Below are 114138 nucleotides of genomic sequence, written 5' to 3'. Positions count from 1 at the left end.
GTTGTTCGCCGTGGTCCATCAGCGCGCGCGGCGACAGTCCGTCGGCGAGGATGAACCCGATCTCCTTGTCAGAACTCGAGATCGCACTCAGGTCGGCAGGCTGGCGTCCCAGATCTGGTCTCCGGAGATACTCGCTGCGCGAGGAGACACTGCTCGCCACGACCACCGGCGCCCCGATACCCACCCCTTCGACCCGACTGGCAAGCGTCTGCGAATCGAGTGGCTCGTGGACTGCGTCGCGCGCGGCGGCGTGCGCTGCCTTGAATTCGAGAACCCGCTTCGTGGGCAACGAATCACCGGCGCGACCCAACCCGATACGCGATTGTGTGGTCTTGCGCAGTGGACCCCAGAAATCGAGGATCGGAGCCTGATCTTCGGTCATGAGTTCACCGTCAAAGCCCGCAGCGGCGACATTTCGGCGTCGATCGGAAGAACCCGACCGTTTGCGTCGGTCATCCCCAAATTGTGGAGCCAGGTCTCGAACTCCGGGGCGGGCTGCAAACCGAGGACCTTACGTACGTACAGCGCGTCGTGGAACGCCAGACTTTGATAGCCGAGCATCACGTCGTCAGCGCCAGGAACCGCGATCACGAACGCAGCGCCGGCGACGCCAAGCAAGGTGAGGAGGTTGTCCATGTCGTCTTGGTCGGCTTCGGCGTGGTTGGTGTAGCAGACGTCCACTCCCATCGGCAGTCCGAGCAGTTTTCCGCAGAAATGATCTTCCAAGCCCGCGCGAATGATCTGCTTGCCGTCGTAGAGGTACTCGGGGCCGATGAAGCCGACCACCGTGTTGACCAGCAGCGGTTCGAGATCACGTGCCACCGCGTATGCCCGGGTTTCGAGTGTCTGCTGATCGACCGGGGCTCCGCCGGTGCCGTGGTGCGCCCCTGAACTGAGGGCGGACCCCTGACCCGTCTCGAGGTACATGACGTTGTTGCCGACCGTTCCGCGGTTCAACGAACGCCCGGCCTCATTGCCCTCGCGCAACAGCGGAATGTTCACTCCGAAACCGGAGTTGGCGCCTTCGGTGCCGGCGATCGATTGGAAAACCAGATCGACCGGCACCCCCGATTCGATCAATCCGATCGTGGTGGTCACGTGCGAGAGCACACACGACTGAGTTGGGATCTCGAAACGCTGACGGATGTCGTCGAGCAGGTGGAGCAGATCCGAGGTGGCCTGGGGAGAGTCCGTCGCGGGATTGATACCGATGACGGCGTCGCCGCATCCCATCAGGAGACCGTCGAGTGTTGCCGCCGCGATGCCGCGTGGATCGTCCGTCGGATGATTTGGTTGCAGTCGAGTGCTCAACCGACCAGGCAGACCGATGGTCGTACGGAACCCCGCGGTGACCGTGATGGCCTTGGCGACAGCGATCAGGTCCTGATTGCGCATGATCTTGCTTACCGCGGCAACCATTTCCGGGGTGAGCCCGGGACTGACGGCAGACAAGCGTGCGGAAGCTTCCGGCGCCGACGCCGTCTCGAGCAACCAGTCTCGCAGTCCGCCGACGGTCAGGTGCGCCACCGGTGCAAAGGCCAGGCGATCGTGGCTGTCGATGATGAGCCGAGTGACCTCGTCGTCCTCGTACGGAACCACAAGATCCTCGAGGAATACAGTCAGGGGAAGGTCAGCCAGAACCCATTGGGCAGCAGCACGTTCGGCGTCGGAGCTTGCCGCGCAACCGGCGAGCTCGTCGCCCGAGCGCAGCGGTGTCGCCTTCGCCATCAGATCGACGAGACCGTCGAACGAGTAGTTGGTTCCGGATACCTGCTGGTGATACTTGGCCATCCCGCGACTCATCCCAATTCTTCTTCCGCCTGTGCAAGTACAGCAAACTCCTCGTCCGGCGAGTTGGCAACAAGGTGGTGGCGACTGTAGAGACCGAAGTACGCCATGAGAACACCGAAGGCGACCAACGTCAGCAGTGCTGCAACGGGATCCACCAGGAAGGTTGCCACCACGGACACCGCTGCGATCACGAGTGCAAACGAGGTGGTGGCGATACCGCCGGGAGTGCGGTACGGGCGCGGCATGTTCGGCTCACGCTTGCGAAGGACGATGTGACTCACCATCATCAGGACGTAGCTGACTGCCGCGCCGAACACGGCCATGTTGAGCAACATGGCACCTTCACCGGTAAGTGAGAGCGCGAAGCCGATGATTCCGGGAACGACGAGCGCGAGAGTGGGGGCCTTGCGCTTGTTGGTCACCGACAGGTTCTTCGGCAGGTAGCCGGCGCGGGAGAGCGCAAACGTCTGACGTGAGTATGCGTACATGATCGAGAAGAAGCTCGCGACCAGACCGGCAAGCCCGATGTAGTTGACCGCCTTTGCCGCTCCGCTGTCCCCCAAAGCCTCGACGAGCGGATTTCCGGAGGTGGACAGGGCATCGGCACCGAGCGCGCCGGTGGCGAGGAAGAGAACCGTTGCGCCTGTGACGATCAGGATCAACATACTGATGATGATGCCGCGAGGGACGTTCTTCTCCGGCTCCCGTGCTTCCTCGGCGGCCAGCGGTACACCTTCGACGGCGAGGAAGAACCAGATCGCGAAGGGCACGGCGGCCCAGATTCCCAGCAGACCGAACGGCAGGAACGACGACGATCCGACTGCGCTGGTGTCGACGGCGATATCGGTGAGGTTGGACGAATCGAAAAGGCCGACAGCCGAAACCGCGAACACGACCAGGCCGACGAGTGCGATGGCCGTGATGATGAACATCGCCTTGAGTGCCTCACCGGCACCGGTGAGGTGAATGCCGATGAAGATCGCATACACCGCGAGGTACACCCACCACCCGTCGGTGATCCCGAACAGGTTCAGGGACTCGACGTACGCACCGATGAAGGTCGCGATCGCCGCGGGCGCTATCGAGTACTCGATGAGAATTGCTGTGCCGGTGGCAAATCCACCCCAGGGCCCCATGGCCCGTCTGGCGAACGTGTATCCGCCACCCGCAGCCGGAAGCGCCGAAGACATCTCGGCCATACCGAGCACCATCGCCAGGTACATACCCGCGATGACGACGGCCGCGATGAGAAGGCCACCGAAGCCGCCTTCGGCCAATCCGTTGTTCCAGCCGGCGTAGTCACCGGAAATCACATAGCTGACGCCCAACCCCGCAAGCAGCACCCACCCTGCTGTTCCCTTTCGGAGTGTTCGTTTCTCCAGATACGAATTGTCTTCCGCGTGGAAGTCGGCGCCGTCGTGGTGTGCACCCGCGGCACCGGCGTTTTTGCCGGTTGCGTGGTCGGAAAGAGACATGTCCATCCTCTGAATCGGTCAAGAATGAGACGACGCACGGTGGATGCGTCGCGTGAAATGAACGGTATGTGGGCGATGTACGGAGAAGGTCGCCTGGAGATGACCGCGCTGTTAACTGGCTGTCATGTGGTCGGCCCCCGAGTTTCTTCAGGCCCGGCGCGCCGCACCCGGCACCGGGCAGGCATCGACGGCCTCGGCGACCACCTGGGGAACCGTCGGCGGCAAAGGCCGCACGCCCGCTTCCCAATCTGCGCCGACGAGAATGCTCGACGCGCCGAGTGCTTCGTTCTCTTCCGGCGTGAATGCCCTTGCTCGACTGAGGAATCTGAATCCTTCAGGAGACTCCAAGCTGAATCCACCGCCTCGCCCGGGCACGACGTCCAGAACCAACTGGGTGTGCTTCCAGGCTTCGAACTGTGATCCGGAAATCCAGACCTGTACAGCGTCCGTTCCGGTGGGAAGGTCTTCGGGAATCTCTCCGACAGCAAGCCGGAGGTCGACAATTCCGAGTAGTACGTCACGGTCTCCGACGATGAATTCCCCTGAGGGATAACACATCGGGGCGGAGCCGTCACAGCATCCACCGGATTGATGCATCATCAGTTCGCCGTGAGTCCCGCTGAGGCGGCGCAGGAGGTCAGCCGCCCCAGCGGTGGTCACCAACCGGGGTGGAACGGCGCCGGTATCGGGTGTGACCGTGGCGCTCATTCCAACCTCCGTGTTGTTGTGCAGGTGTGCATGTTGCAGTCGTGCTCACCGGCACCCGCAGCGAGGGGCTCACGGGTGCCGGGGGTCGATCAGAAGAAGCCCTGAGCCTTCTGGGCGTAGCTGACCAGGAGGTTCTTGGTCTGCTGGTAGTGCGAGAGCATCATCAGGTGGTTCTCGCGGCCGATGCCGGACTGCTTGTATCCACCGAAGGCGGCGTGTGCCGGGTACTGGTGGTACGTGTTGGTCCAGACGCGACCGGCCTGGATGTCACGGCCAGCGCGGTACGCAACTCCGCCGTCGCGGGACCAGACACCGGCACCCAAACCGTAGAGGGTGTCGTTGGCGATTTCGATGGCCTCGTCGTAGTCCTTGAACGAGGTGACCGAGACGACTGGTCCGAAGATCTCCTCCTGGAAGATGCGCATCTTGTTGTTGCCGGTAAAGACAGTCGGCTGGACGTAGTAGCCGCCGGACAGGTCTCCGCCGAGTTCGGCCCGCTCGCCGCCGGTGATGACCTTGGCGCCTTCGGCCTTGCCGATCTCGATGTACGAGAGGATTTTCTCGAGCTGGTCGTTGCTGGCCTGCGCGCCGATCATGGTGTCGGTGTCGAGCGGATCTCCTTGGCGCACAGCCTTGGTGCGGATGGCTGCCATCGCGAGGAACTCGTCGAAGATGTCTTCCTGGATCAGCGAACGCGACGGGCAGGTGCAGACCTCGCCCTGGTTGAGGGCGAACATCGTGAAGCCCTCGAGCGCCTTGTCCTGGTAGTCGTCGTTGGAAGCGAGAACGTCGGAGAAGAAGATGTTGGGGCTCTTGCCACCGAGTTCGAGGGTGACGGGGATGAGGTTCTGCGATGCGTACTGCATGATCAAGCGACCGGTGGTGGTTTCGCCGGTGAACGCGATCTTCTTGATTCGCGGGCTCGACGCCAGCGGCTTTCCGGCCTCGACGCCGAAGCCGTTGACGATGTTGAGAACACCGGCAGGCAGCAGGTCACCGATGATGCCGATGAGGTGCAGGATCGAGACGGGTGTCTGCTCGGCAGGCTTGAGCACGATGGCATTGCCGGCAGCGAGGGCGGGCGCAAGCTTCCACACGGCCATGAGGATCGGGAAGTTCCACGGAATGATCTGACCGACTACACCGAGCGGCTCGTGGAAGTGGTAGGCCACGGTGTCGGAATTGATCTCCGAGAGCGAACCTTCCTGTGCGCGAATAGCTCCCGCGAAGTAACGGAAGTGATCGATGGCGAGCGGAATGTCGGCGTTGAGGGTCTCGCGGATCGGCTTGCCGTTGTCCCACGACTCGGCGAGTGCGATGGATTCGAGGTTCTCCTCCATACGATCAGCGATCTTGTTCAAGATGATCGCGCGCTCGGCGACCGAGGTCTTGCCCCAGGCCGGAGCTGCTGCGTGCGCTGCGTCGAGAGCGAGCTCGATGTCTTCTGCGGTGGAACGGGCCACATCACAGAAATTCTGTCCGGTCACCGGTGTCGGGTTCTCGAAGTACTGGCCCTTGACCGGAGCAACCCATTCGTTGCCGATCCAGTTGTCGTATCGAGACTGGAAGGACATGATCGCGTCGGCGGTACCTGGGCGGGCGTACACGGTCATTGCAAGCTCCTATGTAAACGTGTTCTTCCTGGGCGCACCCACCAAATCGGTGACTGCAATCCCACCCCCCGGTGGGGTGTGATTCACAACACTAGGAGTTGCAACGTTGCAAGTACGTTGCGTGCGAGAGACGAAGCTGAATCTCAGATGCCCAATTGGCGGTCGAGGAGATCAATTCTTGCTTGGACCTGCGAATACAGCGGAGATTGCGGATCCAACGTGGACAGGTAGGCCTCCCACACGACGGAGTCTTCGCGGCCGTGTACGGACGTGGTCCACCGAGCCAGAAGGTTGGCGTCACCTCCACGCAGCAAAGCCGCCTGCACCCTGGTGCGCAGCTCTTCCCGGACCTCTTCGATCCCAGGAGAGGCCGAGCCGGCCAGCACGGGGCCCGAATACAGTTTCATCGCCGTCGCCGCGTCGCCACGATCCAACGCTGCGCGCACGTCGCCGACGTCTGTCGTGAACTCCGTGATGATCCGATAGGGTCGCGAAGCCAGCCGGTCGGCGCCGAAAACCTTACGAAGCCGCGACATTTCCGCGCGAATGGTCACTGCGTCGAGTTCACCCTCGTCGAGCAGGACTGCAAGGTGGTCGGAGCTGAGACCCTCCGGATGTTCGGAAAGCAGAAGGAGAATCTCGGCGTGACGCTGCGAAATCGGAATTCGGTCGCCGCCGCGAACCAACGTCGGCCGGCCTGCACCGAAGGTCTCGAGGCGTGGAGCCGTGGCGCTGAGTGGGATGGGCGAGTTCAAGAGGTGGAATCGCAATTCCGATTCGGCGGCAGCAACAGTTGCACGGATCAGCGACAGTACTTCGGGAACCGCGACCCTGGGTCCACCGGTGATGTCGATGGCACCGAGGATTTGCCCAGTGGTGGGGTCGTGGACGGGTGCAGCCGAACAACTCCAGTCGTGCACGGTTCGGTTGAAATGCTCGGATCCGAATATCTGTACGGAGTGATCGAGAGCAAGCGCCGTTCCCGGCGCGTTGGTACCGACACGATCTTCGCTCCAGTCGGCGCCTTCGACGAAGTTCATGGACAACGCCTTGTCCTTGGCCGAATTGTCACCCTCTACCCAGAGCAGTCGACCGTGTGCGTCACTGATCGCGATCAGCAAGCCGGTCTCGGCAGCATCTTCCACCAGCAGTTTCCGGATCACTGGACGTATCAGGGACATGGGATGCGCGGATCGATACTTTTCGAGCTCGAGCCCTTCGAGCATTTCAGGGTTGCCGACAACGTCGGGATTTACTCCCTTGTTGCGGCTCCGCATCCAGGATTCGAGCACGACCGAACGGACATGAGAGTCGTCGGTAAGTCCTTGGCCGGGCACGCCCCGGGCATCGATGAACGACTGATGGGCAGACGAAAGTCGCCGCGCTAGTAACGCGACGTCATCGCCTGGCCTGACCGCCACCCACGGGTTGCCGGACACAGCCTGTTCACGTGCCATATTTTGCGTTCCTCCGCTCCGTGGACCACTGTAACGCCGATCACAACTCATCGGCGAGAACGACCATTCGGTTTGCCTCTCAGCCCCTGCCTGTTGCCGCTCCTGGTCACTCGTCACCGAGCAGGATGGCGCTTGCTCGCTCCGCGACCATGACCGCGGTCGCGTGCGGGCCGCGAGTCGGGATCGTCGGCAGGATTGACGTGTCAACAATACTGAGCCCTTGCGCACCGATCACACGGCACCGACCATCGACGACTGCGAACGGGTCCGACTCAGCCCCCATCACGCAGCTACCGGACATGTGCAACGACGTTCCTAGCCGGGATTCGATCCACTCGTCGGTGTACTCCACAACGGGGCGGTCGATCAATCCTGTCTCGGCGATCGACGCGAGAAGATTCTCGGCGATCTGCATCCCTTCCCGAATGGCAGCTCGATCGTGCGCCGACGCGACGTAGTTGTATCGAATACGCGGCGCCCCAGCGGGATCCCCCGATGCCAGTTCGATGCTTCCCCGACTGCGCGGCGCCATGAGGACCACCCCGACGCCGTGATCCATGCGAGGCACACCAGGAACCAGGTCCGTGAAAGACGCAGTGTACGGACGGATTTCGAGTTCGGCGAGATTGAGGGCCGTCTCCAGCACCGGAGTCTGTGATCGAATCGTGCGGGGCGTCGAAAAATGGTACGGCAGCAGCACTTCCGGATGGTCGACGAAGTTCTGGCCGACGCCAGGTCGGTCGAGGATGACGGAAACTCCTTGCTCTGCAAGTTGTTCCGCCGGACCGATGCCGGAATTCAAGAGAATATGTGGCGTCGCCACCGCACCCGAACACACGATCACGTGGTCGGCACGAATGCGCCGGACGTTACCGCCGTCGAGTACGTCGACGCCGATCGCTCGGGTTCCCGAGAATGCGATACGAATGACGTTCACGCCGGATTCCACCCGCAAATTCGGGCGGTGCAACACCGGCATCAGATAGGCGACCGCAGTACTGATCCGACGATGATCCGATACGTTCAGCGGCACCCGGCCGACGCCGAACGAGTCAGGCGCATTTTTGTCGACGTCGTCGGGAAAACCAGCTGCGAGTGCTGCGGCCTGGAACTCACCGCTCAGTGGATGCAGTTGGTCCCACGCTCGCCGCTCGACCGGGATCGGACCGCCGCTCCCGTGGAACTCGCCCTCGAAATCACGATCGGATTCGGACTTCTTGAAGTACGGCAATACGTCGTCGTATCGCCACGAACTCGGCCAGTTTTCGAAATCGGCGCGGGTTGCGCGGGTGAAGTACGCGCCGTTGACAGCCCCGGACCCACCGAGTGTCCGCCCGCGCGCGATCGTGGACGCCCGACGCGGTGTCAACTCGACCGGATACGTCCACGTGTATTCGCTCGCAGGTCCAACCGGCAGTCGGTACGGATCACTCAGGACGTCCGGAAGTTCGAGCGCCGAACGGTATCCGCTTCCCGATTCGAGGAGCATCACCGTGGCGGATGGATCTTCACTGAGCCTGGCTGCGACGACGCAGCCACACGTGCCACCACCGACAACCAGAAAATCTGCGTAGTCGGCTTCTGTCACTTGGTGATTCGAGGTTTCAGCGCCGCACAGTCGCGGGCGTCGAATGCGCCACGCCAGAGTCCGGCTCCATAAGCGATGTCGTCTGCTCGTTTGAAGAAGACGTACCGAACCGGTCCCAGTCCGCCTGGCTCACGGTGGCGATACCAGTCCACCAACCCTTCGGCGACGGCCGCTGCGACGGCCAGTCGTCGTATTCGACGGGAGGCGATCACCGCCAAGAGCGTCACGGGCCAGTAGTGACGACACATCGCCGATGCGAGTTGCCAGAATCCGCCGACACACCCTTGCGCGGTGAGGATGGCCGCGATCCGGGTGGGCTGACTCAGACCGGTGAACATTTTTCGCAGCCGGTAGACGGTGAACAGCAAAGCGCCGAGTGCGCCGGCAAGACCGGAACGTGTCAGTGTTGCGGCGGCGATGCATGCGAAGAGCGTCGAGAACGACATCGCCATCGGCGGAACCGAACCCTCGTGCCTGGCAGCCAACGGCGCCGCACCCGTCCCGTAGAACGCACGCCTGGCGAACCACTTGTCGAACTGCACTCGATGATCGTGAGCGACGTGCGCTACCGGTTCGTACCTCAGGCGCCAACCAGCAGCCTGTAGGCGCCAGCAGAAATCGACGTCCTCGGCTACTTCGAGACTCTCGTCGAAACCGTTGCATTCGAGCGCTACGTCGCGCCGGACGATCACGGCGGCGCTGGGGACATAGGCGACCGGACTGCCCGATTTCACCGCAGCTTCCTTGCGTCCGAGGTCGAGAGACGATCGCATATTCTCGTACCGCGCCAGCGCCGTCCCGTATGGATCGAGGGCGACGATGCGGGGCGCAACGAGGGCAACCCCTGGATCGCTGAAGTGACCCAACATCAGCTCGAGCCAACCGGCACGCGGGATGACGTCGGAGTCGAGGAAAGCTACGAAACGTGTTTGGGCCGAACGCAATCCCGAGTTTCTCGCTGCCGAGGGTCCGCGGGCACTCTCGTGCCGGACCACTGTGATGGTGCCGGTGCCCGGGCAGGCGCGACGGGGCTCCACCGGCACTTCCGAACCGTCGTCGACAACGATGACGGTCAGATCCTTGAGGACGGGCAATAGGCGTTCGACGCCGGCCTGGTTGTCCTTGACCGGAATCACGACCGTGACATCGGCAGCGGACGGCGTCGACATCGGACGAGGATTCGCGACACCCGAATCGAGAAGGTGTCGCGCAACCGCAGCGCTCTGCTGATCGACCACCTCGAGGAAGCCGTCACCGATCATCGCCGCAGCCGTCGGAGCCAGCTTGAGCATCCGCGTCGGAGATCCGCCGATGAGTACCCGGCCACCCGAGTACGTGCGCACCTTGGGGTCCAACCGAATGCCGAAGCCGTCGGGGAGTCTTGCTGGTCGCATCAGGTGATCGTAAGGGACGTAGCCCGTCGTGCTGCAACTCGTCGCAGCCTCGAAAGCCGTCGCAGGTGGACCGTCCGCCCCCACTCGGTCGTGGTCGTCACCGAAGCCTCCCATCTGGACCAGGCTCCCACCGGGCCAGTCCATCCGTCACGCGTCCTACCAACTCACCGAAGATGTATGCGCCGTCTTCGGCGGTAGCCCCGACTGGATTGCCGAGAACGCCGTTTTGCGACACAGCGACCATACCGCCCGAACGCATTCCTGGCATCAGGTCTGAGATAGGAGACAAATTTCCGGTCTCAGCAAGGCTCATGTGCACCAAATCGGGCGAAAGGTGCAGCAATAGGCTCGTTTCAGTGTGCCCGGCATGCGCGTCGGCACCCGCAACAGCGCACGGCGCCCAAGCGGCATCACGCCCCTCATACCGCAGAAGTGCCACCGCTTTGGCCAATGCGGGTCCATTTCCGCCGTGACCGTTGACGAACAGCACCCGCTTCGCCCACCGGAATGCGGACCTTCCGTACTCGACTACGACGATTTCCATAGCCTCGGCACCGATCGAGACAGTGCCGGCAAAACCTTCGTGCTCTCCGCTCGCCCCGTATTCGACGGCCGGGGCCACGACGACGTCGGGCAGAGCCTGTGCGACTGCTCTCGCGATCCGAGTATCGGTATCGAGAGGCAGATGCGGACCGTGTTGTTCGAAAGAACCGACCGGGACTACGACGGTGAGCGCAGTGCCCTCGAGCGCCGGGCTCGGGATGGCAGCAAGGTCACGCGGAGAACTCATCCCCCGATCGTATTGGTGCGGGCCCCTCCCACCGCAACACAGCATGCGGATACACCGGGGCATGGTTGTGCCCCGGTGTATGAGTTTTCACTGGTCGCGGTTCACGCCGCTGTCGGCGGACTGTTCCCACCGATCGGATGCTGATACGGATCAATCGACATCGGTGGGTAGAACACCGTTTTTCGATCCGGGCCGATCTCGACTCGCCCCTCGGTGTGGTGCAGTGTCCGATGATGGTGACCGCACAACAAGATCAGATTGTCGAGATCCGTTGGGCCACCATCATTCCAGTGAACGATATGGTGAGCATCGCACCACCCCGACGGTGTCCCGCACCCCGGAAACGCGCACCCACCGTCACGCACCGCAAGAGCCCGGCGCTGCGGAACCGTCGCTGTTCTCGCTTCTTTGCCGCACTCGAGCGGAACACCATTCTCGTCCAGGAGGATCCGGGTGACGGTGCAGTCGCAGGCCAACATTCGTGCGGTGTCGATGCTGATCGGGCCCACCCAATCCGTCCACGCGAAACCCAGTTCCTGAGTCGACGGCAGTAGATCTTTCAAGGCTTTGAGGTCGGTCATGTCTTTCGCCGACGCGGTGACCGTGATGTGCGGTTTCACCCCGCCCTCGATCGGACCCAGTCCCGCCCGCTCGTACCGCCGCAACAACTCGCAAAACCCATCCGCGCGCCGCAACGCCGGAGTACGCGTGTCCTTCACGCCGTCTTTCTCCGGTGTCGGCGCCGACAGGCTCGACAGCAACGTGATCAGACGGGCCCCGTTCACAGCATCCAAATCGCCTTTCACGCTGACCCGCCCGTACAAGCCTTTCGAGGCGTAGAACTCGTTGCGCTCCGAATCCTCCCCGACCGGGACGCCGTCTTCGCGTGTGCCGTACTGCTTCTCGATCCGCCGGATCGCCGCCCGCACCGCATCACAATCAGCGATGTTCTTCGACGCTAGGTCAAGCAGGATCCCGCGGGCCTTGTCGACATCCGCCGGGGTCATGTTCTTGGGTGGATGCTGACAAAACGACGCCACCTGACGGGCTTTCAACGCATCCACATCCCCGCGATGGAATGCATCCGCGACAACAGGTTCGAGCAACAGCAACCGCGCTAGACTGACCAACAGACTGCACTCACCGATCTCCAAATTCGTCGAACCATGCAACCACTGCGCGATCGCCCGAAAACCCTTCCCGACCACAGTCTCCCGGGAAACATCTCCGCGATCAGCAACACCATCCGCGACTGCAACTCGTGCCGGACACGCACCAGATCCAGAACCTCACTCTTGAGGCCCTCACCATCCAGCTGCCACGCTTCCCGACTGTCCATGCCGAAAGTTTAATCGAACATACTTTCGATAACCAGGGACATAACGGACGACTTATATCGACAACGCAATTCGATGACCTTCGATGACCGCGGCATGCGAACGTCTCGGCGACAGAGCGTCACCGATTCGAAAAGTCTCGAAAGAACTTCCCTGCAACGCATTCCATAGCTCGTCGACAGGTTCCTGCTGCGTTACAAAAACCACCCAGTCGACCGCAACTTCCTCGACCACACCCGTCGGAAGGTGAACCAAGCTCACGAGCGGCGAGGCTCCAGCTCTCACCGAAGTCACCATCAGATCCGTCCGTTGCATGATCGACTTCTCGAACGCCCGGCGGTTCCACGCCTCGAAATCCAAGGTGATGCTCAGGTCCTGCGCGACCACCATGCCGTTGGTCGCGATCGTGACCGCACAGCCTCGATCAGCGAGGAACTCCGCCACCGACGTACCTTGATGGAATCCCAACTCGTCGTAGACAAGCACCGTTCCACTCGGCAAAATCTTGCCGTCGAGAACCTCTCGAACACCCACCACACGCTCGGATCCACCCGCCCACGCTGGGCGCACCGGCCGCGCCCCGGTTGCGATCACTACCACGTCGGGCACGCCCTCCTCCACGATCGCGAGATCAGCTCCAACACCCAGCTCGATCGTGACACCGCTTCGGCGACACTCCGATTCGAGATTTCGGACGAGGTCGGCAAGTTCTCGGCGAGCGGGGACCACCGAGGCGGTGAGAATCTGTCCACCGAGTCTTCGTTCACGCTCGAACAGCGTCACCGCATGACCTCGCTGGGCCGCGGTGGCCGCAGCTTGCAGGCCGGCAGGGCCGCCGCCGACCACCATCACAGTGCGACCTCGTCGCCGCGGCATCGGCAGTGGGACCGATTCTCGACCGGCGCGCGGATTTTCGGTGCACCCCAACCAACGCCCCAGACCCATCCGCCCGACGCATTCCTGGTTGCAGGACAAGCAGGTTCGCACCTGCACCGACTGACCGGCACGCGCCTTGTTCACAAAATCCGGATCGGCGATCTGCCCACGAACCACACCCACCAGATCGCACACACCGCCCGCGAGCGCAGCTTCAGCTTGCTCAGGCGTCTTGAAACGGCCGACGCCGACCACGGGAAGATCGACCACCTCCCGGATCGCAGACGGGACGAAGTTGGCGTAGCCGATGGGTACAGCCATCGACGCTTCGACCAGATGCAGTGTTTCCGTTGCCATTCCGACGGTAGTGTTGATGTAGTCGACACGACCGTCGGCTTCGATGAGTTGGGCGGTGGCTACCGCGTCGGACAGTTCGATCCCACCCCGCGTTCCTTCGTATCCACTCAGGCGCACGCCGAGCACACGATCCGGGCCGACGGCCTCACGAAGCACCCCCAGCACCTCGAGCAGAAAACGCGCACGATCTGCCACGCCTCCGCCGTAACGGTCGGTGCGCAGGTTGGTCGAGGGTGAGAGAAAGGCGCGCACGATGGACGACTGCGACGCCTGCAATTCCACCCCGTCGAAGCCACCGGCGACGCAGTTGCGCGCAACAAGAGCGAACCCTGCGAGTATCTCGGCGATGTTCGCGTCGTCGACGGCCTTGGGCACCTCGCGGAACAACGGATCGGCGACCGCGCTCGGCGCCAACAGCGGCAATCGCGAATAGGTTCCAGCACCCTGACCGCCGTTGTGGTTGATCTGCGCGAGAATCGACGAACCATGCGCATGAACGGCGTCGGTGATCCGCCGGTACCCCTCGATTGCTTCGGGCCGATAGCCTGCAATCATCTTCTCGTACGGTCGATCCGAAGGATGCGTCGAGTGCTCCTCGGTGATGATCAGACCCGCACCGCCGCGGGCCCGCGCCTCGTAGTAGCTCGAGTGCTGCTCCGTCGGCAACCCGTTCTCCGCGTAATTGGTCAGGTGTGCGGAGAACACGACCCGATTGCGGAGTGTCAGGTTGCCCAGGCGCAATGGCGTGAAGAGGCGCGGGTACGGCGTCATCAGACCTTGGAGTTTCCTTGATCGAGCGCGATATGACTTGCCGTGACGGTGCGTGAACCGTCACCGGCGAGCCACAGAACGGTATCGGCAATCTCGTCGGGTTCGGCAAAAGCGATGTCCGAGAGGATCGGAGTGAAGTTGGGAAGGTACTGCGGGAACTTGGCAAATACCTCGAGCGCGCCCTGGTCGACGCCCATCGGCGTATTGACTCCGTAGGGATGGATCGAGTTGACCCTGATCTTGTACTCCCCCAGTTCCTTTGCCGCGGCCTGCGTCAGCCCGACCAGACCGAACTTGGCGCTCGCGTAATGCGCTTGACCGGGCAACGCCTTGAGTCCCGCCACCGAACTGACCACGATGATCGATCCACCGCGCCCACCTTCGATGATCGCCGGCACCGAGGCCTTGAGGGTTTTCCAGACTCCGGTCAGGTTGATGTCGATCAGCGTTTCCCACTGCTCGTCCGACATTTCCCAGAATCGATTCCAGTTACAGACGCCGGCATTGGCGACCACGATGTCGAGACGCCCGAACTGCTCGACGCCGTCCTGGACCACCGCGGTGAGGGCTGCGCCGTCACGGACGTCGACCTCGCGAGCAAGGATCTTCCCACCCTCCCCTTCGACAAGACGCACAGTCTCGGCGAAGTCCTCGGAAGTTGCTGCCTCGTAGGAATTGTCCGACGCCACCGACGCGCACACGTCTACCGCAATGATCGCCGCTCCCTCGCGCGCCATCTTGACCGCGTGCGCACGTCCTTGACCGCGTGCTGCGCCGGTGATGAACGCAACGCGGCCTTCGAGCGAACGAACTGAACCCTGTGTCATGAGATAGCCCTCTCTGCAGAATTGAAACTCGTTCTAGTAGTAAACCCTGCAAAGCGCCCTTCGCGGATGGATTCGAGAACAGTTCTCGGGGCAACCGCGTCCCCGACCCGGATACTCCCGGTTTCATTCAGGCCATCGTTCGGCAGACGGGGTGAGCAGTCGATCACCACTTCGCACTCGAGCCGAGACCGCTCACCGGTGTAGATGTGTTCGACCCAGACGGCCCCTGAGGCGATTTCGACGACACGCGAAGCGAGTACTCGGGTGATCCCGGCCTGCTGGATGCGGGTGTTGGCGCCGACCAGATCGCCACTCGCGCCGAGCCTCGAACCGACGATGGTGTCCGGGGTGACAATCGAGGCGCAGCTGCCCTTGGCTGCGAGTGCTTCTGCGAGCGCCACCGCGATCGGTCCACCGAGCGGATCGATCAGCACTACCGGGCCCGGCCCCACCGAAGTGAACTTCTCGTAGGCTTCCGATGCATCCAGCCATCGAACCGAGTCGTCGGTCGGATATGCCGGTGGCCTCGCAGCACCACCGGTGGCAACCACAACCAACTCGCCCCGACTGCGTGCGCCGTCGAGATCCTGTGCGTCGATCGCTACCCCGGTTCGCATCGTCACCCCGCTTCGACGGCATTCGTCCTCGAGCCACTGCGCGAGGAGATTGAATCGGCTGCGGCCGTCACCTCGCGCGAAAGTTCGGATCATGCCGCCGAACTGCGATGAACTCTCGACGAGGGTGACCGAGTGTCCCGCCACCGCCGAGATCCGCGCGGCCTCCATCCCGGCGGGGCCACCCCCCACGACCAGCACGGCTCCCGGTGTCGAAATCTGCTCTCGCTCATCGGGGTCCACCGTCTCGAAACCCGCGCTCGGATTCCCCACGCACGTCACGACCGGGTTGCGAGGATCACGCACGAGGCACGTCTGATTGCAGAGCACGCACGGCCGCGGACGATCGCCGCGCGCGGCTTTCACGACCAGGTCCGGGTCTGCGATCTGGGCTCTCGTCATATCGACGAACTCGGCTATTTCCAGCGCCGCGTGAGCCTCGGCGACGTCAACGACACTCCCCTGCAGGACAACGGGAATCGTGACCGCGGCCTTGATGTCACGGCACAGGGCGAGGTTGAAGTTCGTCGAGCAGTGAAAGTCGGGACGGTATCGGTCAGCCGAATAGAGTCCACCTCGGACGACGACAAGGAGGTCGAGGAGCGGAGATACTTCACGCGCAAAGCCTGCTGCAAGATCGGGTGTCAATCCCGCCCACGGTGCTTCCTCGTCGCAGGACAACCGCAAGGAGACAACGTCGTCCGGTCCGAGTTCCTCACGCACTCCCGAGATGACCTCACGAAGGAGGGCAGCGCGATCAGTGCCGTATCGGTCTCGTCGAGTATTGGTCAGGCCCGAAAGGAATTGCCGCAGAATACTTCGAGGGCCGGCATCGAGTTCCACGCCGTCCATTCCCGAAGCGATCGCCAGCGCCGCTGCGTCGCGAAAGCCGGTTATCAGTTGGTCGATTTCCGGCTGCCCCATTGCCATCGGCAACTCGCGCGTCGCCGGGTCGGCTACCCGCGACGGTCCCCACAGCACCGATTGTGAATATGCGCTCGATCCCTGCATCCCGGTATGACCGAGACCGGCAAGAACCAATGTTCCGTACGGAGCACATGCAGCCGCGATCGACTGCCACCCCGGGCCACATTGCGACGCTAACGGTGCCCGCTCGTACGGCCAGTCGTTCTCCGATACCGAGGCCACTTCGGTGACGACGATCCCGGTTCCGCCCTCGGCACGGCGCTGGTAGTACGCACGGTGCCGATCGGAAAACGAGCGTCCCACAGCAAGATTGGTCTCGTGCGGACCGAAAACAACCCTGGACCGGACGGTGCGTCCGGCCAGGGTTGTGTGTTCGTGAAGGCTCAACTCACAGCTCGATCAGAGCCGGAGTTTCAGCTCGCACCCAGCGTGCGGGTGAAGCCTTCCGGGATCACCAGGTCCGCCGGACTCAGTTCGGTGATGGACGAGTGGCCAAGGCCCATCAGTCCCGAGTCGATGCCCATCCGCATCAGGTCGAGCACGTTCTCGACTCCGGCCTGACCGTTTGCCGAGAGGCCCCACAGGTAGGCGCGCCCGAGCATGACGGCCTTGGCGCCGAGAGCGAGCGCCTTGACGACATCGCCGCCGCGTCGAATGCCACCGTCGAGAACAACTTCCACCTGATCGCCCACGGCTTCGGCAATCCCCGGGAGTACGCGGATCGGCGCGGGGGTGCCGTCGAGGTTGTTACCACCGTGGTTGGAGACGGAAATCGCGGAGACACCGGCGTCGACAGCTCGCTTGGCGTCGTCGATGCGCATGATGCCCTTGAGCATGAAGGGCCCGCCCCACTGCTCACGCAGCCAGGCAATGTCTTCCCACGTCGGAAGCGGCGTCTGCATCCACTCGCCGTACGCACCGAAGAAGGTCGGCGCCGGCTGACCGGGAGCCGCAAGGTTCGGGGTGGTCAGATCCGGGATCTTGCCGGTCTTGGCGAACTCCAACAACCACTTCGGGCGCATGATGCCCTCGGGAGCGAACTGGAACATCGCCTTGAGGTCCATCTTTTCGGGGATGGACGGGCTGCCCCAGTCGCGGCCGTACGAGAAGGACCAGTCGGTGGTGATGATCAGGCCCTTGGCACCGGCAGCGCGAGCGCGCTCCATACGCTGCAGGAGCACGTCGCGGCTGCCGACCCAGTACATCTGGAAGAACACCTGCGGGTTGGCCGCTGCAACTTCCTCGATGGACTTGCTGGCAAAAGAACTCAGGCCGATCGCCGTTCCCCGTGCTGCGGCCGCCCGAGCTACCGCTACCTCACCGTCGGGGTGCACTGCCTGCACACCGGTCGGCGAAATCATCACCGGAAGCGAAATGTCCTGCCCCATAATGGTGGTGGCCATGTTCCGCTCGTTCGGCAAGCCGGCCGCATGCGGAGCGAAACCCAGTTCACTGTAGGCCGCGACATTGTCGTCGACGGTCAGACCCTTTTCGGATCCGGCCACCAGCGCCGCATACACGGACTTGGGGAGCCTCTTCTGTGCACGTCGCTGTGCTTCGGCGACGGTCTCGAAGAATGCGTTCTTTGCCATCAGTCAAACCTCTCGTATCGCAAGTGGCCGGAAAGGCTACTTACATTCCCGCAAGCGGGTTTTCGTCACAAATCTTGGCGGGGGGACGCATCATCAGTGTCAGTGGCACCGATGCACGCGGGGTTTTACGTTGACCGGAACGTGAGTGGTCGACGCTGGACTTGGGGATCTCTCCCGCGCCGGCCAAGGCCATTTCACCGTTGCCGATGACGCACTCGGGGTCAGGTCCGTCCATCGGCAGTCCGGTGAAGAACTTGGCCGCCATGCAGCCGCCGCGGCAGGAGTCGTAGTGGTTGCATTTGCTGCAGGCCCCACCGGTTTGGGGCGAGCGCAGCTCCTCGAACAGGTCCGAGTGCTGCCAGACTTCCTGGAATCCACCGTCTTTCACGATGTTTCCGGCGAGGAACTGCTCGTGAATCGCGAAGGGGCATGCGTACACGTCACCGACCGGGTCGATCAGGCACACGACGCGGCCCGCACCACAGAGATTGAGACCGGGCAGTGCATCGCCGAACGCGGAGAGGTGGAAGAACGAGTCTCCGGTCAGGACGCCCTCACCGTTGGCCACCAACCAGTTGTAGAGCTCACGCTGCTGCTCCGGACGCGGGTGCAGGTCGTCCCACACGTCGGCGCCGCGGCCCGAAGGACGCAGGCGGGTGATGCGCAGTGTCGCGTCGTACTTGTCGGCGAGAGCCTTGAACTCGTCGAGCTGACTGACGTTGTGCCGCGTGACGACCACCGAAATCTTGGCGTCCTTGAAGCCGGCTTCCTTCAGGTTCGCGAGAGCGCGCTCGGCCATAGCGAACGAACCAGGCCCGCGCACAGCATCATTGACCTCAGCAGTGGCACCGTCGATGGAAATCTGCACGTCGACGTAGTCACTGGCCGCGAGCCGTGCGGCGACCTTCTTGTCGATCTTCACGCCGTTGGTGGAGAACTTCACACCAACCTGGTGGTCCGTCGCATAGTCGACGAGCTCCCAGAAGTCGGAGCGTACCGTCGGCTCGCCGCCACCGATGTTGACGTAGAACACCTGCATACGCTGCAGCTCGTCGATGATGGACTTGCACTGCTCGGTGCTCAGCTCGTTGGGGTCACGACGACCCGAAGACGACAGGCAGTGCACGCAGGAAAGGTTGCAGGCGTAGGTGAGTTCCCACGTCAGGCAGATCGGGGCGTCGAGTCCGAGTTCGAACTGATCGACGAGGCGACCCACCTTGGCGGGTGGGGATGGCTGTTCAAGAACTGAGGTCATGGCTGTGTCCTCGCGAAGAAATGAAGCGGGCGAACGTGCAGAAGGGCTGTTCCGCACGTGGGGGGCGAGCGTCTGGCTCAGACAGGCACGATCATGTGCGAATCGGCGAGAGTGCTCAGCGCACGGGCATATTGGGGAGCCGCGTCATCTTCGATGCCTTGCGCACGCAGTGCGGACCGGACATCAGGATGGTCTGGCAACGCCTTGACCACCGCAACGATGGTCGTGTTCTTCAGGAACGAGAGCTTGCGCGTTCCGAAGTGGTAGAGCAACGCCCCGAAAGGTTCGGGGCGAAGCGCTACCTGCGGGTGGAGTTTCCACCCCGCGTCGAGATCCAAAGCAGACACGGTCAGTACACGCCGCACATGCCGTCGATGGAAACTTCCTCCACGAGGGACTCCTCGACGAGGTCGTTCTCGAGCGCCTTGTTGTCACGATCTGACATGGATTCCTCCTGCGTTCGCACTCCGTCTGGAAGTCTGTAGATCAGACTTCCAACCTGGGAGTTGGTGGTCACTAGTGGGACTTCACTGTGACTCGGTTCACCACTGTAATGGCATCGAGTGCAGAATGACACACATGGAGCGAAAAAAGTATGCGTAGCCGCAAGAAACCGTCCGCTCGGATAGGTCGTCGCCCCTCCACAACGAAGGAGGGAATCAGCACGATCGGCATCGAACTGTTCTCCACAGTCGGCTTCAACGAGGTGAGCGTCGACCAGATAGCCGACGCCGCCGGCATCGCGCGTCGGACTTTCTTTCGCTACTTCCCGTCCAAGAACGCCGTTCCCTGGGGAGACTTCGACGGACATCTCGGCGAGATGCGCGAGCACCTGGATTCACTGCCCGCCGACATCCCGTTGGTCGACGCACTCGAATCCGCATTGTTGACGTTCAACACCTTCCCGCCGGAAGAGACTGCGGTACATCGCAAACGGATGGAACTGATCCTCGAAGTTCCGACGCTTCAGGCATACTCTGTGGTGATGTACGAAGGGTGGCGACAGGTGGTCGCCGACTACGTCGCACGACGAATGAATCTCGAACCGACCGATCACGGCCCACGCACCGTCGGCTATCTTCTGCTCGGGGTGGCCATGTCGGCGTACGAGCAGTGGCTCACCGACGATTCACTCGAGCTACCGGAACTCTTGAAAACAGGTACGCAGTCCCTGCGGACCGGCATCAGCACCTGATAGAGCATCAGCCACCCGAGAAAGGTGATCATGTCCACCACCACAAACGAACCGGTCCTGGATTCACTGGCACCGTCGACGCCGGGCTTGTGGTCGTTCGGGCATGTCACCGTCGAACGGGTCGATTCAGGTCCGATCTCGCTCGATCGTCGAGGCGGTCGCCTCCACGTCCGGCACTCCCTCAATCCGGCCGATCTGAGCGAGCGCCTCGTCGCCGGAGTTACCTCGTCGATTCAGGACGCGGAGTTCGGTCAGGACGAATTCGAGCTGACGATGGTCGGTCTGGTTCGCTCCACCGTGGACGGTGCTCTCGAATCCTGGACCACCTACTACCGGAACTCGCTTGCCGAACTACTGGACGGCACTGCGGATTTCGCACCGATTCACGACAAAGCCGAAGAACTGGTTCGTGGTTCCGTGCTCGATCTGGGGTCCTGCTTCGGATTCCTGCCCTTGCGGCTCGCGCGCGCCGGAATGGACGTGACCGCCACGGACATCCTGCCCGGAACGATGATTCTGCTCGACGCGGTAGCCCCCGAACTCGGCATCAAGATCGACACGGTGATCTGCGACGCGGGTGAAGTACCGGCTCCGGACAACAGCGCCGACACCGTCACCGCGATTCATCTCCTCGAGCACGTCGACGACCCAGTGGGCGAAGCCGTGATCGCGCAGGCACTCCGGATCGCTCGTCAACGGGTCGTCATTGCCGTCCCCTTCGAAGACGAAGCCACCGCGTGCCACGGCCACATCCGCACCTTCGATCTCGAGTCGCTGCGCGCAGTCGGCCGGCAGACCGGTGTGCCGTTCGAGGTATTCGAGCATCACGGCGGCTGGTTGGTACTGGAGGCTACTGCCGCCTGAAGTGAACTAGCCTTCTTTCAACGTATGCGCGACAAGGGCATTCGCATGACCATGGCCCATACCGTGCTCCGACTTCAACCAATTCACCAATTCCATGTGCTTGGTGAGCTCTGAGCTTCGGATCAGCTCTTGCCATTCACCGATCGGCCGACCGTACTTCTTCTCGATCGACGGAAAGTACGACGCCGGGCCCTTCACAGGTTCAGTCATGACCGGAATCTACCTCGGACGGCCGACATCATTCGCGCAACTCTCTCGCCTGCATGTCCGCACCTGCGAAATCGCTGGGTATCCACGGGCCAGGCAGCTTAGGGTCGAAGTACAACTACCCGAGAGCACAGGAGTTCAGAGATGCGACTGTCCACACGAAATCAACTCACCGGCACCATCACCGAGGTCAACCTCGGCACCGTCATGGCAACAGTCAAGGTGAAATTGGACGGCGGGAACCAGATCGTGACTTCGTCGATCACCCGCGATGCCGCGCTGGATCTCGACCTTGAACCAGGCCAAGCTGCAACGGTATTCGTGAAGTCCACCGAGGTGACGATCGGCGTCGAATAACTGGCGAACGCTGTGATCAGGGCCGGGTGAGATGCGTGGTCATCGTGTAGTCCTTGCTCGGCCCCGTCACGGTCCAGACGACAGTCCAGGCCGATCGATCGCCGGCAGTGACGTCGATTCGCCCGCGGTAGGTATCGGCACCGCACAGGTGCTCGACTTCCTCCCCCGGTGCCCAGTCGTGAAACTCTCTGCCGTCCTCGAATGTCACAGCCCACCCGAGGCCATGCTCGGCGATGAACAAAGTCCGGAACACTGGCAGTTCCAGATCGCCGTCACGCAGAGTTCCACTCTCGTACCAGCGCATCCGACCGTCACCGGCGTCGGAGATAGTGGTCTCTCCGGAGACATGCTTGGTGGAACCGGAAAGGCGGTCGACGATGTCGCGCTCGAAGTGCCACGTTCCTGCCAACGCCCTGGGCTCGATCTTCGCGTCGTCAACCATGTGACGATTCTAGTGACCCTGGATTACCCGACGACACCGGAGACCGACTCGAACACACTGCCGGAGTATGTTCCGAGTACACCCGGAACACGCAGGAGATTCACACAGACATGAACGATTCGGCCGCCCTTCACAAACGCACAGTGTTCGCCGAAGATCTCGAGATCGGCCAAGTGATCCCATTGGGCTCGTATTCGGTGACCGAAGAGGAGATCGTCGAGTTCGCAACCCAGTGGGATCCCCAGTGGTTTCACATCGACAAGGAAGCCGCCGGGTCCGGAGTCTTCGGCGGGTTGATCGCCAGCGGGCTGCACACCCTGTCGATCTGCCAGAAGTTGGTGGTCGACAGTCTCTACGACCAGTGGAACGTGATCGCCGGAAAGACCATGCGCGACGTGAGCTTCCTCCGTCCACTTCGCCCCGGTGACACCCTGAGCGGAAAGGTCACCGTCGACAACGTCGTGTTCGACAATCGCGCGCGAGGATTGGTCACCATCACGGCAAAACTGGTCGATGCGCACGGCAATCGCGTTCTCGACGTCGTCACCGACGCTTACCTGCACTGCCGCCCGACTCGCGGACAGTGAATTATCGGTAAATTCCGCACCGCATTGTCTGAATTGCCGTACTTTCAGTGACGTTGCGACGCAACACTACCCATCCCCGCAATCAGGAGTTCCTCACACATGAGCAGCCTCGGCGAGATCAATCCTCTCGGCATTCTTCAGATCCTCATCTACATGCTCTTCGGTGGGTCGTCCAGCACTCCCGAATAGACCCTGGCTTGCCATTGCCATAGTCAGCATCTAATCTGCTGACTATGGCAATTACTAGTCAGGCATCCGTGACGGCCACGTCGCCGACCGACGCAGCGCGTCATCACACCGAATTCGACTCCAGCTGGCGGAGTTTCGACGGCATTCAGGGCGGACTTGCCGTAGCACGGATGCTGCGAGTCGCCGCCGACGCGTCCGGAGCCGAACCGCTGGCAGTCACGGCACACCTGGACCGCCCCGTCCCTCCGGGGCCGGCCGAATTGACTGTCGGCGAGATGCGGGGCGGGCGGACCGTCAGTTGCCACGTCACGCTGACCGGTGCAGGATCCGCCCTTGTTCGGTTAGCCCGCGACACAGGAGTCACGACGCTGTCCGCCCCCGGAGTCGAGCCGAGTTCGGCCGACCCGTCAACCCTGCCGCCACTGGAGATCCCGGTGGATTTTGTGCCGTTCGCCCAGCACCTCGACATTCGGCCGATCAATTCGGCGAGGCCGTTCGCCGGTGGTGACTCCCCCGAATTCGACGTTTGGATCCGCCTGCTCACAGACCTCGATTTCAAGGCCCAAGAGCGTGCCGCGGTCCTTCTCGATGCGCTTCCGCCCGGACTGTTCGCGACACTGACGATGCCCGTGGCCATACCGACCATCGAGTTCACCGCGCATTTCACACCGGAGCACCTCACGGCAGATCCCCGAACGCTGTCACCGTGGTATCGCCTGCGCCACGGGACTGCCTGGGCGACAGACACTCTCTGTGTTGACGAATCCGAACTATTCGACTCGACCGGACGGCTTGCTGCTCGGGCTCGCCAGCTTCGTCGAATTCTGCGTTGAACTCCCAATTGAGTGCAGCTCGACTACACCTGGAGGTCGCGACGACGGAACGCAACAAGCGATGCTGTCGAAAGCACTACTGCCACAACGATCATTGCCAGAATTGGTAGAACTGTCACCGGCTCGGCAGGGGCACCCGGCACGTGGGTGAACGGCGACAGATCCAGCACTATCTGCGGAAGTTTCAGCAACGTACCGAGTTGCCCGAGCACGATGCATGCCGCCAAGATCCCCCAGGAGAGGGACGACGCATACGTCGGAAACAGTCCGAAAGCCAACGACACCAACCCCACGACGACAAGCACCGCAGGCAGATACGCCAACGCCGCGCCGGTCATCCGAAATATGTTGCCGCCGATGTCATCCGTGACGAGCCCGAAGGCGAATCCGGTGAACGCACCCATCAAGACGTGCGCGAGGATCACGCCGCCGACAACCACCCCCAAGTGGGACAGCATCCACTTCCGCCGCGACAGCGAGGTTGCCAGCAACGGTTCGAGCCGTCCCGAGGTTTCCTCGCCCCGCATACGGAGAAGACTCTGGACCGAATATGCCGCGATGACTATCGACGTGAGACCGAGAGCGGTGGCCAAGTAGGAGTCCACCAGATCCGTACCGCCGCCACCGAGTTTCTCGAACATCTCTGCGGTCTGCTGCGACGATCCCACCATCGCGTCGATCTCGTTGCCCACAGCACCGTACGCGAATCCGAGTATGACGACGGCAAAGATCCACCAGAACATCGTCATTCGCTGCATGCGCCACGCCAGGCCCCAAGCCGACGGCAGCCACGATGCCGCGGCCGGCGGGCCGGGTCGGGGCTGAACGAGTCCCGCTCCCTGATCACGATGGCCGATGAGAACAAACGCCACCACGACGTGCACAGACGCAAATCCGATCAACAACAACAGGATCCACCAGGCGTCGTCGTCGAAAGGTCGGATCTGTTGTGCCCACCCGATCGGTGAGAGCCACGACAACCAACCGCTCACCACGCGAGTTCCGTCGTCGACGACCGTACTGTTGACGTCACCGATCGCGCGCAGCATGAAGGCGACACCGATCGCGGCGCCCGCCAACCCGTTGGCCGTACGAGCGCCGTCGGTGATCTGCGCCGTCACTGCCGCCACTCCGGCAAACGCGATTCCGGTACCGCCGATCGACGCGCCCAGTGCGAGCGAACCGCCGACCGGCAGGCCGACGGCGATCGATCCCAGTGCAATTCCCAGTGCCAGAACCACATTCGCACCGACCGTGACAATCAACGCGGAGGTCAGGAGCGCTCGCCGACCTACCACCGCCGCACCGATCATCTCGGCACGGCCGGTCTCCTCGTTTTGTCGCGTATGGCGAACCACCGCAAGGGTACTCATCAATGCCGCCACCAACGCGAACACGAGCACCGACTGACTGGCGACTATCGCGCCCTGCGAATCGCCGGACACGATTCCGTTGGTTGCCAGCGCCACCGGCGATACCGCGGAACTGACTGCGATGTTTCGCAATTCCTCGGGTGTCGTGTACAGCCCGGTCACACTGGCGACGACAAGCAGCATGAACAGCACGATCGAGACGACCCACACGGAAAGCTGGATCCGGTCCCGTCGCAAAGCCAACCGAACCAGTCGGCGCGTGCCGGTGAACTGACTTGCCGACGCCGGTACCGGTGGAGCGGCTTCGGCAACGACGGTCATGGCAATACTCCGGTCTCGGCCCGCAGGTGGACCGAAGTCTCCCTGGCCCGCTCGTCACCGTAGTGCCGCAAGAAGAGTTCTTCGAGCGTTGGCGGAGTGGAAGTGAGCGCCACGATCCCGAAGCCGACCAAGTACGTCATGAGTGGCCCGAGTTGTGCGCTGTCGACTTCGCAGGTGAAGTGGTTACCGTCGATTACCGCGTCGTGGACACCGCCGAGTCCGTCGAGTCCACCGATCGGGCGCACCGTCTCCGCCGAGACGGATGTGCGGGTGAGATGCCTGAGTTCGGAGAGTGTTCCCTCTTCCACCGTCCGCCCGTCGCGGATGATGCTCACGCGATCGCACAATGCCTCTACCTCGGCCAGGATATGGCTCGACAGCAGAACCGTCTTCCCGGCGTGAGCCACTTCCTCGACGCAGTCCTGAAATACCGCTTCCATCAAGGGGTCGAGTCCTGATGTCGGTTCGTCGAGGACGTAAAGGTCGACGTCCGACGAAAAGGCAGCAACGAGTGCAACCTTCTGCCGGTTACCTTTCGAGTACGTACGCGCCTTCTTGGTCGGGTCCAGCTCGAAGCGCTCGAGCAACTCGCTGCGCCGCTTTCGGTCCAGACCACCGCGCAGACCGGCCAACAGGTCGACAGCCTCCCCGCCGGTGAGGTTGGGCCACAGATTCACGTCGCCGGGTACGTACGCGAGCCGTCGATGCAAAGTCACGGCGTCTCGCCACGGATCGCCGCCGAGGACGGTTGCGTCCCCGGAATCGGAGCGGAGCAGGCCGAGAAGCACACGAATAGTGGTGGACTTTCCGGAGCCGTTCGGCCCCAGGAATCCGTGTACTTCACCCGTCGAGACGTCGAGATCGAGGCCGTCCAGCGCGCGGGTGGTACCGAAGGTCTTGACGAGGCTTTTCACTGAAATTGCCGCACCCATGAATTTGACCGTACGCCGATTTCACAAATGTGTGAAGATAGAAAAGAAGGAAAGATCGAAAGGTTCCGATGACCGACACCAGCCATACCGTCGTCCCGGACGAGAGCCGACACTATGTCGAGCGACTCTCACTCGTGCTGAGCGACATGGGTTTTCCGCCGATGCCCGCACGCGTCTGGGCCGCGCTGATGACCAGCGAGACGCCCTCGTCCACACCGGGAGATCTCGGATCTCGGTTGGGAGTGAGCCCCGCCGCCATCTCCGGAGCCGTCCGATACCTCCAGCAAGTCGGGTTGATCGAGCGTGTGGCCGTCCCCGGGTCGAGGCGTCAGCACTACTGCGTCAGCGTCGAGATGTGGGCCGACGCGTTTGTCACGAAACAGTCCTCCCTTTATCAGGTCTCGGCAGTTGCGGACGAGGGAATTCGAGTCCTCGGCGAAGGAACCACGGCCGGCGATCGGATGGCTGATCTGCGCGACTTCTTCGACTTCATGGCCGCGGAAATGCCGCGCATGCTCGCGGACTGGCGCTCCCGGCGAAAAGACCGGACACCTGGCAGGTAACTTCGGGTTTACCCGCAAATTCGGCGGGGTACCTCAATTCTCGGTCCAGCATGGTCAGGTGCGGTGTACCCGAGGAGTTGTTGATGAAGCTGTCGATCAGGGGCGCGAACACTTCACCGACTCCGCCCCTCGCACACACCGCTTCACCCGAAACCTGTGAACGATCGATTTCGTTGAATCGCACCGCCGCCGAGGCATTCGCCGGCGATCACCATGCACTCTCGAAACTCCTGGCCCGGTTGCACCCTCACGTCGTTCTCTACTATCGCGCCAGACTTCTCGGAACGTCTGTCGCAGCGTTCGCCGACGATCTCGCCCACCAATGCACCCTGGACGTCGTCACACGAATGTCCGGCACGATCTCGGCCGACACACGGATCGAGACATTTGCGTACGATTTGGCATCGCAACGGATTGCGGCAATTCCCCAGTCACACAACATCAACGGGCGATTCAAACGCCCCCGTTGCCTGACCGACGACCAACGTGAGGTTCTGGTACTTCGAATCGCGGTCGGTCTGACTGCCGACATGACCGCGTCGACTCTCCGCACGACTCGATCGAGTGTTCTCCTCGTCCAGCATCAGGCACTACGCGCCTGGACGGTCTCCGACCGAAGCTAGATCAGACCTTGCTTACTCGCGGCGTAGACGGCTTCCGCTCGCCGGCTCACCTCGAGTTTGCGCATGATGTTGCTGACGTGAAACTTGACAGTGGTCGGTGAGATGAACAATCGCTCACCGATCTTGATGTTGGACAAGCCGTTTGCGAGAAGCCTCAGTACCTCTAGCTCGCGATCGGTCAATCGTTCCTTGGTTGCCGACTGTCCGTTGAGCGAACGGACGACAGCCGATGCGCTGCGAGAATCGAACGCACTCTCGCCTCGCGAGACCGCTCTGATCGCCCGCACCAGCTCGGTGGTGTCGACGTCTTTGACCACATAGCCGCGAGCACCTGCGTGCACCGCTCGCACTACCAGTTGATCATCGAGAAAGGTGGTGAGAACCAACAGTCCGAGCCCAGGATGCGCTGACGACAATTGGCCACAGAGGGTCAGCCCCTCGTAGTCGGAGCTTGCGGAGAGTTTGAGATCCATCAGGACGATGTCCGGCCCGACCTTGTCGACGACGGCAAGCGCCTCGGCGAGGGACGACGCCTCCCCCACGATCTCGAGGTCGCTTTCGCGCTCGAGCACCGAGCGGAGCCCTTGCCGAAGTATCGCGTGGTCGTCGACCAGGACTATGCGAACCGAACTTTGAACCGGCGACACTCCACGGGTGACGACGGGGCGCGCAGTGGTCATGATTCCTCGCTCTCGATTTCAGTTGTAGAGCAAAGGTTTTCCATGCCCGAGTCGAACGGCAGTGGTAGTCGCACGAGAATCTGAATCCCACCGATCCGAGCCCGTCGCACTTCCAGCGCGCCACCCAACTCCAAGGTTCGCGCCTGCATGTTCGCGAGACCGCGATGGCGGCCGTCGAGATCGTTGGTGGCTGCGAGTTTGAGAATCAGCCGCATCCGGGCGGGGTCACCATCACCGTCGTCGGAGACGGACAGCAACACCGAGTCCGCCCGATAGGTCAGACGGAGTACCGCCCGATTCGCGTGAGCATGGACCGCTGCGTTGAACAGGGCCTCCCCAGCGATCCGCAAAAGAGCGTGTTCGGCATCGCCCGGAAGTTCTGTCGGGGTACCGCCGACGCGAACGCTGACCGCCAACTCGTCGGGCATGTGAACCACGCCGAGCTGCTCGAGCATCTCGGGCAGCGACGTCCTGTCCGCGTCCGAGGAATGATTGAGAGCGTAAATCGCAGAACGAAGCTGCTCGACTGCCCGCCTGGTCAAATCCTTTGCCAGGTCTAGTCTTTCACTGCGCTCCGCGTCCGGGATGTCGCTGCGGCAGACCTCGATCTGCATGCCGGCCGACAACACCGCTTGCGTCACACTGTCGTGAAGTTCGCGGGCGATCCGGTGACGTTCGTCGTCGACCACCTGATGCCGGTGCGCCACTCCCAACTGACGCTGAGTGGACTCCAATTCGCTGTTGCGCACCGCAAGATCGGCCGCAGTGCGATTGGCCTCCGCGTACGCATCTTCAGCACGTTCGAGCAGTAACTGTCCGCGCTGATAGAGCGCCGAATTCTGCAGGGCCACAGCAGTCTGGCTGGCCAGAATGCTGAGCACGGCCCCGTCCGTCGTATCGAGCGTCCGGTTGGCCGGCGTCCAGGCCGCAAAGGCGCCGACCACACCACCGCCGAGCACGATCGGCACAAACGCGTAGTGAGCGTCGATCACCGAGTTGGATTCGATTCTGCCGTAACGGATGTCGTCGAGGCATTCGACGACATCCTCCGGAAGCGGTGGCCCCTCCACATTGTCGACCAGGAACGGCGTCGCATCCGGACCGAGGACCAATCGCCGGGGCCCGGCGTCAGGCAAGGTTCCATCGGCCAAGGCGAAGACTATCCAGTTGGCACTCAGATGAGCGCGGGCAGCTTCCGCGACCGCACAGACCAGGGTTTCCGGGCCCTCGACGGTGCGCACCAAAGCCCGCGAGATCAATTCCAGCGCATGTACGACGCGCTCGAGGCGCTCGGCCGCACCGCGATACTGCGGGTAGAACGAACTCTTACCCGACCGTAATCCGGTGAGCCTGGACAGGTCCGCGGTCATCGCCTCCACCACTTCACAGCGTCCATCTTCACAAGGCACCTCTGAACAACGCCACCATCTGCTCCTGCGTCGCTTCCCGGGGATTGGTGGACATGCAGGCGTCGAGCAAAGCGAAGCTGGCGAGCCTACTCAGATCTTCCTCTCGAACACCCAACTCCCCCAGTCCCTTCGGCACGCCGACCTCACGCGCGAGCCGTTCGACCCGATCGGCCACCGCCAGCGCTGCTTCCTCCGGGGTGCCGTGCTGCTCGGGAAGACTCAGTGCCGCGGCGATGGCAACAAAGGGGGCAGCGTCCGTCGTGGAATTGAACCGGATGACGTGGGGCAACAGAATTCCGTTGATGACGCCGTGCGGCAGGTCGAGCATGCCGCCCACCTGATGGCTCATCGCGTGCGCGGCGCCGAGTATCGCGTTGGTGAACGCCAACCCGGCCTCGAGGCTCGCCTGCGCCATCACCGACCGCGCTTCCATCTCCATCGGGTCCTGGATCGTGTGCACCAGATTCTCGGTCACCAGCCCGACAGCGCGGAGCGCGTGATGATCGGTCAACGGATTGTGCGCCAGCGAGACGAAGGCCTCGATACCGTGCGTCAGTGCATCCAATCCCGTTGCAGCGTTGAGCCACTCGGGCATCGTCGTGAGCAACCGCGGATCGATGACCGTGACATCGGGGACCAGAGCCCGGCCGATGATGGTGATCTTGGTGCCGCGGGTCGTGTCCGTGACGATGCAGAACTGCGACACGTCCGCGCCGGTGCCGGACGTGGTGGGAACCATCACCAACGGCGGGATCGGTTTTGTCGCCTGATCGACACCCTCGTAGTCGAGTATGTTGCCGCCGTTGGCAGCGAGGACGGCAACACCTTTTGCCGCGTCGATGACGGAACCGCCGCCGAGCGCGATGATGACGTCGCACTCGCCTTCCTGGTACACCTCGAATCCGGCCGCGATCTCGAAGTCCTTGGGGTTGGGCGTCAGCCCTGACCACACCGTCGCGGTCAACCCCTGCTCGGTGAGATGGCCTTCGAGTTCGCTGACCCATCCGGCGTCGATCAGACCGGGATCGGTCACCAGGAACGGTCGGAACCCGCCGAACCTCAGAGTCGCGTGTGCTACCTCGACCAGGGAACCGATGCCGAAGACGATCTCGGGGGCGTGAAATTTGACCAGTCGAGCAGCAGTACCGCGGCGATGAACACCGTGGTTCACAGCATCCGGATATGCCACGGACACGACCCCACTCTCCTCTCGCTGCTCTGAGATCTCCGGTCGGGATTTCGCATCCGTCGCTCTCAGCGCATCAACTCCCACGTGCACAAACTGGTGTGATCCACCTTACAATCGCTGGCCCCGAGCCTACGCGGACAGCAGTCGGGGCACACCCACCGAAGGAGAGGCGCTTACCTACCCGTTCGGGCAGGTAAGGCGTCTCGGGAAAATGGATGGCGCGGCGACCAGGTCCCGTTGTACTTTCGGGTTCGGCCAGAGAGGCCGGTAGTACCGATCCAGAAGGTGTTTATGACCCAGCCCGTGCCGAGCGCGCCTCTCGCCCCTGCTCTGTCCGCAATCCTCGAGATCACATGCTGATCCGCGGAACCTGATTCCACACGACGGACTGACAGCCGCGAGGCCCCCTCGGCCTGCTCCTACCTGCTTTGTTCACTCAGCTAGGAGTTCTCCAGTGCCTCGATCACACAATTCCATCTCGAAAACCGACACCTTCTCCTGCGTTCAGTGCGGGCTCACCGTCATAACGCACGGCCCCGACGGCGATCGCCGAAACCATTGCCCCAGTTGCCTGCATTCCCGACACCTGTTCGAGCAGGTGGAAGGTGGGACGTCAGACTGCGGAATGCAGATGGCCCCCATTTCCATCGCGGTGCTGCGTAGTGGCGATTGGATGATCATCCACCGCTGCGCACAATGCTTCGAACTCACCTCCAACCCCGTCAGCCGAGACGACAACCAGTTGTTGTTGATGAGGATGGCAGTGCGGCCACTCGCGCAACCGCCCTTCCCGCTCGAAGCCTTCGGCGACTTGTGAGGGGTGGGAACGCAGATGCCACGTAGGAATCCCAGCACCCGCTCGCGGCGGGCACCGCAACGCACCAAGCACGTACTGCACGGAATCGGCGGCGAGCCAGGATCAAGTTTCCGTTGTCTCACATGCCGTTTGGATATCCCCACCGCGGCCCCGGGTACCTCCCATCGGAACCACTGCCCGAACTGTCTTGCAAGCCGACACGTCGATGGACGTATTCCCGGCGACCGAGCACAACAGTGCAGAGGCGCAATGGCGGCGCTGTCCCTGTCGGTACGGCAAGACGGTGAATGGATGCTCGTTCACCAGTGCGTCGAGTGCAATACGTTGAAAGTCAACAGGATCGCCGGCGACGACAACGCCTTGGTCCTGCTGCGATTGGCGCTACGTCCGTTGGCGGACCCTCGCCTGGGCACGCGAGCGTTGCTAGCGCTCTGATGATTCGTCAGGTGTAATCGCGCGGTTCTGCGCGCGATTACACCTGACGAACACCACGAACACGATCCCGCCGAGCAAGCCAACCACTGTCGGTCCGAGAACCAATCCCGAGTACAACCACGGGGCAGGTTCAGCCGGAAAGAGGTCCATGAATATGGGTCCGGTGAATGTCGGTTCGGAAAATGAATCCCGATAGGATCCGTCGGTGAGAATATGCGGTGACGCCAACGACTTCCACCACCACTGAAACACGCCGAGCGCGACTAGCCCACATACGGCTCCGAGCACTGTCAGCGCCGCGATCGGTCGCCAGATCGATCCCCTGATTTCGGTCATGAGATCAAACTAGTTCACGACGGATCGCGCAGTGACATCGGTGAATTGCAGTGACATCAGCGAAGTGCGTGCCCCAGTTCGGCTGCTTTGGCCATCAGTTGCGCGGCATCTCGGGCAACAACCACCTCGTCGCAGATCTCCGAATACTCCGGCATCGCGCACGACGCCTGGTTCCAGTAACGCTGTGGTTCCGGCGTGATCCAAGCCAGACGGTGGACCTTGCGTCGTATCTCTTCCAGCTTGTCCACCTGCGGGGGCAAGCCGTTGCATCGACCGTCACCCACGATGATGACGGAAGTCCGCGAGTTCAAGGTGTTTCCGTGCTCGTCCAACAATTCTGTGAGCACCCGCCCGTAGTCGCTGCTGGCTTCCAGATCCAGGCCCGGGTGCGCGAGCACCGCGGCCAGTGCACCGTCACCACTACTGGCGAGAAGTGTGTCGGTCACGTCGACCGGACGATCGACGAATGCGAGTACTTCGCAACGATCTGCCCGCCGATGCATTGCCTGAGCCAACCGCAGAGTGAACGCGGTGATGGGGCGCACGGACAATGACACGTCTACGATCAGAAGCAGCCGAACACGATCGGGGCGAGGAGCTTTCACGACCAGATGGAAGGGTATTCCGTCGGTACGCAGGCTCGAACGGACCGTGCGGCGCATGTCGAGATGCCCACGAGAGCGCTCACGGGGGTGCGGCCTGGACGGACCTCTCATCCGCCGAAGCACCTCGTGGCACGCGAGTTCGATGTCGTTGTGCGTTGCACCGGCAGCAGATTCGCTGTCCGGCGCATCGGGAGCGGATTCGGCGAGCGCTGCGGCCGAGAGCGCTTGCACAAACGCTTCGACTGCCTCGACGAGCCGATTCAATTGCGCCTGCGTCAACGGCCCGTCGTCGGAGACGTCCGCGTACGCCTTGCTCGGGTCGTAGGCGTCCAGCCAGGCCAGGATCGACGTCGGATCGTCCCACGACAACGAACCGACTACTGCTGCAGCAACACTGGTACTGAGATCACCGACCACCGCCGAGGCTGCACGGTCCACGTCGACCGTGTAACTGACTCCGCGTCGACCGGTCTCCGAACCGGTATCGACCGACAGTTCGGCGTCACTCGACGTCATCGACACATCGTCGTCGTCCTTGTGCGGGTTGAAGCCCTTCTCCGCCTCCGGAGTGTCGAAGTAGTCGCCTACCTCGGCTGCACGCTCGTTGTACTCGGCGTACCGACCAACTTCTTGATCCTCGTCGATCCCCAGCGCGGTAGGCAGACCGTCCGCCACCTCGGCTCGCGATGCCATCCGCTCGGCGTGCGCTTTGCCTGCGGCCGGCCGGAAAAGCGCGTCGAACGCCCGCTCGAATCCGGCCTGCTCGTGAGAGTACTTGGCGCACACTGCCCGGAGACACGCTCGCAACGTCTCGCGATCCGAGGCGCCCACCATCGCGAGGACACGCCGAACTTCGATGACCTCGGCCGGTGACGCGGAAACTCCGGCCGCCCTCAGCAATCGGCCGAAGCTCGCGGACACCACGTCGAGAACAAACGACGGCTGCCACACGGCGAGGCCACCGAGCGTCGTCATCGCGTCGAACGGATTCCGCTGCCGCCGCGGATTCCCTGTTGATGGGGGTCGCGTCCGCCGGTTCCCCGGAACACGGCCGTCGTCGTGTTGGCGGGTTTGCTTGCCACAGTGGCTCGCTCGATCGGTTCACCACCGTCGCGCGAAGATGATTCGAGAAGCTTTCCGTCGAATCGCTCCTTGGCCAGCGTCACGTCGGACGAGTACTTGAGCAACGCCGTCAGCAAGATGTCGCGCACCTTGGCGTCGGAGGCGGTGTCGAATCCGCTGGCCGCGAGCACTGTTGCGGCTCTGGCCGCGTCGATGACCTCCGAGATGGACGGGCTCTTGCGCAGCGGGAGATCACGCAGGATGCGAGCCAATTCGACAACCTCCGTGGCCGTGGCCGCATCTACCTCCGGTGCTCGGGCCGTGACGATCTCGCGTTCACGCTCCGACGTCGGATAGCCGAGATGGTAATGCAGACAACGCCGTTTGAGAGCCGGCGAGAGTTCGCGAGTGTCGTTGGACGTCAAGATGACCCAGGGCTGCGATCGGGCCACGAACGTGCCGACCTCGGGGATGGTGATCTGCTGTTCGGCAAGGATCTCCAGTAGCAACGCTTCCATCGATTCCTCGGTGCGGTCCACCTCGTCGACCAGGAGCACCACCGGTTCGGGTGAGAGGATCGCTTCGAGCAGCGGCCGCACGGACAGGAAGTTCTCGGAGTACAAACCGAAATCCTGATCGGCCAGAAACTTCGACGCTTCGGCTACGCTGTCGAACTCGGAAACCTGATCGCTGATCCGGTCGCGGAGCATCTGCACGTGCAGGAGTTGCTTCGCGTAGTCCCATTCGTACAGGGCGCGATTGTCGTCCAGCCCTTCGTAGCACTGCAATCGCACCAGTTTGCGGCCCCCGATCGCAGCCAGAGACTTCGCCAGTTCCGTCTTGCCGACACCGGCCGGCCCTTCGAGCAGGAGCGGACGCCCCAGCGCCGTCGCCAGATGAACGACTACCGCAAACTCGTCGTCCGCGATGTAGTCCTGCTCTCGCAGCGCATCTTTCACTTCGACGCCGGTGGAGAAAGTGCGATTGGACATTGAACACCTTTCATGGGGGGCAAGCCCCTGTGCGCGCTCGAGGAGTCTCTGGACTCCCTAAGCGCGCACGGGGCCGGAGGCCCTGCTAGAAGTACGACTTGTTGATCGCGTGATCGACAACCGGGATCATCGACTCCACAGTGACCTCACGGGGGTTACCCGGGGTGCACCAGTCGTCCTGAATGTGCTCGGAGATGGCGCGCACAGTCTTCTCGTCACCCTTGATGACGTCACCACGACCCTCGTACTTCTTGGTGTTCATCTGGTTCTTCGCGTACGAATCGGTACGAACCTGACCGAAGTTGTCGGGGATACCGACGTCCTTGGCCAAACGGATGGCCGCCTCGACGGCAGCATCTGCAGCCTGAACCGTGGTGAGGTTACGAGTGTCGACACCGAGTGCACCGGCCAACTGGGCGTAGCGCTCGTAGCGCGAAGGCAGGTTGTACTCCCACACACGCGGCAACGCGATGGCGTTGTTCAGACCGTGATGGCTGTCGAAGAAGGCACTGACCGCGTGCGAGATCGAGTGAACGATGCCGAGTCCGCCGGAGTTGAAGGCCTGTCCGGCAATGTACTGCGCGTTCATCATTCCCTCGCGGGCCTTGAGGTTACGCGGCTCGAAGACAGCCTCGCGCAGGTTCTTCGCGACCAACTCGACCGAGTAGATCGCGTTACCGAGTGAGGGGGCGAAATCGAGACGAGACACGAAAGGCTCACTGCCGTGCGCGAGTACGTCGAAGCCGCAGTACGCGGTGAAGTGCTGAGGGCAGGTGTAGTAGAGCAGCGGGTCGTCGATCGCCAACGTCACGATGGTCGCCTCGTCGAAGCCGACCCACTTGTGCGGGTTGTTCATGTCCGACGTGTCGGTGATGACGTATGCCCACGACGTCTCGGAACCCGTACCGGCCGTGGTGGATACGGCGATGTGCGGCGGGTTCTCCTTGTTGGTGGACTTGGCGAAGCCCTCGAACTCGTTGATGTTGCGACCGTCGTGTGCGATCACGACGCGAGCACCCTTGGCGGCGTCGTGGCTCGAACCACCGCCGATCGAGATGATCGAGTCGCACTTCTCCTTCTGGTAGAGAGCCGCGGCCTCCATGACGTTGTAGTCCTTGGGATTCGACTCGACCTTGTCGTAGAGCACGACCTCGACACCCTGGTACTCGATCTTGCCGACCAGCTCCTCGATGATGCCCGAACCGCGCAGACCGGTTGTCATCAGAAGGGTGCGCTTGAAGCCGAGGTTCTTGGCTTCCACACCGATGATGTCGTGAGCGCCCACACCCATCAGGGCGCGTGGGAAGGGGTGGAACTCCTTGATGGGAAAGTCCCAGATCTGGTTGAGCTCGATAGCCATCGGTATCTCCTCGGGGATGTGCACGAATGTGACTGCGGGAGGGATTCGAGCCGATTCTTTGTGACCGGCGTCTCACCTGGTTTCCACTGTGTACCGACAAACAGCCCGTGCACAGGCTTCGGCAGCTCAACCGCCCGGACGCCGCCCGCGAACCGCCCGTTCGGGCAGGTCGGCCCCGCCCCGGACTGCCAGGACGGCCCGATCAGACCGAGGTGGTTCCCGCTGATCGGGAACGTGTTGCTCGGCGACTACGATCCCCAGTAGCTTTTCATCACTGCTAACATTGAACTAGAACACGTTCTAGATGTTGCACTTCACTGACCTGCGCTTTACCCAGCTTCACGAGAGGACTAGCTTCGCGATGACGACAGTCGAGGTACCGCACAGCTCGCGATCGGCGGTACTCACCGTGTCCGGAGTCATCGAAGAGACTTCCGACGCCCGGTCGCTGGTGTTCGAAATTCCCGCAGAACTGAAGGACAAGTTCGACTACAAGCCCGGTCAATTCCTGACCCTGCGCATCCCGAGCGATCAGACCGGCTCGGTCGCTCGCTGCTACTCCCTGGCCAGTTCGCCCTTCACCGACGACGCCCCCAAAGTGACCGTCAAGCGAACCGTCGACGGCTACGGCTCCAACTGGCTGTGCGACAAGCTCCAGGTCGGCGACACCATCGAAGTGCTGCCGCCGTCAGGTGTCTTCACGCCCAAGTCGCTCGATCACGACTTCCTGCTCTTCGGTGCGGGCAGCGGGATCACTCCGGTGATCTCGATCCTCAAGTCCGCCCTCACGCAGGGCAGCGGCAATGTCGTGCTGATCTACGCGAACCGCGACGAGAAGTCCGTCATCTTCGGCGCCGAACTTCGCGAGTTGGCGGCGCAACACCCCGGCCGCCTCACCGTGGTCCACTGGATCGAAACCGTGCAGGGACTCCCCGCCGTCTCACAGTTGGCGACACTGGCCAAGCCATTTGTCTCGTACGAAGCCTTCATGTGCGGCCCCGGCCCCTTCATGGACGCCGTCCACAAGGCACTGGCAGAGGCCGGCATGCCCCGCACGCAGGTTCACGCCGAGGTCTTCAATTCACTCGCCGGCGACCCGTTCCGTGACGTCGAGGTAGCTGAGGTCTCCGACGAGGAAGCAGCCGACGCCGCGACTGTCGAGGTCGAACTGGACGGTGAAACCCACACCCTCGTCTGGCCGCGCAAGCAGACGCTCGTCGACATCATGCTCGCCAAGGGCCTCGACGTACCGTATTCCTGCCAGGAAGGTGAGTGTGGCTCGTGTGCCTGCACCGTCACCGAAGGCGAAGTTCAGATGGACAATTCCGAAATTCTCGACGCCGAGGACGTGGCGAACGGTTACATCCTCGGTTGCCAGGCAAAGCCGATCACCGATCACCTGAAGATCGAGTTCTAAGCCCTGCTTCCACGCATGACGGCCCCTGATTCCCTGCGGAATCGGGGGCTTTGTCATGTTCCGAGTCATCTCCTGAGCCGTCTGATCCACACTCCGAAACCCACTCCGGCGCCGTTGTGGGCAACCGCCACAGCGCAAGAATCAGTACCACGGTCACGATCAGGAAGCCCTCCCGCAGGATCAAACCCAAGGGCAGCAGGAGCGGCGACGTCTCGATGAATTCCTGCCCCATGCTCGGGCCGCAGTAGACGATCGCCAACCCCAGTGCTGCGGCACCGAACTGCAGGGGCGATCGAAGCCGAAAGAGAACCGTGACTGCAGCGGGCACGAGATACACCCAGTGGTGTATCCAGCTGATCGGCGACAGGATCGGCGCACTCAATCCGATCACCAACGCCGCATCGACCGCACGCCCGACGCGATAGACATCTCGGGCGACCCAGAGCGTTGCCGCCGCGCACAGCACGGTCAACGGCATCGCCAGCGCCGCGGTCCAGGCGCCCAGGGCCGCAAGTCCACCCTGCAGCGAACTGTTGCCGGCACTCGCGATCGCCTGCCCGCTCAAGTCCACCCGATCACTGAGATTCCAGACGACGTCCGACCAGAAGGTCCAGCTGACGGCCGGGTCGACCAGTACTGCGACAGCCGTTGACGCGGCAAATCCGATCGAACTCCAGATCGCGAGCCGCCACTGCTTCGTCACGACGAAGTAGACGACGAACAGAGCGGGCGTCAGCTTGATCGCAGCCGCGACGCCGATCAGAAGTCCTCGCGGAATCCATCGGCCGAATCTCGAATCCTCCCGGCGGGTCACGTCGAACAGGACGAGCACCATCAGCACCAGGTTCACCTGGCCGAAGGAGATGTGTGCACTGACGATGGGCGTCACCGACACGGCCAGGACCAATGCCGCCATGACCAGGGGCCGCTTCGGGACGCGCGCGGGAGTGAACCTTGCGACCGTCCACACGACGGCCGCGATGCACAACCCCGACCACAGCAGATAGGCAGTCCACCAGTCAAAGAGAACAGTCGGCCAGAGGAAGATCACCGCGAACGGGGTGTAGGTGAACGGCATGCCCTCGTCGACGATCAACGGGCCGACAAGATTGCTCTCGTAGATGTTCGAGCCTGCGGCAAATGCCTGGGCGGCGTAGCGGTAAACGAGAAAATCAACGGGTTCGACGGCTCGAACGGAGTACACGAGATAACACAGAGCTGCGACGCCGGCAGCGATCAGTGAACCGATCGTCACAATTCGAGACGCCTCGACACGGGTGGCGGGCATACCGAGAATCGTCCCACAACCTACCGAGCGGTAGTCGTCTAGCGGGCTGCTCGGAAGTGCGCTCGCTCGTCTGCGGTCAAGTGCTCACACGCGTAGCTCAGCGCCGTGCGTCCCATGTTTGCGGCATTCTCCTCGAGGAACCCGGTCAACAGATCCCGATCCACCCGTTTGCCGACCTCCCGCAGCATCCACCCCATCGCTTTCTGGGTCAGGTCTCGTCGATCACCCAGCACCTGCGCGGCAAGCTCGAGCGTGGTCGACGCGTCGCCGCGAGTGATGAATCCGTACGTCGTCAACAGCGCAACCCGCCGTCGCCACAGGTCACCCGAATCGGAAAGCTCGAAGATCAGCCGGCGGTCTCGGTCGTACAGCCAGCCGCCGAGAACCTGTCCGGCGGACGAATCCACGAGATCCCAATTGTTCACCCTCCCGTCCTCGACAGCGGTGAGATAGAAGTCGGCGATGCGGGTGCGACTCTCGTCGTCGAAAAATTTTGGGCGACTGACTTTTTCGAATTGAGCGACCAGGATCAGCAGCCCGGCCAACCGGTGCTCGTGAACGTCGCTGTCGAGAAGGAGGCGTATCTGAGGCAACGCGAGGCCCACATGCTTCTTCACCACCGAACGCGTCTTCGGCACTCGCACTCCGATGAAGACGTCACCCTCGCCGTACTCCCCCGGCCCCGTCTTGAAGAACCGCTGAAGGTGGACGGCATCTGCGGGATCCGCGAGATCGGCCAATTGCTCGATCACGTCCTGGGCACTCGATTGCGTCACCCCAGAACCTTCTCACGGGTCGCCCGTGCTGACTCTTCGATTCTCAGCGTGCTCACACCGTGTGCCCGGCTCGGCCACAGGTCGGCAGACGACACTCGAGGACAGTCAGTGAAAGGACCACCCATGATCACCGCCGCTATCGCATTCACCACCCTCACCCTCATGGCACTCTCGGGACATATCGCGGCAAGCGCGCCGCGCGGGCTCGTGGTAATCCGGACGAATGGTCACAAATCTTGATATTCGAGCCCCCGTATCGACCCTAACTGCAACGCGAATGCAATTGGCGGAGAGTTGATCTCGATCTTCCGCGGGCGTGTACTACAGGTGGACACACTCTCGTCTTTGGAGGTCTCGTCATGAAGTCGTGGAATCGAATGCAAGATGCCGTCGCGGTGGTTCTCGGCGTCTTTGCGGCTCTCTCGCCGATGTGGCTCGACACCACCGATCGGGCAATGTGGTCACTCGTCGTCCTGGGTGTCCTGGTTGCACTGTCGGGTCTGGCGCACATGGCACGTCCGGACCTGGCCATGGCGGATTACGCGATGGGCGTTTTCGGCGTCTTGATGTTCATTTCACCCTGGGTCATGAACTTCGACGCTCTGCGCGGTGCGTCGTGGACAGCCTGGGTGGTCGGGGCCTTGACAGTTGTGGTCGCGGTGAGTGCGATGCCGGTGATGAGTGCGCGGATGCATCACGGGGGTCACGGCGGCGTAGCTGCCCATTGACAGAGCGGCGTAGCTGCCCATTGACAGAGCGGCGTAGCTGCCCATTGACAGAGCGGCGTAGCTGCCCATTGACAGAGCGGTGTAGCTGCCCATTGATGAATGGCTGAATATAGGCTGGATCAGGCTTTGATCGCGCCCAACAACCGCCCGGCGTCGAAGGCTTCGGCGCTGGGCGGTAGCGCGCCCGGCCTCCCGCTCACAAATACCTCGACGGTTCCCGATCCCACGCCCGCGGCGCCGAGCCCGTCGATCCGCCGCAAAGTCTGTCGTGCAACGGCTTCCGCGCTGTCGAAGAGTGTGACGCCGGCCGGTAACCGCGCTGCGATTTCGTCGGCGAGCAGTGGGTAGTGGGTGCACCCGAGGACAACGCCGCTGACGTCGTCCGGCGTACGGGCAACCGCGGAATCGATGGCAGCAAGCGCGGCTGCGCGATCACCGAGATCTATCGAATCGGCCAGGCCGTGGCACGGCACCCCGACGACCTTGGCGCCGTTGCCGAACTGCTCGATCAGATCGGCTTGGTACCGGCTGGCAGTTGTAGCGGCGGTCGCCCAGATCGCCACCGAATCGCACGCGGCGGCAGCGGGCTTGATCGCGGGCACGGTTCCGATGACGGGCACTTGCGGTCCGACGAGTTCGCGGACGTGCGGCAGCGCTGTGACGCTGGCGGTATTGCAAGGAAGGACGATGACCTGAGCTCCACGATCGAGACTCTGCCGCACCGCACCGAGGACCCGGTCGATGACCCACGGCTCTGGCTTGGGCCCCCAGGGGGCGCCGTCCGGATCCAGGGACAGCACCAGATCGAGATCCGGGCGCAGGCGTCTGAGCCACGCAGAGGTAGGGAGCAGGCCCAGTCCCGAGTCGATGAGTGCAACGATCACCGCACAAATCTATCGTCTCGGAACCGGACCTGCCTCATCCGTTCAGGCTGGTGTGGACTCCAACACGTCCGAGATGGGCGTGCCGGCCGCGATCTTTGCACGCATCTTCATCACGGCTCCCGCGCTACCTCCGCCGACGACAGCGGCCAACACACCGTCGCGCTCGTAGTAGGCGACGAACTTGCGGCCGTCGTCTTTGACGATGTGAACGGTGTCCGTGGGTGCGACGGTCCCCAGAGCCTGGATCTTGACGTCGTACTGATCGCTCCAGAAGTACGGAACCTGCGCCGGCGCATCCGGATCACCCGTGCCGGTGATCGCACCTGCCAGGATCTTGGCCTGGTCCCCCGCATTGGTCCAGTGTTCGACACGCTTGCGTCGATCACCGATCTGCCAGGACGCGACGTCGCCGACCGCCCAGACGTGTTCGGTGCTGGTGCGGCCGACGCCGTCGCAGAGCACTCCGTTGTCGAGTTCGATCCCCGAACCGTCGAGCCATCCCGTGACAGGCACCGAACCGACTCCGATCGCCACCACGTCGACCGGGATCTCCGAACCGTCGCTCAAGGTCGCGGCCGTAACCGCTCCCTCACCGGACAGCGAGGTCAAGCCGGTGCCGACGCGGACGTCGATGCCCTCGTTCCGGTGTAGACGTTCGACGAGAGCGCCGACGACAGGGCCCAGCACCGATGCCAGCGGTGTCGGTTGGGGTTCGAGCAGGACGACGTCGACGCCGTGAGACTTCATGCTCGCGGCCAGTTCACAACCGATGAAGCCGGCCCCGACGATCAGCGCGCGCTTGCCGGGAGCCAAGTCGGCGCGAAGGGCCAACGCCTCCTCGATGGAGCGCAGAACGTGCACTCCGGACAGCTCCGGAAGGCCGGCGATCCGACGCGGAGTCAGTCCGGTCGCGATGATCAACTCGTCGTAGTCCAGGGTGGATCCGTCGGCGAACGCCACGGACTTGGCAGCAGTGTCCACCGAGGTTGCCGGCGAACCGAGCTTGAGGTCCACCTTGTTCTCTACGTAGAACTCGGCCGGGCGCAGCGTTGTCTCGTCCTTGTCACCGCGGATCACTTCCTTCGACAACGGAGGCCTGTCGTAAGGCAGATGCGTTTCCCCACCGGCGAGCGTCAACTTGCCGTCGAAACCCGCTCGTCGTAGTTCCTCGACGGTCCGCAGTCCCGACAAACCCGCACCCACGATCACTATCCGTGTCACCACGTACCACCCTGTCCGACCCACGTCACTTGCAGCGCCCACTATGAACGCCGTCACTATTTGCCTCCGACTCTGCCATACGAAATGCCGGAGTAGGTGTGGTGCATCCCGCATGGCCACCGACCAGTCACTACAGTTGTAAGTACTTCAGACGCACGCACTGACACATGAGCAGGGAGCCCCCATGACCAGCGATTCCAGTGAAAAGAACAGCGTCCGATTCGGCGCCGACGGTGGCGCGGAACTAGTCAGCACCCAGGGCAAGACGATCATCGCCGACGCCGTGGTCGCCAAGATCGCCGGTATCGCGACCCGCGAGATCAACGGCGTGTACGACGTCGGCGGGGGCACAGCGCGTGCGGTGGGGGCACTTCGCGACCGCATACCGGGCGCCCGCGTCAACCATGCCCAGGGCGTGGCGGTGGAGGTGGGCGAGAAACAAGCCGCCATCGACATCGGAATCGTCGCCGAGTACGGCGTCGCACTCCACGAACTGGCGGTAGGGATCCGCCGAAACGTCATTGCCGCAGTCGAAAGCATGACGGGTCTCGAGGTCACCGAGGTCAACATCACCGTCTTCGACGTCATGCTCTTCGAGGATGCCGAGAGCGGCGGCAGTACCGATCCGGAAGCCAAGCCGAGGGTTCAGTGAGTACCGCCGACGCCGGCCGCGAGATCGACGCGGCCGAGATTGTCGCCGACGCCGTTCTTGCGATCCCGGAAGTGGCAGATCTGCACGGCGGACAGTTCGGTGAGGTGGGGACCTACCTCCCAGGACGCCGAATCACCGGCGTCGTCGTCGACGAAAACTCCTGTGCGGTGCACATTTCCGTTCACTACCCGGCCGACGTTCGCAGCGTCGCCGAACGTGTCCGAACTGTGGTGGCGCAGTTGGTCGACGTACCGGTCGACGTCACCGTCGGAGACCTGTCGACAGCGGGGTACCTGCCGGATATCTCCGAGAATGTAGTCACCGAGCCTTCCAGCGTCACCGACATTGCACCGAACATTCGAGAAGGGAACTGACATGAACAGCACCACCGTCGGACTGCTGGTCGGTCTGCTCCTCGCGCTCGCCGGAATCATGGGTGGATTCAGCGGATTCGTCTTCGCAGTCCTGCTCGGCGCCGCCGGTATGGCGATCGGAGCACACCGCGACGGACATCTCGATCTCGGCGCGATCCTTCGAAGCCGTGGCCGTGGCTGAGCCAGTTGATTCGAGCGCGGCAGACGATCCCGGCCTACGCGGTTCGCTGGTCATCAAGGACCGGGCGATGGCCAAGATCGCCACGGCCGCAGCGGTAAACGTCCCGGGAGTGGTCCGCCAGTCCGGCGGTTTGACCCGCTTGACCGGGCGCGACCTTCCGCGAGCCGACATCTCGATGGGCAGCGACGCCGTCGCCATCAACCTCTTCCTCGCCGTGTCCTGGCCGTGTTCGGTCACCGAACTGACCGGGCGCGTGCGAGCGGAAGTCGGACGCAGCGTCGAGTCGCTGACCGGCCTGCCCCTCCACGACATGAACGTCATGATTGCGGCAACCGAGGGCGCCGACGATTCTTGCGTTTCCGGCGCCGAGATCACGGAAGGCCCTGCACAGGAGGCGCTCTCGGCTCCGATTCCACCGCGGGTTCCCTCCGCGAACCCGGCCGCCGCGGTCTCCGCCGTCGTCATCGCGTGCGGCCTACTCGCACTCGCGTTCGTGGTCTCCCGCGAATGGTTCATCAACCGTGGAACTTTCGAATCGGCACCCTGGATCCGAAATTCCGTTGAATGGACGTCGCGCCTGCACTGGCAACCGTGGCTGCTTCCGGTGGCAATCGCTGCCGTCGTCGCGGGCGTGGTCCTGATCATGTCTGCGATCAAACGCCGCGCGAAAACCCATGTACCACTGGGTAACCCGAGCGCATCGACGGTATGGATGCGACCGACGGACATCGCACGTCTGTGCAGTAGCCACGCGGCGATCGTTCCCGGCGTCGGCTCGGCCCACACCAGCGTGGACCGCAAACACGTCAAAGTCCACGTCGAATCCACCGGTGGCGATCGCGCCCAACTTGCCGCGGCCGTCGACGAAGCCGTTCGGCCTCACCTCGCGATACTGCAGCAGCCACTGCAACTTTCGGTGGTCGTGAGAGAAGCTGCCGCACGACGAGAAGCCGCAGTCCGACGAAAGGACGCCTCGTGAACCGTTGGATCTCCGCGGTCGATCGGACCATCGTCCTCATTGTCGGAATCGCACTCCTCGCGGCCGGCGCATACGCCATCGCGTGGGACGCGGGTGCCTCTCTGATTCGAACCTGGGTGTCACGACTTGATCGGGAAGTCCTCTTCGGCCTTCCGGAGCAACCTTGGTGGCACTGGGTCCTCTCTGGCACCTTTGTTCTCTGCGTCGTCACCGGTTTCGGGCTTTTGTACCTGAACCTTCGCCGGCGCCGAACGAGCGCAGTCACATTGCGGCACAACGAATCCGGTACCGACGTCAGCGTGGACCTCGGACCCGTTGCCGACGGTGTAGCTGCCGAACTCGCCCAACTGAGCGGCGTGCGAAGCACCAGAAGCAAAGCGACGATCGATCGCGGCCTGCCGACGCTGTCGATTGTCGTCACCGCAGACCCGGCGATCGACGTCGCCGGATTCACCGCTTCGGCCGAACGCATCGCCGGTGCAACCAGGCGAAGCCTCGACGGCTCACCCGTCGCGGTGCAGGTTCTGTTGCATCTCGACCGGGTCGAAGCCACCAAGTAGGTAAGAAACAAACAGACACAGAAAAGGCGCTCACTCCCCGAAGGGAATGAGCGCCTTTTCTAGTGCTGTGAATCAGCTAGCGAGACAAGAGTCTCACTTGATGATCTTGGCAACCTTGCCGGCGCCGACCGTACGGCCGCCTTCGCGAATTGCGAAGCGCAGGCCCTCGTCCATGGCGACAGGCTGGATGAGCTTGACGGACATCTCGGTGTTGTCACCGGGCATGACCATCTCGGTGCCCTCAGGCAGCGTCACGACGCCCGTAACGTCCGTGGTACGGAAGTAGAACTGCGGGCGGTAGTTGTTGAAGAACGGGGTGTGGCGGCCGCCCTCGTCCTTCGACAGGATGTATGCCTGGCCCTCGAACTCCGTGTGGGGAGTCGTGGTGCCCGGCTTGACGACAACCTGTCCACGCTCGACATCTTCGCGCTTGATGCCACGAACGAGCAGTCCGACGTTGTCGCCGGCCTGGCCCGAGTCGAGCAGCTTGCGGAACATTTCGATACCCGTGACGGTGGTCTTGGTGGAGGTCTCCTTGATGCCGACGATCTCCACCTCCTCGTTCACGTTGACCGAGCCGCGCTCGATACGACCGGTGACAACGGTGCCACGGCCGGTGATCGTGAAGACATCCTCGACAGGCATGAGGAAGGGCTTGTCCGTCTCGCGGACCGGGTCCGGGATGGACTCGTCGACAGCAGCCATCAGGTCGAGAATGGACTGCGTCCACTTCGGGTCACCCTCGAGTGCCTTGAGTGCCGAGATCGGAATGACGGGGGCTTCCTCGTCGAATTCCTGAGCGGCCAGCAGTTCGCGGACCTCCATCTCGACGAGCTCGAGGATCTCGTCGTCGTCAACCATGTCGGCCTTGTTCAGGGCGACGAGGATGTAAGGAACGCCGACCTGGCGAGCGAGCAGGACATGCTCGCGCGTCTGGGGCATCGGGCCATCGGTAGCTGCGACGACGAGGATAGCGCCGTCCATCTGAGCTGCGCCGGTGATCATGTTCTTGATGTAGTCGGCGTGACCCGGTGCATCGACGTGCGCGTAGTGGCGCTTTTCCGTCTGGTACTCAACATGCGAGATGTTGATCGTGATGCCACGAGCCTTTTCCTCGGGAGCCTTGTCGATCTGATCGAAGGCCGAAGCCTCGTTCAGGTCGGGGAATGCATCCGCGAGAACCTTGGTGATGGCCGCCGTCGTCGTGGTCTTGCCGTGGTCGACGTGACCAATGGTGCCGATGTTCACGTGCGGCTTCGTCCGCTCGAACTTCGCCTTCGCCACTTTGTGTCCTCCTGGACTGTTGTTGCTTGCCGTATGCAGCAGTGCGGTTGGTTGTTACTTGGTCGTGCTTCGTGCCGGAAGAAACCGAAGTCGCTTGCCGGCGCGGGCTGGGGAGCTCGCTGTGCTTACTCGCCCGTCGCCTTGGCGATGATTTCCTTCGAGACGTTCGCGGGAACCTCTGCGTAGGAATCGAACACCATGGAGAAGTTCGCACGGCCCTGGGTCTTCGACCGCAGGTCACCGATGTAACCGAACATCTCCGAGAGCGGAACCAGCGCCTTCACGACACGGGCACCACTGCGTTCCTCCATGGCCTGGATCTGGCCACGGCGGGAGTTGAGGTCGCCGATCACGTCGCCCATGTATTCCTCGGGCGTTGTGACCTCGACAGCCATGAGCGGCTCGAGAATGACGGGGCCGGCCTTGCGGGCGGCTTCCTTCAGTGCCTGCGAACCGGCAACCTTGAACGCCATTTCCGAGGAGTCGACGTCGTGGTAAGCACCATCGAGCAGCGACAGCTTCAGGTTCACGAGCGGGTAGCCGGCGAGAACACCGTACTGCATCGCGTCCTGCGCACCGGCATCCACGGAGGGGATGTACTCGCGCGGGATACGTCCGCCGGAGACCTTGTTCTCGAACTCGTAGGTAGCACCGTCTTCGCCCACGAAAGGCTCCAGAGCGATGATGACCTTTGCGAACTGGCCCGAGCCACCCGTCTGCTTCTTGTGGGTGTAGTCGTGCTTCTCGACCTTCTTGGTGATGGTCTCGCGGTACGCAACCTGCGGCTTACCGACGTTCGCCTCGACCTTGAACTCACGACGCATACGGTCGACGAGGATGTCGAGGTGGAGCTCGCCCATACCGCCGATGACGGTCTGGCCGGTCTCTTCGTCGAGTTCGACCGAGAAGGTCGGATCCTCTTCGGCCAGCTTCTGGATCGCGACGCCCAGCTTTTCCTGGTCGGACTTGGTCTTGGGCTCGATGGAGACCTGGATGACCGGTGCGGGGAACGACATCGACTCGAGGACGATGGGGCTCGCCTGATCGCACAAGGTGTCACCGGTGGTGGTGTCCTTGAGGCCGATCATCGCGTAGATGTGGCCGGCTACGGCCTCGTCTACCGGGTTCTCCTTGTTGGCGTGCATCTGGAAGAGCTTTCCGATGCGCTCCTTCTTGCCCTTGGTTGCGTTGAGCACCTGAGCGCCCGGATCGATACGACCCGAGTACACGCGGACGAAGGTCAGCTTGCCGAAGAACGGGTGAGCAGCGATCTTGAAGGCGAGAGCCGAGAACGGCTCTTCCTTGCTCGGCTTGCGAGTGATCTCTACTTCTTCGTCACCGAGCTTGTGGCCGACGACCTCGCCGATGTCCAGCGGGTTCGGCAGGTAATCGATGACTGCGTCGAGCATGGGCTGAACGCCCTTGTTCTTGAACGCGGAGCCACAGATGACCGGGTACAGCTCGGAAGCGACCGTCATCTTGCGGATGGCGCCCTTGATTTCCTCGACCGTGAGCTCTTCGCCGCCGAAGTACTTCTCCATGAGAGCTTCGTCGGACTCGGCAACGGTTTCGAGCAGCTTCTCGCGGTACTCTGCAGCCTTCTCGACGAGATCCGCGGGGATCTCTTCGATGGTCGGCAGTGCACCGGTCGGAACCACGCCGCGCCAGGTGATGGCGCGCATCTCGACCAGGTCGACGACGCCGTCGAAGTCGTCCTCAGCGCCGATGGGCAGCTGGAGAACGAGCGGCTTCGCGCCGAGACGGTCGATGATGGTCTGGACTGTGAAGTAGAAGTCCGCGCCCATCTTGTCCATCTTGTTGACGAAGCAGATGCGCGGAACGTCGTACTTGGCAGCCTGACGCCAAACCTGCTCGGACTGCGGCTCGACACCTTCCTTACCGTCGAAGACAGCAACTGCGCCGTCGAGCACGCGCAGCGACCGCTCCACCTCGACCGTGAAGTCGACGTGGCCGGGGGTGTCGATGATGTTGATCTGGTTGTTGTTCCAGAAGCAAGTCACGGCGGCAGACGTGATCGTGATGCCGCGTTCCTTCTCCTGCTCCATCCAGTCCGTCGTCGACGCACCGTCGTGCGTCTCACCGATCTTGTAATTGACACCGGTGTAGAACAGGATGCGCTCGGTGGTGGTGGTCTTGCCGGCATCGATGTGCGCCATGATGCCGATGTTGCGGACCTTGTTCAGGTCAGTCAGCACTTCCTGTGCCACAGGTTTCTTCCCCGCTCGTTGCTTGGTTTTCGGGTGTCGGCCGTATCCGGTGTGTTCCACCGTCAAGGCCATGGTCTTTCAATTATGTCTCTGCCGAGGCGAACCTGGCCACCTGCGTCCGGAAACCGGCGAGATGATCAGGTCGCCAACGGCGACAAGCGTCGGAGCCCCACCCGATGGCAGTTGCTCCGACGCTTTACATCACCAGCGGTAGTGGGCGAATGCCTTGTTGGCTTCGGCCATCTTGTGAGTGTCTTCGCGACGCTTCACAGCTGCACCGAGGCCATTGCTGGCATCGAGGAGCTCGTTGGCGAGACGCTCGACCATGGTCTTCTCACGACGTGCACGCGAGAAGGTGACCAGCCAGCGCAGTGCCAGCGTGGTGGAACGACCGGGACGAACCTCGACCGGCACCTGGTAGGTAGCGCCACCGACGCGGCGGCTACGAACCTCGAGTGCAGGCTTGACGTTGTCCAGGGCGCGCTTGAGGGTGACGACCGGATCGGTGCCGGTCTTCTCGCGTGCCTGCTCGAGAGCCTGGTACACGATTCGCTCTGCGGTGGACTTCTTGCCGTCCAGCAGGATCTTGTTGACGAGCTGCGTCACCAACGGGGAACCGTAAACCGGGTCGTTGATGAGCGGGCGCTTCGGAGCGGGGCCCTTACGTGGCATTAGCTCTTCTCCTTCTTGGCGCCGTAGCGGCTGCGTGCCTGCTTGCGACCCTTGACACCCTGGGTGTCGAGGGAGCCGCGGATGATCTTGTAACGGACACCCGGGAGGTCCTTCACACGACCGCCACGGACGAGCACCATGGAGTGCTCCTGAAGGTTGTGACCTTCGCCGGGGATGTACGCGGTGACCTCGACCGAAGTCGTGAGGCGAACACGTGCGACCTTACGGAGCGCGGAGTTCGGCTTCTTGGGGGTGGTGGTGTACACGCGAGTGCACACGCCACGACGCTGCGGGCTGCCCTTGAGAGCTGCCGTCTTGACCTTGGCGGTCTTGTCGCGGCGACCCTTGCGGACCAGCTGGTTGATGGTTGGCATTTACCGGCTTTCTTGTGACGAACAGACTGCTCGAGCGAGCTCGGGCCGTTCGAAAACGTGGCTGTTCTGAAATTAGGGATCTAGCAGTTGGAGCAAGAGAGCTGCTGCTCCTCACCCACCTCAGAGTCTGTACTCAGCACTTTCACGCCTTGCACCACCCCCGAGGTCGGGCGTGTCGCATACCCCCACACAGGCAGCCGGATGCTCGTTCATCAGCAAAATCTGCTCGAACGCGCGCACGGCAATACCTAGCTAGGCACACAGATCGGCCCGGGCATGCCGGACACGACCCATAACGATACCTGTCGGCGCGCCACAAGGTCAAAGCGAGGCCACGGTGATAGTGACCTCATGCTCTGACCAGACACTCTGGTCGCATACTCGAACCACGCAGCCGGACCTGTCGCGATCAGATGCTGCGGTTCAACGTCAACCCGCCGAGCTTCGCCGCCGCCTCGCACGGATCCGCTCCGCCTTGCGGCTCGGTGACCCACCACCCGAACACTCCCCCGGCCGGTGCGCTCGCGCTCACCCCGCAACTCTGCGGATCGGCCGGCTGGCGAACCTGGAACCCGCTACTGCCGTTGATGTCGATCTTCGCCACCACGTATCCCAGGTGTTCGAAAGCAGCGCGCTCGTGATCGAGAGTGCCCGTCTCGAACCAGTTGAAGGTGATCTTGATCGGACCCGCGGCCCCGATGCCGTCCCAGCGGCAGATAGCGCCGAAGAACCCACGCCCGACGGCGTCGGCACCCACGGCGCCGGCGATCTGCTCGTCGGTGACCGCTTCGCATTCTTGGAGGACGTTCGCGAATTCCTGGCTGTCACTACCGCGGTAGCTGCCCTCCGCGCGGGGAGTCCCGGTGACCACCGAGCCGCAGCCCGTGAGTAGAACAATCGACCCCGCCAGGGCGAGTCCGATCCTTGCGCTCTTCAGTGTGCCTTCGAACCTCACTGTGCCCTCGAAACTGTTTTTTCCATCAGATCCCGTGCAACCGTGCACGGATCAGCGGTCGGAGGCAGCAAGCCGTAGGTGATCGACCAGTGCACGAAGTCTCCGCCGAACGCGATACCCAACTCGCACAACGAACCCGCCGTGGACGCGATGAAGCCCTGGTGACCACCGATCGTGATGTCGTCGGCGGGACGTCCGAGAAGGTCGGACCCTGCCCTTTCGCGGCCGATCGGGCTTCCGCGGTACCAGGAGAAACTTACGCTCGGGCCATTCGAACCGGCGACCTCCCACTGGCAACCGACGCCGTTGCGCGTCGTCGTCGCAAAAGTGCCGAGATTGAAGGCGTTGACAACTTCTTCGTCGGTCACCGAGCCGCATTCGGCGAACATCGGACCGGGATCGGTGGGTGCGAGGGCCGGCGAACTGGCGCCGTCGCCCGGCCGGTCGGCGGACCCGTCGTCGGAGCTGCAGCCGACCACCGCCGAGAGCACGGCAGCCGAGACCAATACCGAAGTCCCGATCGAAGTGAGAGTGCGCGCGGCCATGGAGCCGACTGTACTTCTCGGTGGCCCCCGACACACGCCCCGCTACCGATTCAGGGGGTCGTGACCGGTACCCGAACCAGCGTGGAATCCAATTGCGCCGCCCACTGTTTGACCACCTCGGTGCGCCGGCGCGAGTCGTCGGTGAGTACGTCTGCCAACCCTAGCCCTCGGGCGAGGTCCAGTGTCGCCTGTACCAGGCGATGCGTCACCGGATCGGAGTCGTCGACACCCAGACTCTCAACGGCCATGCGGTGCGCGATGCGCCCGAACCGTTCCTCGAGAGGCAGGACGCGGGCACGCAGGTCGGGGTCGGAGGCGGCGGCCGTCCACACCTGCAGTGCTGCCTTGAAGAGGGTCCCGGTGTAGTACTCGACCAGCCGCGAAATGATTGCTTCGGTTCGTCCGGCACCCACCGGAAGGTCGGTCGATTCCTTTCGCGCCTGATCCATCCGGGCGTCGAACATCACCTCGAGCGCCGCGGTGATGAGGTCCTCACGAGTCGGGAAGTGGTGCTGCATCGCACCTCTGGACACCCCGGCACGCTGCGCGACGACGCTCATCGTCGTTGCGCTCCATCCGAGTTCGGCGAGACACTCCACCGTCACTTCGAGCAGGTGGGAGCGCGTGACTCGACTTCGGTCCTGCTTGGGCTCTCGAGTCATCGCGCCGCCATCCTTTCTACCGCTGTGGTCCAGTGCGCAGTTCTACTGCGCCCAGACTGCTGGACGCTTCTGCAAGAAAGACATCATGCCCTCACGAGCCTCGTCAGAGGAAAACAGCCGAGCCGACTGCGCGATCATCTCCTCGCCGTCCCGGTCGAATCCGGCCAGGACCGAACGCGTCGTGATCCACTTCGATTCGGCAAGTCCCTGCGGTGAACATTGGCGCAAGGTGCCGAGCAGTTCGGTGATCGACTCCTCCGTGTCCTGCGACGCGGAGGTGACGAGTCCGATGGATTCGGCCTCGTGCTGGCCGAACTTCTCGCCGGTGAGCAGATAGCGGCTCGCAGATCGCTGGTCGAGCCTCGGCAGGACCGTGAGCGAAATGATGGATGCAGCCAAACCCAATCGTGATTCCGTCACCGCGAAGGTGCTCGCCGGTCCGGCGACGACGATGTCGCACGCCCCGACAAGACCCATGCCTCCGGCCCGGACGTGACCGTCGATGCGCCCGATCACCGGCTTGGGAAGCTCGAGAATGCTGCGCAAGAGCGTCAGCATCCCCCGGCCGCGCTCCTTGACGGCTTCCTCCGGTGACGCGGACGATCCCGAAGCCTCACTGAGATCGGCTCCCGCACAGAATGTTCCACCGGTGTGGGTGAGCACTACCGCCCGAACCGCTGGATCGGCCGCAGCCGACGTCAACCCCGCCTGCAACTCCGTGACCAACCGCGTCGAAATCGCGTTGCGGTTGTGGGGTGAGTCGAGAGTGATCGTGGCAGCACCGCCCGATACTTCGTACCGCACGTATGGCTTGTCCTGATCCGTCATGAGTCTCCTCTTCAGTAGGACCGTCTAGTAAGACCGCGGCAGACCGAGGGAATGCTGCGAAACGAAGTTGAGGATCATCTCGCGACTGACCGGGGCAACGCGGGCGATACGTGCCGCGCCGAGCATGGCAGCCAGTCCGTATTCCTTCGTCAAACCAGCACCACCGTGCGTCTGGATCGCCTGATCGAGTGCCTTGATGCTGGCCTCGGCGGCCGCGTACTTCGCCATGTTCGCGGCCTCGGCAGCACCGAAATCGTCACCGCTGTCGTAGAGCACCGCGGCCTTCTGCATCATCAGCTTGGCGAGTTCGAGCTCGATCTTCACCTGCGCGAGAGGATGCGAAATACCCTGGTGCGCACCGATCGGCGTCTTCCACACCGTTCGCTCGTTCGCGAACTTCACCGCAGCGTTGAGGGCGTAACGGCCCATACCGATCGCCATCGACGCACCCAGAATGCGCTCCGGATTGAGGCCGGCGAACAACTGCATCAAAGCTGCATCAGCTTCGCCGACCAGAGCGTCGGCAGGCAGGCGCACGTCGTCGAGGAACAAGATGAACTGGTGGTCCGGTTCGATGATGTCCATCTCCATCTGCGTCTTCACGAATCCGGGGGAATCCGTGGGGACGATGAACAGAGCGGGCTTGAGCTTGCCGGTCTTGGAATCCTCGGTGCGCGCAACGATGAGGACCGCGTCAGCTTGATCGACGCCCGAGATGTAGATCTTGTTGCCGCTCAGGATCCAGTCTTCGCCGTCGCGACGAGCAGTCGTCGTGATCTGATGCGAGTTGGAACCTGCGTCGGCCTCGGTGATTCCGAACGCCATGATCTTGGAGCCGTCGGCGAGGCTGGGTAGCCACTGCTGCTTCTGCTCCGCAGTGCCGTACTTGCCGATGATGGTGCCGCAGATGGCCGGCGAGACGACAACCAGGAGCAGACCGGCACCCTGCGCTGCCAATTCCTCCTGCACCAGCGCGAGTTCGTAAATGCCGGCACCGCCGCCGCCGTATTCCTCCGGCAGGTTGACTCCCAGGAATCCGAGTTTGCCTGCCTCGTTCCACAATTCGGTGAGCGGCTCGCCCTTGCGCGCTTTGGGCAGCACGTAGTCGACGTAGTTGAAGCGCTCACCCAGTTTGGAAACGGATGCCCGCAGTTCCTTCTGCTCTTCGGTTTCGATGAAACTCATCATGCTTCCTCTTCTGTAGCGGGTTCTTCCACACGTGCGAGTACCGATCCGACCTCGACCTGCTGGCCGACTGCGACCGGAAGTTCCACCAGGACACCGGCAGTCGGCGCGGTGACGGTGTGTTCCATCTTCATGGCCTCGAGCCACAGAATCGGCTGGCCGGCGGTGACGGTGTCACCGAGAGCGGCGCCGAGGCGGATAACCGATCCCGGCATCGGAGCGAGCAACGAACCGGCAGCGACTTCAGCCGACGGATCCACGAAGCGCGGTGCTGCCGTCAACGCGACGGGTCCGAGCGAGGAGTCGACAAAAATCTCACTCCCGTAGGCAGCCACGTCGAACGAACGCCGAACTCCGCTCTGCTCGAGCACTACCCGGGTCGCAGTTGCCGAGACCAGGCTCACGTCGTCGAAGCCTTCTGCACTCAGCACACCACTTCGACTCAGGGAGTACCGGACGTCGTAGTCGCCCGACGCAGTGGTGTAACTCTTGCTCTGCGGCTGCGACGGGAGGTTGCGCCACCCGCTGGGCAAGCGGCCGATGACGCGGGCCGACGCCCGGTTGTGCGCGGCATCGGCAAGTGCCGCCGCCAGCGCCGAGATCCTTTCGGCGTCGGTGTCGGCCAGAGGCGTTGACAGCTTCTCGAGGTCGTGAGTCTCGAAGAAGGCCGTGTCGGTATCTCCGGCAATAAAGGCCGGGTGGGCCAAGACGTTGACGAGCAGGTCGCGGTTGGTGCGCAAGCCGTGAATCCTGGTGCGCGCCAGCGTCGATGCGAGCAGGCGCGCAGCTGCCGATCGCGTCGGCGCGTAGGAGATGACCTTGGCCAGCATCGGGTCGTAATGGACGCCGACGACACTGCCGTCGATGACACCCGAATCGAGGCGAACACCCTGCTCACGCAGAACACTGAATTCTGCCACGTCACCGGGCAACTCGATGTGGTGAACGGTACCGCTCTGCGGCTGCCAGTTCTTCGCGGGATCTTCGGCGTACAGGCGCACCTCGATGGAATGCCCACGGATCTGCGGCTGCTCGCCTGGGAGCACGTCACCCGAAGCGACCTGCAATTGCAGCTCCACCAGATCGAGTCCGGTGGTGCACTCGGTGACCGGGTGCTCCACCTGCAAACGGGTGTTCATCTCGAGGAAGAAGAAGTCGCCCTTTTCGTCGGCGAGGAACTCGACGGTTCCTGCACCTTCGTAGCCGATGGCATTGGCGGCGAGCCTCGAGGCGTCGAAAAGCTTGTCGCGCATCGCCGGGATGCGTTGCACGAGCGGCGACGGTGCCTCTTCGACGACCTTCTGGTGCCGACGCTGGATCGAGCACTCGCGCTCCCCCACCGCCCACACGCCGCCGTGTCGGTCGGCCATGACCTGAACCTCGATGTGCCGACCGGTCTCGAGGTAGCGCTCGCAGAAGACCGTCGGGTCACCGAAGGCGGACTGCGCCTCACGCCGCGCCGCTTCCAGTTCGCCGTCCAGCGCGGACAATTCACGAACGACACGCATTCCGCGTCCACCGCCGCCGGCCGACGCCTTGATGAGCACCGGCAGATGAGCTTCGGTCACCGCGGCGGGATCGAGTTCGGAAAGCACCGGAACTCCGGCGGCGTCCATGATCTTCTTGGACTCGACCTTCGATCCCATGAGCTCGATGGATTCGACGGGCGGGCCGATCCACGTCAGTCCCGCGTCGATGACGCTGCGCGCGAACTCCGCGTTCTCGGAGAGGAATCCATAGCCGGGATGAATCGCGTCAGCGCCCGAAGCCTTGGCGGCGGCGATGATGAGCTCACCCCGCAGGTACGTCTCGGCAGGTGTGTTACCCGGCAGCCGAACCGAGGCGTCGGCTTCGGCGACGTGGGGGCTGTCGGCATCTGCGTCGGAAAACACCGCGACCGTGCCGATTCCGTTCTTGCGGCAGGTCGCAAAGACACGGCGGGCGATTTCGCCACGATTGGCGACCAGTACTGAAGTGATTGTCACGGCGTGCCTCACATACGGAAGACGCCGAAGTTCTCGGTGCCTTCGATCGGGGCGGTGGCAATGGCCGACAGGCACATTCCCACCACGGTGCGGGTGTCTCGGGGATCGATGACGCCGTCGTCGTAGAGACGCCCGGACAAGAACATCGGAAGTGACTCGGCCTCGATCTGGTTCTCGATCATCGCGCGCATGCCCGCATCGGCTTGCTCGTCGAAGACCTGGCCACGTGCCTCGGCGGCAGCACGTCCCACGATGGAGATGACGCCGGCGAGCTGCGCACCACCCATGACGGCGGACTTGGAACTGGGCCAGGCGAAGAGGAATCGCGGATCGAACGCGCGCCCGCACATGCCGTAGTGACCAGCGCCGTACGACGCTCCGAGCAGGATGGAGATGTGCGGAACCTTGGAGTTGGCAACCGCATTGATCATCATCGATCCGTGCTTGATCATGCCGCCCTCCTCGTATTCCTTGCCCACCATGTATCCGGTGGTGTTGTGCAGGAACAGCAACGGCGTGTTGGAGCGGTTGGCCAGCTGGATGAACTGTGTTGCCTTCTGGGATTCCTCACTGAAGAGAACTCCACGGGCGTTCGCCAGAATGCCGATCTGGTAGCCGTTCAGCTCCGCCCAGCCGGTCACGAGAGACGACCCGTAGAGGGGCTTGAACTCGTCGAAGTCGGAACCGTCGACGATGCGAGCGATGACCTCACGCGGATCGAAAGGGATCTTCAGGTCGGCGGGAACGATGCCGAGCAACTCTTCCGGATCCTCGAGCGGTTCGATGATCTCGGCGCGAGGCGCCGGCCCCTTCTTGGTCCAGTTGAGTCGCTTGACGATCGAGCGCCCGATGCGGATCGCGTCCTGCTCGTCGGCGGCGAAGTAGTCGGCCAGTCCGGACTTGCGCGCGTGCATTTCGGCGCCGCCGAGTGCCTCGTCGTCGGATTCCTCACCAGTGGCCATCTTGACCAGCGGCGGGCCCGCGAGAAACACCTTGGAGCGTTCCTTGATCATCACGACGTGGTCGGACATGCCGGGGATGTACGCGCCGCCGGCCGTCGAGTTGCCGAAGACCAGTGCGATGGTGGGGATTCCGGCGGCGGAGAGCTGCGTGAGGTCGCGGAACATACGCCCACCCGGGATGAACACCTCCTTCTGCGTCGGCAAATCTGCGCCGCCGGACTCGACCAGGGAGATCACCGGCAGGCGGTTCTGCATGGCGATGTCGTTGGCGCGGAAACCCTTACGAAGCGTCCATGGGTTGCTGGTGCCGCCGCGCACGGTGGGATCGTTGGCGACGATCAGGCATTCGACGCCTTCGACGACGCCGATACCGACCACGGTGCTGGCGCCGACCGGGAAATCGCTTCCCCAGGCGGCGAGGGGGCACACCTCGAGGAACGGTGAATCCTGATCGAGGAGAAGTTCGATCCGTTCACGCGCCAAGAGCTTTCCCCGCTTGTGGTGCCGCTCGGTGTACTTCTCACCGCCGCCCGCCAGCGCCTTGGCGTGCTCGACCTCGATCTCGGCTAACTTGGTGTTCATGGTCGAGGTTGCGGTCTTGTACACCTCGGAATTGGTGTCCAGTGTGGACCGGATGACACTCATGACTGATACCCCAATCGCTTGGCTGCGAGGCCGGTGAGGATTTCGGTGGTACCGCCACCGATTCCCAGAATTCGCATGTCCCGGTACTGCCTCTCCACTTCACTTTCCTGCATGTAGCCGAGGCCACCGAACAGCTGAACCGCTTGGTTGGCAACCCATTCACCGGTTTCGACGGCCGTGTTCTTGGCGAAGCACACCTCGGCGATCAGATCTCCGTCACCGGCCATGTATCGCTCGATCACCGAGTGCGTGTACACCTTGGCCACATCGATCTTGCGGGCCATCTCGGTGACGGTGTTCTGCACAGCCTGGCGGCTGATCAGTGGGCGGCCGAACGTCTCACGGGCACGGCACCATTCGAGGGTCAATTCCAGGCATCGCTCTGCGCTGGCATACGCCTGCGCGGCGAGGGCGACACGCTCGGAGACGAATGCCTGCGCGATCTGCGCGAAGCCGCTGTTCTCTGCCCCGACCAGATTCTCCACGGGAACCCTTGCGTCGACAAAGGACAGTTCCGCGGTATCGGACGCGCGCCACCCCATCTTCTCGAGCTTGCGTGACACCGTGAATCCCGGTGTGCCCTTATCGATCACGAGCAGTGAGACACCACCGGCTCCGGAGCCGCCGGTGCGCACCGCGGTGACGACGAAGTCGGCGCGAACCCCGGAGGTGATGAACGTCTTGGCGCCGTTGACGACGTAATGGTCGCCGTCGCGCTTGGCTGTGGTTGTCAGGTGTCCGACGTCGCTGCCACCGCCCGGTTCGGTGATGGCGAGCGAGCCGATCTTCTCCCCGCGCAGCGTCGGCTTGACCCACTTCTCGATCTGCGCCTCGTCGCCGGCCGCAATCAGGTGCGGCACGGCGATACCGCAGGTGAAGAGCGATGCGAACAACCCGCCAGACGCACCGGCCTGATGCATCTCCTCACAGATCACGATGGAGTCGACGGCGTCACCGCCTTCACCGCCTGCAGATTCGGGAGCACTGGCCCCGAGCAGACCCAGAGCGCCTGCCTTGCGGTGCAATTCGCGCGGGATCTCACCGTCACGCTCCCACTGCGTCAGGTGCGGCAAAATCTCCTGGTTCACGAATCCGCGTACGGTCTCGCGAAGCGCAAGCCTTTCCGGTGTGGTCCACACGGTCACCGTGAATCCTCTTTCTCGTCAGTTGCGGGGAGTAGCGAAATCGGGATGTCGATGTGGCGCGAGCGCAACCATTCGCCAATTCCCTTGGCTTGCGGATCGAACCGCGCCTGCGAGGCCACACCCTGACCGAGGATTCCCTCGATCACGAAGTTGACGGCACGAAGGTGCGGAAGCTGGTAGCGAGTGACGGTCAACTCTGCCGCTTCGGGCAGTAGCTCCTTGAGCTTTTCGACGGTGAGTGTGTGCGCCAACCACTTCCACTGATCGTCCGTGCGAACCCAGACGCCTACATTGGCGTTTCCACCCTTGTCGCCGCTTCGAGCGCCGGCGATCGTGCCGAGCGGCACCGAGAGCGAAGACTGAGGCGGCAAGGGCTCCGGACGCTCGGGTTCGTCGACAGGTTCGAGGTCCTGCGTCAGCGTCGACGGAGCGATGTCCACACGAGTGCCGTCGGGAAGCACGGCGACGTGAGGCACCGATCCCGCGTCGACGTAGCCGGGGGTGAACACCCCGTACGGTTGGCCGTTGCTCGGCGGAGCCGTCAGCGAGAAGCCGGGGTAGCTGGCAAGTGCCATTTCCACCGCAACCGCGGAGAAAGGTCGACCGATAACTTTGGGATCGGAATCGCGAACCACGCAGCGCAGCAACGCACTCGCAGTTTCTTCGGTATCGGAATCCGGATGATCCGTGCGAGCGAGGGTCCAGACCAGTTCGGCCGGCTTCTTCGTCAGCCAGGATTCGAGTTGCCCCTTTGCCAGATCCGCTTTGGCCTCGATGTCGAGACCGGTGAGGATGAACGTGGCCTCGTTGCGGAACCCGGCCAGTGTGTTCAGCGAGACCTTGTACTGCGGCGGCGGAGCCTCGCCTGTGACGCCGCTGATCAGCACCCGATCCGGACCTTCCTGGGTAAGCACCGCGTTGTCGATGCGAGTGGTCACGTCCGGGCCCGCGTAGCGTCCGCCCGTGATCTCGTACAACAGCTGCGCCGTCACGGTGCCGACGCTCACCTCGCCATCCGTTCCGACATGCTTGGTGATGACGGACGAGCCGTCCGCGTTGATCTCGGCGATCGGGAAGCCAGGGCGACCCAGATTGGGAATCTCGGTGAAGAACGCGTAGTTGCCGCCGGTGGCCTGGGTGCCACACTCGATGACGTGACCCGCCGCGACAGCACCGGCCAGCTGATCGAAATCATCTCGCTTCCAACCGAAGTGATGGGCGGCCGGACCGACGATCACCGAAGCGTCGGTGACACGTCCGGTGACCACGACATCGGCGTCGGCCGACAATGCTTCGACGATGCCCCAGGCGCCGAGGTACGCGTTGGCCGTCAGCGGTGAGCCGAGTCCGAGTTCGTCGGCGCGGGAGACCAGATCGTCACCCTCGACGTGAGCGATCTTCGCCTTCAAACCCAGCTTGGCGTTGACCTCGCGCAGCGCGTCGGCCAGTCCGGCCGGGTTGAGGCCGCCGGCGTTCGCGACGATCTTCACGCCCTTGTCGAGCGCAAGGCCGAGGGTGTCCTCCACCTGCCGCAGGAACGTCTTCGCATAGCCGAGCGACGGGTCCTTCATCCGGTCGCGGCCGAGGATCAACATCGTCAGTTCGGCAAGGTAGTCGCCGGTCAGGTAGTCGAGTTCGCCGCCCTCGAGCATCTCGCGCATCGCCGAGACGCGGTCGCCGTAGAAACCGGAACAGTTGCCGATCCGCACCGAACTCATTTGTCCACCTTCGATTCTCGTCCCTCACCGCTGGATCCGATGGCCGCTCGTCCCTCGCCGCTGGGCCCCGCAAATGCCTGCGCGAACCCGAGCCACTCGTCCGCGTCGCCGCCGTCGGCGACCAGATCGAGATCGGCGCGGTTGGCGCGCTGAGTGACCAGCAAGCAGAAGTCCAACGCCGGCCCCGTCACCTTCTGCGTCGCATCTTCCGGCCCCCAGGTCCAGATCGAACCGTCGGGCGCCGTCAACTCAACCCGGAAATCCTCGGCGGGTGGCGTCTTCTCGTTGACCGAGTACGCGAAGTTCCGCGTGCGGACACCCAGGTGAGCGATGTTCTTGATGCGCGACGTCGGAACTCGTTCGGCACCAAGAGCGTCGGCGACGTCCTGTCCGTGTGCCCACGTCTCCATCAACCGCGCAGTTGCCATGGAGACACCGCCCATGGGCGGGCCGTACCAGGGGAACTTGGTGCCGGCCGGGGCAGCGGTGAGCGCCTCGACGAGAGCAGAGCGCCCCGCCCGCCAATCGGCGAGCAACTCTGCGGGCGGCCGGGCGGCCTGCTCGGCAGCACCGTCGTCGACGAACCCCGCCGGATTCACGAACGCCGCCTTCAACTGCTCCGCGAACCCGTCCGGGTCGGTGATCGCCAGGATTGCTGCACTGTCCGTCCAGTGCAGGTGCCCGATCTGATGGGCGATGGTCCACCCTTCCGCGGGCGTCAATGTCGCCCACTTCTCCTCGGGCAGATCTGCAACCAGGGCGTCGAGGCTCTCGCCTTCGGCCCGCAAGTCATCGATGAACGTCTGAAGTTCGGCCATGCGACCAGCATCACACTCGAGGTTATAAAAATCAAGCACGAATGATTGTTATTGCGAAATCCTGTGGTGAGAGACTGAGCGGAACCGATCACCGACCCTGCACCATCGATCAAACAGGAGCACCCATGAGCGACGCCGTACTCATCTCACGAACCGGCGACGTGGTCACCTGGACCCTCAATCGCCCGGACACCCGCAACGCGATCTCCGAGATCGACATGATCGAGGCCCTCGAAGACGCGGTCACCGCAGTAAACCGAGATCAGAGTGTGCGCGCGGTGATCCTCACCGGAGCCGGGTCGGCCTTCTCCTCCGGCGGCAACGTCAAACACATGCGAGACAAGGAAGGCATGTTCGGTGGCGCTCCCGGCGAGATCCGCCAGGGCTACCGGCACGGGATCCAGCGCATTCCCCTCGCTCTGTACACGTGTGAGGTGCCGACCATCGCAGCCGTCAACGGCCCCGCCATCGGAGCGGGCTGCGACCTCTCGCTCATGTGCGACCTCCGCATCGCGTCGACGGCGGCGGTCTTCGCCGAGAGCTTCGTCAAGGTGGGACTCATCCCCGGCGACGGCGGAGCCTGGCTGCTCCCCCGCGCGATCGGCAACGCCCGCGCCGCCGAGATGGCGTTCACCGGCGAACCGATCGACGCGACCAAGGCACTCGACTGGGGGCTGATCTCGCAGGTCACCGCGCCCGAAGAATTGCTCTCCGCCGCGCACGCCTTGGCAGCGCGAGTAGCAGCCAATCCCCCGCAGGTGCTCCGCATGACCAAGAAACTGCTCCGTGAGGGCCAGCACCAAAGCCTCGAGAGCCTGCTCGAACTCTCCGCCGCCATGCAGTCGATCGCGCATCACACTCGCGATCACCACGAAGCCGTCGCCGCGATGCTCGAACGTCGTAGTCCTGAGTTCACCGGAGAATGAAGGCCGGCAGTCAGCTACTGCCGGTCGGTGCAGTCCTCACCTCGATACTTTCGCTCCAATTCGGAGCGGCATTCGCGACGACGCTGTTCTCACAGATCGGGCCGGCCGGAGCGACGACGCTGCGACTGACGATCGCCGCGATCATCCTCGGCGTCATCGTCCGCCCGAGATGGAGCAGGTGGTCGAACCGGCAGCGCAAAGGCATCTTCGCGTTGGGTATCGCGCTGGCCGTCATGAACGGTGCCTTTTACCTCGCCCTCGACACGGTGCCCATCGGCACCGCTGTCACCATCGAGTTCCTCGGACCGTTGACGCTGGCCGCAGTGCTGTCCCGTCGATGGGCCGACGGAGCGTGGGTGCTGCTCGCCTTCGGCGGAGTGCTGCTGCTCGGGTTGGGAGATCACGGCGAATCCGGATTGGACCCGGTCGGGGTGATGTTCGCGTTGATCGCCGCTGCTGCGTGGGCCGGCTACATCGTGGCCGGTTCCCACCTCGCTGCGACCCTCCCGAGCGCCGACGGTTTGGCCGGCGCAAGCATCGTCGCGGCAGTATTGACCCTGCCGTTCGGCCTCGTCTCCGGCGGAAGCGAACTGCTGGATCCGAAGATGCTCGCCGCCGGCGCGGCCGTCGCGATCCTCTCGTCCGTCATCCCCTACAGCCTGGAGATGTGGGCGCTACGCTCCCTCGCCAAGAAGGTCTTTGCCGTCCTCATCGCCCTCGAACCCGCTGCGGCTGCACTGGCCGGAGTTCTCGTGATCGGGCAATCGCTCGACGCCTTCACACTCGTCGCCATCGGACTGGTGGTGACCGCGGGCGTCGGGACTGTTGTCATGAATCGAAAGTCCACGCCGAAATAGTCCAGGTACCGTCAGAGCACGTCATTCCAACGCACAGGAGAACCATGACCAACCCGATCATCGCCACCGTTCTCGGACGCACCCCGCAGATCGACGAAAGCGCGTTCATCGCACCCAACGCCACCGTTGTCGGCGCGGTGACCATCGCTGCGGGCGCCAGCATCTGGTACGGCGCAGTCCTGCGCGGCGACGCCGAATCGATCTCCATCGGCGCTGACACCAATATTCAGGACAACTGCACGGTTCACGCCGACCCGACGTTCCCCGCGGTACTGGGCGAACGAATCTCGGTCGGCCACAACGCGGTGCTGCACGGGTGCACCGTCGAAGACGACGTGCTCGTCGGCATGGGCGCCGTGGTGCTCAACGGCGCGCACATCGGTTCGGGATCGCTGATCGCGGCCGGTGCCGTCGTGTCTCAGGGAATGCAGATCCCGCCCGGATCGCTGGTGGCCGGTGTGCCCGCCAAGGTCAAACGTGAACTCTCCGAAGGCGAAAAGGCCGGTATCACCGCGAACGGCGCCGGCTACCTGATGCTCGCGAAGGCCCACCAGGACATCGAGCAGGCCTGATCGAGACGACGCTCGCGGCCGGTAGCAGCAAGAGCAACGACTAGCCTCGGGGCCGCAACGTACTGTTCGGCAACTCGGGTGCCGGGAGCGCCGGACCGTCGTATCCCGGCACGACGCCGAAACGCTGGTCCGGGACGCTGCCGTCGAATCCGGAGCCAAGCTCGGCCTGCCACTTGCGTCGATACTCGACGATCTCTTCGTGGGTGCGGCCCATGAAGTTCCACCACATGATGACATGCTCTCCCAACGGTTTACCGCCGAGAAGTAGCAGTCGAGCCGGTTCGGATCCCGGATTACGCAATGTCAGTTTGCCGAAACCCGTTGCTTGATAACCCAACTCGGCCCAGCCGACGGTGGTTCCGCGTAGCACTACCGATCCTTGATCGACGATTACGCCGTGCTCATGTGAACGATCGACGTCGAGGGCGATCTCGGCGCCAGGATCCAAAATCACCTCGGCGCCCAACAATTCGGTGAACGTCGACACCGGAGATGTGTCACCGGCGAGCGAACCGAGGAACACACTGAGCGTGGCGCCGCCGGTGGTCACCGGCTCGGGCCGGTAGTGAACGAATGCGGGTGCGGTATCGCGTGCCGCATCCGGAAGCGCCACCCACAACTGCATCCCGTGCAGAACCTTGGTGTTCGGCGTTGACACCTCGGAGTGCGCGATCCCACTCCCGGCCGTCATCAAATTCAGTTCACCCGGTCGCACCATCGCATGGGAACCGATGCTGTCACGGTGCTCGATCTCTCCGGTGAACAGCCAACTGACCGTTTGCAATCCAGTGTGCGGATGCGGCGGCACATGCATGCCCGGACCAGAGCCGACGTCATCCGGACCGTAGTGATCGGCAAAACACCACGCTCCGATCAACGAACGCTCGCGTTGTGGGAGGGTGCGTCGTACTCGCATTGCCCGCGGACCGCCGAGCGGCACGTCGCGCGGGGTGAGAATCTGAATCTCGCTCTCGACCGGATGGCCTTCGCATTCCTGCTCGACGGGTTGCGCTTCGAGGTTGCTCATATCGTCCATCCTGCCTCTAGTCATGCCTGCGCGAGACGCAGACGCGTGCACAATTCGGCCAACAGTCGAAGTTCGTCCGCGTCCAACGCCGGTCCGACATGGCGGCGAATACTTGCCGCATGACGGCGACCCACTGATTTCTGCAGCGCTGCACCCGCTTCGGTGAGTTGCACGATCGTGCCGCGGCGGTCGAGTGGATCCACGCTTCGGGACACCAAGCCTTCGCCCTCCAGCCGCTCCACCAGGCGACTGAGCGACGGTTGACTCAACAGAATCTCCCGATTCAGGTCATGCAGGCGCAGACAGTTCCGCGGCGCGAGACTGAGCGTGAACAGCACGTCGTACTCGCGCATTGACACCTGATTCCAGACGTCGTCGGCAGAGAGCCGCCGCATCACCGACACCTGGGCGCGAAACAAGGCTTCCCAGGCGTCGGTGGCGAGCTCGGTGGTGCTGACCGGAGCCTCTGGCAGTTGTGCGTCAGGCAGTGACACTGCTTGCCTCACGAGCCGCCTTCATCGACGCGTGAGTAGGCGGGTTGTCCGGCACATGGGCGGGGCGTCGGGCCGCGAACTCACGGCGCAGAACCGGAACAACTTCCTCACCGAGCAGATCGAGCTGCTCGAGCACTGTCTTGAGCGGCAGTCCTGCGTGATCCATCAAGAACAGCTGGCGCTGATAGTCACCGAAGAAATCGGCAAAAGCCAAGGTCTTCTCGATGACCTGCTCGGGGGAACCGACCGTCAGCGGGGTCTGCTCGGTGAACTCCTCGAGGGAAGGTCCATGGCCGTACACCGGGGCATTATCGAAATACGGACGGAACTCCTTGACCGCGTCCTGACTGTTCTTGCGCATGAAGACCTGACCACCGAGGCCGACGATCGCCTGATCCGCGGACCCGTGGCCGTAGTGCTCGTAACGCTGGCGATAGAGATTGATCAGCTCGATGTAGTGCTCTTTCGGCCAGAAGATGTTGTTCGCGAAGAATCCGTCACCGTGATACGCCGCGATCTCCGCGATCTCGGGGCTGCGGATCGACCCGTGCCACACGAACGGGGCGATGCCGTCCAGCGGGCGCGGAGTGGACGTGAATCCCTGCAGCGGTGTGCGGTACTCCCCTTGCCAGTTCACGACCTCCTCGTCCCACAGCCTGCGAAGAAGTTGATAGTTCTCGAGCGCCAACGGGATTCCGGCGCGAATGTCCTTGCCGAACCACGGGTACACCGGCGCGGTGTTTCCGCGTCCCATCATCAGGTCGACGCGTCCCTCGGCGAGGTGCTGGAGCATCGCGTAGTCCTCAGCGATCTTCACCGGGTCGTTGGTGGTGATCAGCGTCGTGGACGTGGACAACGTGATCTTCTCGGTCTGAGCAGCGATGTATCCGAGCATCGTCGTCGGAGACGACGGAACAAACGGCTTGTTGTGATGCTCGCCGGTCGCGAAGACGTCGAGACCGACTTCCTCGGCGTGCTTGGCGATGGTCGTCATGGCCTTGATGCGATCGTGCTCGGTGGGCGTGACCCCGGTCGTGGGATCAGTGGTGACGTCGCCGACCGTGAAGATTCCGAACTGCATGGTTGCTCCTCCGCGAACTAGATCCATGCGTTTGCATGTAACTGATCAAACATTCAACCATCCCGCTGTATTCCACGGCAAAAGGTGAGGGCGGCACACATGATGCGTGCCGCCCTCACCTGGTCAAACTTTGTACCGGAAACCGGTCAGTGCATAACGATCGGCGCTGCCGTCTCGCCCTCGGCTACCGGCCTGGTGGTCTTGCTCCGCGGCAGGAAGAACGCCGGGATGAGGGTCAGGACGATCAACACGGTGGCAACGAGGAAGGTGTTGCCGAATGCGTCGGCGGCCGAACTCAAAATCGAATCGATCATCGACGGATCAGGTCCGATCGGCGGCGGAATCTCGTGCGAAGCCGCCACCACAGTCTGGGTCTCCAGCCCGCGATTCAAGAGCTGGTTGGTGAGGACCACAGACATCACAGCGGTACCGATGGATCCGGCGGTCTGCTGAACGATATTCATCAGGGTGGAGCCGCGAGCGATCTGTTCGTTGGAGAGCGTCACGATGGCTGCGGTCATCAGCGGCATCATGGTGCAACCCATACCGAGGCCCATGACGAACAGTGCGCCCATCAGCAGCCACGTCGGGGAATCCGAAGCGACCTGTGTGAAGACACCCAAACCGATGAGAATCAACGGTAAACCGGTTAGGACGATCTTGCCCGGGCCGATCTTGTCGACCAGTCGACCCGCAATCGGCATCGTGACCATGGCACCGAGGCCCTGCGGAGCCATCAACAATCCGGCGGCGAGCGTGGTGTGACCGCCGACCTGAATGAAGTAACTCGGGAAGAGCAGTCCGGCGCCCATGAAGGCGACGATAAACAGTGACGTCGTGATGACGGCGGTGGTCAACTGGCGGTTCTTGAACAGGTGCAGGTCGATCAGCGGGTGGTCCTTGTTGAGCGCATGGAACACGAAGGCGACGATCAGCGCCAGACCGATACCGGCCGACACCAGAACCCTGGCCGAGGCAACGGTTCCCACCTCAGGGATGGACGACACACCGAACAGGAACAGCGCGAGGCCGGGCGAGAGCAGGATCATGCCGAGGAAGTCGAAGGACTCCGAAGGCTTTGCCTTGTCGGACGGCAGAATGATGAATGCTGCTGCCAACGCGATGATGCCGATGGGCAGGTTGATGAGGAAGATCCAGTGCCAGCTTGCAACCTCGATCAGCCAACCTCCGAGAATCGGGCCACCGATGGGGCCGAGCAGCATCGGGATACCGAGCACGGCCATGACACGACCGACACGGTCCGGGCCGGCGGCCCGGGTCATGATTGTCATGCCGAGCGGCATCAACATGCCGCCGCCTAGACCCTGCAAAACGCGGAAACCAATGAGCGAGGTGATGTCCCACGCCATCGCACAGGCCACCGAACCAACCACGAAAAGAACCAGTGCGGTCATGTACAGACGCTTTGTGCCAAATCGGTCTGCTGCCCACCCCGTCACCGGAATGACAGTCGCAAGTGCAAGCGTGTAGGCGGTCATCGTCCACGCAACGGTCGCGAGGGAAGTCTCAAAGTCGTCGGCAAAGGTGGTGAGCGCGACGCTCACCACGGTTACGTCGAGAATCGACATGATGGCGCCGAGCACCACCACGGACGCAATCTTGAGGACCGCCCCGTCGAGTTTGTCAGGCGCCGTAGCCGGCGCGTTCGGCGATGTCATCGCGAAGTCTCCTGGGTAAGTGCTCGCAGATAGTCACCCGCGAGAATGGGCTTGAGAGCCTCGAACAAACGAATTCGCTCTGGCTCAGGAACACGCGACGCGAAATCACGAAGCTGGCCGCGCTTGCACTCGATGTGGTTGGTCGTCACCTTACGACCGGCCTCCGACAAGGAAACCCGCTTGACGCGCCGGTCCCGCTCGTCTTCACGGCGATCGACCAGGCCCATGTTCACGAGCTGGTCGATGTTTCGTCCCGTAGCTGCCACCGAGAGCCGAAGCTCCTCGGCAACCTCGTTGATCGGGATCGCCGCATCACGTTGTGCAAGTACGAACAGCACACGCACCTGAGAGAACGAGAGATCCAGCTCGATCAACGCATCGATCGACTCCGAATCACCGGCGCTCATCAGGCGAGTGAACAACTCGTCGAGTGCTCCAAACAGGTCATCAGAATCGGAAGCGATCACCTGGCAAATGGTAGTGCGGTTGCAACTATTGCCCAAATGAAAACATGTTGCAACTTATTATTTGGTGAGCACCATCACGTTGGAATTATCATTCCTGCAGCAAGATGGCCTTTCCGAGAACTTTGCCGCTTTCGAGATCAGCCAGGGCAACCGCAGCGTCCGCGAGCGGATACCGTGCCTTGACCAGGGGTCGCAGGCCGTTTCGGACGTGCTCGACCAACGATGCGTGCACCTCGGCTACCGCTTCGGGATTGGTGCGTGTGAATTCGCCCCACGCCGCCCCGACAATGCTGATGTTCCGGAACAGCACGCGGTTCACCTTCACCTCGGGGATACCGCCGCCGGCAAATCCGATCACCACAAGCCGTCCTTCGGGTGCCAGAACACGCACCGCGTCGTCGAACGCATCGCCGCCCACCGGATCCACCACGATCTGAGCGCCGACACCGTCGGTCAGTTCCCGAATCCGCTCTCCCCATCCCGGGGCAAGGGCGACAACCTCGTCGGCACCGAGCTCGCGAAGAAAGTCCTCGACGCCCTCGCGTCGTACTACCGCGATCACCCGGGCGCCGTGCGCCTTCGCCAATTGAATGCTTGCCGTTCCCACGCCACCCGCAGCGCCGAGCACAACCACCGTCTCCCCCGCGACGATCTTTGCGCGACGAGCGAGCGCGAACTCCATCGTCTGATAGTTGATGATCAGCGAAGCCGCCTCGTCGAATGCGAGTCCGTCCGGAATTCGAAGTACCTGCGCCGGGTTGACGGCAATCCGCTCCGCATAACCGCCCAGATATGCGGCCGCCAGAACACGATCACCCGGAGCGAAACCCGAACCCTCGGGCGCGGAGACCACGACGCCCGATATCTCCGCTCCGGGAATGAACGGCGGTTCCGGCCGGATCTGATACTTGCCGTAGGTGATCAGTAGGTCCGGAAAGCAGACGCCACTGGCCTTCACGTCGATGAGGACCAGACCTTCGGCTGCGGGCTCGGGAACCTCCTGCGCGACAATTCCTTCGGGACCGGTCAGTTCCGTAACCACCATTGCGCGCACAGAAAGCTCCTCTTCGGGACATCTGAAATTCGGGACATCTGAAATCTGGACCGGTAACCCGGTTTTTCTCGACCTTAACCCGGTACTCACGTCAGATCATCGTTCGCTCCCGATGTGCAGTCGTTCGAGTCCGTCGAGAATCAGATCCAGACCGAAAGCGAATTCGGCAGCGTAGCTGTATCCCGGCGCCAGCACGTGCTCGGTGGTCAACTCGGCCAGGTGCGGATACTGACCGCTCTCGAACGATCCCATGATCGCGTTCGCCAGTTCCGTCGTCTCCTGCGCAGTTTCGAACGGCAAGCTCACCTCTTGCAGCACGAAGCCGTAGATGTACGCATCCATGATCGAAAAGGCATGCGCAGCAAGGGCAACCGGAAAGTCGGCGGAGCGTAGCGTCCCGATCACTGCGTCGTGGTGACGCAACGTCGCGGGACCAGGGGTCGTTCGAGACTCCATCAACGGAGTTGCCCAAGGGTGCCTCCCCAATACTGCACGAGTGGAAACCGCTCGCGCGTGAAGTTCCGTTCGCCATGGGCGTCCTGGCGTCGGCAGGTCGATCTCCGCAAAAACCGCGTCGACCATTCCGTCGAGCAGGTCACCCTTGTCCGACACGTGGTTGTACAGAGACATCGCCTCGACGCCCAGTTGCGTCCCCAGTTTGCGCATCGTCATCGCGTCGATCCCCACGGAATCGGCCAGTGCGACGGCACCGCCTACGACGTCGCCTCGGGTCAATCTCGCGCGCTTCTCCACATTGACAGAACTTACACCGTAAGTGTCATACTTACGGTGTAAGTACTCGACGAACGGAGACTCGCATGGCACAGGAACTGATGACCGCCGTCGTGCAGGATCGCTACGGCGAAGCCGACGTTCTCTACCTCGATCGCATTCCGCGCCCCACCGTCGCCGACAACGAAGTGCTGATACGCGTCGAGGCTGCGTCGGTCGACAGAGGGGCCTGGCACCTCATGGCCGGGTTGCCATATCCGTTGCGCCTCGCGGGATTTGGACTGCGCGCACCCAAGAACCGGGTACGCGGGCTGGACGTCTGCGGTCGCGTCGAAGCCATCGGCAGTTCGGTTACCCGCGTGACAGTCGGCCAGGAGGTGTACGGGATCGCAGTCGGTTCTTTTGCGGAATATGCGTGCGCGCTCGAATCGAAGATTGCCGCAAAACCTGCCCGGCTGTCGTTCGCGCAAGCGGCAGCGGTACCGGTCTCCGCCTTGACGGCACTGCAAGCGGTGCGCGATCACGGCCACGTGGAAGCGGAGCAATCCGTCCTCGTCCTCGGTGCATCCGGTGGCGTCGGAATCTATGCGGTCCAAGTGGCCAAAGCCCTCGGGGCGCACGTCACCGGCGTATGCAGCGCATCGAAAATCAATACCGTCCGCGCTCTCGGAGCCGACGAGGTTCTCGACTACCGCGTCGACGACGCCACCGACGGATCGCATCGGTACGACGTCATCATCGACACCGGCGGCAACCGCCGACTGCGAGACCTACGACGAGCACTCACACGCACCGGAACTCTCGTCATCGTCGGCGGCGAGAACGGTGGACGGTGGCTCGGCGGAATCGATCGCCAAATCCGCGCACTGTGCTTGTCTCCGTTCGTATCTCAGAAGCTCGGGTCTTTGATGGCTTCGGAGAACGCCGACGATCTGGAGGTCCTGACGCAGATGATCGACGCAGGCCTCGTCACCCCGGTGATCGACTCCGTTCATGCCCTCACCGACACCGCCGTCGCTGTGGCACGGATGGTCGACGGTTCCGGCTGCGGAAAGCAGATAATCGCCACTCGCTGAAAAGCCTGACAGAATCGGCTCACTCCAGCGAACAGGAATCTCACGTGAACCCAGATCTCACGCTCGCGCAGCAGCCAGACAGAGGACCGATCTTCGTCAAGTCCCGCCCGGTACGCACCGGCGACATCGACGTCGCCAAACAGGTCAGGCTCGACGCCGTCGCCCGCTACCTGCAGGACATCGGCAACGACAACATCGAGGCCGCCGGGGCCATCGACACACACCCGCTCTGGATAGTGCGTCGCACCGTCGTCGACGTCGTCCGGCCGGCAATCTGGCCGGAAGAGTTGACCATGACTCGCTGGTGCTCAGGCTTCTCCACGAGATGGGCGAACATGCGCGTGCGCTTCGACGGCAGCAACGGCGCGCTGATGGAAACCGAAGGCTTCTGGATCAACATCAGCGCCGAGTCGGGCATGCCCACCCGGATGAGTGACGACTTCATGCGGCCGTTGGAAGAATCCACCGACGAGCATCGCCTGAAGTGGAAACGTGTCCTCGCCGAGAACGCACCGGAGGTGGACGACGCCGGTGTTCTCGACACGCCGTTCGCTCTGCGCGCCACCGACATCGACCCGTTCGACCACGTCAACAACGCCGTCTACTGGCAAGCGGTCGAAGAGGTCCTCAGCGCTCGCACAGAACTGCGTACCGTTCCGCATCGAGCGCTGATCGAGTACCTCTCCCCCATCGTCTCCAGCGACGACGTCGTCCTGCGCAGTCGCGTCGACGACAAGACCGTCACGGTCTGGTTCCTGGTGGGCGAAGCGCTCCGCGCAGTTGCGCAGGTGAGCGCCCTCTAACGCAGTTTCTGGGTCGCGACTGCCGCGACACCGAAAACCAACGCGAGAAGAATCGCGGCCCAGAAACCGAAGAGCCACCACACCACGCCGAACACCACCACTGCCGGGGCAACGGTGATGAACGCGATGGTGGGGCTTTCGCGTACCACCTCGAGTGCGGTTCGGGCATTAGTTCGATCAAGCTTCTTACCGGCCATCGAAAACCTCCTTCAAGGTCCTGACCATCCAGAGTAACCGGACTGACGGGCATAAAGCGGATACCGTGAACGCATGGCCGACCACCGCACCCTCGTCCTCATGCGACACGGCAAGTCCAGCTACCCAGAGGGCATCCGAGATCACGAGCGTCCACTCGCCGAACGGGGCCTGCGCGAGGCCCGCATCGGCGGCGAATGGATCCGCGAGAACGTCCCGCCCATCGACGCCGTTCTGTGCTCCACCTCCCGTCGGACCGTCGAAACTCTTGCCTCGACGGGTATCGAGGCGCCCGCCGGATTCGAGAAGTCCATCTACGGCGGCTCACCCGCCGACGTGATCGCAGCTGCGCGCACCACGTCGGACCACGTCAAAACACTCCTGATCGTCGGACACGAACCCGGGATCCCGTGGACTGCACTCGATCTGGCGTCGAACGAAAACTCCGAAGCGGCCCAACGTATCCGGGACAAGTTCCCGACTTCGGCGATCGCGGTCCTCTCGGTACCGGTGCCGTGGACCGAACTCGACGACTCCGTCGCGACGCTGCTCGAGTTTCACGTACCCCGCTAGATCGACCACACCGCTAGATCACCTCACGCAGCAGTCGGTCCGAAAGTGCAAGCGCGTCACGGTCGTACGTCGACGTGGACGCGAGCAATTCGTCGGCACCGGTCCGCTCGGCCAGATCGTGAAGTTGCTGCTTCACCTCGACCGGCGTCCCGTGCAGCGCCGACGCCGTGAACGACTCGATACGCCTGGCGTTTCGATCACTGCGCGGGGCGCGCCTGATCTCGTCCGGCGACGCGAGCGGCGGAAACTCCCCTGTCCGTGACGATTCTGCGAGCGCGTACGCCTCCGGGATCAGCAACTCACGGGCCGCCTCGGTGGTATCGGCAACCGCCACCTCGAGGGAAACCACCACATAGGGTTCGGGGTGCGTGTCGGTGGGCTGGAAAGCTCGGCGGTACTCATCCAACGCATCCACCCGATCGGTGCTACCGATTCCCAGTATCGGCCCACCCACGACCACCGGAAGCCCCAGCTGCGCTGCCACTTTCAGACCTGTGCGCGTCGCCAGCACGAAGATCGGCACCCCGGTCTGCGACGCCGGCCGTGCCGTCACTGCGGCGGAGCCGTCCAGGTAGCGCCTCACCTCGTCCAGGTCCGACACAAACGTGTCCGGAGCATCCTTGCTGCGTCGTAGTGCCTGACGAACAGGCTCCGTGAATCCCAGCGATCGGCCGAGACCGAGATCGATTCGCCCGGGATACAGCGCCTCCAACATCAGGAACTGCTCGGCGACGATCAGCGGTTGGTGGTTCGGCAGCATGACCCCACCGCTCCCGAGCCTGATATCTCGCGTATGTGCGCCGATCGCGGCGAGCAGTACTGCCGGCGACCCGCTCCCGATCCCCGGCACCGCGTGATGCTCGGCGACCCAGAACCGGTGGTAGCCGAGAGCGTCGGCGTCGGTGGCGCGTTCGAGCGAATGCGTCAGAGCTGCGGAGTCGGGGTATCCGCTCCTGGTTCGGGATCGGTCGAGCAGTGAGAGAAGCACTCTCGGAGCAACAAGGAATTCGGAAAGTTTCATCCGGACGCCGAACGAGGACCGTTTCTGACCGCAATACCCGCAACACTGGACCTGTCGCCGGAATACACCATCACATGAAGGGCACGTCATGGACATCAAGCTCGAACTGGTCGCCATTCCCGTCACCGACATCGACCGCGCCAAGGACTTCTACGTCCGCCTCGGCTTCAATGCCGACCACGATCACACGGTCAGCGAGGACCTGCGGTTCGTCCAGTTGACCCCACCCGGCTCTGCCTGCTCGATCTGCATCGGCAAGGGAATCACCGACGCCGACCCCGGTTCCGTCGTCGGCATGCAGGTGGTGGTCAAGGACATCGAAGAGGCTGAGCGCGAGTTCAAGAGCCGCGGCATCGACATCAGCCCGATCGACGACCAGGCTTGGGGCAGATTCATCTACTTCGCCGACCCCGACGGCAACAAGTGGGCCGTCCAGGAGATCGTCATCCCAGATCTCAGCGGTAGTAACTCCTGAAAACCGCACCTCCGAAACGAAGAAATCCCCCGCCTGATTCAGGCGGGGGATTTCTCACGACCTAGCGCTTAGCGGTAGTCGTCACATGCGACTACCCGACTAGCGGTAGTCGTTGCTGAAGCCGTAGTCGTCCAGCGGAACTGCAGCACCGGTGTTCTGGCCGAAGCCGTCCGGGCTGTAGTACTGGTCGTCGTACGACGGCACTGCGTAAGCAGCGGCGCGCGCCTCTTCGGTGGGCTGAACCTGGATGTTGCGGTAACGGTTGATACCGGTACCGGCAGGGATCAGCTTGCCGATGATGACATTTTCCTTCAGACCGATCAGCTTGTCCGAACGGCAGTTGATAGCCGCGTCGGTCAAGACACGAGTGGTCTCCTGGAACGATGCCGCGGACAGCCACGAATCCGTCGCGAGCGACGCCTTCGTGATACCCATGAGCACCGGACGGCCGGCTGCGGGCTCGCCACCCTCAGCGACAACGCGGCGGTTTGCCGACTCGAACTCGGCGCGCTCGGTGAGCGAACCGGGCAGGAACTCGGTGGCACCGGAATCGATGATCGTCACGCGACGAAGCATCTGGCGCACGATCACCTCGATGTGCTTGTCGTGGATCGACACACCCTGGCTCCGGTACACCTCCTGGACCTCGTTGACCAAGTGGATCTGAACCTGACGCGGACCCATGACTCGCAGGACCTCGTGGGGATCGGCAGCACCTTCCATGAGCTGCTGTCCGACCTCGACGTGGTCACCGTCAGCCAAGAGGCTTTCGCGACCGTCGGCGTGCTTGAAGACGCGCAGACGCTGACGCTTGCTGAGCTTGTCGTAGACAACCTCTTCGCCGCCGTCGTCCGGAACGATGGTGATCTTGTAGAAACGATCGCCGTCTTCGAGCTGTACCCGACCGGTGACGTCCGCGATGGGAGCCTTGCCCTTGGGCACACGTGCCTCGAACAGCTCCTGGACACGCGGCAGACCGCCGGTGATGTCATCTCCTGCGACACCACCCTGGTGGAAGGTACGCATGGTCAGCTGGGTACCGGGCTCACCGATCGACTGAGCGGCGACAATACCGACAGCCTCACCGATGTCGACCAGCTTGCCGGTGGCCATCGAGCGGCCGTAGCAAGTGGCACAAACGCCGGTGCCGGTGGTGCAGGTCAGGACCGAGCGGACCTTGACCGTCGTGATGCCGGCCTCGAGCAGAGCATCGATCGCGGGGTCACCGAGATCGTGGCCACGCTCGACGATGACGGTGCCGTTCGCGTCGACTGCATCGGCCGCCAAGGTACGGGCGTACGTGCTGGTCTCCACGTGAGCATCGCGGATCATCGTGCCGTCGGCCTGCTTCTCGGCGATCGTGGTGACGATGCCGCGCTCTGTTCCACAGTCGACCTCGCGGACGATGACGTCCTGCGAAACGTCCACCAGACGACGGGTCAGGTAACCCGAGTCGGCGGTGCGGAGTGCGGTATCGGCCAGACCCTTACGAGCACCGTGCGTGTTGATGAAGTACTCGAGAACGGTCAGGCCTTCCTTGAAGGAAGACTTGATCGGACGCGGGATGAACTCACCCTTCGGGTTTGTCACCAGACCCTTCATACCGGCGAGCGAGCGAACCTGAGTCATGTTGCCGGCTGCGCCGGACTTCACGATCATCGGGATCGGGTTGCTGTCGGGGAAGTGAGCCTCCATGGCCTTGCCGACCTTGTCGGTCGCTTCCTGCCAAATGGTGACCAGAGCGCTGTTGCGCTCCTTCTTGTCCAAAGCACCACGCTGGTACTGCTTCTCGATCTTGTCGGCCTGAGCCTCGAAGTCCTCGATGATGGCGGGCTTCTCCGGCGGCACGAGCACGTCGGAAATCGAGACCGTGACACCCGAACGGGTGGCCCAGTAGAACCCGACGTCCTTGAGCTTGTCGACGGTCTGTGCAACCACGATCATCGGGTACCGCTCGGCGAGATCGTTGATGATCGTCGCCTGGCGCTTCTTCGGCATCTGCTCGTTGACGAACGGGTAGTCCGCCGGAAGCAGCTCGTTGAAGAGCACACGGCCGAGTGTCGTGGTGGCGGTCCAGCCGTCACCGTAGTTCCAGCCCTCGGGGAACAGTTCGTTCTCGAGGTCGCGCGGCGGACGCTGCTGCGTCAGACGCACCTTGATCTGAGCCTGCACCGAGAGAGCACCGCGGTCGACCGCCATCTGAGCCTCGGCGGGCGAGGAGTACACGCCCTGCTCTGCCTCGTCGTTGGTCGGAGCAATGAGCTCACCGGTGACACCCTCGTCGAGACGGGTGAGGTGGAACAGACCCGTGACCATGTCCAGACGCGGCATGGCGAGCGGGCGACCCGAAGCAGGCGAGAGGATGTTGTTCGAGGACAGCATCAGGATGCGTGCCTCGGCCTGAGCCTCTGCCGACAGCGGGAGGTGAACAGCCATCTGGTCACCGTCGAAGTCGGCGTTGAAGGCCTCACACACCAGCGGGTGGAGCTGAATGGCCTTACCCTCGACGAGCTGCGGCTCGAATGCCTGGATACCCAGACGGTGCAGCGTAGGTGCACGGTTGAGCAGCACCGGGTGCTCGGCGATGACCTCTTCGAGGACGTCCCACACCTGGACGCGCTTGCGCTCGACCATGCGCTTTGCCGACTTGATGTTCTGCGCGTGGTTCAGATCGACCAGACGCTTCATCACGAACGGCTTGAACAGCTCGAGAGCCATCAGCTTGGGCAGACCACACTGGTGCAGCTTGAGCTGAGGACCGACGACGATCACGGAACGACCCGAGTAGTCGACGCGCTTACCGAGCAGGTTCTGACGGAAACGTCCCTGCTTGCCCTTGAGCAGATCGCTCAGGGACTTCAGCGGGCGGTTACCCGGTCCGGTGACCGGACGTCCACGACGACCGTTGTCGAACAGGGCGTCGACCGACTCCTGCAGCATCCGCTTCTCGTTGTTGACGATGATCTCGGGAGCACCGAGGTCGATCAGTCGCTTGAGGCGGTTGTTGCGGTTGATGACGCGGCGGTACAGGTCGTTGAGGTCGGACGTCGCGAAACGTCCACCGTCGAGCTGAACCATCGGGCGAAGCTCCGGCGGGATCACCGGAACAGCGTTGAGGACCATGCCCATCGGCGAGTTGCCGTTGGTCTGGAAAGCCGCAACCACCTTGAGGCGCTTGAGAGCACGCAGCTTCTTCTGGCCCTTGCCGCTGCGGATGGTCTCGCGAAGAGACTCTGCCTCGGCGTCGAGGTCGAAGTTCTGCATCAGGATCTGGATGGACTCTGCGCCCATCGCACCCGTGAAGTACTCGCCGTAACGGTCGACCAGCTCGCGGTACAGCAGCTCGTCGATGATGAGCTGCTTGACGCTCAGCTTGGTGAAGGTGGTCCAGATCTCGTCGAGACGATCCAGCTCACGCTGCGCGCGGTCACGGAGCTGACGCATTTCGCGCTCGCCGCCGTCCTTGACCTTGCGGCGGACATCGGACTTCGCGCCCTCTGCCTCGAGCTCCGCGATGTCGGCTTCGAGCTTCTGCGCACGTGCCTCCAGATCGGCGTCGCGCTGATCTGCGACGGTCTTCTTCTCGACCTGCATCTCGGCTTCGAGGGTGGACAGCTCGTTGTGACGGAGCTCCTCGTCGACGCCGACGATGACGTAGGCAGCGAAGTAGATGATCTTTTCGAGATCCTTCGGAGCCAGGTCGAGCAGGTAACCGAGACGGCTCGGAACACCCTTGAAGTACCAGATGTGCGTGACCGGTGCGGCCAGTTCGATGTGACCCATGCGCTCACGACGAACCTTGGCGCGAGTGACCTCGACGCCACAGCGCTCACAGATGATGCCCTTGAAGCGGACACGCTTGTACTTACCGCAGTAGCACTCCCAGTCCCGGGTGGGGCCGAAGATCTTCTCGCAGAAGAGGCCGTCCTTCTCGGGCTTGAGCGTGCGGTAGTTGATGGTCTCCGGCTTCTTGACCTCGCCGTAGGACCAATTGCGGATGTCCTCTGCACTGGCCAAGCCAATGCGGAGTTCATCGAAGAAGTTGACGTCGAGCACGTAACTTCCTTTCCCCGTTGGGGTTACGGTTGCCGGTCACCCGGCAACCTGACTGCCAATTCAAATGTGAACTACGCCCCCGGGCTGCTCTTTCAAGAGCAACCCGGGGACCGAAACCTAGTTCGCGAGGTCGTCGACCGTCGCAGCTTCGTTCCTGGACAGGTTGATGCCCAGGTTCGCTGCGGCCCGCTCCAAGTCCTCGTCGTCGCCGTCCGCCATCGTGATGGCCGCGCCGTCCGAGGACAGCACCTCCACGTTGAGGCAGAGCGACTGGAGCTCCTTGAGGAGCACCTTGAACGACTCGGGGATGCCGGGTTCGGGGATGTTCTCGCCCTTGACGATGGCTTCGTACACCTTGACTCGACCGACCACGTCGTCCGACTTGATGGTCAGCAGTTCCTGCAGCGTGTAAGCCGCGCCGTAGGCCTGCATCGCCCAGCACTCCATCTCACCGAAGCGCTGGCCACCGAACTGGGCCTTACCACCGAGAGGCTGCTGCGTGATCATCGAGTACGGACCGGTCGAACGAGCGTGGATCTTGTCGTCGACCAAGTGGTGCAGCTTGATGATGTACATGTAACCGACCGAAACCGGGTACGGGAACGGCTCGCCGGAGCGGCCGTCGAACAAGGTGGCCTTTCCGTCGGGTCCGACCATCTGCTCGCCGTCACGGTTCGGCAGCGTCGCGCCGAGGAGACCGGTGAGCTCGTCTTCCTTCGCACCGTCGAACACCGGGGTGGCGATGTTCGAGTCGGCCGGAGCGGACAGCATCTCTTCCGGCAGGGTCGCAGCCCAGTCGGGACGAGAGCCGTCGGACGCGATCTGAACGTTCCAGCCGGTCTTGCCGATCCACCCGAGGTGGGTCTCCAAGACCTGACCGATGTTCATACGACGCGGGACGCCGTGCGTGTTCAAGATGATGTCGACAGGCGTGCCGTCCGAGAGGAACGGCATGTCTTCCTGCGGCAGGATCTTGCCGATGACGCCCTTGTTACCGTGGCGGCCGGCGAGCTTGTCGCCGTCCTGGATCTTGCGCTTCTGTGCCACGTACACGCGGACCAGCTCGTTGACACCGGGAGGCAGATCGTCGTCTTCGTCACGCGAGAACACGCGGATTCCGATGACCTTGCCGGTCTCACCGTGAGGAACCTTGAGGGACGTGTCACGAACCTCGCGAGCCTTCTCACCGAAGATGGCGCGAAGGAGGCGCTCTTCGGGGGTCAGCTCGGTCTCGCCCTTCGGCGTGACCTTTCCGACCAGCACGTCGCCGTCACGAACCTCGGCACCGATTCGGATGATGCCGCGCTCGTCGAGGTCGGCGAGGACCTCGTCGGAGACGTTCGGGATGTCGCGAGTGATTTCCTCGGCACCGAGCTTGGTGTCGCGGGCATCGATCTCGTGCTCCTCGATGTGAATCGAGGTCAGGACGTCCTCTTCCACGAGACGCTGCGACAGAATGATCGCGTCCTCGTAGTTGTGGCCTTCCCACGGCATGATCGCGACGAGCAAGTTCTTGCCCAGCGCCATCTCACCGTTCTCGGTGCAAGGGCCGTCGGCCAGAACCTGGCCGGCCTCGACACGCTGTCCCTCGTCCACGATCGGACGCTGGTTGGCGCACGTGCCCTGGTTGGAACGCGCGAACTTGCGCATCCGGTACGTCTTGCGGCTTCCGTCGTCAGCCATCACCGTGACGTAGTCCGCGGAGATCTCCTCCACGACACCGGTCTTCTCTGTGATGATGACGTCGCCGGCATCCACAGCTGCACGCAGCTCCATGCCGGTACCGACGAGGGGCGCCTCGCTGCGAACCAGCGGGACAGCCTGACGCTGCATGTTCGCGCCCATCAGGGCACGGTTTGCATCGTCGTGCTCGAGGAACGGAATCATCGCGGTAGCGACGGACACCATCTGACGCGGCGAAACGTCCATGTAGTCGATGTCGGAGGACGCGACGAACTCGACCTCGCCACCCTTACGGCGGACGAGAATCTTCGAGTCGGTGAAGCGACCCTCGCGGTCGATGGCCGAGTTGGCCTGCGCGACTACGTGGCGGTCTTCTTCGTCGGCGGTCAGGTAGTCGACGTCATCCGTCACCTGACCGTCGACGACGCGACGGTACGGGGTCTCGATGAAACCGAACGGGTTGACGCGGGCGTAGACCGACAGCGAACCGATCAGGCCGATGTTCGGGCCTTCCGGGGTCTCGATCGGGCACATGCGGCCGTAGTGCGACGGGTGAACGTCGCGAACCTCGAGGCCGGCGCGCTCACGGGACAGACCACCCGGGCCGAGGGCGGACAGACGACGCTTGTGCGTCAGCCCCGACAGCGGGTTGTTCTGGTCCATGAACTGCGACAGCTGGGAGGTTCCGAAGAACTCCCTGATCGCAGCGACGACGGGACGGATGTTGATCAGCGTCTGAGGCGTGATTGCCTCGACGTCCTGCGTGGTCATGCGCTCACGAACCACGCGCTCCATGCGGGACAGGCCCACGCGGATCTGGTTCTGGATGAGCTCGCCGACCGTACGCAGACGACGGTTGCCGAAGTGGTCGATGTCGTCGACCTCGACGGGAACCTCGACGCCGCCCGGAGCCGTCATCGAGGTGTCACCTGCGTGCAGACGCACGAGGTACTCGACGGTGGCGACGATGTCTTCTTCGGTGAGCGTGGATGCAACGATCGGCTGACCCGCGTTCAGGCCGAGCTTCTTGTTGATCTTGTAACGACCCACGCGAGCGAGGTCGTAGCGCTTGTCCTTGAAGAACAGGTTCTCCAGCAGAGTCTGCGCGCTCTCCTTGGTGGGGGGCTCGCCCGGACGCAGCTTGCGGTAGATGTCGAGCAACGCCTCATCGGTGCCGGCGGTGTTGTCCTTCTCCAGCGTGGCCATGAGGATCTCGGAGAAGCCGAAGCGCTCCGTGATCTGCTCGGTGGTCCAGCCGAGTGCCTTGAGCAGGACGGTGACAGGCTGACGACGCTTGCGGTCGATACGGACACCAACGGTGTCGCGCTTGTCGACGTCGAACTCGAGCCATGCGCCGCGACCCGGGATCACCTTGACGCTGTGCAGATCCTTCTCGGTGCTCTTGTCGACGCTCATGTCGAAGTACACACCGGGGGAACGCACGAGCTGCGAGACGACCACACGCTCGGTGCCGTTGATGATGAAGGTGCCCTTGTCGGTCATCATCGGGAAATCTCCCATGAAGACCGTCTGGCTCTTGATCTCACCAGTGTTGTTGTTGATGAACTCCGCGGTGACGAACAACGGCGCCGCGTAGGTCATGTCCTTGTCTTTGCACTCGTCCGTCGAGGCCTTGACCTCGTCGAATCGAGGGTCGGAGAAGGACAGCGACATAGTGCCGTTGAAATCCTCGATCGGAGAAAGCTCCGCGAGGATGTCCTCGAGACCACCGGACACTGCATTGTCGCCGAGTGCCGCTGCTCGTTCGCGCCAACTCTGCGCGCCGATCAGCCACTCGAACGAATCTGTCTGTACGTCAAGAAGCCCGGGAACTTCGAGGGGTTCGCGAACTTTCGCGAACGAAACCCTCTTCGGGGCTCCGGGGATTCCGGAAACTGCCTTGGTCTGGCTAGAGACTGCCAAGATGCGTCCTTCCAGCACCTCACGCGGGCCGCTCCGTGCTGTTGCGACCGCCGCTGTATCTGCTTCGAATTTCGCTGGTTACAACCCGAACGAAACCCGTCGCAGAAAGCAAGAAGTACTTGACTTCGCAGCGGTTGAGACGAGGGGTGGACAGGAGGCAGCCAGCGCAACGTCCAAAAGTACACCCTTACTCAGGAAATGTCGAGTCGGGTGTAACTGAGGGTCTGATTCAGATACTGACGTGAGACTGCCGATCACTCGTCCGTGCATGTTCACCGATCAGAGTGGACCTTGCGGACCGCCCCGTCAAGGGCGAGAGCGCGTGTCGCAGCATTCGAACATTTGCCACCTGCATTCGAACACTGCCACCGGAAGTGTAGCGAGCAACGGCGTCACACACGAAAAATCTGGACCGACATCGTGCGTCGGTCCAGATCTTCGCGCTGGTACGCAGGTGCTACTGGTGTTCTACTGGTCGCGAATCTCCGAGATCAGCCAGTTTCCGTCCTGCTTCTCCAGGCTCACGATGACCATCCCGGAGCGAGAGTCTGCCGCCACGCCGTTCTGCGTCGAACTGACGTTCAGTTGGGCGAGCAACTGCGCCCGGTCCTTCTCGAGCCGTGTGATCCCGATCAGCGGGACATCAGCGGTCGTTGCCGTCTGCGTTTGTTCGACGCCGGCCTTCTGCGTGTCCTTGTACTGGGTCAGTTGGTCACGCATCGACTGATTCAGGCCCTGGACGCCCTTGTCGAAATCGGCGTCGAACGTGTCGGGTGAGAACGTGAAGACTGCGGCCAACGCCGACGGCGTCACGCGAAGAACCTCGGCCGTGGCGCCTTCGTCCACCCAGGCGATGTCGTCCGTCTTCGCGCCGACTTTGAAGAAGGCGATGCCCGCGAGGATCGCGACGATCACCGCTGCTACCCCCAGGATCGCGACCAGGCGCCAGCCGGCCCTGGATGGTGGGGAGGTTGTCGCCGACTCCCCCGCGTCCGTCTCCGGGGCAGCGGGGGCCTTCGACTCTTCGGAAGCGGCCTTCGGTTCGTCGGCGACGGTCTTCGCCGGCTTGGTGAGATCCGGGGCTGGTGTGGATTCCGGGTCGTCGAATTCAGACTTCGCCGGCTCGGCACTGGAGGCTTGTGCCTTCGCGAGGTTCGGCTTCGCTGATTCAGGTGTCGCTGCTTTGGGAGTCACTGCTTCGGGAGTCACTGCTTCCGGAGCCGCTGCTTCTGGTGTCGCTGCTTCCGGCTGCTCGATAGTGGGCTCGACCGGATCCGAATCGGACGTCCCCGCGGGGACGTTGAGCGAGCGAGCACTTCCCGCGATCTTCGGCCGACGGTTCTGCGGGGAGGACGGTCCGCCGGTACGACGTTTGGGTGGCATTACGCGCTTCTCCTTCGAGGGATGTCGGTGTGCAGGTTCGAAGAACTACTGGCCACCGGAATCACCACCCTCGGTTGTCGGTGCAGGAGCACTGGATGCGGGTGCTTCGGTCCCCGAGCCGGGGGCGGGCGTCGCATCGGGTGCCGGCGTGGAGCCGTCGGCAGCCGGCAAAGTGCCGGAGCCGAGGTCGACCCGCGATCCGACCGGATCGGCCGACTGCGCCTTCCAGACCCCGTCCACCTCGACCATTCCGAGCCGCATCCCGAGCTGGTTCTTGACGAACTGGTTGCCCTGCGTCGTGGTCACTCGAACGACGACCAGAGCCGTGGCGGTCCGATCATCGGTGTTGAGTTCGGTCAGAGCGGACTGCACAACCTCGGTGTCAGCCTTCGAGCCGGAGTTACGCAATTCGTCGGTGATCGAATCCTGAACGGTCTGCAGATACGTCGTCATCTCGTCACCGGTCACCGAGGAACGCATGTTCTCGATCGACTGGTCGAGATTGGCCGAGTCCGCGTTGTTGAGATTGATCGCGACTTGCTGCGCACCGATCAGCGCGTCGTCACGCATCTCGGCGGTGGTGCGGTCGGTGGTCAGCGCCCGAACGTACGGGACGCCGAACACACCGAGCGCAACCACTGCCGCCAGAAGCAAGACACCGACCGCAATCAGAGACGCTGTCAGTCCCTTCGGTTTGCCGGTCGTCGGCGTTCCCGCTTCGACTTGCTCGGGCCCGCCGGACTGCGGGGAACTGTTTCTCTGAATCACACTCACTACCCTACTTACCTGTTTTGCCCAGCCTCTGGCCGCGAATCGTCAACTGCCACAACTCAGTAGCCTGAACTGCACAAACTCGATCACATTCGGATCGGTCTACTTCGGTGTCACTCCGAGCATCGGCGCCAACTGCGTCGCGATCGGGTTGAGGTTCAACTTGTCCGGATCGACCTTCGGCTTGAAGTCCCAAGGCTGGATCGTGTCGGGGTCTGCGTAGATCACACGGTTGGCACTACGGACACCCGTCTCGCTGCCCAACGGCACCTCACACGACGCCGCGGTGTTGAGCGGGAAATCCTGCTGGGTGTCGTCGAAATTGGGATTCTGACGCTTCATGTCGTCCAGGATCGCCATCGTGCCTTCGTAACCCACCGTGCACGAGAGCGGATTGTTGGTCTCCAGCACCAAGCCCTGATGGACCGTTCCGTCGCCGGGAGCAACCGTCGGTGCGGCAGCGGCAAGGCCAGGAAGGAAGATCAGGAACGGCTGCAGCGCGATCGTTCGCGGCGCAAGTGTCTTGGTAGTGGCCGCCAGATTGGTCAGGTCGGTCGTCAGGCTCGGACCGCCCTCGTTGATGAGGGCACCGATCTGATCGCTGGCCGGAATGCCGTTGTCGATCAAACGTCGAATGTCCGGGTCGCTGGTACGCAACTGCGCCGTGACAGCGTCGAGATCGGTACTGAACTGCTTGATCGCGGAGGACTGATCCGACTGCGTCGTCAGAACCGTCTCGCTGTTGCGGATCAGCGCGAGTGTCTGAGGCAGAGTGTCGAGACCGGACTGCGAGAGACCGGACAACGAATCGGCCAGGACCTGAATGTCCTCACCCTTGCCGTTGAACGCGGCACCGAGTTCGACGGCGACGGTGTGGAGTGCGTCGACCGGCACGGACTTGACCAAGCCGTTTGCACTGGTCAACACATCCTCGATCGGGATCGGAGTTGTGGTGTCCCCCACCGCAATCACCGACCCGTCCTCGAGGAAAGGTCCCTGATCGGTATCGGGCTGAAGATCGACGTACTGCTCACCGATGGCGGAGCGGTTAGCCACGACGGCACGGGCCGACGAGGGAATCTCCGGAGCACTGTTGTCGATCTTCAGGTCGACCTGAATTCCGTCCTCGGTCAACGACATGTCGCCCACTCGGCCGACCGGAACGCCGCGATACGTCACTTCGGCGTTGGTGAAAATTCCACCGGACGTGGCCAATTCGGTCTTGACCGTGTACTGCCCGAACCCCATGAGGTTGTCCAGACGCACGTACTTGGCACCGACGTAGATGAGACCCAGAAGCGCAACCAAGACAAAGCCGACTAGCTGCCATTTGACCAGAGCTGATCTCACTGTCCATCACCACCGATTCCGAACTGTTCCAGCATTCCCTGGATGGGGTTGAGCGGATCCGCCGCCGGAGCGGGGGTTGCCGGGTCACCGGCCGTTGTCGCGGGAAGACCGGCGACGACGGGGATCTGCGGCAGGATCGGAGCGATCGGCAGCAGTGACACCGTCGGCCAACCCGGCCGCGGTCCGTTGCCGTTGTAATACGGGTTGGACGGATCGACTACCGGCTTGGGATTGCCGAACTTCGGCTGACGGTATTCCGGTTCACCCTGTCCGACACCAAGACCCGAGAGAGTATTGCCGATCTGCAGGTCGACGCTCAGGAAGAGGTTCACCGAACCACCCTGCGCAATCTTCTCGACACCGTCCGGGAACGGGAAGGTCGGGAGGAAAGGAAGTGCCCCGACGAAGTCGTCACCGGAGTCCGCGAGCGCCTGCAGCGTCGGACGAAGGGCCTGAAGATCAGCGATCAGATCGTCCTTCGACTGCGTGAGAACGTCGGTTCCCACTGTTCCGAGTCGATCCACCTGAGCGAGCATCTGCGTCAACTGCGGACGCTGCTCGTTGAGAACCTGTGTCGCAACGGGCAGTTCCTCGAGAATCTTGCCGATCTTCTCGTTCTGATCGTTGACTCGACTCGACAGCACGTCGAGTCCGTCGAGCGCGCGGGTGATGTCGTCACGCTGCTCGTTGAGTCCACCGATGAGAGTGTTCGCCTGCTCCAGCAGACTCCTCGTCTTGCCTTCGCGGCCGTCGAACGCGGCCCCGAGTTCTTCGACGATGGGCTGCAACTGGCCGACACCGCCGCCGTTGAGGAGCAGCGACAACGCGCCGAGAACCTGCTCGATCTCGGTGGCGTGCCGGGTGCGATCGAGCGGGATCAGATCGCCGTCGGCCAGCTTCGCAGAGTCCGGTCCGGACGGCGGGGCCGACAGTTGGATGAACTTCTCGCCGAGCAGGTTGGTCTGCTCGACCGCGGCAATTGCGTTGGCGGGCAGATCAACCGACGAGTCGAGGATGATGCCGACGTCCGCGGTCCATCCGTCCGGTCCGACCGATACGTCGTCGACGCGACCGACGGGAACGCCGTCGACCTTCACAGCGGACTGCGGAACCAAGTCGAGCACGTCGTCGAACTGAATGGTCAAGTGCATCGGATCGGAACCCACATCGGGACCGCCGGGAAGCGGGACAGCGTAGATCCCCTCGGACGAGCAGGCGGTTGCCGAGATCAGGACGACGCACAATCCGGCGCCGACTATCAATGAACGCTTCACTCGCCCTCCCCGTTTCCACTGGTCAGTCGCGGTGACACGACGCCGGGCACAGTGCCCGGAACTACCTGCATCTGTCGTTCGGAACCGGCAAGGATGCCGAAGGGAAGGTTCAGGCCTGCAGCCTGATTGGCTGCGTCGGTCATCGCTGCGACGTTTGCGCACTGGTCGATGGCCGGTTGCATCTGCCGTCCCAACGCCTCGAACCGCGGATCACCGGGCAATAGTTTGCCGAGGTCCATCAACTTGCAGAGCACTCCGGCCGGGTTCTGAAGATCAGGGAACGCCAGACGTGAAGCCAGCACACCTGATTCGGCGTCGTACGAGTTGACCAGGTTGGAGATCGCCAACGGAAGCATGGTGAGCGTGTTGGCCAGGGCTTCCTTGTTGTTCGCCAATGTCTGTGTCGGTTCGACGAGACCCTCGGTTGTCTGGACCAGTTGATCGCGGTTGTCGGCCACGAACTTCGCGACGTCGCCGAGCGCGATCGACAGCTGATTCAGAGCGGCACCGAGATCGTCGCGCTCACCTGCCAGGAATCCGGTCAGGTCCGACAACTGCGTGTTGAACTGGCGCACCTGCTGATCGTTGGCCGCGAGAGCGCCCACGAAAGTATCCAGGTTCTTGATGGTGAGCGAGATGTTGTCACGCGAATCGTTCAGCGTCCGTGCGGCATCCGAGAGGTTGGTGATGCTGTCCCCCAACGCTTCACCGTTGCCTTCGAGGTTGGCCGCGCCGGTCTCGACGAAATCGGACAGCGCACCGTTCTTGTTGGCACCTTCGGGACCGAGTGCCGACGCGAGTTCGTCGATGCTGGAGTACAACTGGTCGACCTCGACGGGCGTCGCCGTCTTCTCGAGCGGAATGACTGCACCGCTGGACATCTTGTCGCCGCCGGTGAAGACCGGAGTCAACTGGATGTAACGGTCGGCAACCACCGAAGGAGTGATCTGTGCGGCGCTGGCGCCGGCGGGGATGTCGATCCCACGATCGACACGCAACTCGACCTTGACCTGATCTCCCTGAGGTTCGACGGATTCGACGGTGCCGACCTTGACACCGAGAACACGAACGTCGGAACCGTCGTAGATACCCACCGACTTGTCGAAGTAGGCGGTGATCTTGGTCGTTCCGGCGCGCGTGAACACCCACCACAGTGCGCCACCGATGACGAGTAACCCGATTAGAACAGCGGCGATGATCGCGACCGAACGCTTCTTGGAGCCGCTTCCGGCTTCGGCAGTGTCAGCCATCAGTTGCCTCCCAACGTACGAACGGGGTCACGGTAGCCCGGAATATCCGGCAGACCCGGCGGAAGGAGGTTCACGACGACCTGGTCGAACCAACGGCCGTTGCCGACCACGTTGGCGTACAGCCGAATGAAGGGTTCGTAGAGCTTCAGTGCCTTGTCCAAGTTCTCGTTGTTGGCCTTCAAGATGTCGATGACGCCGTTGAGCTGCGTCAACGCCGGCCCGATTGCCGCCTCGTTGTCGCGAACGAGACCGGTGAGCTGCTGCGAGACTCGCTGAGTTCCGGTGAGCAACTGCGAAATCGCCTGCTGACGATTGTTGAGTTCCTGCACCAGAAGTCCGCCGTCTCGGATGAGCTGCGTGAATTCCTTGTTGCGATCAGCAAGGATCTGTGACGTCTTCCCGGTCGCGTCGAAAAGCTTCTGCAAGTCCTGATCGCGGCTCGCGATCGTCTGGGACAACCGGCTGACACCGTCGAGCGAGGCTCGCACGTCGCCAGGTGTCTCGGAGAAGGCTTGGGACAACGACTCCATGCTCTTCGCCAACTGGTCGGTGTCGATGTCGCCGACCGTGTCCGCCGCGGCCGAGAAAGCCTGAACGACGTCATACGGAGACGTGGTGCGCTCGAGCGGAATCCGGTCCTTGGGATCGAGGTTGTCGGTTCCGCGCGGATCGAGTGCGAGGTACTTCTGCCCCAGAATCGTCTTGATCTGGATGGACGCCGAGGTTTGATCGCCGACCCACGCGTCGCTGACCTTGAAATCGACAAGTACACGATCTCCGTCGAGATCGACGGAGGTGACCTTTCCGACCTTCACACCGGCGATACGAACCTCGTTGCCGGGCTTGAGCCCGGCGGCTTCGGAGAACTCCGCGGAGTAGGACGAGCCTGCCCCTACGAACGGAAGCGAATCGAGGAAGAACGCTGACAAAGTGGCCAACAGCACCACGAAAATACCGATGGCTCCGGCCATTGCCGGACTGCGACGTTTACTCATCGACCTTGCAACTCCCTCATACCGTCTTGAGTGCATCGCGTGGCCGCGTTGGTGTAGATCGGCTGGTTGACCGTCGGCAGGCCGGTGGGCAGATTCAGCGACGCAGACTGTCCGGGACCGGCGACGATGTCGATTCCACACAGGTAGAACTGGAACCAGGAACCGTAACTCGCGACGCGAGCGAGCTTGTCGAGCTTGACCGGCAAGGTCTCGAGCACCGCATTCACGTCGTCACTACGACGGTTGAGTGTGGTCGCCAAGGTGTTGAGTGCCGTGATCGAGCCCTGGATCGACGGCCGCGTCGGCTCGAGCAGATCGGCCGTCGCGTCGGTCAGGCCGGCGAGTGAGGTGACGGCCGAACCGACCACTCCACGCTCGTTGGCCAACCCGGTGACCAGTTGCTGGGTGTTCACGATCAGCGAATCGAGGTTCTTGTCATTCGCGTTGACGGTGTCGAGAACGTCGTTGAGGTTCTTGATCACCGCGCCGATGACAGCGTCCTTGTCGGCAACGGTGTTGGTCAGGCTCGCGGTGTTGCGTACGAGCTCACTGATAGTTCCCGACTCACCCTGGAAGACCTGGATGATCTGGTACGACAGCTTGTTGACGTCGTCGGCGCTCAGAGTGGTGAACAGCGGCTTGAAGCCGTTGAAGAGCGTCGTGAGGTTGACCGCCGGGCGCGTCTGCGCCAGCGGCAGGGTGTCGCCGCCGGTGATCTTCTTGCCCTGGCTACCTTCACCTTGTGAGAGGGAGATGTACCGCTGCCCCACCAGGTTGCGGAACCGGATCGTGGCGATCGAACTCGCCGGCAGCCAATCACGGTCGGACACCGAGAACTGCACCTCGGCCTGGTTGTCGTTGACGATGGCGATCTTCTCGACCTGCCCGACACGAACTCCGGCAATGCGTACCTCGTCGCCCTCGTTCAGCGAGGTGACGTCGGAGAAGACGGCGTTGAACTTGGTACCGCCACCGCCTCCGAGGTTGGCGATACTGGCTGCCAGCAATCCTGTCGCCAGGACAGTGACCACCACGAAGATGATGAGCTTTGTCAGCGGAGCTGCGAGTCCTCTCATTGGACGCTCACCTCCGCACCGGCGAATGCCGGAGCACTGACCATTGTGGTCCACGCCGGAACGTCGTCCGGCGCAACACCGTTGGCCTGTCCGTAGATCACCTTCAACGTATCCTCTTCGAGTCGCGAGCCCGCGTAGCCGGCCTGCTGTGCAGGACCACTGTTGTTGGTCGAGAAGAGCTGCGGTCCGGAGCCCTCGGGTGCGGGCAGGAATTCCATGGTCGCGGGTCCTGGGTTGCGGGACGGCACCTGGTAGGAACCGTCACCGTACGACCCGCCGGGGTACTGCGGGAACGGGCGACCGGGCTCGGTGACGTTGTCGTAGCAAACCGGGCCGCGGTTGTCGACGAGCCGGGGCTCGTCCTGGTTGGGCAGGTAGCGGCCCTTGGGGTTCACGATCTGAATACTCGCACGCACACCGGGATTGGGCGCGTCGGTGGAGAGGATCTTGGCCGCTTCCGGAGCAGTGTCCGAGAAGCCCTTGAACGTGCACCCGAACGTCGGCGAGTATTGCGCCAACAGCTGGAGCGCTTCGGTCGAATCCGCAGCGAGCGTGATGATCGAGGACGAGTTCGTCTCGAGGAATGCTGCTGTGTTCGACGAGGTCGCCGTGAGCGACGCCAGCAGTGTCCGCAACTGATCCTGCTTCTGCACCACCGTGTTACCCGTGGTCCGCAGATTGTCGAGAGCGTTGATCAGGTCGGGCGCAGCGTCTGAGTACGTCTGGGAGAAGTCTGCGAACTTGCGCAGATCCTCTTGCACGGCAGGTAGTTCGGTGTTGACGCCGCGGAAGATCTCTTCGAGACGATCGACGGTCAATCCGAGCTCGGCGCCGCGTCCCGTCAGGCCCTGAGCGAGAGACCCGAGAGTGTTCGCCAGATCCTGCGGCGGAATGGCCTGCAGGAGTGGGAGCAGCCCGTCCAGAACGTCACCGACCTCGACAGCGTTGCCGCTCTTGTCCTGGTGAATAACCGTTCCCGCGGAAATCGGGGTCGCGGTGGTTCCCTCCGGAATGATCAGGGAGACGTATCGCTCACCGAAAAGCGTCTTCGGAAGCAGACGCGCCGTGACGTTGGACGGAATCAGATCAGCCTTGTCCGGTTCGATCGCGAGGACCGACGTGACCTGGCCGTCTTTCGTCGACGCGGACCGCACCTCGCCCACCAGCAGCCCACGGACCTTGACGTCCGCGTTGGGCGGCAAAGCATTTCCGACGGTGTCGGTCACGAGGTCGATCTTCACGACGTCTTTGAACGTCTTGTTGAAAGTTCCGATGGTGAAGGCCAGGAACAAGGCCAACACCACGAAGAACACGAGCCCGAGCACACGGCGGCGCAGGACTGACGGAGCCTCGATCATCCGGCCACCCTCACTGTCGTCGTGGTGCCCCAGATTGCGAGGCTGAGGAAGAAGTCGAGAACGGCGATCGTCACGATGGCGGCGCGAACAGCGCGGCCGACGGCCACGCCAACGCCTGCGGGACCACCCGAGGCGTGGAAACCGTAGTAGCAGTGGATCAGGATCAGCACGAAGGCGAAGACCAGGACTTTCGCAAACGAGTACAGCACGTCCTGCGGTGGCAGGAACAGGTTGAAGTAGTGGTCGTACGAGCCCGTCGACTGCCCGTTGAACACCGTACTGATCACTCTCGAGGCGAGGTACGCCGCAAGCAGACCCACGATGTACAGCGGGATGACGGCGACGAAGCCGGCGATCATGCGCGTCGTGACCAGGAACGGCACCGAAGGCACCGCCATGACCTCGAGTGCGTCGATCTCCTCGGAGATTCGCATGGCGCCGAGCTGAGCTGTGAATCCACAACCCACCGTGGCCGAGAGCGCGAGGGCCGCAACGATCGGAGCGATCTCACGGGTGTTGACGTAGGCGGAGAGGAAGCCGGTCAGAACCGAGCTACCCAACTGCTCGAGGGCGGCGAAGCCCTGCAGACCGACGACGACACCGGTGAATCCCGACATCATCGCGATGACGCCGATCGTTCCGCCGATGACTGCGAGCGCACCGCTACCGAACGTCACTTCGGCGAGCAGCCGAAGCGTCTCCTTCCGGTACCGGTGCAGGGTGCGCGGAGTCCACGCGATTGCGCGCGCGTAGAACGACATCTGCTCGCCCGCGCGGTCCAACGCGTTCAATGGGATCTTGGCAACTTTGCGGCTCTTCAGCAGGAACTGATCGCCGCGGCCTCGTGCGATGGTCATTTAGGTCAAGATCCCTTCGCCGGCACGATCTGGAGGTACACCATCGTCAGAATCAGATTGGCGAAGAACAACAGCAGGAACGTGATGACGACGGCCTGGTTCACCGCCTCACCGACGCCCTTGGGGCCACCGGACGGGTGAAGTCCCTTGTACGCGGAGATCACACCTGCGATGACACCGAACACCGCGGCTTTGATCTCACCGCTCCAAATGTCCGGTAGCTGCGCAAAAGCTGAGAACGACGAGATGTAGGCACCGGGGTTACCGCCCTGCAGGATCACGTTGAAGAAGTAGCCACCCGCGATACCGACCACGGACACCAGTCCGTTGAGCAGTACAGCGATCAGCACCATCGCGAGTACTCGCGGAACCACCAGGCGCTGAATCGGATTGATTCCGAGGACTTCCATCGCGTCGATCTCTTCGCGGATGGTTCGTGAACCGAGGTCGGCCGTCACGGCCGATCCGGCCGCACCGGCGACCAGCAACGCTGTCACCAGAGGGCTACCCTGCTGGATCACCGCCAGGACGCTGGCCGCGCCGGTGAACGATTCTGCACCCAACTGCTTGATCAGCGAACCGGTCTGCAGTGAGACGACGGCGCCGAAAGGAATGGCTACCAATGCCGTCGGCAAAATCGTCACGCTGGCGATGAACCAGGCCTGCTCGATGAACTCACGGAACTGAAATGGACGCCGGAACGTATTCCTGACGACGTCGACAAACAGTTCGACGATGTTTCCGGCCTGAGTTAATGCTCCGTTGACCGGACTCAGAACCGAGTTGCGGGTAACCCCCATCCGATATGCCTACCCTTGCCCGTGTGTCGTGTTTCCGTAGGGATCGCCCTCGTATGCAGGAATGACCTGCGTGTCTTGCGAGTTGTCGTTCCACTCCCCCTGATAGCCGCTCGCTTCGGCGTACTGGGGATCGTACTGCCCAGTTCCGTCAACCTCGTCCAGGCTGTCCTGAATTGCCGCCTGAGCGTTAGCTGGGAGGGTGTGCATGATCTGGCGGACGCGCTCCTGGCGACGACGAACAGCCTGACGCTCCGGGTTTCCGGGCGTGGCCTTCATCTGCGGCACGATGCCCTCGACGTCGTCGACACCACCGGCGTGGTGACCGGCGTCGACGAGCGCCTGCTCGTGCGCCATCTGAGCCTCGTCCTTCTCCTCCGACATACCGATCGGGCCGATCATCGTTCCGTTGAGGAACTGCTTGACGACGGGTTCGTCCGAGGTGAGCAGAACCTCACGAGGACCGAACATCACCAACTGGCGACGGAAGAGCATGCCGATGTTGTCCGGCACCGTGCGCGCGAGGTTGATGTTGTGCGAGACGATCAGAATCGTCGCGTCGGACTGCGCGTTGATGTCGATCAGGGTCTGGCTGATGTACGTCGTACGCACCGGGTCCAGACCGGAGTCCGGCTCGTCGACGAGGATGATCTCGGGATCGAGAACGAGTGCACGCGCCAGACCGGCACGCTTGCGCATACCGCCGGAGATCTCGCCGGGGAGCTTGTCCTCGGCGCCGACCAGACCGGTGAGGTCCAACTTCTCCATCACGATCTTGCGGATATCGGATTCCGACTTCTTGGTGTGCTCACGAAGCGGGAAGGCGATGTTGTCGTACAAGTTCATCGAGCCGAACAGAGCGCCGTCCTGGAACAGAACGCCGAACAGTTTGCGGATCTCGTAGAGCTCCTTGGAGGAGCACTGCAGGATGTCCGTGCCGTCGATGACGATGGAGCCTTGTTCAGGGCGGAGCAGTCCGATCAGGGACTTCAGGAACACCGACTTACCGGTACCCGAAGGCCCGAGCAGTGCACTGACCTCACCCGCGGGAAGTGTCAACGACACGTCCTGCCAAATCCTCTGCGACCCGAAAGACTTTGTCAGTCCTTGTACCGCTACCTCGACTCCCACCATTACCTCCGCGACGTCCGTTGCATGCATGCACCCGTGTGGGTTGGGTCACTCTATCGCATGGGAGTGGTACCCGTGACTGCGAATACTACTAACGAGTAGGGAAGAAGCATAATTCAGGTCACAGCCTAGTTCGGACACCCCTCCCACCTGCATGAATTCCGACATATCGCCCGCGAAAAAAGTTCAAAAAAAGAGGGCCACTCCCCGTGGGGAGTGGCCCTCTTCGTTACTACTCGCGAAGAGCAGCGGGAAAACCGTCTTACTTGATGACGATCTTTGCGCCGGCAGCTTCGAGCTTTTCCTTGGCAGCCTCTGCGGCGTCCTTGGCAACCTTCTCGAGGATGGCCTTCGGAGCGCTCTCGACGAGGTCCTTGGCTTCCTTCAGGCCGAGGCCGGAAACGACCTCACGGACGACCTTGATGACCTGGATCTTCTTGTCGCCAGCCGACTCGAGGACGACGTCGAACTCGTCCTGCTCTTCAGCAGCTTCTGCGCCGGCAGCCGGTGCGCCTGCAGCGGCGACGGCGACGGGAGCAGCAGCGGTGACCTCGAAGGTCTCCTCGAATGCCTTAACGAACTCCGAGAGCTCGAGGAGGGTGAGCTCCTTGAACTGGTCCAACAACTCTTCGGTGCTGAGCTTCGCCATTGTGGCGGTCCTTCCTGTAAGTCCCATGTCGCTGATCCGCGACCGGGCGGGGTTATAGCAGTGATGCGCGGGTGCGGATCAGCTTTCGGCTTCGGCCTCGGCCGGAGCCTCGGTGGCAGCCTCTGCGGGGGCCTCTGCGGCTCCGCCTTCTGCGGCCTTCTTCTCCTGCAGTGCAGCAGCCAAACGGGCAAACTGCGAAGCGGGAGCATTGAACAGGCCTGCGGCCTTTGCCAAGTTGCCCTTCATCGCGCCGGCAAGCTTTGCCAACAGGATTTCGCGGGATTCGAGATCCGCGATCTTGTTGACCTCTTCCACGGACAGCGCAGCGCCGTCCATGTAGCCGCCCTTGATGATGAGCGCCTTGTTGTCCTTAGCGAAGTTCTTCAGAGCCTTCGCAGCGTCGACCGGTTCGCCCTTGATGAATGCAATGGCGGTCGGACCAACGAACAGGTCATCAAGGCCCTCGATGCCAGCCTCTGCGGCGGCACGCTTGACCAGGGTGTTCTTGGCGACGGAGTAGGTGGCACCTTCTCCGAGAGCGCGTCGCAGTGTCGTGATGTTGCCAACCGAAAGGCCACGGTATTCCGTGACCACAGCGGCGGTCGAACCCTTGAACTGCTCGGTGATTTCCGCAACTGCGGAAACCTTCTCAGGCTTTGCCATACTTCGCCTCCTCTCGTGAGCGTCGTTGTCCCACTCAGGAACCGCTGCACCTCATCGGGGATGAACCCGAGAAGACACAACCCGCGACATGCAAAACGCCCCGGCGCAAGCGCACGGGGCGTACAGAGGAAACATGAAGAAGAGGCTTACGAATCAGCGTAACGATGCAACGCAAAGCAGTGCATAACCAGGCAAACTGTAGAACCACTACATCAAGCTATCCCCCTACCTCGTTCACCTACGTGGGCCGCCGGGCACTCCCGGACTTTCAACCACACTCATCACTGAGCGCAATCACCAACGGTCTTGGGTAGAACATGATTTTGGGGTGAAGTTCATATCCAGCACTGAACTCCGCGTCGAAGACTACCTGACTGCTCGCTGCATAACCAAATCGGGTTCGTCACGCGCCTATAGCCCTGGCGATCTTGTGCTCGATCTCCGCCTGAGCGCGATCCGGCAAGACAAGGAGTCCGTCGAGTTCCTTGTGTGCCTTCCTGTACGCGCTCTGACGTTCCTGCGGCGTCGCGCCCTCGTCCATGGCCAGTCGCAACAGACGCTGCGCTCGTACCAGACGCTCTTGTTCGACGAGGGTGAAGCCGCTGCGTCGGCGGCGTTTGGCTTCCGCTTCCGCGATTTCGAAGGCGATCGCGTAAGCGTGCACCGACTCGCGGTACTCGGTTTGTGCCTGCTCGTTACCGATCATCGTCGCCGGATTGCCTGGTCGGAGGAGATCGGCACGATATTTGGCTCGATGAAAATCGGCGGTCAATGGCTCGCGCATGTCCGTCATCATCGGGGTGTCGAGCAGCGTGACCGGGTCGAGCTCGTACGAGAACCATCTTGCGTCGATTTCGTCGTGCTGTTCGACGGCTTTCGCCAGCTCGCGACGCTGTGTGTCCTCGTCGGCGTGATGTTGTGCGTTGGCTTGGGCGATGGCGACCTTGGTCTGCTGTTTGAGCCGGAAACGCTCCTGCCGGCGCTCGATCCGCCTTTCGTTGGCAACCGCGACACCTTTCAGCGCCCCACCGATGGTGCCGCCGAAAACGAACAGCAGCCACCAGAAATTTCCGAGGAACTGGAACGCTTCGTGCATACACCCGATGATGCCACCGCTAGATCGATACCACCGCTGGACCGATACCACCGGCAGGGATCACCCTCTCCCGAAACAGACAAGAAGGCCGGCAGGGAGTGATCCCTGCCGGCCTTCTTGTTCGTATGCGGACTGCTTACGCGTCTGCAGCATCCTCGAGGAGGTTGCGAGTACGGTTCGGATCCACCGGGATGCCCGGACCGGTGGTGGTCGAGACCGTGATCTTCTTCACGTAGCGGCCCTTGGCCGACGAGGGCTTCGCACGCAGGATCTCGTCCAGGGCTGCGCCGTAGTTCTCCACCAGCTTCTCATCGTCGAACGATGCCTTGCCGATGACGAAGTGCAGGTTGGCCTGCTTGTCGACGCGGAAGTTGATCTTTCCGCCCTTGATGTCGTTGACAGCCTTGGTGACATCCGCCGTGACGGTGCCCGTCTTCGGGTTCGGCATCAGGCCACGCGGTCCGAGGACACGGGCGATGCGGCCGACCTTGGCCATCTGATCAGGAGTCGCGATTGCGGCGTCGAAATCGACCCATCCACCCTGGATGCGCTCGATCAGGTCTTCTGCACCGACTACGTCAGCGCCTGCAGCCTCTGCTTCTGCTGCCTTCTCGCCAACAGCGAACACGATGACGCGAGCGGTCTTACCGGTGCCGTGGGGCAGGTTGACCGTTCCGCGGACCATCTGGTCAGCCTTACGGGGGTCGACGCCCAGACGAACTGCAACCTCAACGGTTGCATCCATCTTGGTGGACGACGTCTCCTTGGCGAGCTTTGCAGCCTGAAGCGGGCTGTAGAGCTTGTCTGCGTCGATCTTCTCAGCGGCGGCGAGGTACGCCTTGCTGCGCTTTGCCATTTGTTCTGTCCTTACTTATCACTGCAGTGAGTTACTTGGTGCAGTGGTGAATGGTTCAGTTGTGGTCGGGGCCTGGCCGGCCCTCCCACGTAATGCTGTGGAGCGGGCTACTAGCCCTGGACCGTGATGCCCATGGAGCGAGCGGTGCCGGCGATGATCTTCGCGGCCTGCTCGATGTCATTGGCATTGAGGTCTTCAGCCTTGGTCTTCGCGATTTCGCGCACCTGATCCATGGTCACCGAAGCAACCTTGGTCTTGTGCGGTTCGCCGGAGCCCTTGGCGACGCCGGCTGCCTTGAGGAGCAGCTTGGCGGCGGGAGGGGTCTTCAGCTTGAAATCGAAGGTCCGGTCTTCGTAGACCGAGATCTCGACCGGCACAACGTTGCCGCGCTGGGACTCAGTCGCCGCGTTGTAGGCCTTGCAGAACTCCATGATGTTCACGCCGTGCTGACCGAGCGCGGGACCCACGGGAGGTGCAGGGTTAGCCTGACCTGCCTGGATCTGCAGCTTGATGAGCCCGGCGAGCTTCTTCTTCTTTGGGGGCATCTCTAGTTCCTAGTTTCTAGCTTGGGTGTGTGTCTTGCGTCGAACAAATTGCAAGTTTTGGGGTGGTCAGATCTTCGCGACCTGGTTGAAGTTGAGCTCAACCGGGGTTTCACGACCGAAGATCGACACGAGAACCTTGAGCTTCTGCTGCTCGCCGTTGACCTCGCTGATGCTGGCCGGAAGGGTTGCGAACGGACCGTCCATGACGGTGACCGACTCGCCGACCTCGAAGTCGACCTCGATGAGGGGCTTGCCGAAGGACTCGGACGGTGCCTCGCCTGCTGCGACGGCGGCCGCTGCAGCCTGCTGCTTCTTCTGCTCCTGCTGCGGGAGCAGGAACTTGACGACCTCGTTGAGGGTCAGCGGCGAGGGACGCGACGTGGCACCGACAAAACCGGTGACACCAGGCGTGTTGCGCACTGCGCCCCACGACTCGTCGTTGAGCTCCATGCGAACGAGGATGTATCCGGGCAGAACCTTGCGGTTGACCTGCTTGCGCTGGCCGTTCTTGATCTCGGTGACCTCTTCGGTGGGAACTTCCACCTGGAAGATGTAGTCACCGACGTCGAGGTTCTGAACGCGAGTCTCGAGGTTGGTCTTGACCTTGTTCTCGTAACCGGCGTACGAGTGGATGACGTACCAGTCACCCGGGGCGCGGCGCAGCGCAGCCTTGAGTTCGGCAACGGGATCCTCGACCTCGAGTTCGGCGGCGGGAGCGGCCTCGTCGGAGTTCTCGGCATCGTCGGAGATGACGTCCTCGGTCGCTGCAGCGTCTGCATCAGTGCCTTCGGCAACGTCTGCATCGGTGCCTTCGGCAACCACGACGTCTACTTCGGCTGCCGCCTCGGCAGAAACACGCTCTTCGGCCAAAGCCTCATTCGTGTCGTTCTCGGGGGTGCTCACTGGGGCACTCGCTTCCTCTCGTTACTCGGACCCGGGTCGGGTCTTGTCGCGCTCGCAGGCAAAGACGCCCGACTGCTACGGCGATCAGCCGAACAGCCAGGTGACACCCTTGATCACAGCGATATCGACGCCGCTGATGAAAGCGACCATGAAGACCACGAACGTCAGCACGACGCTGGTGTAGGTGATCATCTGCTTGCGGTTCGGCCAGATGACCTTACGGAGTTCTGCGATGACCTCGCGGAAGAATTTGCGCAGGCGCTTGAAGATGTTGTCTTTCTTCGCCTTGGGCTTCTTGCCGGGGTTCGTTGCAGTCGGCTTGGCCGATGATGTCCGGGATGCCGTCCGTGCCGGAGTCTTCACGGTGGACGCGCTGACCGAGGCGCCGCGTGCAGCGCGCTTGCCGGTCGGCTTGTTGGAAACCCCACTGGATGCGGAGGGGGCCTCGTCGGCACCGTCCTTGTCCAGCGACAGATCGGAACGCGTAGTCGCGTCAGCTGCAGTGTCGTCGACACCGGTCGAATCGGCAGACGGTGAAGTCTCCGCATCCGAAGTGTCGGCGTCGCGCTTGGCGCGCTCCTCGCTCACGTCGTTCCTCTCAGTCGCTGGCATCCGGGGGCAGGGGCGACAGGACTTGAACCTGCAACCTGCGGTTTTGGAGACCGCTGCTCTGCCAGTTGAGCTACGCCCCTTTGGTTGACCTCGACAGGTAGACCCTGCCTGAATCAACCGTTCTGCGATCACACAACATACGCGCTACCCGAGGTGAATGCCTTGCAACATTCAGGGCAGCGCGCAGCGCTGAGGAATCCCAGAAATCTCAGTGTACTTCAAAGCCCCGGAACAAACACAATCCGCCCTGCGATCAGGCTAGACGGACCGTGGCAGTGGCACGACCGAAGATCTTCTTACCTTCGGACTTGGCCACGATTGCCAGTACTGCGGTCTTGCTTTCTTCGTCGACCGACTTCACCTTGGCGGTGAAATCGATCTCGGCAGCCTTGTCGGCCGCCACGATGACCGGGCTCGTGAACCGTACGTTGTACTCGGTCACTGCGCCCGGATCTCCCAGCCATTCGGTGACGTAACCGGCACCGATGCCCATGGAGAGCATGCCGTGCGCAACCACGTCCGGCAAGCCGGCAAGTCGTGCAACCTCGTCGCTGAAGTGAATCGGGTTCGGATCTCCCGAGACACCGGCATAGTTGGCGAGGTTTCCGCGTGTCAGAGTCACGGACTTCTCGGGGAGAAGTTCGCCGACACTCACGTCGGAGAATTTACGAAGCGACATGCATCATCACGTCCTTGACTGCGTGGGCGATGTTCTCGTCCACTTCCCCACCGGTTCGAGCGACAAGCGTTGTCCACGTGGTGACAACTGCCTCGTCGTTCTGATCGGTGATGATGTTCTTGGTCACGATGATGTCGCTACCTGCGGCCTGCCTGAACGAATCCAGGAAGACATCGCAGAAGAGTCGGTCACCGACCTGCATGGGCTTGTGCAGCACCAAACGCTGATCGGTCTGAAGAATCTGACTCAAGTCGTAGCCAGTGACGATCTCTTCGAACAGACGTCGCTGAGCAATGGCACCCACGATTGCGACAAAAGTGATGGGAGCGATCAGACCGTCGTATCCGAGGCCTTTGGCTGCCGACTCGTCGTAGTGCGCGGGATGCGCGTCCTGGACGGCGCGAGCGAACTCGCGCACCTTCTCGCGTCCGACCTCGTAGAAGTCTTCGACACGATAGTGATGACCGACCATCTGGACGGCATGAGCGGCCGGGTCCGTAGGGACCTCGGCCGCTGCCTGGTTCTCTTGCAAATCTGTCACGCGGTGAGACTCTCTTCTAGCTAGGACCCGAAGACGCAGGCCCGGAGAGGGTCTTCCGCGAAAATCGTCGTCCGGTTAAGGACTTACTACTTCGACTCGCGGTGCGACTGGTGGGTTCCGCAGTTGGGGCAGAACTTCTTGAGCTCCAGGCGATCGGGGTCGTTGCGCCGATTCTTCTTGGTGATGTAGTTGCGGTGCTTGCATACCTCGCAGGCCAAGGTGATCTTGGGCCGAACGTCGGTCGAGGAGGCCACGGGATGCCTTCTTTCGGGTGTATCTGATTACGAGCAATCAGGGTGGATCATGCATATTGTGTAGCGGTGACCGGACTTGAACCGGCGACGCAACGATTATGAGTCGTTTGCTCTACCAACTGAGCTACACCGCCTCGGTGTCGAGTGTCGCGCGGAAAGCACGGCACCACAATCCAGCGAGCCCCCTAACGGAATCGAACCGTTGACCTTTTCCTTACCATGGAAACGCTCTACCGACTGAGCTAAGGGGGCGTGGCTCAGGAGTGCGTTGCCGCTCTCTTGAAGCCTCCGAAAGATTACACACGAACGAGCGCCAGCACCAAATCCGCTGGTCATCGGGGCAAAAATGGTGCCGGAGCCCATTCTTGCACCGATCGGGGCCTGTGGCGAGGGCTTTGCGAGAACCAACTTGGCCCCGCACTCCCCCGGAGTCCTCCCCGAGCCGCAGCAGGTACGCGTCACCTGCCATCCGTCGACATCGGAACAAGCACAAAAAAGTCAGCCCCGATTCTCAGAAAGAGAATCGGGGCTGACTTGGTGTGGCAGATGTAGGATTCGAACCTACGTAGGCATAAGCCGACGGATTTACAGTCCGCTCCCATTGGCCGCTCGGGCAATCTGCCGTGCTTGCACCAGGCTTCGATCCGGCGCATTCGCAAGTATATCGCGACGTGCGGCGGCCGAAAACGGCTTCCTCGGTGCGGTGAGAAGAATACAACGAACACACCCCCATTTTGCAAACCGGGTGGTAACGGGCGGTGCCGACCCGATAACGTCGAGGTGTCCACCGGTATGGAAGGTGGGCGGAACTCGATGTTCGTGAACTACCGGAAAGCGGGAGTGTGAAGTGGCTGATTCGTCCTTCGACGTGGTGAGCAAAGTAGACCGTCAAGAGGTGGACAACGCTCTGCATCAGGCTGCCAAGGAGTTGACCACGCGTTTCGACTTCCGAAACACGGGAGCGTCGATCGAGTGGTCTGGTGAAGAGACGATCACGTTGAACGCCGACACCGAGGAGCGACTGCTGGCCGCCCTCGACGTGTTCAAGGAGAAGCTGATCCGTCGTGACATCTCACTGAAGGCATTCGATGCCGGCGAGCCGGCGCAGTCCGGAAAGATCTACAAGCTGTCCGGAACCTTGGTCCAGGGCATCACCAGCGAGAACGCGAAGAAGATCACCAAGAAGATCCGCGACGAGGGTCCCAAGGGCGTCAAGGCGCAGATCCAGGGTGAAGAGCTTCGGGTGAGCAGCAAGAAGCGCGACGACCTCCAGGGTGTCATCTCCCTGCTCAAGGGTGAGGACTTCGGGATCGCCCTGCAGTTCGTGAACTACCGGTAGTAGGGGCTGCGCCCCTGTGCGCGGTTAAGGAGTCCTGGGACTACCTGACCGCGCACAGGGGCCGAAGGCCCTACATCCCCGCCATCTTCTCCAACCGCTCGATCCGGTCCGCCATGGGCGGATGCGTCGAGAACAGCTTGCTCACCTTGTCCCCCGCTCTGAAGGGGTTGGCGATCATCAGGTGGGACTGCGCCGCGAGCTTGGGCTCAGGCGGCAACGGCGCGGCTGCGACGCCAGACTCGAGCTTGCGCAGCGCCGACGCCAACGCCAGCGGGTCACCGGTGAGCTCGGCTCCCGATTGATCCGCCTGGTACTCGCGAGAGCGCGAGACGGCCAGCTTGACCACGGTTGCCGCGATCGGTCCCAGCAGGGAGACGAGCAGCAGCGCGATCGGATTGCTTCCCTGCCCGTTCCCTCGGCCACCGAAGATGCTCGCGTACATGGCGAAGTTGGCCAGGCCCGAGATGACGCTGGCCATCGCGCCGGCCACGGACGAGATCAAAATGTCCCGGTTGTAGACGTGAGAGAGTTCGTGCCCGAGCACGGCACGCAGTTCGCGTTCGTTCAGGATCTGCATGATGCCGCTGGTCACGCACACCGCGGCGTGCCGAGGGCTACGACCGGTGGCAAACGCGTTCGGGGCGTTCGTGGGGCTGATGTACAGCCTGGGCATCGGTTGGTGCGCCGTCGTGGCGAGTTCGCGCACGATCCGGTAGATCGCCGGTGCCTCGACCTCGGTGATGGGCTGGGCGCGCATCGATCGAAGCGCCAGCTTGTCGCTGTTGAAGTACACGTATGCATTCATGCCGACGGCAAAGAGTACGGATCCCCACAGAAGCATCGGGCTGTTGAACAGCGAGCCGATGAAGACGATCAGCGCCGACATCCCCACCAACAACCCGAATGTCTTCGCACCGTTCGCGTAGCCGTGCAAACCGCTCACCTCTTGCCTCGCCGGAGCCGAAGGCTCACCCGAACTCCCCGGCGTGTGCACCGGTTCTGTTCAGTCAACGAAGGACAGGGCCATCAGGGTTCCCACCCAGAGCTCGTCGGGGTTTCCCCCCGGAAGCCCCGATTCGTCGAGGTGTCAGCCGACTCGTTCGATCGTGTAGTCCACGAGACGAACCAGCGCTTCGTTTGCAGGCCCCTGGGGCAGTTCGGCCAACTGAGCCTTGGCCGCGACGGCGTACTCGCCCAGCTTTGCCTTCGCCTTGACCATGCCCGGCGAACGCTCGAGCAGTTCGAGGGCTTCTTCTACCAGGGCGTCTTCGGTTACCGGACCCGCGAGCAGCTCGCGCAGACGATCTGCGTCGGCCCCTTCTTCGCGGAATGCGTACAGGACGGGCAGGGTGTGGACGCCCTCACGCAGGTCGGTGCCGGGCGTCTTGCCGGACTGCGCCGAGACGGACGAGATGTCGATGATGTCGTCGGAGATCTGGAACGCGGTGCCGACGGCATCACCCAGGCGCTCGAGGCGCTCGATGTGAGCTGCGTCGGCGCCGGAGAAGGTGCCGCCGAAGCGTCCCGAGGCAGCGATCAGCGAACCGGTCTTCTCCCACACGACCTTGAGGTAGTGCTCGACCGGATCCTGCTCCTTCTTGACGCCGATCGTCTCGCGCATCTGGCCGGTGACCAGCTCGGCGAAGGTTTCGGCGATGATCCGAACTGCTTCGGGTCCGAGCGTCGACACCAGTCGTGATGCGTGCGCGAACAGATAGTCGCCGGCCAGGATCGCCACGCTGTTTCCCCAGCGGGCATTGGCGCTGGGTGCCCCGCGGCGCATGGACGCCTCGTCCATGACGTCGTCGTGATAGAGCGTCGCGAGGTGAACGAGTTCGGTGACGGTCGCTGCGGTGATGATCGACGGATCGTTCGGCACCGGTCCGAGCTGCGCGGTCAGGATCGTGAACAACGGACGGAAGCGCTTTCCACCGGCCCGCGCGAGGTGCAGCGCGGCCTCGGTGAGGAAGTCTTCGCCGTCGGACAGCTCGCTGACCAACAACTCCTCGACATCGGAGAGTCCACCACGCACTACTGCGGCGAGCTGTTCGTCGCCCAGGTCGATGCCTGCAACGACGGTGCTCGATGCGGTTGCGTCGGCAGCAGTCTTTTCGGTGCTCACGATGTCAGTACCCATTCCTGTCGTCAGTGACGGCTCGGTTCCCACGGTAGTGAACCTAGCGGTTCGCACTCGGGACGGCCTCGCCACGGTGGCGATCGCGAGCCTGGGAAGATGTGAGTGTGTCCGTAGAAGAGCAGTCCCCCGTCGTCGATTCGCTTCCGACCGAAACCGACATTGTGGTCATCGGCGCAGGTCCCGCGGGTTCTTCGGCCGCGGCATGGGCCGCCCGCAGCGGCCGAGACGTCGTTCTGGTGGACGCTGCCGTCTTCCCGCGAGACAAGACTTGTGGTGATGGACTCACTCCGCGCGCCGTAGCCGAACTGGATCTCCTCGGCCTCGGCGAGTGGGTTCGGTCACATACGACGAACAAGGGCCTGCGGTTGTCCGGCTTCGGACAAGAACTCGAACTCGAGTGGCCAGGAACGTCGTTTCCACCGATCGGCAGCGCCATCCCCCGCACCGAACTCGACGACGCCATTCGCCGGTGCGCCGTCGAATCCGGCGCGGTCATGGTCGAGGGCACTAAAGCAGTGGACGTCGAACTCGACGGTGATCGAGTAGCCGCCGTCGTACTCGCCGGCCCCTCGGGACGCAGCACCCTTCGTTGTCGGACGCTGATCATCGCCGACGGTGTTCGCTCGACGCTCGGCAAGAAGCTGGGACGGCAGTGGCACCGGGACACCGCGTACGGCGTCGCCGCACGCGCGTATGTCGCAACGCCGCGCAGCGCCGATCCGTGGATCACCTCGCATCTGGAACTGCGGGACGGTGAGGGCACGTTGCAGGCGGGGTACGGCTGGATCTTCCCGCTCGGTACCGGCGAGGTGAACATCGGCGTCGGGACACTGGCGACGTCCAAGCGTCCGGCACCAGGTGCCCTGCGACCCTTGCTCGACCTCTACACCGATCAGCGCCGAAGCGAGTGGCAGTGGAGCAGCGAAATACATTCCGTCGCTTCGGCTTTGCTACCCATGGGCGGCGCCGTCTCCAACATCGCCGGACGCAACTGGGCCGTGATCGGTGACGCCGCAGCGTGCGTGAACCCGCTCAACGGTGAGGGCATCGACTACGGCCTCGAAGGCGGACGCTTGGTGGTCGAAGCGCTCGGCGCCGACGATCTGACGCAGCTGTGGCCGATCGTGCTGCGGGAGCATTACGGGCAGGCGTTCTCGGTCGCGCGCCGACTCGCAGGACTGCTGACGGTTCCGCAGTTCCTGCCCGCGTCGGGTCCGATTGCGATGCGCTCACGGGCACTGATGACGGTCGCCGTTCGGGTGATGGGAAACCTCGTCACCGACGCCGACGCCGATCTGACAGCGAAGGCATGGCGCGCGTCAGGGGCCGCGTCGAGAAAGATCGACTCCCGACCGCTGTTCGGTTGAGCAACTGCTGTGCGCCTTTGTTAACCGCCGGGGGTTAATAAAGGCGCACAGCAGTCAGGCAGTGGCGTAATGCAGCGCCACGATGCCGCCGGTGAGGTTGCGCCACTTGACGTTCTTCCACCCGGCGGCCTCGATCTTGCGGGCCAGCTCTTCCTGGGTCGGCCAGGCGCGGATCGATTCGGCGAGGTAGACGTAGGCGTCGGGGTTGCTGCTGACAGTGCGTGCGACCTGCGGGAGCGCCTTCATGAGGTACTCCATGTAGACCGTGCGGAACGGCCCGAAGACGGGCGTCGAGAACTCGCTGACGACGAGGCGTCCGCCCGGCTTGGTGACCCGGGCGATCTCGCGAAGTCCGGCCTCGAAGTCGGAGACGTTGCGCAGGCCGAAGGAAATCGTCGCGGCATCGAAAACGTTGTCGGCGTACGGCAGGTACATCGCGTCACCTGCGACCATCGGAACTTTGCGCGAGATTCCCGCCTTGAGCATTCCCTTGGAGAAGTCGGTGGCGACGCACCAGGCCCCGGAGCGCCCCAGTTCGACGGTCGAGACACCGGTTCCGGCAGCGAGGTCGAGCACCTTCTCTCCCGGCTTCAGGTCGAGGGCTTCGCGGGTGGCCTTGCGCCAACCCTTGTCCTGGCCGAAGGACAGCACGGTGTTGGTGAGGTCGTACCGCTCCGCGACGTCGTCGAACATCGACGCGACTTCGTGCGGTTGCTTCTCGAGAGTTGCTCGGGTTCCGTGTGTAGTGGCCACACCCGAAACGCTACCAACCCTCGGGCAGCGAGGGCGTTCAGGCTGCTCTGGCACCCGTTCGCCGCCTGAGGCCCTGCACGTCCTCGTAGTGACGGAGCAGCTCTTCGCAGATGGCCGGCCAGGTGCGGTGCAGCACCGAGCGCCTCGCTGCGGAGCCGAACTGCACTCGCAGATCACGCTGGCGAAGTGCGTCGACAGCGCTGGGCAGGAGTTCGGTAAACCTGTCCGTCGGCAGGAGGTAGCCGTTGCGGCAATGCGAGATCAGGTCACGCGGGCCACCGGCGTCCGGGCCGACGACGGGCACACCGCTCGCGAGCGCTTCCTGAACCGCCTGGCAGAAGGTCTCGTGCTCGCCGGGGTGAACGAACACGTCCAGGCTGGCGTAAGCGTCAGCAAGCGCGGTACCGCCGAGTTGTCCGGTGAAGATCGCGTCCGGCATCAGTCGCTGCAGATTCTGGCGGTCCGGGCCGTCTCCGACGACGACGATCTGCACACTGGGATCGCCGGCCAGCGCCGCCAATCGTTCGACGTGCTTTTCGGGCGCGAGGCGACCGACGAAGCCGACCACCAACCTGTCGCTGTCACCGATCCAGGACTGCCGCAAAGCCGAGCTACGACGCGAAGGCGCGAATCGTTGTGCGTCGACGCCGCGGGCCCACCGGTGCACGCGCGGAATGCCGTGCTCTTCGAGCGCGTCGACCGCCGAGGTGGACGGCGCGAGTGTCCTGTTGCAGCTCTTGTGGATTCGACGGGTCCACGCCCATGCGGCGCGACTGGTGACGCCGAGACCGTAGCTTTCGGCGAATCCAGCGACATCGGTCTGATAAACCGCGACGGTGGGGATTCCGAGGCGTTTGGCGACGGCGACTCCCCCGGCACCGAGCAGGAACGGTGACGCCAGATGTACGACGTCGGGCGCGAAGGTCCGCACGGCCGTCGTCAGACGTGGTTGTGGCAGGCCGACGGGGAGTGAACTGACTTTGGGCACCATGACGGCGGGCACCCGAACCACCTGAACGCCTTCGTGTTCGGTGGCGGCGGAGGTGTCGGATCCGACGGTGTCCGGCGCGATGACCATGGCGTCGTGGCCAGTGCGATCGAGGTGTTCGAGCACGCGTAGTACCGAGTTGGTGACGCCGTTCATGTTGGGCAGGAATGACTCCGCAACGATGGCTACTCTCACACCGAGAACGGTGACAGGGCCAGGAAAAGTCCACGTCATGTTCGTGTGAAGTTCGGGCGAAGCGCGAACTAACTCGAGGCGACCGGCGCCGAACCCGCTGCCTGTGCTTCCCGCTTGCGCAGGTACCAGATCGACGGTCCAGCCAGGAGCCACGTCACGACGATCACGGATCCGGCCGGGATCAGCGCCACCGTCGCATTGCGTCCCGCCACCCGGACCAAATCGGGGTCGGCCTTGGAGTACTCGACCTCGATACGTTGTCCCACAGTCAGATTGGTGGGGTAGAGCACGCCGAGTTCGGGGTTGTGATTTGCGCCGTCCGGTGTCACGAAGCTGATCGCCGACCGAAGCGAGCCTGCCGAGAGCACCTCGGCAGTTGCGGTCCCCATGTTCGATTCGATGGTCCGATCGTTGCGCCAGGCACCGAGGACGAGGATGACCGCGAGCACCGAAATGCCGACGGCAACCACCAGCACGCCGATGCGGAAGCGACGCAGAACTGTTTGCGTCACAGCTGTGCCCGCACGGAAGCGTGGAGTTCGCGCAGCCCACTGCGATCTGTCGCGACCTCGAGAACACGGATGCCGTTGGCTGGTTGCGCCAGCGTCGTGGCCAAGGCGTCGACAGTGACAGCTGCGTGTGGCACGCGGTACGCCGCACAGAGCGCGGCCAGGTCCATGCCGTGCGGAGTTCCGAAGACTCGCTCGAAGACTCCGGCGTACTGCGGGTCGCCTTGTTCGAGGAGCTCGAAGATGCCGCCGCCGTCGTCGTTGGCGACGACGATGGTGAGGTCGCTCGGCCTCGGCTCACCGGTCCCGATCAGCAGTCCGGAAGCGTCGTGCAGGAATGTCAGGTCGCCCATGAGAGCGACGGTCCGGCCACCGTCGTACGCCAACGCGGCACCGACCGCCGCCGAGACGGTGCCGTCGATACCTGCGACACCGCGGTTGGACAGCACCCGCACTGCGGGCTTGGGGTAACTCACGAGGGCCGCGTCGCGAACGGGATTGGACGCGCCGAGCAGAAGCTGGTCACCGTCCACCAGCGCATCCATCACGGCCGCTGCGACGTGCAGGCCGGTCGCCTTCGGGTGGGCGTCGAGTTGCTTACGCACGGCAGTTTCGGCGTGTTCGGTCAGCGCGGCGCACCGAGCGATCCATGCGGGATCTGGCGTTCCGGTGACCACTGCCCTGGTACCGGTGGCGAGTACGTTGCCGGACACGTCGGGCCAGCGCGGCCCGGTTGTCAGCGCGTAGACGTCGACGCTCGGGTCGGCCAACACCTTCGAGACCTGGCGATGCAGCGTCGGGCGGCCGGTGATGATCGCCTGCTTGGGCTTGAGTTGAGAGAGAGCGAGTGGATGCAGCGCGATCCCGTGCATCGGAGCCGTCGGCTCGGCCACCGTCGGCAGGCCGGCCAGCTCGGGCCGAAGTGCACTGCCGTGTCCGGAGATGACCACCGTGTCCGCGGTGAGGTCCAGATCGACCGGAACGTCGAGCGTCGCGTTCTGCGTGGTGGTCCAGGCCGCACCGCCGGGACGGCCTTCCGGAACCGGTCCCTGGACGTGCACGTCCGGCACCAGCGGCTCACGCAGCGGGATGTCGAAATGCACGGGGCCCGCGTTTCCGGATCGGGTTCCGCGGGCAGCGGCGAGCACACGGCAGACTGCCGAGCGCCACTGGCTGTTCTGCGTCGAATCGTCCTCGGCCAGGCCCAGGCTGATGGTTGCGCGGACCTGACTGCCGAAGAGCCCGAGCTGTTCGACGGTCTGGTTGGCGCCGGTGCCGAGCATCTCGTACGGCCGGTTCGCGCTCAGGACGACGAGCGGCACTCGCGCGTAGTTGGCCTCGAGGACAGCGGGTCCGAGGTTGGCGACGGCGGTCCCGGAGGTCATCACGATGGGGACCGGTCGTTTCCCGGCGATTGCCAGTCCGAGTGCCAGAAAGCCTGCGGTCCGCTCGTCGATCCGCATGTGCAGACGCAACCGGCCGTCGAGGTCGGCAGCCTGTAGGGCAAATGCGAGGGGCGCGTTGCGAGAGCCTGGACACAGCACGACTTCACGCACGCCACCACGAACCAGTTCGTCGACGACGGCTGTGGCTTGTGCAGTGGACGGATTCACGCCTTCAAGAGTGTCAGATGTTCGGGCGCAAGCATGCCCAGGGTCGGGGACAGCGGCATTATGAGTGGGTGCGCACACTCTTCGATCCAGCCGAGCTCGAACCCCGCCGGTTCTACCAGTTACTCACCGCTTCGGTGGTCCCCCGGCCGATTGCGTGGGTGTCCACGGTGTCGGCCGACGGCGTCGGCAATCTGGCTCCGTACAGCTTCTTCACCGTGGCCAGTTCGGCGCCGCCGATCGTGCAGTTCACGTCGGTCGGGCGCAAGGACAGTCTGCGCAACATCGAAGCGACCGGCGAATTCGTCGTCAATCTCGCGACGGCTCCGCTCGCGGACGTCGTGAACGCCAGTTCGGCTTTCTACGACGCCGATGCCGACGAATTTCTCGAGCTCGGTATCGCGAGTGAGCCGAGTGAGCGGGTTCGACCGGTCCGGGTCGCCGACTCCCCGATCGCCATCGAATGCACGCTTCACCAGGTCATCGAGGTCGGTAATTCGTTTGTCGTGATGGGAAACGTGGTCGCGGTCGCTGTGCGTCCCGAGGCCGTGGCCGACGACGGGCTACCGGACTTCGCGGCGATAGCGCCGATGAGTCGACTGGGCCGAGCGCAGTGGGGCCTTCCGCCCGAAGTCGTCGAAAAGGACAGACCCACCACTCCACCGCGAGGCTAAATCAGGTTAGGGTTACCTGATTAGGTACGAGTAACAGATAATCAGGGAGCAACCAGTCATGGCCAAGCGCGCCAAGTTCGTGAAACCGGCCTCACGCAGCATCGTGTCGGCGCAGGTCGTGGCGAACAAGCGAATCAGCCCCAGCTTCATCCGAGTGACCATTGCGGGCGAGGAACTGTCCACCATCGCACCGATGGGTGCAGATCAGTGGTTCCGCATGTTCATCCCGCAACTCGGTCAGAGTGAACTCCGGTTGCCGAGCGCGGCAAGCAATCTCTGGTACGCGCAGTATCTGTTGATGTCCAAGGACACGCGACCTATCGTGCGCAACTACACGATTCGCGCCTATCGTGCGGCCGGATCAGGCCTCTTCGGCGAGACCACGGAGATCGACATCGACTTCGCTTACCACGGGGACATCGGCCCGGCATCCGCGTGGGCGGACACCGCGTCGGCCGGCGACAAGGTCGCCCTCCTCGACGAGGGGTGCATCTACAACCCCACTCCCGAGGCCACGTGGCAACTGCTCGTCGGCGACGAGAGTGCGCTTCCCGCGATCATCGGCATTCTGGAAACCGCGCCCGCAGACCTGCGTGCCGAGGTCTTCGTCGAGATTCCGAACATCGAAGACAAGCAAGACATTCCGGAGCTGGCGAACGTCAATGTTCATTGGCTCGTTCGCGAGGACGAACACGCTACACCGGGTGTACTGACCCTCGAGACCGTCCGCGATGCCAAACTGCCCGAGGGGCCGTCGTACACGTTTGTCGCCGGCGAACAGGCACTTACCACCGGGCTGCGTCGGCATCTGGTGAACGACAGGAAGTTCGCCAAAACCGACATCACCTTCACCGGCTTCTGGCGCCACGGCCATTCGGCTCACTGACAAACGCACCGAAAACGACGAGTGGCCCGGGAGAAACTCCCGGGCCACTCGTTGTTTTACGTTCGCTTAGGCAGCGTGCTTCTGGATCAGCTCGCCCAGACGGGGCAGAGCTGCAGTCACATGCTTCTTGGCCGAACCGCGCAGCTTCGAGTACATCGACTTGACGACGGCCTTGTCGCTGCCGTCGATACGCTCGTCCGTCACCTCGAGGAGGGAATCGGCAACCGCGTCACCGCGGGCGCTGATGAAATCGGCGAAGCTACCTTCGCCGGAAGCCGAGAAGTCCTGCCAGTACGGCTCGAGCTTTGCCACGAAAGCCGGCAGAAGCGCGGTGACGGCGTCCGGCACGATGGACGGGCTCACCTTCTTGACCGCGCCGTAGCCACCCTTGAGAGCCAGCCCTGAGGCCCCCGACTTATCCGAAACCTCTGCGTCGATCAAGGTCTGCACGTCCGCGACGACCGCGGGAACCCGTGATTCCTCGAGCAGGGTTTCGTTCAGAGCTGCAACCACTTTCGATCCCTTCATTCTTCACTGATGTTCATCAGGTCGGGCCCGAGACTATACGAAATTCGGCAGGTCCTTACCGCCGAGTATCCGATGGCAGCGCCGAGCACGATCCAGCCACCAGTCGCGCCGGTCCGCCGGCGCGGCCAGCGTCTCGAGTAGAACGGGGTCGGGCTCGACCGCGCCAACGGACAAAGCGCCGTCGACGGCTGCCCCGGTGACCGCGACATCCCGGACGAACAGGCCGCCGGTGCCGAGGCCGCAGGCAAACGGAAGCGAAGGCAAGGCTGCCGCGGCAGCCAGCCCCGCTGACATCCCCACAGCCGTGTCCAGCGCACTCGAGACCACCACCGGCACCCCGTAGTCCGCCAGCTGCGCCGACAGCGCCACCACAGCACGCATTCCACCCAGTGGCGGCACCTTCACGACGGCTACGTCCGCTCCCCCGGCTCGTACGACGCGCAGCGGGTCCTCGGCGCGGCGAATGCTCTCGTCAGCAGCGATCCGCACACCGGTCCTCGCGGCGCGAACCCTGACCAGTTCCTCGACGCTGGCACACGGCTGCTCGGCGTATTCGAGGTCACCGTCCTCGGTGATCGCACGCAAAGCCGTGATCGCCTCGTCCACACTCCAACCGCCGTTGGCGTCGACGCGCACGTTCGGGATGTGCCGACGGACCTCGTTCACCCGTGCGACGTCCTGCGCCAGAGACTGCCCCTTCTCGGCGACCTTGACCTTGGCGGTCCGGGCCCCGGGGAAGCGCTCCAACAATTCCGGAACGGCAGACGCGTCGATCGCCGGCACGGTCGCGTTGACGGGAACTGCGTCACGAAGCGCCGGCGGCGGACCCAGCCACGCCGCTTCGATACCCGCGAGCAGCCACTGCGACGCCTCGTCGTCGTCGTACTCGACGAACGGGGCGAATTCTCCCCACCCGGCCTGGCCGCGAACGAGCAGCGCCTCACGAGTCGTGATGCCGCGAAAGCGAACTCGCATCGGCAGCGCGAGCACCACGGCGTCCGCGATCAGATCGTCGAACGAGGGGAACATGTCAGGGCTGTCCCGGAAGCAGTTCGATCATGAGCGCCTCACCGTCGGCGAGGAGCTTGCCGTCGAGATCGGTCAGGCGCGCGCTGACAAAAGTCTTGCGACCCTCGACCCGATCCACCTGCCCCTCGATCACCAGTTGTTGATTGAGCGGAGTGATGGCGCGGTAGTTGATGTGGAGGTAGCCGGTGCGGGAGATCGGACGGCCACCCGCGTGGACCGTCATCCCGAAGACGTCGTCGAAAAGCAGGGGCAATACGCCGCCGTGAGCGGCACCGTTGCCGCCCAGGTGGTAGCGACGGAAGACACCGGTACTGCGGACTCCTTCGGTGTCGAACTTCTCGACCATCCACGGAAGCATGAGGAGGCTGCCGCGACCGGGCAGTTGAATGTTGGAACCCGCGGGCGACTTGCCTTCCGGGACCTCGTACGGCGTCAACCGATCGGCAAGCTCCTCGGCCTGCGTGGCGATGTCGGCGAGTACGTCGTCGGGCACGTTGGTCGAGACCGCAAGGTCCTGCAACCTGCGCATCGCTTCGACGAAACGGCCGAAGTCCGGACCTGCGGGAGTGTGCCGGAACCG

Annotated in this window: 113 protein-coding genes, 4 tRNA genes and 1 pseudogene (2 of these 118 running past the window's edge); 27 read left to right on the top strand and 91 right to left on the bottom strand. The window is 62.9% G+C overall.

Annotation, left to right across the window (positions count from 1 at the left end; genetic code table 11):
* The 17 genes and pseudogenes from eutC to mftA form a co-directional block, all read right to left on the bottom strand.
* Positions 1–382, bottom strand: the 5' portion of a protein-coding gene (gene eutC, locus ACFWAD_RS25305; RefSeq protein ID WP_378537764.1) for an ethanolamine ammonia-lyase subunit EutC. It extends 392 nt beyond the left edge of the window; 382 of the gene's 774 nt are visible here — the first part of the coding sequence; it begins with the start codon at positions 380–382; its stop codon lies beyond the left edge, outside the window.
* Entirely contained in the window at positions 379–1803 is a 1425-nt protein-coding gene (locus ACFWAD_RS25300; RefSeq protein WP_378548791.1) for an ethanolamine ammonia-lyase subunit EutB, read from the bottom strand. The genes eutC and ACFWAD_RS25300 overlap by 4 nt, the downstream gene beginning before the upstream one ends.
* Positions 1800–3272, bottom strand: coding sequence for an ethanolamine permease (gene eat / locus ACFWAD_RS25295; RefSeq protein ID WP_003941913.1), 1473 nt, complete (start codon positions 3270–3272; stop codon positions 1800–1802). Before eat ends, ACFWAD_RS25300 begins: the two co-directional genes overlap by 4 nt.
* 141 nt (positions 3273–3413) lie before the next feature.
* Positions 3414–3974 (bottom strand): DUF779 domain-containing protein, encoded by a 561-nt coding sequence (locus ACFWAD_RS25290; protein ID WP_378537760.1) that lies wholly within the window; start codon positions 3972–3974, stop codon positions 3414–3416.
* An 89-nt stretch (positions 3975–4063) separates the two neighbouring features.
* On the bottom strand, positions 4064–5587 hold the full coding sequence (gene adh, locus ACFWAD_RS25285; protein ID WP_007730158.1) for an aldehyde dehydrogenase: 1524 nt from the start codon (positions 5585–5587) through the stop codon (positions 4064–4066).
* Between the two features lie 143 nt (positions 5588–5730).
* Entirely contained in the window at positions 5731–7044 is a 1314-nt protein-coding gene (locus tag ACFWAD_RS25280; RefSeq protein ID WP_019744245.1) for a helix-turn-helix domain-containing protein, read from the bottom strand.
* A gap of 106 nt (positions 7045–7150) precedes the next feature.
* Positions 7151–8632, bottom strand: coding sequence for a mycofactocin system GMC family oxidoreductase MftG (gene mftG / locus ACFWAD_RS25275; protein WP_378548788.1), 1482 nt, complete (start codon positions 8630–8632; stop codon positions 7151–7153).
* Positions 8629–10026, bottom strand: coding sequence for a mycofactocin biosynthesis glycosyltransferase MftF (gene mftF, locus ACFWAD_RS25270; RefSeq protein WP_378537756.1), 1398 nt, complete (start codon positions 10024–10026; stop codon positions 8629–8631). The genes mftG and mftF overlap by 4 nt, the downstream gene beginning before the upstream one ends.
* A 97-nt stretch (positions 10027–10123) precedes the next feature.
* Positions 10124–10816 carry a mycofactocin biosynthesis peptidyl-dipeptidase MftE gene (gene mftE, locus ACFWAD_RS25265; protein ID WP_378548785.1) on the bottom strand — a complete coding sequence of 231 codons (693 nt, stop codon included), beginning with the start codon at positions 10814–10816 and terminating at the stop codon, positions 10124–10126.
* A 101-nt stretch (positions 10817–10917) separates the two neighbouring features.
* Positions 10918–12155, bottom strand: a pseudogene (locus tag ACFWAD_RS25260) (DUF222 domain-containing protein).
* 52 nt (positions 12156–12207) lie between these two features.
* Positions 12208–14157, bottom strand: coding sequence for a mycofactocin system FadH/OYE family oxidoreductase 2 (locus ACFWAD_RS25255; protein ID WP_378548782.1), 1950 nt, complete (start codon positions 14155–14157; stop codon positions 12208–12210).
* Positions 14157–14984: a mycofactocin-coupled SDR family oxidoreductase gene (locus tag ACFWAD_RS25250; protein ID WP_378548779.1), complete on the bottom strand. Its 828-nt coding sequence runs from the start codon at positions 14982–14984 to the stop codon at positions 14157–14159. The genes ACFWAD_RS25255 and ACFWAD_RS25250 overlap by 1 nt, the downstream gene beginning before the upstream one ends.
* Complete coding sequence (locus tag ACFWAD_RS25245) at positions 14981–16912, bottom strand: mycofactocin system FadH/OYE family oxidoreductase 1 (RefSeq protein ID WP_378548776.1); 1932 nt, start codon at positions 16910–16912, stop codon at positions 14981–14983. The genes ACFWAD_RS25250 and ACFWAD_RS25245 overlap by 4 nt, the downstream gene beginning before the upstream one ends.
* 26 nt (positions 16913–16938) lie before the next feature.
* A complete protein-coding gene (mftD, locus tag ACFWAD_RS25240) occupies positions 16939–18117 on the bottom strand; it encodes a pre-mycofactocin synthase MftD (protein WP_378447238.1) in 1179 nt (392 codons plus the stop codon).
* Between the two features lie 40 nt (positions 18118–18157).
* Entirely contained in the window at positions 18158–19372 is a 1215-nt protein-coding gene (gene mftC / locus ACFWAD_RS25235) for a mycofactocin radical SAM maturase (RefSeq protein WP_378548773.1), read from the bottom strand.
* A gap of 77 nt (positions 19373–19449) precedes the next feature.
* Positions 19450–19737 carry a mycofactocin biosynthesis chaperone MftB gene (mftB, locus tag ACFWAD_RS25230; RefSeq protein ID WP_007728309.1) on the bottom strand — a complete coding sequence of 96 codons (288 nt, stop codon included), beginning with the start codon at positions 19735–19737 and terminating at the stop codon, positions 19450–19452.
* The gene (gene mftA / locus ACFWAD_RS25225) at positions 19722–19817 is read right to left on the bottom strand and encodes a mycofactocin precursor MftA (protein ID WP_063836238.1); all 96 of its coding nucleotides are present in this window, start codon (positions 19815–19817) and stop codon (positions 19722–19724) included. Before mftA ends, mftB begins: the two co-directional genes overlap by 16 nt.
* A 150-nt stretch (positions 19818–19967) precedes the next feature.
* Here mftA and mftR point away from each other — a divergent pair, with 150 nt between their 5' ends.
* Together mftR and mftM are read left to right on the top strand one after the other, a co-directional pair.
* On the top strand, positions 19968–20567 hold the full coding sequence (gene mftR, locus ACFWAD_RS25220) for a mycofactocin system transcriptional regulator (RefSeq protein ID WP_317552370.1): 600 nt from the start codon (positions 19968–19970) through the stop codon (positions 20565–20567).
* 30 nt (positions 20568–20597) lie between these two features.
* Positions 20598–21431 (top strand): mycofactocin oligosaccharide methyltransferase MftM, encoded by an 834-nt coding sequence (mftM, locus tag ACFWAD_RS25215; RefSeq protein WP_378548770.1) that lies wholly within the window; start codon positions 20598–20600, stop codon positions 21429–21431.
* 6 nt (positions 21432–21437) lie between these two features.
* Here mftM and ACFWAD_RS25210 read toward each other — a convergent pair whose 3' ends face one another.
* Positions 21438–21641 carry a DUF4287 domain-containing protein gene (locus tag ACFWAD_RS25210; RefSeq protein WP_378447235.1) on the bottom strand — a complete coding sequence of 68 codons (204 nt, stop codon included), beginning with the start codon at positions 21639–21641 and terminating at the stop codon, positions 21438–21440.
* A 141-nt stretch (positions 21642–21782) separates the two neighbouring features.
* On the opposite strand from ACFWAD_RS25210, the gene ACFWAD_RS25205 reads away from it, so the two are divergent.
* Positions 21783–21995 (top strand): molybdopterin-binding protein, encoded by a 213-nt coding sequence (locus ACFWAD_RS25205; protein ID WP_003942061.1) that lies wholly within the window; start codon positions 21783–21785, stop codon positions 21993–21995.
* A 16-nt stretch (positions 21996–22011) separates the two neighbouring features.
* Here ACFWAD_RS25205 and ACFWAD_RS25200 read toward each other — a convergent pair whose 3' ends face one another.
* Positions 22012–22437 (bottom strand): DUF6314 family protein, encoded by a 426-nt coding sequence (locus ACFWAD_RS25200; protein ID WP_378548767.1) that lies wholly within the window; start codon positions 22435–22437, stop codon positions 22012–22014.
* A 110-nt stretch (positions 22438–22547) separates the two neighbouring features.
* Between ACFWAD_RS25200 and ACFWAD_RS25195 the strand changes: the two genes are divergently transcribed.
* Both ACFWAD_RS25195 and ACFWAD_RS25190 read left to right on the top strand, forming a co-directional pair.
* Positions 22548–23024, top strand: a complete 477-nt coding sequence (locus ACFWAD_RS25195) for a MaoC/PaaZ C-terminal domain-containing protein (RefSeq protein WP_378537738.1) — start codon at positions 22548–22550, stop codon at positions 23022–23024.
* Positions 23025–23257: 233 nt separating this feature from the next.
* On the top strand, positions 23258–24046 hold the full coding sequence (locus ACFWAD_RS25190; protein WP_378548764.1) for a thioesterase family protein: 789 nt from the start codon (positions 23258–23260) through the stop codon (positions 24044–24046).
* 23 nt (positions 24047–24069) lie between these two features.
* On the opposite strand, the gene ACFWAD_RS25185 is transcribed toward ACFWAD_RS25190, so the two are convergent.
* Together ACFWAD_RS25185 and ACFWAD_RS25180 are read right to left on the bottom strand one after the other, a co-directional pair.
* A complete protein-coding gene (locus ACFWAD_RS25185) occupies positions 24070–25740 on the bottom strand; it encodes an ABC transporter permease (RefSeq protein ID WP_378548761.1) in 1671 nt (556 codons plus the stop codon).
* The gene (locus ACFWAD_RS25180; protein ID WP_378537732.1) at positions 25737–26672 is read right to left on the bottom strand and encodes an ATP-binding cassette domain-containing protein; all 936 of its coding nucleotides are present in this window, start codon (positions 26670–26672) and stop codon (positions 25737–25739) included. The genes ACFWAD_RS25185 and ACFWAD_RS25180 overlap by 4 nt, the downstream gene beginning before the upstream one ends.
* 68 nt (positions 26673–26740) lie before the next feature.
* Here ACFWAD_RS25180 and ACFWAD_RS25175 point away from each other — a divergent pair, with 68 nt between their 5' ends.
* Together ACFWAD_RS25175 and ACFWAD_RS25170 are read left to right on the top strand one after the other, a co-directional pair.
* Positions 26741–27235 (top strand): GbsR/MarR family transcriptional regulator, encoded by a 495-nt coding sequence (locus ACFWAD_RS25175; RefSeq protein WP_378537730.1) that lies wholly within the window; start codon positions 26741–26743, stop codon positions 27233–27235.
* 83 nt (positions 27236–27318) lie between these two features.
* On the top strand, positions 27319–27858 hold the full coding sequence (locus ACFWAD_RS25170) for an RNA polymerase subunit sigma (RefSeq protein WP_378548758.1): 540 nt from the start codon (positions 27319–27321) through the stop codon (positions 27856–27858).
* Here ACFWAD_RS25170 and ACFWAD_RS25165 read toward each other — a convergent pair.
* The 3 genes from ACFWAD_RS25165 to ACFWAD_RS25155 are packed head-to-tail and all read right to left on the bottom strand — an operon-like array spanning position 27855 to position 31142.
* Positions 27855–28538, bottom strand: a complete 684-nt coding sequence (locus ACFWAD_RS25165; protein WP_378548755.1) for a response regulator — start codon at positions 28536–28538, stop codon at positions 27855–27857. The genes ACFWAD_RS25170 and ACFWAD_RS25165 overlap by 4 nt on opposite strands.
* On the bottom strand, positions 28535–29908 hold the full coding sequence (locus tag ACFWAD_RS25160) for a histidine kinase (protein ID WP_378548753.1): 1374 nt from the start codon (positions 29906–29908) through the stop codon (positions 28535–28537). The genes ACFWAD_RS25165 and ACFWAD_RS25160 overlap by 4 nt, the downstream gene beginning before the upstream one ends.
* Positions 29909–29936: 28 nt before the next feature.
* The gene (locus ACFWAD_RS25155) at positions 29937–31142 is read right to left on the bottom strand and encodes an iron-containing alcohol dehydrogenase (protein WP_378548750.1); all 1206 of its coding nucleotides are present in this window, start codon (positions 31140–31142) and stop codon (positions 29937–29939) included.
* A gap of 448 nt (positions 31143–31590) precedes the next feature.
* Here ACFWAD_RS25155 and ACFWAD_RS25150 point away from each other — a divergent pair, with 448 nt between their 5' ends.
* Both ACFWAD_RS25150 and ACFWAD_RS25145 read left to right on the top strand, forming a co-directional pair.
* Complete coding sequence (locus ACFWAD_RS25150) at positions 31591–31953, top strand: RNHCP domain-containing protein (protein ID WP_378548747.1); 363 nt, start codon at positions 31591–31593, stop codon at positions 31951–31953.
* A 15-nt stretch (positions 31954–31968) separates the two neighbouring features.
* Entirely contained in the window at positions 31969–32388 is a 420-nt protein-coding gene (locus tag ACFWAD_RS25145; RefSeq protein ID WP_378548744.1) for an RNHCP domain-containing protein, read from the top strand.
* On the opposite strand, the gene ACFWAD_RS25140 is transcribed toward ACFWAD_RS25145, so the two are convergent.
* From ACFWAD_RS25140 to mdo, 4 genes are all read right to left on the bottom strand, one after another.
* Entirely contained in the window at positions 32377–32724 is a 348-nt protein-coding gene (locus ACFWAD_RS25140) for a hypothetical protein (RefSeq protein WP_378548741.1), read from the bottom strand. The two genes, ACFWAD_RS25145 and ACFWAD_RS25140, sit on opposite strands and share 12 nt — an antisense overlap.
* Before the next feature lie 56 nt (positions 32725–32780).
* Positions 32781–34304, bottom strand: a complete 1524-nt coding sequence (locus ACFWAD_RS25135) for a VWA domain-containing protein (protein ID WP_378548738.1) — start codon at positions 34302–34304, stop codon at positions 32781–32783.
* Positions 34301–35383 carry an AAA family ATPase gene (locus tag ACFWAD_RS25130; RefSeq protein ID WP_378548735.1) on the bottom strand — a complete coding sequence of 361 codons (1083 nt, stop codon included), beginning with the start codon at positions 35381–35383 and terminating at the stop codon, positions 34301–34303. The genes ACFWAD_RS25135 and ACFWAD_RS25130 overlap by 4 nt, the downstream gene beginning before the upstream one ends.
* An 85-nt stretch (positions 35384–35468) precedes the next feature.
* A complete protein-coding gene (mdo, locus tag ACFWAD_RS25125; protein WP_003942095.1) occupies positions 35469–36743 on the bottom strand; it encodes an NDMA-dependent methanol dehydrogenase in 1275 nt (424 codons plus the stop codon).
* A 361-nt stretch (positions 36744–37104) separates the two neighbouring features.
* Here mdo and ACFWAD_RS25120 point away from each other — a divergent pair, with 361 nt between their 5' ends.
* A complete protein-coding gene (locus ACFWAD_RS25120) occupies positions 37105–38160 on the top strand; it encodes a 2Fe-2S iron-sulfur cluster-binding protein (RefSeq protein WP_378447219.1) in 1056 nt (351 codons plus the stop codon).
* Here ACFWAD_RS25120 and ACFWAD_RS25115 read toward each other — a convergent pair.
* Positions 38132–39448 carry a glycosyltransferase 87 family protein gene (locus tag ACFWAD_RS25115; RefSeq protein WP_378548732.1) on the bottom strand — a complete coding sequence of 439 codons (1317 nt, stop codon included), beginning with the start codon at positions 39446–39448 and terminating at the stop codon, positions 38132–38134. The genes ACFWAD_RS25120 and ACFWAD_RS25115 overlap by 29 nt on opposite strands.
* A gap of 38 nt (positions 39449–39486) precedes the next feature.
* A complete protein-coding gene (locus tag ACFWAD_RS25110) occupies positions 39487–40224 on the bottom strand; it encodes a DNA alkylation repair protein (protein ID WP_378548729.1) in 738 nt (245 codons plus the stop codon).
* Positions 40225–40583: 359 nt separating this feature from the next.
* Here ACFWAD_RS25110 and ACFWAD_RS25105 point away from each other — a divergent pair, with 359 nt between their 5' ends.
* Positions 40584–40952, top strand: coding sequence for an SPW repeat protein (locus tag ACFWAD_RS25105; protein ID WP_378537707.1), 369 nt, complete (start codon positions 40584–40586; stop codon positions 40950–40952).
* 119 nt (positions 40953–41071) lie between these two features.
* Here ACFWAD_RS25105 and ACFWAD_RS25100 read toward each other — a convergent pair whose 3' ends face one another.
* Entirely contained in the window at positions 41072–41836 is a 765-nt protein-coding gene (locus ACFWAD_RS25100) for a glutamate racemase (RefSeq protein WP_378548726.1), read from the bottom strand.
* A gap of 42 nt (positions 41837–41878) precedes the next feature.
* Entirely contained in the window at positions 41879–43057 is a 1179-nt protein-coding gene (locus ACFWAD_RS25095) for an NAD(P)/FAD-dependent oxidoreductase (RefSeq protein ID WP_378548723.1), read from the bottom strand.
* A 184-nt stretch (positions 43058–43241) separates the two neighbouring features.
* Between ACFWAD_RS25095 and ACFWAD_RS25090 the strand changes: the two genes are divergently transcribed.
* The 5 genes from ACFWAD_RS25090 to ACFWAD_RS25070 are packed head-to-tail and all read left to right on the top strand — an operon-like array spanning position 43242 to position 45803.
* Positions 43242–43709 carry an Asp23/Gls24 family envelope stress response protein gene (locus ACFWAD_RS25090; RefSeq protein ID WP_003941912.1) on the top strand — a complete coding sequence of 156 codons (468 nt, stop codon included), beginning with the start codon at positions 43242–43244 and terminating at the stop codon, positions 43707–43709.
* The gene (locus tag ACFWAD_RS25085; protein WP_378548720.1) at positions 43706–44083 is read left to right on the top strand and encodes a hypothetical protein; all 378 of its coding nucleotides are present in this window, start codon (positions 43706–43708) and stop codon (positions 44081–44083) included. The genes ACFWAD_RS25090 and ACFWAD_RS25085 overlap by 4 nt, the downstream gene beginning before the upstream one ends.
* Position 44084: 1 nt before the next feature.
* On the top strand, positions 44085–44264 hold the full coding sequence (locus tag ACFWAD_RS25080) for a hypothetical protein (protein ID WP_003942043.1): 180 nt from the start codon (positions 44085–44087) through the stop codon (positions 44262–44264).
* Entirely contained in the window at positions 44251–45243 is a 993-nt protein-coding gene (locus ACFWAD_RS25075; RefSeq protein WP_378548717.1) for a DUF6286 domain-containing Asp23/Gls24 family envelope stress response protein, read from the top strand. Before ACFWAD_RS25080 ends, ACFWAD_RS25075 begins: the two co-directional genes overlap by 14 nt.
* A complete protein-coding gene (locus ACFWAD_RS25070; protein WP_378537689.1) occupies positions 45240–45803 on the top strand; it encodes a hypothetical protein in 564 nt (187 codons plus the stop codon). The genes ACFWAD_RS25075 and ACFWAD_RS25070 overlap by 4 nt, the downstream gene beginning before the upstream one ends.
* Before the next feature lie 93 nt (positions 45804–45896).
* On the opposite strand, the gene tuf is transcribed toward ACFWAD_RS25070, so the two are convergent.
* The 14 genes from tuf to ACFWAD_RS25000 form a co-directional block, all read right to left on the bottom strand.
* Entirely contained in the window at positions 45897–47087 is a 1191-nt protein-coding gene (gene tuf, locus ACFWAD_RS25065) for an elongation factor Tu (RefSeq protein ID WP_019744283.1), read from the bottom strand.
* 125 nt (positions 47088–47212) lie between these two features.
* Complete coding sequence (gene fusA, locus ACFWAD_RS25060) at positions 47213–49315, bottom strand: elongation factor G (protein WP_003942073.1); 2103 nt, start codon at positions 49313–49315, stop codon at positions 47213–47215.
* A gap of 201 nt (positions 49316–49516) precedes the next feature.
* A complete protein-coding gene (gene rpsG, locus ACFWAD_RS25055; protein WP_003941856.1) occupies positions 49517–49987 on the bottom strand; it encodes a 30S ribosomal protein S7 in 471 nt (156 codons plus the stop codon).
* Complete coding sequence (rpsL, locus tag ACFWAD_RS25050; protein WP_003941908.1) at positions 49987–50361, bottom strand: 30S ribosomal protein S12; 375 nt, start codon at positions 50359–50361, stop codon at positions 49987–49989. The genes rpsG and rpsL overlap by 1 nt, the downstream gene beginning before the upstream one ends.
* 409 nt (positions 50362–50770) lie before the next feature.
* The gene (locus ACFWAD_RS25045; RefSeq protein ID WP_378548713.1) at positions 50771–51316 is read right to left on the bottom strand and encodes a DUF3558 domain-containing protein; all 546 of its coding nucleotides are present in this window, start codon (positions 51314–51316) and stop codon (positions 50771–50773) included.
* Positions 51313–51861, bottom strand: a complete 549-nt coding sequence (locus ACFWAD_RS25040) for a DUF3558 domain-containing protein (protein WP_378537685.1) — start codon at positions 51859–51861, stop codon at positions 51313–51315. The genes ACFWAD_RS25045 and ACFWAD_RS25040 overlap by 4 nt, the downstream gene beginning before the upstream one ends.
* Positions 51862–51911: 50 nt before the next feature.
* A complete protein-coding gene (locus ACFWAD_RS25035; protein ID WP_378447208.1) occupies positions 51912–52523 on the bottom strand; it encodes a TetR/AcrR family transcriptional regulator in 612 nt (203 codons plus the stop codon).
* 42 nt (positions 52524–52565) lie between these two features.
* Positions 52566–53351 (bottom strand): enoyl-CoA hydratase family protein, encoded by a 786-nt coding sequence (locus tag ACFWAD_RS25030; protein WP_378548710.1) that lies wholly within the window; start codon positions 53349–53351, stop codon positions 52566–52568.
* 24 nt (positions 53352–53375) lie between these two features.
* A complete protein-coding gene (locus tag ACFWAD_RS25025) occupies positions 53376–54536 on the bottom strand; it encodes an acyl-CoA dehydrogenase family protein (protein ID WP_033236424.1) in 1161 nt (386 codons plus the stop codon).
* Positions 54536–56521, bottom strand: coding sequence for an acetyl/propionyl/methylcrotonyl-CoA carboxylase subunit alpha (locus ACFWAD_RS25020; RefSeq protein WP_378548707.1), 1986 nt, complete (start codon positions 56519–56521; stop codon positions 54536–54538). Before ACFWAD_RS25020 ends, ACFWAD_RS25025 begins: the two co-directional genes overlap by 1 nt.
* An 8-nt stretch (positions 56522–56529) precedes the next feature.
* Positions 56530–58128, bottom strand: a complete 1599-nt coding sequence (locus tag ACFWAD_RS25015; protein WP_378548704.1) for an acyl-CoA carboxylase subunit beta — start codon at positions 58126–58128, stop codon at positions 56530–56532.
* A complete protein-coding gene (locus ACFWAD_RS25010) occupies positions 58125–59273 on the bottom strand; it encodes an acyl-CoA dehydrogenase family protein (protein WP_378548701.1) in 1149 nt (382 codons plus the stop codon). The genes ACFWAD_RS25015 and ACFWAD_RS25010 overlap by 4 nt, the downstream gene beginning before the upstream one ends.
* Entirely contained in the window at positions 59270–60991 is a 1722-nt protein-coding gene (locus ACFWAD_RS25005) for an acyclic terpene utilization AtuA family protein (RefSeq protein WP_378548698.1), read from the bottom strand. The genes ACFWAD_RS25010 and ACFWAD_RS25005 overlap by 4 nt, the downstream gene beginning before the upstream one ends.
* Positions 60988–61809, bottom strand: coding sequence for a TIGR03084 family metal-binding protein (locus ACFWAD_RS25000; protein ID WP_378548695.1), 822 nt, complete (start codon positions 61807–61809; stop codon positions 60988–60990). The genes ACFWAD_RS25005 and ACFWAD_RS25000 overlap by 4 nt, the downstream gene beginning before the upstream one ends.
* A 125-nt stretch (positions 61810–61934) precedes the next feature.
* Here ACFWAD_RS25000 and ACFWAD_RS24995 point away from each other — a divergent pair, with 125 nt between their 5' ends.
* Genes ACFWAD_RS24995 through ACFWAD_RS24985 form a run of 3 tightly spaced genes read left to right on the top strand, consistent with a single transcriptional unit; the run spans position 61935 to position 64164 of the window.
* On the top strand, positions 61935–62735 hold the full coding sequence (locus ACFWAD_RS24995) for a crotonase/enoyl-CoA hydratase family protein (RefSeq protein ID WP_378548692.1): 801 nt from the start codon (positions 61935–61937) through the stop codon (positions 62733–62735).
* Positions 62732–63592: a DMT family transporter gene (locus ACFWAD_RS24990; protein WP_378548689.1), complete on the top strand. Its 861-nt coding sequence runs from the start codon at positions 62732–62734 to the stop codon at positions 63590–63592. Before ACFWAD_RS24995 ends, ACFWAD_RS24990 begins: the two co-directional genes overlap by 4 nt.
* A 44-nt stretch (positions 63593–63636) precedes the next feature.
* A complete protein-coding gene (locus ACFWAD_RS24985; protein ID WP_378548686.1) occupies positions 63637–64164 on the top strand; it encodes a gamma carbonic anhydrase family protein in 528 nt (175 codons plus the stop codon).
* A gap of 40 nt (positions 64165–64204) precedes the next feature.
* Here the strand turns inward: ACFWAD_RS24985 and ACFWAD_RS24980 are convergent, their stop codons facing one another.
* From ACFWAD_RS24980 to ACFWAD_RS24950, 7 genes are all read right to left on the bottom strand, one after another.
* Complete coding sequence (locus ACFWAD_RS24980; protein ID WP_378548683.1) at positions 64205–65191, bottom strand: pirin family protein; 987 nt, start codon at positions 65189–65191, stop codon at positions 64205–64207.
* Positions 65192–65211: 20 nt separating this feature from the next.
* A complete protein-coding gene (locus tag ACFWAD_RS24975; RefSeq protein WP_378548845.1) occupies positions 65212–65685 on the bottom strand; it encodes a MarR family winged helix-turn-helix transcriptional regulator in 474 nt (157 codons plus the stop codon).
* Positions 65672–66766 (bottom strand): LLM class flavin-dependent oxidoreductase, encoded by a 1095-nt coding sequence (locus ACFWAD_RS24970; protein WP_378447196.1) that lies wholly within the window; start codon positions 66764–66766, stop codon positions 65672–65674. The genes ACFWAD_RS24975 and ACFWAD_RS24970 overlap by 14 nt, the downstream gene beginning before the upstream one ends.
* A gap of 146 nt (positions 66767–66912) precedes the next feature.
* Complete coding sequence (locus tag ACFWAD_RS24965) at positions 66913–68445, bottom strand: DHA2 family efflux MFS transporter permease subunit (RefSeq protein ID WP_378548680.1); 1533 nt, start codon at positions 68443–68445, stop codon at positions 66913–66915.
* Positions 68442–68912 (bottom strand): MarR family winged helix-turn-helix transcriptional regulator, encoded by a 471-nt coding sequence (locus ACFWAD_RS24960; protein ID WP_378537661.1) that lies wholly within the window; start codon positions 68910–68912, stop codon positions 68442–68444. The genes ACFWAD_RS24965 and ACFWAD_RS24960 overlap by 4 nt, the downstream gene beginning before the upstream one ends.
* An 88-nt stretch (positions 68913–69000) precedes the next feature.
* Positions 69001–69966, bottom strand: coding sequence for an NADPH:quinone oxidoreductase family protein (locus tag ACFWAD_RS24955; protein ID WP_378548677.1), 966 nt, complete (start codon positions 69964–69966; stop codon positions 69001–69003).
* A 96-nt stretch (positions 69967–70062) separates the two neighbouring features.
* Complete coding sequence (locus ACFWAD_RS24950; protein ID WP_378548674.1) at positions 70063–70719, bottom strand: TetR/AcrR family transcriptional regulator C-terminal domain-containing protein; 657 nt, start codon at positions 70717–70719, stop codon at positions 70063–70065.
* Positions 70720–70784: 65 nt separating this feature from the next.
* Between ACFWAD_RS24950 and ACFWAD_RS24945 the strand changes: the two genes are divergently transcribed.
* Positions 70785–71774: an NAD(P)-dependent alcohol dehydrogenase gene (locus ACFWAD_RS24945; protein WP_378548671.1), complete on the top strand. Its 990-nt coding sequence runs from the start codon at positions 70785–70787 to the stop codon at positions 71772–71774.
* Between the two features lie 44 nt (positions 71775–71818).
* The gene (locus ACFWAD_RS24940; RefSeq protein ID WP_378537653.1) at positions 71819–72577 is read left to right on the top strand and encodes an acyl-[acyl-carrier-protein] thioesterase; all 759 of its coding nucleotides are present in this window, start codon (positions 71819–71821) and stop codon (positions 72575–72577) included.
* On the opposite strand, the gene ACFWAD_RS24935 is transcribed toward ACFWAD_RS24940, so the two are convergent.
* Positions 72574–72774, bottom strand: coding sequence for a hypothetical protein (locus ACFWAD_RS24935; protein WP_003941897.1), 201 nt, complete (start codon positions 72772–72774; stop codon positions 72574–72576). The two genes, ACFWAD_RS24940 and ACFWAD_RS24935, sit on opposite strands and share 4 nt — an antisense overlap.
* Positions 72775–72847: 73 nt before the next feature.
* Here ACFWAD_RS24935 and ACFWAD_RS24930 point away from each other — a divergent pair, with 73 nt between their 5' ends.
* Positions 72848–73345, top strand: coding sequence for a SixA phosphatase family protein (locus ACFWAD_RS24930; protein ID WP_378548668.1), 498 nt, complete (start codon positions 72848–72850; stop codon positions 73343–73345).
* Between the two features lie 13 nt (positions 73346–73358).
* Here ACFWAD_RS24930 and ACFWAD_RS24925 read toward each other — a convergent pair whose 3' ends face one another.
* Complete coding sequence (locus ACFWAD_RS24925; protein ID WP_378548665.1) at positions 73359–74366, bottom strand: LLM class flavin-dependent oxidoreductase; 1008 nt, start codon at positions 74364–74366, stop codon at positions 73359–73361.
* 88 nt (positions 74367–74454) lie between these two features.
* Between ACFWAD_RS24925 and ACFWAD_RS24920 the strand changes: the two genes are divergently transcribed.
* Positions 74455–74841: a glyoxalase superfamily protein gene (locus tag ACFWAD_RS24920; RefSeq protein WP_378548663.1), complete on the top strand. Its 387-nt coding sequence runs from the start codon at positions 74455–74457 to the stop codon at positions 74839–74841.
* A gap of 99 nt (positions 74842–74940) precedes the next feature.
* Here the strand turns inward: ACFWAD_RS24920 and ACFWAD_RS24915 are convergent, their stop codons facing one another.
* From ACFWAD_RS24915 to ACFWAD_RS24785, 27 genes are all read right to left on the bottom strand, one after another.
* Positions 74941–78897 (bottom strand): DNA-directed RNA polymerase subunit beta', encoded by a 3957-nt coding sequence (locus ACFWAD_RS24915; protein WP_378447188.1) that lies wholly within the window; start codon positions 78895–78897, stop codon positions 74941–74943.
* Between the two features lie 117 nt (positions 78898–79014).
* Complete coding sequence (rpoB, locus tag ACFWAD_RS24910) at positions 79015–82521, bottom strand: DNA-directed RNA polymerase subunit beta (protein WP_378447187.1); 3507 nt, start codon at positions 82519–82521, stop codon at positions 79015–79017.
* 450 nt (positions 82522–82971) lie between these two features.
* Positions 82972–83886: a hypothetical protein gene (locus tag ACFWAD_RS24905; RefSeq protein ID WP_378548661.1), complete on the bottom strand. Its 915-nt coding sequence runs from the start codon at positions 83884–83886 to the stop codon at positions 82972–82974.
* A gap of 45 nt (positions 83887–83931) precedes the next feature.
* On the bottom strand, positions 83932–84660 hold the full coding sequence (locus ACFWAD_RS24900; RefSeq protein ID WP_308251467.1) for a hypothetical protein: 729 nt from the start codon (positions 84658–84660) through the stop codon (positions 83932–83934).
* A gap of 99 nt (positions 84661–84759) precedes the next feature.
* On the bottom strand, positions 84760–86007 hold the full coding sequence (locus ACFWAD_RS24895; protein WP_378537644.1) for an MCE family protein: 1248 nt from the start codon (positions 86005–86007) through the stop codon (positions 84760–84762).
* Positions 86004–87281 (bottom strand): MCE family protein, encoded by a 1278-nt coding sequence (locus ACFWAD_RS24890; protein WP_378548659.1) that lies wholly within the window; start codon positions 87279–87281, stop codon positions 86004–86006. Before ACFWAD_RS24890 ends, ACFWAD_RS24895 begins: the two co-directional genes overlap by 4 nt.
* The gene (locus tag ACFWAD_RS24885) at positions 87278–88531 is read right to left on the bottom strand and encodes an MCE family protein (RefSeq protein WP_378548656.1); all 1254 of its coding nucleotides are present in this window, start codon (positions 88529–88531) and stop codon (positions 87278–87280) included. Before ACFWAD_RS24885 ends, ACFWAD_RS24890 begins: the two co-directional genes overlap by 4 nt.
* The gene (locus ACFWAD_RS24880) at positions 88531–89526 is read right to left on the bottom strand and encodes an MCE family protein (RefSeq protein ID WP_378548654.1); all 996 of its coding nucleotides are present in this window, start codon (positions 89524–89526) and stop codon (positions 88531–88533) included. Before ACFWAD_RS24880 ends, ACFWAD_RS24885 begins: the two co-directional genes overlap by 1 nt.
* Positions 89523–90602, bottom strand: coding sequence for an MCE family protein (locus ACFWAD_RS24875; RefSeq protein ID WP_378447182.1), 1080 nt, complete (start codon positions 90600–90602; stop codon positions 89523–89525). The genes ACFWAD_RS24880 and ACFWAD_RS24875 overlap by 4 nt, the downstream gene beginning before the upstream one ends.
* Positions 90599–91960, bottom strand: coding sequence for an MCE family protein (locus tag ACFWAD_RS24870; protein ID WP_378447181.1), 1362 nt, complete (start codon positions 91958–91960; stop codon positions 90599–90601). The genes ACFWAD_RS24875 and ACFWAD_RS24870 overlap by 4 nt, the downstream gene beginning before the upstream one ends.
* Positions 91957–92817 (bottom strand): ABC transporter permease, encoded by an 861-nt coding sequence (locus tag ACFWAD_RS24865; protein WP_230812149.1) that lies wholly within the window; start codon positions 92815–92817, stop codon positions 91957–91959. The genes ACFWAD_RS24870 and ACFWAD_RS24865 overlap by 4 nt, the downstream gene beginning before the upstream one ends.
* A gap of 5 nt (positions 92818–92822) precedes the next feature.
* On the bottom strand, positions 92823–93617 hold the full coding sequence (locus ACFWAD_RS24860; RefSeq protein WP_003942038.1) for an ABC transporter permease: 795 nt from the start codon (positions 93615–93617) through the stop codon (positions 92823–92825).
* 9 nt (positions 93618–93626) lie between these two features.
* Entirely contained in the window at positions 93627–94748 is a 1122-nt protein-coding gene (locus tag ACFWAD_RS24855; RefSeq protein WP_007728450.1) for an ABC transporter ATP-binding protein, read from the bottom strand.
* A 259-nt stretch (positions 94749–95007) separates the two neighbouring features.
* The gene (rplL, locus tag ACFWAD_RS24850) at positions 95008–95394 is read right to left on the bottom strand and encodes a 50S ribosomal protein L7/L12 (RefSeq protein ID WP_003941857.1); all 387 of its coding nucleotides are present in this window, start codon (positions 95392–95394) and stop codon (positions 95008–95010) included.
* 78 nt (positions 95395–95472) lie between these two features.
* Positions 95473–96057 carry a 50S ribosomal protein L10 gene (rplJ, locus tag ACFWAD_RS24845; RefSeq protein ID WP_378447180.1) on the bottom strand — a complete coding sequence of 195 codons (585 nt, stop codon included), beginning with the start codon at positions 96055–96057 and terminating at the stop codon, positions 95473–95475.
* Positions 96058–96460: 403 nt separating this feature from the next.
* Positions 96461–97153: a hypothetical protein gene (locus ACFWAD_RS24840; protein WP_378548652.1), complete on the bottom strand. Its 693-nt coding sequence runs from the start codon at positions 97151–97153 to the stop codon at positions 96461–96463.
* Positions 97154–97289: 136 nt separating this feature from the next.
* A complete protein-coding gene (gene rplA / locus ACFWAD_RS24835; RefSeq protein WP_003941982.1) occupies positions 97290–98009 on the bottom strand; it encodes a 50S ribosomal protein L1 in 720 nt (239 codons plus the stop codon).
* A gap of 110 nt (positions 98010–98119) precedes the next feature.
* Positions 98120–98554 (bottom strand): 50S ribosomal protein L11, encoded by a 435-nt coding sequence (rplK, locus tag ACFWAD_RS24830; RefSeq protein WP_003941896.1) that lies wholly within the window; start codon positions 98552–98554, stop codon positions 98120–98122.
* Positions 98555–98620: 66 nt separating this feature from the next.
* Positions 98621–99457 carry a transcription termination/antitermination protein NusG gene (gene nusG, locus ACFWAD_RS24825; RefSeq protein ID WP_003942049.1) on the bottom strand — a complete coding sequence of 279 codons (837 nt, stop codon included), beginning with the start codon at positions 99455–99457 and terminating at the stop codon, positions 98621–98623.
* Positions 99458–99541: 84 nt separating this feature from the next.
* On the bottom strand, positions 99542–100045 hold the full coding sequence (gene secE, locus ACFWAD_RS24820; protein ID WP_378537637.1) for a preprotein translocase subunit SecE: 504 nt from the start codon (positions 100043–100045) through the stop codon (positions 99542–99544).
* Between the two features lie 31 nt (positions 100046–100076).
* Positions 100077–100149: transfer RNA gene (locus ACFWAD_RS24815), tRNA-Trp, on the bottom strand.
* Positions 100150–100322: 173 nt separating this feature from the next.
* The gene (gene hadB / locus ACFWAD_RS24810) at positions 100323–100748 is read right to left on the bottom strand and encodes a (3R)-hydroxyacyl-ACP dehydratase subunit HadB (RefSeq protein ID WP_230812146.1); all 426 of its coding nucleotides are present in this window, start codon (positions 100746–100748) and stop codon (positions 100323–100325) included.
* Entirely contained in the window at positions 100735–101289 is a 555-nt protein-coding gene (gene hadA / locus ACFWAD_RS24805; protein ID WP_019744315.1) for a (3R)-hydroxyacyl-ACP dehydratase subunit HadA, read from the bottom strand. The genes hadB and hadA overlap by 14 nt, the downstream gene beginning before the upstream one ends.
* A gap of 86 nt (positions 101290–101375) precedes the next feature.
* On the bottom strand, positions 101376–101543 hold the full coding sequence (gene rpmG, locus ACFWAD_RS24800; RefSeq protein WP_003941903.1) for a 50S ribosomal protein L33: 168 nt from the start codon (positions 101541–101543) through the stop codon (positions 101376–101378).
* 61 nt (positions 101544–101604) lie between these two features.
* Positions 101605–101677 (bottom strand) — tRNA-Met (locus ACFWAD_RS24795).
* A 45-nt stretch (positions 101678–101722) separates the two neighbouring features.
* A tRNA-Thr gene (locus tag ACFWAD_RS24790) sits at positions 101723–101795 on the bottom strand.
* Positions 101796–102083: 288 nt separating this feature from the next.
* Positions 102084–102166: transfer RNA gene (locus ACFWAD_RS24785), tRNA-Tyr, on the bottom strand.
* 224 nt (positions 102167–102390) lie between these two features.
* On the opposite strand from ACFWAD_RS24785, the gene ACFWAD_RS24780 reads away from it, so the two are divergent.
* Entirely contained in the window at positions 102391–102882 is a 492-nt protein-coding gene (locus ACFWAD_RS24780) for a YajQ family cyclic di-GMP-binding protein (protein ID WP_283305038.1), read from the top strand.
* Between the two features lie 70 nt (positions 102883–102952).
* Here ACFWAD_RS24780 and htpX read toward each other — a convergent pair whose 3' ends face one another.
* Together htpX and ACFWAD_RS24770 are read right to left on the bottom strand one after the other, a co-directional pair.
* Positions 102953–103816 carry a zinc metalloprotease HtpX gene (gene htpX, locus ACFWAD_RS24775; protein WP_378548842.1) on the bottom strand — a complete coding sequence of 288 codons (864 nt, stop codon included), beginning with the start codon at positions 103814–103816 and terminating at the stop codon, positions 102953–102955.
* A gap of 153 nt (positions 103817–103969) precedes the next feature.
* Positions 103970–105019, bottom strand: a complete 1050-nt coding sequence (locus ACFWAD_RS24770) for a polyprenyl synthetase family protein (RefSeq protein ID WP_037129929.1) — start codon at positions 105017–105019, stop codon at positions 103970–103972.
* A gap of 104 nt (positions 105020–105123) precedes the next feature.
* Here ACFWAD_RS24770 and ACFWAD_RS24765 point away from each other — a divergent pair, with 104 nt between their 5' ends.
* Positions 105124–106386: a geranylgeranyl reductase family protein gene (locus ACFWAD_RS24765; RefSeq protein WP_378548840.1), complete on the top strand. Its 1263-nt coding sequence runs from the start codon at positions 105124–105126 to the stop codon at positions 106384–106386.
* 54 nt (positions 106387–106440) lie between these two features.
* Here the strand turns inward: ACFWAD_RS24765 and ACFWAD_RS24760 are convergent, their stop codons facing one another.
* From ACFWAD_RS24760 to menD, 4 genes are all read right to left on the bottom strand, one after another.
* Positions 106441–107139: a demethylmenaquinone methyltransferase gene (locus ACFWAD_RS24760; RefSeq protein WP_003941879.1), complete on the bottom strand. Its 699-nt coding sequence runs from the start codon at positions 107137–107139 to the stop codon at positions 106441–106443.
* Between the two features lie 37 nt (positions 107140–107176).
* Positions 107177–108322, bottom strand: a complete 1146-nt coding sequence (locus ACFWAD_RS24755) for a glycosyltransferase family 4 protein (protein ID WP_378548650.1) — start codon at positions 108320–108322, stop codon at positions 107177–107179.
* A gap of 68 nt (positions 108323–108390) precedes the next feature.
* A complete protein-coding gene (locus ACFWAD_RS24750) occupies positions 108391–108834 on the bottom strand; it encodes a DUF3592 domain-containing protein (protein ID WP_378537630.1) in 444 nt (147 codons plus the stop codon).
* On the bottom strand, positions 108831–110444 hold the full coding sequence (gene menD / locus ACFWAD_RS24745) for a 2-succinyl-5-enolpyruvyl-6-hydroxy-3-cyclohexene-1-carboxylic-acid synthase (protein ID WP_378537627.1): 1614 nt from the start codon (positions 110442–110444) through the stop codon (positions 108831–108833). The genes ACFWAD_RS24750 and menD overlap by 4 nt, the downstream gene beginning before the upstream one ends.
* 68 nt (positions 110445–110512) lie before the next feature.
* On the opposite strand from menD, the gene ACFWAD_RS24740 reads away from it, so the two are divergent.
* Together ACFWAD_RS24740 and ACFWAD_RS24735 are read left to right on the top strand one after the other, a co-directional pair.
* A complete protein-coding gene (locus ACFWAD_RS24740; RefSeq protein ID WP_378548648.1) occupies positions 110513–111115 on the top strand; it encodes a flavin reductase family protein in 603 nt (200 codons plus the stop codon).
* Positions 111116–111173: 58 nt separating this feature from the next.
* Entirely contained in the window at positions 111174–112001 is an 828-nt protein-coding gene (locus ACFWAD_RS24735) for a siderophore-interacting protein (RefSeq protein ID WP_378548646.1), read from the top strand.
* Positions 112002–112067: 66 nt separating this feature from the next.
* Here ACFWAD_RS24735 and ACFWAD_RS24730 read toward each other — a convergent pair whose 3' ends face one another.
* The 3 genes in view from ACFWAD_RS24730 to ACFWAD_RS24720 are tightly spaced (at most 48 nt apart) and all read right to left on the bottom strand, a layout consistent with a single transcriptional unit that may run on beyond the window.
* Positions 112068–112514: a DUF6918 family protein gene (locus ACFWAD_RS24730; RefSeq protein WP_378447170.1), complete on the bottom strand. Its 447-nt coding sequence runs from the start codon at positions 112512–112514 to the stop codon at positions 112068–112070.
* 48 nt (positions 112515–112562) lie between these two features.
* Entirely contained in the window at positions 112563–113558 is a 996-nt protein-coding gene (locus ACFWAD_RS24725) for an o-succinylbenzoate synthase (protein WP_378548644.1), read from the bottom strand.
* Between the two features lies 1 nt (position 113559).
* On the bottom strand, positions 113560–114138 hold the 3' portion of the coding sequence (locus ACFWAD_RS24720) for a PaaI family thioesterase (RefSeq protein WP_037129937.1). It continues 66 nt past the right edge of the window; the window shows 579 of its 645 coding nt (coding positions 67–645); its start codon lies beyond the right edge, outside the window; the stop codon is at positions 113560–113562.

The sequence above is a fragment of the Rhodococcus sp. NPDC059969 genome, from assembly GCF_042738325.1.
Classification (GTDB): Bacteria; Actinomycetota; Actinomycetes; order Mycobacteriales; family Mycobacteriaceae; genus Rhodococcus_F.
Note: the sequence above shows the minus strand (reverse complement) of the source record. Positions and strands in the feature narration are given on the sequence as shown.

What these genes read in the sequence shown, in the direction of transcription:
- ACFWAD_RS24770 (WP_037129929.1), bottom strand. Translation starts at nt 105,019, where the DNA reads ATGGGTACTGACATCGTGAGCACCGAAAAGACTGCTGCCGACGCAACC.
- ACFWAD_RS25025 (WP_033236424.1), bottom strand. Translation starts at nt 54,536, where the DNA reads ATGAGTTTCATCGAAACCGAAGAGCAGAAGGAACTGCGGGCATCCGTT.
- ACFWAD_RS25000 (WP_378548695.1), bottom strand. Translation starts at nt 61,809, where the DNA reads ATGGCCGAACTTCAGACGTTCATCGATGACTTGCGGGCCGAAGGCGAG.
- ACFWAD_RS24930 (WP_378548668.1), top strand. Translation starts at nt 72,848, where the DNA reads ATGGCCGACCACCGCACCCTCGTCCTCATGCGACACGGCAAGTCCAGC.
- ACFWAD_RS25145 (WP_378548744.1), top strand. Translation starts at nt 31,969, where the DNA reads ATGCCACGTAGGAATCCCAGCACCCGCTCGCGGCGGGCACCGCAACGC.
- ACFWAD_RS24885 (WP_378548656.1), bottom strand. Translation starts at nt 88,531, where the DNA reads ATGGCTGACACTGCCGAAGCCGGAAGCGGCTCCAAGAAGCGTTCGGTC.
- rplJ (WP_378447180.1), bottom strand. Translation starts at nt 96,057, where the DNA reads ATGGCAAAGCCTGAGAAGGTTTCCGCAGTTGCGGAAATCACCGAGCAG.
- ACFWAD_RS24870 (WP_378447181.1), bottom strand. Translation starts at nt 91,960, where the DNA reads ATGATCGAGGCTCCGTCAGTCCTGCGCCGCCGTGTGCTCGGGCTCGTG.
- ACFWAD_RS25040 (WP_378537685.1), bottom strand. Translation starts at nt 51,861, where the DNA reads ATGGCCGCGCGCACTCTCACTTCGATCGGGACTTCGGTATTGGTCTCG.
- ACFWAD_RS24875 (WP_378447182.1), bottom strand. Translation starts at nt 90,602, where the DNA reads ATGAGAGGACTCGCAGCTCCGCTGACAAAGCTCATCATCTTCGTGGTG.
- mftR (WP_317552370.1), top strand. Translation starts at nt 19,968, where the DNA reads ATGCGTAGCCGCAAGAAACCGTCCGCTCGGATAGGTCGTCGCCCCTCC.
- mftM (WP_378548770.1), top strand. Translation starts at nt 20,598, where the DNA reads ATGTCCACCACCACAAACGAACCGGTCCTGGATTCACTGGCACCGTCG.
- ACFWAD_RS25080 (WP_003942043.1), top strand. Translation starts at nt 44,085, where the DNA reads ATGAACAGCACCACCGTCGGACTGCTGGTCGGTCTGCTCCTCGCGCTC.
- eat (WP_003941913.1), bottom strand. Translation starts at nt 3,272, where the DNA reads ATGGACATGTCTCTTTCCGACCACGCAACCGGCAAAAACGCCGGTGCC.
- ACFWAD_RS25160 (WP_378548753.1), bottom strand. Translation starts at nt 29,908, where the DNA reads ATGACCGCGGACCTGTCCAGGCTCACCGGATTACGGTCGGGTAAGAGT.
- ACFWAD_RS24985 (WP_378548686.1), top strand. Translation starts at nt 63,637, where the DNA reads ATGACCAACCCGATCATCGCCACCGTTCTCGGACGCACCCCGCAGATC.
- ACFWAD_RS25250 (WP_378548779.1), bottom strand. Translation starts at nt 14,984, where the DNA reads ATGACACAGGGTTCAGTTCGTTCGCTCGAAGGCCGCGTTGCGTTCATC.
- ACFWAD_RS25140 (WP_378548741.1), bottom strand. Translation starts at nt 32,724, where the DNA reads ATGACCGAAATCAGGGGATCGATCTGGCGACCGATCGCGGCGCTGACA.
- ACFWAD_RS25170 (WP_378548758.1), top strand. Translation starts at nt 27,319, where the DNA reads ATGAAGCTGTCGATCAGGGGCGCGAACACTTCACCGACTCCGCCCCTC.
- ACFWAD_RS24880 (WP_378548654.1), bottom strand. Translation starts at nt 89,526, where the DNA reads ATGAGTAAACGTCGCAGTCCGGCAATGGCCGGAGCCATCGGTATTTTC.
- rpsG (WP_003941856.1), bottom strand. Translation starts at nt 49,987, where the DNA reads ATGCCACGTAAGGGCCCCGCTCCGAAGCGCCCGCTCATCAACGACCCG.
- ACFWAD_RS25165 (WP_378548755.1), bottom strand. Translation starts at nt 28,538, where the DNA reads ATGACCACTGCGCGCCCCGTCGTCACCCGTGGAGTGTCGCCGGTTCAA.
- ACFWAD_RS24735 (WP_378548646.1), top strand. Translation starts at nt 111,174, where the DNA reads ATGGCCAAGCGCGCCAAGTTCGTGAAACCGGCCTCACGCAGCATCGTG.
- mftE (WP_378548785.1), bottom strand. Translation starts at nt 10,816, where the DNA reads ATGAGTTCTCCGCGTGACCTTGCTGCCATCCCGAGCCCGGCGCTCGAG.
- ACFWAD_RS25290 (WP_378537760.1), bottom strand. Translation starts at nt 3,974, where the DNA reads ATGAGCGCCACGGTCACACCCGATACCGGCGCCGTTCCACCCCGGTTG.
- ACFWAD_RS24905 (WP_378548661.1), bottom strand. Translation starts at nt 83,886, where the DNA reads ATGCCACCCAAACGTCGTACCGGCGGACCGTCCTCCCCGCAGAACCGT.
- ACFWAD_RS24860 (WP_003942038.1), bottom strand. Translation starts at nt 93,617, where the DNA reads ATGGGGGTTACCCGCAACTCGGTTCTGAGTCCGGTCAACGGAGCATTA.
- ACFWAD_RS25180 (WP_378537732.1), bottom strand. Translation starts at nt 26,672, where the DNA reads ATGGGTGCGGCAATTTCAGTGAAAAGCCTCGTCAAGACCTTCGGTACC.
- ACFWAD_RS24970 (WP_378447196.1), bottom strand. Translation starts at nt 66,766, where the DNA reads ATGCAGTTCGGAATCTTCACGGTCGGCGACGTCACCACTGATCCCACG.
- ACFWAD_RS25005 (WP_378548698.1), bottom strand. Translation starts at nt 60,991, where the DNA reads ATGAGTTCGGTGCGGATCGGCAACTGTTCCGGTTTCTACGGCGACCGC.
- ACFWAD_RS25015 (WP_378548704.1), bottom strand. Translation starts at nt 58,128, where the DNA reads ATGAGTGTCATCCGGTCCACACTGGACACCAATTCCGAGGTGTACAAG.
- ACFWAD_RS25200 (WP_378548767.1), bottom strand. Translation starts at nt 22,437, where the DNA reads ATGGTTGACGACGCGAAGATCGAGCCCAGGGCGTTGGCAGGAACGTGG.
- ACFWAD_RS25300 (WP_378548791.1), bottom strand. Translation starts at nt 1,803, where the DNA reads ATGAGTCGCGGGATGGCCAAGTATCACCAGCAGGTATCCGGAACCAAC.
- mftA (WP_063836238.1), bottom strand. Translation starts at nt 19,817, where the DNA reads ATGTCAGATCGTGACAACAAGGCGCTCGAGAACGACCTCGTCGAGGAG.
- ACFWAD_RS25280 (WP_019744245.1), bottom strand. Translation starts at nt 7,044, where the DNA reads ATGGCACGTGAACAGGCTGTGTCCGGCAACCCGTGGGTGGCGGTCAGG.
- ACFWAD_RS24995 (WP_378548692.1), top strand. Translation starts at nt 61,935, where the DNA reads ATGAGCGACGCCGTACTCATCTCACGAACCGGCGACGTGGTCACCTGG.
- mftD (WP_378447238.1), bottom strand. Translation starts at nt 18,117, where the DNA reads ATGGCAAAGAACGCATTCTTCGAGACCGTCGCCGAAGCACAGCGACGT.
- ACFWAD_RS24945 (WP_378548671.1), top strand. Translation starts at nt 70,785, where the DNA reads ATGGCACAGGAACTGATGACCGCCGTCGTGCAGGATCGCTACGGCGAA.
- ACFWAD_RS24965 (WP_378548680.1), bottom strand. Translation starts at nt 68,445, where the DNA reads ATGACATCGCCGAACGCGCCGGCTACGGCGCCTGACAAACTCGACGGG.
- ACFWAD_RS25130 (WP_378548735.1), bottom strand. Translation starts at nt 35,383, where the DNA reads ATGTCCAATCGCACTTTCTCCACCGGCGTCGAAGTGAAAGATGCGCTG.
- rpsL (WP_003941908.1), bottom strand. Translation starts at nt 50,361, where the DNA reads ATGCCAACCATCAACCAGCTGGTCCGCAAGGGTCGCCGCGACAAGACC.
- ACFWAD_RS25190 (WP_378548764.1), top strand. Translation starts at nt 23,258, where the DNA reads ATGGCAATTACTAGTCAGGCATCCGTGACGGCCACGTCGCCGACCGAC.
- mdo (WP_003942095.1), bottom strand. Translation starts at nt 36,743, where the DNA reads ATGGCTATCGAGCTCAACCAGATCTGGGACTTTCCCATCAAGGAGTTC.
- ACFWAD_RS25120 (WP_378447219.1), top strand. Translation starts at nt 37,105, where the DNA reads ATGACGACAGTCGAGGTACCGCACAGCTCGCGATCGGCGGTACTCACC.
- ACFWAD_RS24925 (WP_378548665.1), bottom strand. Translation starts at nt 74,366, where the DNA reads ATGAAACTTTCCGAATTCCTTGTTGCTCCGAGAGTGCTTCTCTCACTG.
- rplL (WP_003941857.1), bottom strand. Translation starts at nt 95,394, where the DNA reads ATGGCGAAGCTCAGCACCGAAGAGTTGTTGGACCAGTTCAAGGAGCTC.
- ACFWAD_RS25195 (WP_378537738.1), top strand. Translation starts at nt 22,548, where the DNA reads ATGAACGATTCGGCCGCCCTTCACAAACGCACAGTGTTCGCCGAAGAT.
- ACFWAD_RS25175 (WP_378537730.1), top strand. Translation starts at nt 26,741, where the DNA reads ATGACCGACACCAGCCATACCGTCGTCCCGGACGAGAGCCGACACTAT.
- mftC (WP_378548773.1), bottom strand. Translation starts at nt 19,372, where the DNA reads ATGACCTCAGTTCTTGAACAGCCATCCCCACCCGCCAAGGTGGGTCGC.
- ACFWAD_RS24980 (WP_378548683.1), bottom strand. Translation starts at nt 65,191, where the DNA reads ATGAGCAACCTCGAAGCGCAACCCGTCGAGCAGGAATGCGAAGGCCAT.
- ACFWAD_RS25115 (WP_378548732.1), bottom strand. Translation starts at nt 39,448, where the DNA reads ATGCCCGCCACCCGTGTCGAGGCGTCTCGAATTGTGACGATCGGTTCA.
- ACFWAD_RS25035 (WP_378447208.1), bottom strand. Translation starts at nt 52,523, where the DNA reads ATGACTCGAGAGCCCAAGCAGGACCGAAGTCGAGTCACGCGCTCCCAC.
- adh (WP_007730158.1), bottom strand. Translation starts at nt 5,587, where the DNA reads ATGACCGTGTACGCCCGCCCAGGTACCGCCGACGCGATCATGTCCTTC.
- ACFWAD_RS24990 (WP_378548689.1), top strand. Translation starts at nt 62,732, where the DNA reads ATGAAGGCCGGCAGTCAGCTACTGCCGGTCGGTGCAGTCCTCACCTCG.
- rplA (WP_003941982.1), bottom strand. Translation starts at nt 98,009, where the DNA reads ATGGCAAAGCGCAGCAAGGCGTACCTCGCCGCCGCTGAGAAGATCGAC.
- ACFWAD_RS24725 (WP_378548644.1), bottom strand. Translation starts at nt 113,558, where the DNA reads ATGTTCCCCTCGTTCGACGATCTGATCGCGGACGCCGTGGTGCTCGCG.
- ACFWAD_RS25105 (WP_378537707.1), top strand. Translation starts at nt 40,584, where the DNA reads ATGAAGTCGTGGAATCGAATGCAAGATGCCGTCGCGGTGGTTCTCGGC.
- ACFWAD_RS25030 (WP_378548710.1), bottom strand. Translation starts at nt 53,351, where the DNA reads ATGACGGATCAGGACAAGCCATACGTGCGGTACGAAGTATCGGGCGGT.
- mftF (WP_378537756.1), bottom strand. Translation starts at nt 10,026, where the DNA reads ATGCGACCAGCAAGACTCCCCGACGGCTTCGGCATTCGGTTGGACCCC.
- ACFWAD_RS24920 (WP_378548663.1), top strand. Translation starts at nt 74,455, where the DNA reads ATGGACATCAAGCTCGAACTGGTCGCCATTCCCGTCACCGACATCGAC.
- ACFWAD_RS25185 (WP_378548761.1), bottom strand. Translation starts at nt 25,740, where the DNA reads ATGACCGTCGTTGCCGAAGCCGCTCCACCGGTACCGGCGTCGGCAAGT.
- ACFWAD_RS24865 (WP_230812149.1), bottom strand. Translation starts at nt 92,817, where the DNA reads ATGACCATCGCACGAGGCCGCGGCGATCAGTTCCTGCTGAAGAGCCGC.
- ACFWAD_RS25135 (WP_378548738.1), bottom strand. Translation starts at nt 34,304, where the DNA reads ATGACGACGCTCGGTGGCCTCGCCGTGTGGCAGCCGTCGTTTGTTCTC.
- ACFWAD_RS25090 (WP_003941912.1), top strand. Translation starts at nt 43,242, where the DNA reads ATGACCAGCGATTCCAGTGAAAAGAACAGCGTCCGATTCGGCGCCGAC.
- ACFWAD_RS25210 (WP_378447235.1), bottom strand. Translation starts at nt 21,641, where the DNA reads ATGACTGAACCTGTGAAGGGCCCGGCGTCGTACTTTCCGTCGATCGAG.
- ACFWAD_RS25255 (WP_378548782.1), bottom strand. Translation starts at nt 14,157, where the DNA reads ATGACGCCGTACCCGCGCCTCTTCACGCCATTGCGCCTGGGCAACCTG.
- ACFWAD_RS24840 (WP_378548652.1), bottom strand. Translation starts at nt 97,153, where the DNA reads ATGCACGAAGCGTTCCAGTTCCTCGGAAATTTCTGGTGGCTGCTGTTC.
- ACFWAD_RS24855 (WP_007728450.1), bottom strand. Translation starts at nt 94,748, where the DNA reads ATGGTGGGAGTCGAGGTAGCGGTACAAGGACTGACAAAGTCTTTCGGG.
- ACFWAD_RS25205 (WP_003942061.1), top strand. Translation starts at nt 21,783, where the DNA reads ATGCGACTGTCCACACGAAATCAACTCACCGGCACCATCACCGAGGTC.
- hadB (WP_230812146.1), bottom strand. Translation starts at nt 100,748, where the DNA reads ATGTCGCTTCGTAAATTCTCCGACGTGAGTGTCGGCGAACTTCTCCCC.
- rplK (WP_003941896.1), bottom strand. Translation starts at nt 98,554, where the DNA reads ATGCCCCCAAAGAAGAAGAAGCTCGCCGGGCTCATCAAGCTGCAGATC.
- ACFWAD_RS24935 (WP_003941897.1), bottom strand. Translation starts at nt 72,774, where the DNA reads ATGGCCGGTAAGAAGCTTGATCGAACTAATGCCCGAACCGCACTCGAG.